Source organism: Pontibacter populi (genome assembly GCF_019336435.1).
Taxonomy (GTDB): domain Bacteria; phylum Bacteroidota; class Bacteroidia; order Cytophagales; family Hymenobacteraceae; genus Pontibacter; species Pontibacter humidus.
Map to the genome: position 1 here is coordinate 1 of NZ_JAHWXQ010000001.1, position 115,343 is coordinate 115,343.

General features: G+C 46.1%; 86 protein-coding genes, 1 pseudogene and 1 riboswitch (1 of these 88 running past the window's edge). Of the genes and pseudogenes, 44 read left to right on the plus strand and 43 right to left on the minus strand.

The annotated features are described in order from the left end of the window. The 10 genes and pseudogenes from KYK27_RS00005 to KYK27_RS00050 form a co-directional block, all read right to left on the minus strand. On the minus strand, nt 1-4,994 hold a 4,994-nt coding region (locus KYK27_RS00005; RefSeq protein WP_199108033.1), incomplete at its 3' end, for an Ig-like domain-containing protein. A gap of 61 nt (nt 4,995-5,055) precedes the next feature. Next, a complete protein-coding gene (gene lnt, locus KYK27_RS00010; protein ID WP_233150186.1) occupies nt 5,056-6,630 on the minus strand; it encodes an apolipoprotein N-acyltransferase in 1,575 nt (524 codons plus the stop codon). 717 nt (nt 6,631-7,347) lie between these two features. Next, nucleotides 7,348-8,328 (minus strand): helix-turn-helix domain-containing protein, encoded by a 981-nt coding sequence (locus tag KYK27_RS00015; protein WP_199108035.1) that lies wholly within the window; start codon nt 8,326-8,328, stop codon nt 7,348-7,350. A gap of 543 nt (nt 8,329-8,871) precedes the next feature. Continuing rightward, nucleotides 8,872-11,598, minus strand: a complete 2,727-nt coding sequence (locus tag KYK27_RS00020; RefSeq protein WP_199108036.1) for an MGH1-like glycoside hydrolase domain-containing protein — start codon at nt 11,596-11,598, stop codon at nt 8,872-8,874. A 180-nt stretch (nt 11,599-11,778) separates the two neighbouring features. After that, nucleotides 11,779-12,957, minus strand: coding sequence for an aldose epimerase family protein (locus tag KYK27_RS00025; RefSeq protein ID WP_199108037.1), 1,179 nt, complete (start codon nt 12,955-12,957; stop codon nt 11,779-11,781). Between the two features lie 37 nt (nt 12,958-12,994). Beyond that, on the minus strand, nt 12,995-14,569 hold the full coding sequence (locus KYK27_RS00030; RefSeq protein WP_199108038.1) for an alpha-amylase family glycosyl hydrolase: 1,575 nt from the start codon (nt 14,567-14,569) through the stop codon (nt 12,995-12,997). 186 nt (nt 14,570-14,755) lie between these two features. Beyond that, a complete protein-coding gene (locus tag KYK27_RS00035) occupies nt 14,756-15,796 on the minus strand; it encodes a SusE domain-containing protein (RefSeq protein ID WP_199108039.1) in 1,041 nt (346 codons plus the stop codon). Between the two features lie 69 nt (nt 15,797-15,865). Next, on the minus strand, nt 15,866-17,464 hold the full coding sequence (locus KYK27_RS00040; RefSeq protein WP_199108040.1) for a RagB/SusD family nutrient uptake outer membrane protein: 1,599 nt from the start codon (nt 17,462-17,464) through the stop codon (nt 15,866-15,868). Nucleotides 17,465-17,484: 20 nt separating this feature from the next. Continuing rightward, nucleotides 17,485-20,349 (minus strand): annotated as a pseudogene (locus tag KYK27_RS00045) (SusC/RagA family TonB-linked outer membrane protein); the annotation flags it as partial. A 681-nt stretch (nt 20,350-21,030) separates the two neighbouring features. Next, entirely contained in the window at nt 21,031-23,847 is a 2,817-nt protein-coding gene (locus KYK27_RS00050) for an alpha-amylase family glycosyl hydrolase (RefSeq protein ID WP_199108042.1), read from the minus strand. Between the two features lie 415 nt (nt 23,848-24,262). Between KYK27_RS00050 and KYK27_RS00055 the strand changes: the two genes are divergently transcribed. The 4 genes from KYK27_RS00055 to KYK27_RS00070 all read left to right on the plus strand — a co-directional run bounded on the left by KYK27_RS00055 (nt 24,263) and on the right by KYK27_RS00070 (nt 29,597). Further along, nucleotides 24,263-25,690 carry a sugar MFS transporter gene (locus KYK27_RS00055; RefSeq protein ID WP_199108043.1) on the plus strand — a complete coding sequence of 476 codons (1,428 nt, stop codon included), beginning with the start codon at nt 24,263-24,265 and terminating at the stop codon, nt 25,688-25,690. A 1,136-nt stretch (nt 25,691-26,826) separates the two neighbouring features. After that, nucleotides 26,827-27,738 (plus strand): alpha/beta fold hydrolase, encoded by a 912-nt coding sequence (locus KYK27_RS00060; RefSeq protein WP_199108044.1) that lies wholly within the window; start codon nt 26,827-26,829, stop codon nt 27,736-27,738. Between the two features lie 324 nt (nt 27,739-28,062). Further along, on the plus strand, nt 28,063-29,133 hold the full coding sequence (locus KYK27_RS00065; RefSeq protein ID WP_199108045.1) for a hypothetical protein: 1,071 nt from the start codon (nt 28,063-28,065) through the stop codon (nt 29,131-29,133). Further along, nucleotides 29,130-29,597, plus strand: coding sequence for a hypothetical protein (locus KYK27_RS00070; RefSeq protein WP_199108046.1), 468 nt, complete (start codon nt 29,130-29,132; stop codon nt 29,595-29,597). Before KYK27_RS00065 ends, KYK27_RS00070 begins: the two co-directional genes overlap by 4 nt. Nucleotides 29,598-29,683: 86 nt before the next feature. Here KYK27_RS00070 and KYK27_RS00075 read toward each other — a convergent pair whose 3' ends face one another. Beyond that, a complete protein-coding gene (locus tag KYK27_RS00075) occupies nt 29,684-31,030 on the minus strand; it encodes a Na+/H+ antiporter NhaC family protein (protein WP_199108047.1) in 1,347 nt (448 codons plus the stop codon). 257 nt (nt 31,031-31,287) lie between these two features. Further along, nucleotides 31,288-31,391, minus strand: a riboswitch (SAM riboswitch). Between the two features lie 179 nt (nt 31,392-31,570). Between KYK27_RS00075 and KYK27_RS00080 the strand changes: the two genes are divergently transcribed. From KYK27_RS00080 to KYK27_RS00105, 6 genes are all read left to right on the plus strand, one after another. After that, nucleotides 31,571-32,317 carry a DUF72 domain-containing protein gene (locus KYK27_RS00080; protein WP_199108048.1) on the plus strand — a complete coding sequence of 249 codons (747 nt, stop codon included), beginning with the start codon at nt 31,571-31,573 and terminating at the stop codon, nt 32,315-32,317. Between the two features lie 114 nt (nt 32,318-32,431). Further along, nucleotides 32,432-33,283, plus strand: coding sequence for a cyanophycinase (locus KYK27_RS00085; RefSeq protein ID WP_199108049.1), 852 nt, complete (start codon nt 32,432-32,434; stop codon nt 33,281-33,283). A gap of 62 nt (nt 33,284-33,345) precedes the next feature. Beyond that, the gene (locus KYK27_RS00090) at nt 33,346-33,606 is read left to right on the plus strand and encodes a hypothetical protein (RefSeq protein ID WP_199108050.1); all 261 of its coding nucleotides are present in this window, start codon (nt 33,346-33,348) and stop codon (nt 33,604-33,606) included. Nucleotides 33,607-33,872: 266 nt separating this feature from the next. Continuing rightward, nucleotides 33,873-34,028: a hypothetical protein gene (locus KYK27_RS00095; protein WP_199108051.1), complete on the plus strand. Its 156-nt coding sequence runs from the start codon at nt 33,873-33,875 to the stop codon at nt 34,026-34,028. 284 nt (nt 34,029-34,312) lie between these two features. Further along, a complete protein-coding gene (locus KYK27_RS00100) occupies nt 34,313-35,584 on the plus strand; it encodes a sugar MFS transporter (protein WP_233150187.1) in 1,272 nt (423 codons plus the stop codon). 103 nt (nt 35,585-35,687) lie between these two features. Beyond that, nucleotides 35,688-36,230, plus strand: a complete 543-nt coding sequence (locus tag KYK27_RS00105; protein WP_199108053.1) for an RBBP9/YdeN family alpha/beta hydrolase — start codon at nt 35,688-35,690, stop codon at nt 36,228-36,230. Here KYK27_RS00105 and KYK27_RS00110 read toward each other — a convergent pair whose 3' ends face one another. The 3 genes from KYK27_RS00110 to KYK27_RS00120 form a co-directional block, all read right to left on the minus strand. Next, nucleotides 36,231-37,046 (minus strand): MBL fold metallo-hydrolase, encoded by an 816-nt coding sequence (locus KYK27_RS00110; RefSeq protein WP_199108054.1) that lies wholly within the window; start codon nt 37,044-37,046, stop codon nt 36,231-36,233. Nucleotides 37,047-37,190: 144 nt separating this feature from the next. Next, the gene (locus tag KYK27_RS00115) at nt 37,191-39,329 is read right to left on the minus strand and encodes a sensor histidine kinase (protein ID WP_317195868.1); all 2,139 of its coding nucleotides are present in this window, start codon (nt 39,327-39,329) and stop codon (nt 37,191-37,193) included. A gap of 225 nt (nt 39,330-39,554) precedes the next feature. After that, the gene (locus KYK27_RS00120) at nt 39,555-41,093 is read right to left on the minus strand and encodes a malate:quinone oxidoreductase (RefSeq protein WP_199108055.1); all 1,539 of its coding nucleotides are present in this window, start codon (nt 41,091-41,093) and stop codon (nt 39,555-39,557) included. Between the two features lie 504 nt (nt 41,094-41,597). Here KYK27_RS00120 and KYK27_RS00125 point away from each other — a divergent pair. From KYK27_RS00125 to KYK27_RS00165, 9 genes are all read left to right on the plus strand, one after another. Further along, nucleotides 41,598-42,278: a hypothetical protein gene (locus tag KYK27_RS00125; RefSeq protein ID WP_199108056.1), complete on the plus strand. Its 681-nt coding sequence runs from the start codon at nt 41,598-41,600 to the stop codon at nt 42,276-42,278. A 217-nt stretch (nt 42,279-42,495) separates the two neighbouring features. Next, entirely contained in the window at nt 42,496-43,029 is a 534-nt protein-coding gene (locus tag KYK27_RS00130; protein ID WP_199108057.1) for a YceI family protein, read from the plus strand. A 213-nt stretch (nt 43,030-43,242) separates the two neighbouring features. Continuing rightward, nucleotides 43,243-43,989: an EcsC family protein gene (locus KYK27_RS00135; RefSeq protein WP_199108058.1), complete on the plus strand. Its 747-nt coding sequence runs from the start codon at nt 43,243-43,245 to the stop codon at nt 43,987-43,989. Nucleotides 43,990-44,057: 68 nt separating this feature from the next. After that, on the plus strand, nt 44,058-44,678 hold the full coding sequence (locus tag KYK27_RS00140) for an HAD family hydrolase (protein WP_199108059.1): 621 nt from the start codon (nt 44,058-44,060) through the stop codon (nt 44,676-44,678). A 208-nt stretch (nt 44,679-44,886) separates the two neighbouring features. Continuing rightward, on the plus strand, nt 44,887-45,360 hold the full coding sequence (locus KYK27_RS00145) for a GbsR/MarR family transcriptional regulator (protein WP_199108060.1): 474 nt from the start codon (nt 44,887-44,889) through the stop codon (nt 45,358-45,360). 69 nt (nt 45,361-45,429) lie between these two features. Next, a complete protein-coding gene (locus KYK27_RS00150; RefSeq protein WP_317195869.1) occupies nt 45,430-46,785 on the plus strand; it encodes a TolC family protein in 1,356 nt (451 codons plus the stop codon). A 20-nt stretch (nt 46,786-46,805) separates the two neighbouring features. Beyond that, nucleotides 46,806-47,861, plus strand: coding sequence for an efflux RND transporter periplasmic adaptor subunit (locus KYK27_RS00155; RefSeq protein WP_199108061.1), 1,056 nt, complete (start codon nt 46,806-46,808; stop codon nt 47,859-47,861). Between the two features lie 247 nt (nt 47,862-48,108). Then, complete coding sequence (locus KYK27_RS00160) at nt 48,109-51,288, plus strand: efflux RND transporter permease subunit (protein ID WP_199108062.1); 3,180 nt, start codon at nt 48,109-48,111, stop codon at nt 51,286-51,288. A 106-nt stretch (nt 51,289-51,394) separates the two neighbouring features. Continuing rightward, nucleotides 51,395-51,655 (plus strand): acyl carrier protein, encoded by a 261-nt coding sequence (locus tag KYK27_RS00165; RefSeq protein ID WP_199108063.1) that lies wholly within the window; start codon nt 51,395-51,397, stop codon nt 51,653-51,655. 345 nt (nt 51,656-52,000) lie between these two features. Here the strand turns inward: KYK27_RS00165 and KYK27_RS00170 are convergent, their stop codons facing one another. After that, nucleotides 52,001-53,449 carry an FAD/NAD(P)-binding protein gene (locus tag KYK27_RS00170; RefSeq protein WP_199108064.1) on the minus strand — a complete coding sequence of 483 codons (1,449 nt, stop codon included), beginning with the start codon at nt 53,447-53,449 and terminating at the stop codon, nt 52,001-52,003. Between the two features lie 468 nt (nt 53,450-53,917). Between KYK27_RS00170 and KYK27_RS18470 the strand changes: the two genes are divergently transcribed. The 7 genes from KYK27_RS18470 (at nt 53,918) to KYK27_RS00205 (ending at nt 67,917) form a co-directional block, all read left to right on the plus strand. Continuing rightward, a complete protein-coding gene (locus tag KYK27_RS18470; RefSeq protein ID WP_370583615.1) occupies nt 53,918-58,951 on the plus strand; it encodes a translocation/assembly module TamB domain-containing protein in 5,034 nt (1,677 codons plus the stop codon). Nucleotides 58,952-58,957: 6 nt separating this feature from the next. Continuing rightward, nucleotides 58,958-61,336 carry a BamA/TamA family outer membrane protein gene (locus KYK27_RS00180; RefSeq protein ID WP_199108066.1) on the plus strand — a complete coding sequence of 793 codons (2,379 nt, stop codon included), beginning with the start codon at nt 58,958-58,960 and terminating at the stop codon, nt 61,334-61,336. A 237-nt stretch (nt 61,337-61,573) separates the two neighbouring features. Next, a complete protein-coding gene (locus KYK27_RS00185) occupies nt 61,574-62,398 on the plus strand; it encodes a hypothetical protein (protein WP_199108067.1) in 825 nt (274 codons plus the stop codon). 212 nt (nt 62,399-62,610) lie between these two features. Continuing rightward, complete coding sequence (locus tag KYK27_RS00190) at nt 62,611-63,039, plus strand: SRPBCC family protein (protein ID WP_199108068.1); 429 nt, start codon at nt 62,611-62,613, stop codon at nt 63,037-63,039. Between the two features lie 54 nt (nt 63,040-63,093). Then, entirely contained in the window at nt 63,094-64,737 is a 1,644-nt protein-coding gene (locus KYK27_RS00195) for a M28 family peptidase (protein WP_199108069.1), read from the plus strand. Nucleotides 64,738-65,348: 611 nt separating this feature from the next. Continuing rightward, nucleotides 65,349-67,556, plus strand: a complete 2,208-nt coding sequence (locus KYK27_RS00200) for a PAS domain S-box protein (protein WP_199108070.1) — start codon at nt 65,349-65,351, stop codon at nt 67,554-67,556. Further along, nucleotides 67,531-67,917 (plus strand): response regulator, encoded by a 387-nt coding sequence (locus KYK27_RS00205; RefSeq protein WP_199108071.1) that lies wholly within the window; start codon nt 67,531-67,533, stop codon nt 67,915-67,917. Before KYK27_RS00200 ends, KYK27_RS00205 begins: the two co-directional genes overlap by 26 nt. Here KYK27_RS00205 and KYK27_RS00210 read toward each other — a convergent pair. After that, nucleotides 67,914-68,345, minus strand: coding sequence for a hypothetical protein (locus KYK27_RS00210; RefSeq protein WP_199108072.1), 432 nt, complete (start codon nt 68,343-68,345; stop codon nt 67,914-67,916). The genes KYK27_RS00205 and KYK27_RS00210 overlap by 4 nt on opposite strands. A 429-nt stretch (nt 68,346-68,774) precedes the next feature. Next, the gene (locus KYK27_RS00215; RefSeq protein WP_246594247.1) at nt 68,775-69,056 is read right to left on the minus strand and encodes a hypothetical protein; all 282 of its coding nucleotides are present in this window, start codon (nt 69,054-69,056) and stop codon (nt 68,775-68,777) included. A 219-nt stretch (nt 69,057-69,275) separates the two neighbouring features. On the opposite strand from KYK27_RS00215, the gene KYK27_RS00220 reads away from it, so the two are divergent. Continuing rightward, on the plus strand, nt 69,276-69,599 hold the full coding sequence (locus tag KYK27_RS00220) for a thioredoxin family protein (protein WP_199108074.1): 324 nt from the start codon (nt 69,276-69,278) through the stop codon (nt 69,597-69,599). 25 nt (nt 69,600-69,624) lie between these two features. On the opposite strand, the gene KYK27_RS00225 is transcribed toward KYK27_RS00220, so the two are convergent. From KYK27_RS00225 to KYK27_RS00235, 3 genes are all read right to left on the minus strand, one after another. Next, nucleotides 69,625-70,488 carry a pirin family protein gene (locus KYK27_RS00225; RefSeq protein WP_199108075.1) on the minus strand — a complete coding sequence of 288 codons (864 nt, stop codon included), beginning with the start codon at nt 70,486-70,488 and terminating at the stop codon, nt 69,625-69,627. Nucleotides 70,489-70,619: 131 nt separating this feature from the next. After that, nucleotides 70,620-71,393 carry a hypothetical protein gene (locus KYK27_RS00230; protein WP_199108076.1) on the minus strand — a complete coding sequence of 258 codons (774 nt, stop codon included), beginning with the start codon at nt 71,391-71,393 and terminating at the stop codon, nt 70,620-70,622. Between the two features lie 122 nt (nt 71,394-71,515). Further along, a complete protein-coding gene (locus KYK27_RS00235) occupies nt 71,516-72,202 on the minus strand; it encodes a hypothetical protein (RefSeq protein WP_199108077.1) in 687 nt (228 codons plus the stop codon). A gap of 179 nt (nt 72,203-72,381) precedes the next feature. Between KYK27_RS00235 and KYK27_RS00240 the strand changes: the two genes are divergently transcribed. The 3 genes from KYK27_RS00240 (at nt 72,382) to KYK27_RS00250 (ending at nt 74,611) form a co-directional block, all read left to right on the plus strand. After that, nucleotides 72,382-73,122 (plus strand): DUF72 domain-containing protein, encoded by a 741-nt coding sequence (locus KYK27_RS00240; protein ID WP_199108078.1) that lies wholly within the window; start codon nt 72,382-72,384, stop codon nt 73,120-73,122. A gap of 157 nt (nt 73,123-73,279) precedes the next feature. After that, the gene (locus KYK27_RS00245) at nt 73,280-74,284 is read left to right on the plus strand and encodes an NAD(P)/FAD-dependent oxidoreductase (RefSeq protein ID WP_199108079.1); all 1,005 of its coding nucleotides are present in this window, start codon (nt 73,280-73,282) and stop codon (nt 74,282-74,284) included. 3 nt (nt 74,285-74,287) lie between these two features. Further along, complete coding sequence (locus tag KYK27_RS00250; RefSeq protein ID WP_199108080.1) at nt 74,288-74,611, plus strand: 2Fe-2S iron-sulfur cluster-binding protein; 324 nt, start codon at nt 74,288-74,290, stop codon at nt 74,609-74,611. 70 nt (nt 74,612-74,681) lie between these two features. On the opposite strand, the gene KYK27_RS00255 is transcribed toward KYK27_RS00250, so the two are convergent. From KYK27_RS00255 to KYK27_RS00270, 4 genes are read right to left on the minus strand one after another with little or no spacing between them, the layout of a single operon-like run. Further along, on the minus strand, nt 74,682-75,059 hold the full coding sequence (locus tag KYK27_RS00255) for a hypothetical protein (protein ID WP_199108081.1): 378 nt from the start codon (nt 75,057-75,059) through the stop codon (nt 74,682-74,684). A gap of 9 nt (nt 75,060-75,068) precedes the next feature. Further along, nucleotides 75,069-75,974: a cyanophycinase gene (locus KYK27_RS00260; RefSeq protein WP_199108082.1), complete on the minus strand. Its 906-nt coding sequence runs from the start codon at nt 75,972-75,974 to the stop codon at nt 75,069-75,071. A 22-nt stretch (nt 75,975-75,996) separates the two neighbouring features. Continuing rightward, nucleotides 75,997-76,419: a hypothetical protein gene (locus KYK27_RS00265; RefSeq protein WP_199108083.1), complete on the minus strand. Its 423-nt coding sequence runs from the start codon at nt 76,417-76,419 to the stop codon at nt 75,997-75,999. 10 nt (nt 76,420-76,429) lie between these two features. Then, nucleotides 76,430-77,272 (minus strand): TIGR02587 family membrane protein, encoded by an 843-nt coding sequence (locus tag KYK27_RS00270; protein WP_199108084.1) that lies wholly within the window; start codon nt 77,270-77,272, stop codon nt 76,430-76,432. 509 nt (nt 77,273-77,781) lie between these two features. Between KYK27_RS00270 and KYK27_RS00275 the strand changes: the two genes are divergently transcribed. Then, nucleotides 77,782-78,462 carry an outer membrane beta-barrel protein gene (locus KYK27_RS00275; RefSeq protein WP_199108085.1) on the plus strand — a complete coding sequence of 227 codons (681 nt, stop codon included), beginning with the start codon at nt 77,782-77,784 and terminating at the stop codon, nt 78,460-78,462. 116 nt (nt 78,463-78,578) lie between these two features. Here KYK27_RS00275 and KYK27_RS00280 read toward each other — a convergent pair whose 3' ends face one another. Together KYK27_RS00280 and KYK27_RS00285 are read right to left on the minus strand one after the other, a co-directional pair. After that, the gene (locus tag KYK27_RS00280; protein WP_199108086.1) at nt 78,579-79,319 is read right to left on the minus strand and encodes a (Fe-S)-binding protein; all 741 of its coding nucleotides are present in this window, start codon (nt 79,317-79,319) and stop codon (nt 78,579-78,581) included. 3 nt (nt 79,320-79,322) lie between these two features. Beyond that, a complete protein-coding gene (locus KYK27_RS00285; RefSeq protein ID WP_199108087.1) occupies nt 79,323-80,168 on the minus strand; it encodes a hydroxymethylglutaryl-CoA lyase in 846 nt (281 codons plus the stop codon). 422 nt (nt 80,169-80,590) lie between these two features. Here KYK27_RS00285 and KYK27_RS00290 point away from each other — a divergent pair, with 422 nt between their 5' ends. Together KYK27_RS00290 and KYK27_RS00295 are read left to right on the plus strand one after the other, a co-directional pair. Beyond that, on the plus strand, nt 80,591-82,018 hold the full coding sequence (locus tag KYK27_RS00290; protein ID WP_199108088.1) for an aldehyde dehydrogenase: 1,428 nt from the start codon (nt 80,591-80,593) through the stop codon (nt 82,016-82,018). A gap of 118 nt (nt 82,019-82,136) precedes the next feature. Continuing rightward, entirely contained in the window at nt 82,137-82,532 is a 396-nt protein-coding gene (locus tag KYK27_RS00295; RefSeq protein ID WP_199108089.1) for a hypothetical protein, read from the plus strand. 111 nt (nt 82,533-82,643) lie between these two features. Here the strand turns inward: KYK27_RS00295 and aceA are convergent, their stop codons facing one another. Both aceA and aceB read right to left on the minus strand, forming a co-directional pair. Beyond that, the gene (gene aceA / locus KYK27_RS00300; RefSeq protein ID WP_199108090.1) at nt 82,644-83,924 is read right to left on the minus strand and encodes an isocitrate lyase; all 1,281 of its coding nucleotides are present in this window, start codon (nt 83,922-83,924) and stop codon (nt 82,644-82,646) included. Nucleotides 83,925-84,065: 141 nt separating this feature from the next. After that, nucleotides 84,066-85,664, minus strand: coding sequence for a malate synthase A (gene aceB, locus KYK27_RS00305; protein ID WP_199108091.1), 1,599 nt, complete (start codon nt 85,662-85,664; stop codon nt 84,066-84,068). A 120-nt stretch (nt 85,665-85,784) separates the two neighbouring features. On the opposite strand from aceB, the gene KYK27_RS00310 reads away from it, so the two are divergent. From KYK27_RS00310 to xseB, 3 genes are all read left to right on the plus strand, one after another. Beyond that, nucleotides 85,785-87,311, plus strand: coding sequence for a helix-turn-helix domain-containing protein (locus KYK27_RS00310; RefSeq protein ID WP_233150188.1), 1,527 nt, complete (start codon nt 85,785-85,787; stop codon nt 87,309-87,311). 152 nt (nt 87,312-87,463) lie between these two features. After that, a complete protein-coding gene (gene xseA, locus KYK27_RS00315) occupies nt 87,464-89,029 on the plus strand; it encodes an exodeoxyribonuclease VII large subunit (RefSeq protein ID WP_199108092.1) in 1,566 nt (521 codons plus the stop codon). After that, entirely contained in the window at nt 89,016-89,282 is a 267-nt protein-coding gene (gene xseB, locus KYK27_RS00320; RefSeq protein ID WP_199108093.1) for an exodeoxyribonuclease VII small subunit, read from the plus strand. Before xseA ends, xseB begins: the two co-directional genes overlap by 14 nt. A 662-nt stretch (nt 89,283-89,944) precedes the next feature. Here the strand turns inward: xseB and KYK27_RS00325 are convergent. The 9 genes from KYK27_RS00325 to KYK27_RS00365 all read right to left on the minus strand — a co-directional run bounded on the left by KYK27_RS00325 (nt 89,945) and on the right by KYK27_RS00365 (nt 98,450). Next, nucleotides 89,945-90,403 (minus strand): hypothetical protein, encoded by a 459-nt coding sequence (locus KYK27_RS00325; protein ID WP_199108094.1) that lies wholly within the window; start codon nt 90,401-90,403, stop codon nt 89,945-89,947. An 11-nt stretch (nt 90,404-90,414) separates the two neighbouring features. Continuing rightward, on the minus strand, nt 90,415-90,855 hold the full coding sequence (locus KYK27_RS00330; RefSeq protein WP_199108095.1) for a hypothetical protein: 441 nt from the start codon (nt 90,853-90,855) through the stop codon (nt 90,415-90,417). 36 nt (nt 90,856-90,891) lie between these two features. After that, complete coding sequence (locus KYK27_RS00335; protein WP_199108096.1) at nt 90,892-91,431, minus strand: RNA polymerase sigma factor; 540 nt, start codon at nt 91,429-91,431, stop codon at nt 90,892-90,894. A 556-nt stretch (nt 91,432-91,987) separates the two neighbouring features. Continuing rightward, the gene (locus KYK27_RS00340) at nt 91,988-92,947 is read right to left on the minus strand and encodes a transketolase family protein (protein WP_199108097.1); all 960 of its coding nucleotides are present in this window, start codon (nt 92,945-92,947) and stop codon (nt 91,988-91,990) included. A gap of 57 nt (nt 92,948-93,004) precedes the next feature. Next, nucleotides 93,005-94,399 carry a vWA domain-containing protein gene (locus KYK27_RS00345; protein ID WP_199108098.1) on the minus strand — a complete coding sequence of 465 codons (1,395 nt, stop codon included), beginning with the start codon at nt 94,397-94,399 and terminating at the stop codon, nt 93,005-93,007. A gap of 33 nt (nt 94,400-94,432) precedes the next feature. Next, on the minus strand, nt 94,433-95,290 hold the full coding sequence (locus KYK27_RS00350; RefSeq protein WP_199108099.1) for a transketolase: 858 nt from the start codon (nt 95,288-95,290) through the stop codon (nt 94,433-94,435). Nucleotides 95,291-95,423: 133 nt separating this feature from the next. Further along, nucleotides 95,424-95,873: a thioredoxin-dependent thiol peroxidase gene (bcp, locus tag KYK27_RS00355; RefSeq protein ID WP_199108100.1), complete on the minus strand. Its 450-nt coding sequence runs from the start codon at nt 95,871-95,873 to the stop codon at nt 95,424-95,426. An 86-nt stretch (nt 95,874-95,959) separates the two neighbouring features. Then, entirely contained in the window at nt 95,960-97,852 is a 1,893-nt protein-coding gene (locus tag KYK27_RS00360) for a M23 family metallopeptidase (RefSeq protein WP_233150189.1), read from the minus strand. Next, nucleotides 97,839-98,450, minus strand: a complete 612-nt coding sequence (locus KYK27_RS00365; RefSeq protein WP_199108101.1) for a fumarylacetoacetate hydrolase family protein — start codon at nt 98,448-98,450, stop codon at nt 97,839-97,841. Before KYK27_RS00365 ends, KYK27_RS00360 begins: the two co-directional genes overlap by 14 nt. Before the next feature lie 369 nt (nt 98,451-98,819). Here KYK27_RS00365 and KYK27_RS00370 point away from each other — a divergent pair, with 369 nt between their 5' ends. The 4 genes from KYK27_RS00370 (at nt 98,820) to KYK27_RS00385 (ending at nt 102,567) form a co-directional block, all read left to right on the plus strand. Continuing rightward, nucleotides 98,820-99,614 (plus strand): M48 family metallopeptidase, encoded by a 795-nt coding sequence (locus KYK27_RS00370; RefSeq protein WP_199108102.1) that lies wholly within the window; start codon nt 98,820-98,822, stop codon nt 99,612-99,614. Nucleotides 99,615-99,639: 25 nt separating this feature from the next. Beyond that, entirely contained in the window at nt 99,640-100,293 is a 654-nt protein-coding gene (locus KYK27_RS00375) for a hypothetical protein (RefSeq protein ID WP_199108103.1), read from the plus strand. A 960-nt stretch (nt 100,294-101,253) separates the two neighbouring features. Then, nucleotides 101,254-101,829, plus strand: a complete 576-nt coding sequence (locus KYK27_RS00380; RefSeq protein ID WP_199108104.1) for a GNAT family N-acetyltransferase — start codon at nt 101,254-101,256, stop codon at nt 101,827-101,829. Nucleotides 101,830-101,880: 51 nt separating this feature from the next. After that, complete coding sequence (locus tag KYK27_RS00385; protein WP_199108105.1) at nt 101,881-102,567, plus strand: pseudouridine synthase; 687 nt, start codon at nt 101,881-101,883, stop codon at nt 102,565-102,567. Between the two features lie 247 nt (nt 102,568-102,814). Here KYK27_RS00385 and KYK27_RS00390 read toward each other — a convergent pair whose 3' ends face one another. Further along, nucleotides 102,815-103,780, minus strand: a complete 966-nt coding sequence (locus KYK27_RS00390) for a YpdA family putative bacillithiol disulfide reductase (protein WP_199108106.1) — start codon at nt 103,778-103,780, stop codon at nt 102,815-102,817. A gap of 217 nt (nt 103,781-103,997) precedes the next feature. Next, nucleotides 103,998-104,609 (minus strand): outer membrane beta-barrel protein, encoded by a 612-nt coding sequence (locus tag KYK27_RS00395; protein WP_199108107.1) that lies wholly within the window; start codon nt 104,607-104,609, stop codon nt 103,998-104,000. Nucleotides 104,610-104,739: 130 nt separating this feature from the next. Here KYK27_RS00395 and KYK27_RS00400 point away from each other — a divergent pair, with 130 nt between their 5' ends. Further along, complete coding sequence (locus KYK27_RS00400) at nt 104,740-105,303, plus strand: GNAT family N-acetyltransferase (protein ID WP_199108108.1); 564 nt, start codon at nt 104,740-104,742, stop codon at nt 105,301-105,303. A gap of 1 nt (nt 105,304) precedes the next feature. On the opposite strand, the gene KYK27_RS00405 is transcribed toward KYK27_RS00400, so the two are convergent. After that, nucleotides 105,305-106,354, minus strand: coding sequence for an AI-2E family transporter (locus KYK27_RS00405; protein ID WP_199108109.1), 1,050 nt, complete (start codon nt 106,352-106,354; stop codon nt 105,305-105,307). A 94-nt stretch (nt 106,355-106,448) separates the two neighbouring features. Between KYK27_RS00405 and KYK27_RS00410 the strand changes: the two genes are divergently transcribed. The 3 genes from KYK27_RS00410 (at nt 106,449) to KYK27_RS00420 (ending at nt 113,075) form a co-directional block, all read left to right on the plus strand. Then, nucleotides 106,449-107,753, plus strand: a complete 1,305-nt coding sequence (locus tag KYK27_RS00410) for a M20/M25/M40 family metallo-hydrolase (protein ID WP_199108110.1) — start codon at nt 106,449-106,451, stop codon at nt 107,751-107,753. Between the two features lie 401 nt (nt 107,754-108,154). Continuing rightward, the gene (locus KYK27_RS00415; RefSeq protein WP_199108111.1) at nt 108,155-109,588 is read left to right on the plus strand and encodes a hypothetical protein; all 1,434 of its coding nucleotides are present in this window, start codon (nt 108,155-108,157) and stop codon (nt 109,586-109,588) included. Nucleotides 109,589-109,775: 187 nt separating this feature from the next. After that, nucleotides 109,776-113,075, plus strand: a complete 3,300-nt coding sequence (locus KYK27_RS00420) for an amidohydrolase family protein (protein ID WP_233150190.1) — start codon at nt 109,776-109,778, stop codon at nt 113,073-113,075. 182 nt (nt 113,076-113,257) lie between these two features. On the opposite strand, the gene KYK27_RS00425 is transcribed toward KYK27_RS00420, so the two are convergent. The 3 genes from KYK27_RS00425 to KYK27_RS00435 all read right to left on the minus strand — a co-directional run. Next, nucleotides 113,258-113,632 (minus strand): endonuclease domain-containing protein, encoded by a 375-nt coding sequence (locus KYK27_RS00425; protein ID WP_199108112.1) that lies wholly within the window; start codon nt 113,630-113,632, stop codon nt 113,258-113,260. A 139-nt stretch (nt 113,633-113,771) separates the two neighbouring features. Then, a complete protein-coding gene (locus tag KYK27_RS00430) occupies nt 113,772-114,155 on the minus strand; it encodes a hypothetical protein (protein ID WP_199108113.1) in 384 nt (127 codons plus the stop codon). A gap of 57 nt (nt 114,156-114,212) precedes the next feature. Further along, on the minus strand, nt 114,213-115,343 hold the 3' portion of the coding sequence (locus tag KYK27_RS00435; RefSeq protein WP_199108114.1) for a serine hydrolase domain-containing protein. 45 nt of this gene lie beyond the right edge of the window; only the last 1,131 of its 1,176 coding nucleotides appear in the window; the start codon falls outside the window, past its right edge — the gene reads right to left on this strand; it ends in the stop codon at nt 114,213-114,215.

A 115,343-nucleotide genomic window follows, 5' to 3' on the forward strand; every position in this document is an offset into this window, starting at 1 on the left:
TCGATCTGAGCAGCGGTGATCGTTGCCTTACCCGTAGCATCCAGCTGAACGGTGAGGTTCTGGGTTACTACTATTGGGCTGGTATCGTCCTTAACTTCTACCTCCTGTGTTTGTATCGAGCTGTTACCGTTACCATCATCATAAGTCCAGGTAATGGTATAAGTACCCTGTGCTGTATATGTAGTTGGGTCTGAAGTGGTACCGGTAACCGTGCCTGCAACGTTATCGGTTGCTGTTGGGGCTGTAGCAGCTGCCGTGCACTGGCCTGTTATAGTTGGCAATGTAGCTAAAGTCGGAACCGGCTTTTCATTATCGGTTACCGTCACTACCTGCGTTGCTGAGGCTTTATTGCCCGCTGCATCTGTAACCTCCCAGGTAACAGTTGTATTACCTAACGGGAAGTCAACTGCAGCATCATTTGTTATGATAACATCACTGCAGTTATCAATAATTACCGGTGTACCCAATGCCACACCTGAGGCTGTGTTTTTACCCGCATCTGTACTAACTGTGACAGCAGCAGGCGCAGTGATGGTTGGCTTGATCGGGTCAACTATAGTTACTATAGCAGTTGCCGTTTCGCTGTTGCCTTTCACATCGGTAACAGTAAGCGTTACAGTGTTAACACCAAGTTCAGCGCAAGTAAAGTCAGTCTTACTTAAACTATAGCCATCAGTTGCGATAGAGCAGTTATCAGTAGATCCGTTATTGATCATAGCTGGTGTTATAGTTGCTTTACCAGTTGCATCTAACTCCACAGTGATGTTTTGTGTGATAACCTGTGGTTTTTGCGTATCGGTAACTATAACCTGCTGCGTTGAAGTAGAGATATTACCATTACCATCATCAAAGCTCCATGTAATGGTATGGGCGCCAAGTTCGGAATAGGTTAGCAGATCAGTAGTTGTGCCAACTATAGTTCCGCCACAATTATCTGTTGCTTTTGGTATAGTAGTAACTGTTACTGCACACTCGCCTGTTACTGCCGGCAATACAGCAGCATGAGTTGCTGCATCCTGATAATGTATGGTCATGGTACCACCATTAAAATAGGCAGTCCACCCCGGATAGGTATCAAAGTCCATACGCATATAGTTATTTCCACCATATACATACCCTGGAATCTCGCCTTTATAATTGATGGTAAAATCCTGGTTGTAGCCGAAATACTGGCTACTACCAATGTGTGTACCTGAAACTACCATTCGAGCCCATTGCCCTGTTCCTCCACTATTTTGGTCCCTTCCCGAATATTTTAGTGTGATGCCAGTAACTACAGCCCCAGCTGGTAGTGGGTCAACAAAACTGTGGGTGTACATTGTCCAGTTTCTTGAAAAACCGGCAGGAATGTTAATCGTCTTCGAAGCAATATTAAGAACTACAGGAGCCTGTGTATCTTTAACTATAACTTCTTGTGTCTGGGTTGTTGCGTTACCCGCTCCATCAGTGTAAGTCCACGTAATGGAATAAGAACCCTGCGTTGTGAATGTAGTTGGATTAATAGTGGTAGCCGTAACCGTACCTGCAACATTATCGGTTGCTGTTGGGGCTGTTACAGTTGCCGCGCACTCGCCGGTTATAGTTGGCAGTGTAGCTATAGTTGGTACCGGTTTCTCATTATCTGTTACCGTCACTACCTGCGTTGCCGTAGCTTTATTGCCTGCAGCATCCGTAACCGTCCAGGTTACAGTGGTATTGCCAAGCGGGAAAGTGGCAGGCGCATCATTCGTTACACTGGCTCCCGAACAATTATCAGCTGTAATTGGTGTTCCCAGTGTTACATTCGATGCAGTACTCTTGCCTGTATCCGTATTAACTGTAACAGCTGCCGGAGCAGTGATGGTCGGATTGATCAGGTCAGCTATAGTTACTGTAGCCGTTGCTGTTGCTGTATTGCCACTCAAATCGGTTACGGTCAGTATCACATCGTTAGTACCCACGTTGCGGCAATCAAACGAAGCCTTGGACAAGGTCATAGTTGCAATACCATCGTTATCGCTGGAGCCATTGACTATAGCTGCTACCGTAATAGTTGCCGAACCAGATTTGTTCAGTTGAACGGTAATATTCTGGGCACGTACCACGGGCGCTGTTTTATCAAAAGTAACACTGCTGCCGTTAGTAGTGGAGCTGGCTGTTGTGCCCGAGTTGTTTGCCAGGTCCTGATAGGTAATGCTAAAGGAAACCGTTCCTTCCGGATCTGCCGTAGTTAAAGTATAGGTGGCGGTGTAAGCAGTAGTGCTACCAGCCGTTACCGTAGCTGGTTGTCCAGCTATAACAACTGTTGGAAGTGCTATTGGCTTAGAAGCTTCTAAACTAAGGGTAACAATATCACCTGGTTTCGCTTTTGTAATGTCATTGTTAGACGAGGCAATAGTTACTGTTTGCAGTGTTGGTGCAATAGCATCTACTAAAACACCTGCTGTAGAAGGAGCCATCCCGCTCAGCGATAAGACAGCCGCATTGCCGACAGCATCCGTTATAGTGCCGCCATTTAAGGCAATTACTTCCAGGGCGATGCCGTTCATATCCTGTTCACCCTGCTGTACAGTATAGCGGAAAATCAGGGATGCTGAACCGGAACCACTCACATAAGCTGCTTCTTTGGAAGTAGAGCCAATGGTAAGTCCAAATGTTGGAGTACCGTCTACTGTTCCGATTGTTACGATTTCATCGAAGTTAACTGTGAAGTCCAGGTGCTGACCCGCTCTGTAGGTACTGTTAGCTGGTACGGAGAGAGAAGTGATAGCTGGCTTGGTAGTATCTATAGTGTAGACCTCGCCGGAACTATAGCCTGTACTTAACACATTCCCTGCCGGATCCTTGATGCCGGTACCACTAGCTTTTGCATCCAGACGCAGGTTGCCGCTACCGCTAATACCAGAAACTGTTATCTGGTAATTCTTCTGCGATCCGCTAATACTTGATATGGTGCCTGTTACAGATCCTGTAGTCGTCAGGGAGAAATCGTTAGCATCAACGCCTGTAACAGCCTCGTTGAATGCTACCAGATAGGTAACAGTGCTCGCGTTTGTAGTTGCTGTCATTGGGTTGGACCGGGTAATGCCTGTTATAGTTGGAGCTGTTGCATCTACCGTCCAGGTATAAGTATCTGGTGTTGCATCTATATTTCCAGAGACATCTACGGCTCTTACCTGTAGGCTATGAGAGCCTTCGCTCAACCCCGTTAGGCTAAGTGGTGAAGTAGCTGGAGTAAACTCACTACCATCCACGCTTGCATTGAAGGTGCCCGTCTCGCTACTTGTGAAAGTAAAGGTAGCATTTGCTGCATTAGTTACGGAAGCAGGCCCAGCGGTAATGGTCGTTTGTGGGGCAGTTGTATCGATTGTTACACTTAATCCCGACGAAGCAGGGCTCTCGCTACCTGAGCCATCTATCGCTATTGCCGTGAATGTATAAGTTCCTTCCGCTAAAGTGCTGGCGGTTACGGACCAGGCACCTGAGCTATTAGCCGTAGTACTGCCAACCACTGTACCATTTGCATACAATTTTACGGTAGCGCCAGATAATGCTGTCCCTTCTAAGGTAGGCGTATTATCATTAGTGATATTATCAGTGTTGCCTGAACCTGAGTCGCTTGAACTTAACAGATCCGGCGTAGATGGTGCTGCCATGCCAACTACAGTAACAGTTTGTGTAGCAGTGGCAAAATTTCCTGCAGCATCTGTAACCGTCCAGGTTACTGCGGTGTTTCCAATAGGGAAAGTAGAAGGTGCGTCGTTTGTAGTGGACGCTATGGAACAGTTGTCGGCAGTAATGGGGTTGCCTAATACGACTCCTGACGCTGTGCCTTTTCCAGCATCTGTATTAACTGCAACAGCTACCGGCGCGGTTATAGTTGGCTTGATGTTATCAACTATAGTTACTTCAGCAACTTCAGAAGATGTATTACCGCTGTTATCTGTTGCATAAACTGTTACATTTTGATTACCAAGACTATTACAGGTATAAGTAATGCTCTGAGCAGGAGCTCCATAAGTGGCCTCAACATACAAACGTTTTACCGTCCCGCCACAAGGATCTCCGAACACCTCGTTACTGGCACTAATGGTAACAGTATTTTTACCGAGAGCCAGATTCTCAACTATAGATTTGCTATCAGCAACATGACACCAGCCAATCGAAAAGTTACCACAAGTACCATCTGGCATACCGTAACTCGCGAAATTTATGCTAGTAATTACGGTACCTGTTGGTGCCGCAAGAATTACTTCACCGTTCTCATTTGCAGTGGCACATATTTTTCCGGAATTAGTGAAACTTAACGTATAACTTCCGCTATTATCAGTTGTGCCGTTATCAAAATCCAATGGAACCACAGTAGCGTTACCATTAGCATCCAATGCCACAGTAATATTCTTGATTTTTATTGAAGGAGCTTCTGTATCTGCCAGAAAAGTAAGGAAAGGTTTTACCTCAAAACTTTCTATACCATCAACACGAAAATAATACTTCCCCTCTACTACAGATGTTGTCGGTTTTAACACCCATTCAAACTCCTTCACATACGATTCATTATTAAATACAAGAGAACCCGATGGAGTGGCACTGGTAATTACCTGGCCTGCTCTAAAAACCTCACCATCATTCAACACCAGTTGTTGGGTTGTCGGACTACCTTCTGGCACAAACGCCCCTGAGGCCATGACAAAGTGCTCTCCAGAAGTGCTTGTGGACGTTATTTTCGTAAATGGTCCTTCAGGATTTCTTGAATAACTTAGTCGGTTGTCAATTGAGACATTATCAGATGAAGGACTATTAGAGCCAGCGCTTGTATTGACTTTGATTCTTAAACGAATCGTTTCATTTACATTACTAACCTTAATTTCCTCTTTTTCTGCACCTTTCCAGGTAGCCGAAGTTTCAGATCCATCGTCATTTCTCCAGCGCCAACTACCATGAAACAGCATAGGAGAAGCTACCGCTTCGAGAAGCAAGCAACAGAAGAAAAAAAACAGTAAAAGTCTTTTCATTTTAATTTGGCTAAAAAAGTTGTTGAGTTGTATAGTAAATCATTGTGTTTTGTCCTAGTATTCAATCCTCTGAGCTGTTCAGGCTCGGGGTGAGAAAGCGGGTTTTGTAAAAGCTGGTAAGTAGAAGTAAAGCAATAGCCGAAAAAACAGCGTATATAAAATAGTGGTTAAGTGTCGGAATATGATTGGGGTGAATAGCTACCTGTTGTACACTGCCTTGATCAGACTGAAACCGGGCACCAATGTCACCATTAGCACGTATTACTCCGGAAATACCCCTGTTACTATTGATAACCAGATCCTTTCTTGCTTCTATTGCCCTTAACCTGCCATTGTAAAAATGTTGCTCGGTTATAAAGGATTCAGAAAACCATCCGTCGTTTCCTAAATTGATCAGGAATGAAATCTGATCGGTGTCATATCTGTTTAGTAAGGCAGGCACAGCTGACTCGTTGCAGAGCAATACTCCCGCATTGCCCCAAGGCGTTTTAATGGCCTGTTGCCTTATGCCTTCCTGTACAATCAGCCCGCTACCAGCCAGAAAAGGGAGAATTATATTGCCTGGATTATTAAAAAGTGGCGACTCAACAAGTGAGAGCAGTTCTCCCTTATCATAGCGGTCTACTACACCACCCGTTGGGTTAAAGAGATAAGCAGAATTGTAAACAGCACTATTATTCTCTGCAACAGCAGTACTCATGCCCAGCAAGTAGTGGGCTTTAGTAACAGATGTGGCTTTGGAGATTTCTTTCAGAAAGTCGTCCTCGGCATTATAGGTCCAGGGGATAACTGTTTCAGACCATAAGATAAGATCTGAGTTGCCAGCTGCTGCCTGCCTGTTTAAAGAAAGCAGGTTCTGGACTAAAGCATTTCCATTTTGTTCGTTCCAAACCGTTTCCGGTGACAAAGATGCCAGGATGAGCGATACACTTACTTTAGGTTTAATCTCAGCACTTACCTGTTGTGAAATATTTGCATAAAGAAGGGCTCCAAACGCAAAATGAGCTGTTACTATAAGAGCAGGAACCAGTACCAGCCTCCAGGCTTTTGCATGAACTGCATAGCTAAGAGTATAATTAACTATAACAACCAGAAATGATAAGATATACACACCGCCTACTGCAGCAGGCTGCGCCAGGAATAGGTTTCCAGCCTGAGAAATACCTATACTATAGCTCATCCAGGGCATACCAGAAAAAAGAACGGCACGAAGCCATTCTACAGTAACCCACAAAGTGGCCATCCACAGTGCATTACCTATAAATGCGGATAGCGTAGCAGCTGAAAATCTTACCTTAAAATAAATGAGGAACTGGAATGCGTATGTGCATCCAATGATCAGAGTCGAGAGCAGCCAACAAAAAACTCCTAACCATACGCTACTCTGTGCATACTGCACAATGGCAGGAACCATCCAGTAGTTAAGTACCCCTGCAGATACTACTCCAAACACCAACCCTTTATAAATTGCCTGTCGTGCCTGGGTTATGCTGAAAAGAGAGAGGAATAAAAAACTTAATGCAAACCAAGCTATAGTATAGTTTACAAAAATTAAAGATAGGCTTGTAAGGATTGCCGATACAACGACAGACACATAACTATAAGATGCAGCAAAATTTCGTAACTGTATCAGCATCCTGTTCCAGAGATAACTAGTCCGAAACTTATACTACCAAATAACAGCTTTACCCGCTGCCACGCAATGATGGATTGCAAACACACTCTCGCAGTAAAGAGTGAAACTTGTTTCATTAGAAGTGGGTAAAAGTTTGGCTAAAAATTGACTATAAGGCACTTATAAGTTTTGCTTCTCTTAAGCAGGAAGCGGTCTGTTCTTCATTGTTTTCTGTAATAGAGCAAGGAGCGGGTAATAGGTAATGTGATACAGGAACAAGTATATTATCTTGAGACCCTATGCATCAGAAAACTAACAACTGATTTACTGTACTATGTTAGTCTCTCAAACATCAGGGAATCAGGATGCTTACTTATCAAAGCCTTATAATATGCCTGCAAGTTACTTTTAAGGATATAAAGGTTGTTATACAGGGTTGCACTAATTTGTCCTGCTTTGAAAACGGAGACAAATTAGAAATTTATAAAAGGATAAGTTTTAACTATTAAATGCAATTATGATTACATCAGAACATCCAAAACGTCAACTACACCTATAAAAATCACAAATAGTAGCTGGTAACAGTTTTGTACTAGTTTATAGTTGATTTAACAACGAAGGTGCTTCTTAGTGGGGTAGCCGGGAAGTTCAAGATCACTAAAAAGAGCTCACAGTTTACCGGCATTGTTATAACAGTGCACAGGAACGGATAACTCAGGAGAATAGGCCGATAGGTGCTTAGCCAGAGATTTTCGTAAAAGCCATGTATTCTTTGGGACTGATGCCCTCCATCTTTTTAAAGGCTTTATAAAATCCGCTTCTGGAGGTAAACCCTGCCTGCAGGGCAAGGGCTTCTATTGTAAAGCTCTGCAAAAACTCTTCTTTCTCTAATTGTGCTTTTATATAAGAAATGCGGTACTGATTGACAAAATCTTTGAAGTTGGTTTTGGCATAAGTATTCAGGGCAAGAGAGAGTTTGTAAGCCGGAATGCCCAGGCGCGCAGCTAAACTATGAACCTTAATTGTTTTTTCTTTGAAGCATTCTGTTGTCTGCATAAATTGCTCCACCTGCTGAAATAAACTTTCAGTGTCAGTATCCTGCACAATTAGTTTGTTCTGCTTTTTAATGCGGGAGAGTGTTTCCGGTTTCATATCCAGAAAAGAAGCAATGCATTCCAAAGGGAGGCGGTCGATATAGCCTGGTTTCGATTTTACGAAATAATGATAGCGCTCCGAGGCGTTTCCAACGCGTACCACATGTGTCCGCTCCTGGGCATCGCGGTAATAGTCTTCGTATACCTGCCGGATGATGTAGTTAAGATCAAAAAAACGCTTGTACCAATCTTGTAGTATGTCTGTATGAACTCCCAAAACCAGAGTTGGCTCAATGGCAACTATAGCTTCCCGGGAGGGTTGCGTGCCGTAAAGTCCTGAGAGGGAACTGACAAATTCATTCTCAACAGAGATATAAGTAGTTATCTTTTTATGCTTGTGTAAGGAATAAGCCATCATGGCACCTTCCCTTATAAAATACATATAGTTGCACTTATCCCCCTGGCGTAGCAGGTGCTGTCCTTCCTGTAGCTGAATGGCGATGGCATGTTTATAAAATTCACCTTGCAGTTCCTGACTTACCGGATGCTGCATCGACAACAGGCCCAGGATGTAGGTAATATCTTCCGGATTTACTTGTATGAATTGTAAAGGTTTTTCACGCATCAGATGTTCCGGTTTGTCAGGTTAGAAGTTTAGCAAAAAAGCCAAAATGAATATAGCTTTCATCCACTTGAGTAAATGTAAGTAAAATATCAGGTTATATATCAACCTGTTATATACAATTTATTTAATATTTATTACCGGGTCAGGCTCAAACCTGCTACACCATACCCAACCTACATTTCAGTTAAGTAAAATCCAGGACTTGAAGTGGCGTCATTTCATCCAAATTTTCCTGGTATATAGATGATTTGTTTAGACTTCCAAAACCCTGAACTATAGGCCACTGCGATTTCAAAACTCATACTATAGCGAGTCAAAAGTGAGGAATTTAGCATTTTAAGAAACGAATTAACATGTTTAAAACTATTTCAGATTCATGTTAACAAGCAGGCAATTTCCGGGGATTTAGAATTTACATATCTTCGTACAAAAGCCATTACGCTGGTGAACTTTGACAAACTAACCTATAGACCTGGCAATAAAAAAGCTGGCTGATTCTCAGGATCAGCCAGCTTGCTTAATTTCTATTACCAAAAAGTAACTTTACCTGATCTTCACCACACGCATATAATCCAGCATGGCCTGGTTTACTTCACCGTTCATGTTTTCGTTGTGTGGCTCAAAGGTCAGGCTTATCGTTTGCTTTCCTTTTTTTAGCGCAACCTCCACGGAGTTGGTAAAGCCCCAGTTATTCCATTCGTCGGTACCACGCTGTGGGAGCACGATGGTACCTACAAACTTGCCGTTAGCTTTCAGCGATCTGAGGGCCGCTTTGTTGCTGGTGTTTATCGGGCCGTTGCCGTTGGCATACCAGAAATCGACTGCATAAACCCCATCTTCAGGCACAACTATAGTTACTTTTACTTCTTTGTTCTTCTGCTTGCTGATCTCTACAAAGCCGGTGCCTGAAAAGTCGCGGTAAGGCTGGGTAGCTTTTGGTGCAAATTTCTCGAGCTCGTAAACCAGTTTGTAGGTATCGGCAACTATAGCCAATGGTTCGCTCCCGAACGATGTGACGCCATTTTTGTCTTCAGCCAGCACCATGTACTCGGCATAAGTACCGGGGCTCACATTCAGGGTAGTATTTGTCGTTCTCTCCAGCAGCTTCCCGTTTTTCATTACCTGGTAGGCAACAGCACCGTCTATAGCTGGCCAGCTAAGCTTTCCTGAACTATAGGTTACTTTCGGCGTGTCTGGAGAGGTGTAGCCTTCGGTTTGGTTGGACTTCCCTCCTGCTTCGTTGTTAGCCAGCTCAATTCTTATAGTATGCTTGCCCGTTAAGTTGCCAGGTATTACTGGCTTCTCCATCGGCTTGCCATCCATTGTTATCGATTTGATCTGGTTGCCATAGCCGCTTACTTCCAGATCGAGCACGGCCTTTCGGTAGCTATAGTTGGTAAGCTTATGGGTTCCGGCAAAAGCCTTCGGCACAAATGGTTTCAATTCAATTTCGTTGGCTTTGAAGTCCATTCCGAAGTACACTTTGTACACCATGCTCAGGCTACCGGCCAGGCTCCACAACATGTTGCTGGAGTTAACCTGTGTACCGGCATAATCCCCGGAAGCAGACACAAAGTTTTCCTTGTTGGTCAGGAATAGCGCTGCCGGGCGGTAAATAGCGCTGATGCTTTCGGTCAGGGCTGTTTCGTTGCCGGCATTGGCTGCGGCTAAACTCCAGTACGACTGCACAAACGGCCAGGTAGCATTGTTATGATACGGCGGGATGCCCGGTATCTGTGGGTAAATGTTCGGGATACCAAAATCCGTAACCGGCGTGCTGGCAACTATAGTTTTGCTGCGCGCGTCATCGGCAATATCAAAAATTACAGTTAAGGCTTCTCCCAACGCCTCGGCTCTCGGCGACAGGATTTTATAGTTCCGGCCATACAGGTACTGCGCATAGTAGCCCTTGTCTTCCAGCCACAAATGTTTGTTTATTCCTTCTTTTATACCTGCTGCAACTTCCCTGAACTTCGCAGCAGACTCCTTGTCATTAAGCAGGTCGGCCATCTGGGCGGCTACCATGTTTGCCTGGTAATGTGCTGCATTGGTACCGAGGTTTTCAGATTCAAAAATATCGGCAGGCTGCATCCAGCGCGGGTAGGTCTGCTCACGCCAATCCAGGAACGACGATTCGCCGCGCATCATGCCTGTTTTCGGGTTAAAGGCATTTTTCTGGTCATCGAGTAACGACTTTTTGATGATCGCATACGTCTCCCGCAACCACTTTTCATCGCCGGTAGTTTTGTAAACTTCCCAGGCAGCCACGGCCCATATCACACGGTCTGTCGAAACAGGGTATGCACCCCCGGTCCCGGTATCCTGCACAATGCGGCCATCTTTAACTTTGCGCATCAAACTATACATCGATACTTTCGGCTGCACCTGCGCCATCGACAGAATGATACTATAACTGATATCGCGGGTCCAGACGCCAGCCCACTCTTTTCCTGTTCTCAGTGTACTATCCGGCTCCACGGCATTTATCATCTCTTCCAGGGCCAGGTTGTATAACGCATTTGCCACCGGGTAATCAGACTGGTACTGCGGAAACGCGCTTGTGTTATGCGACATGGTCCATTGCTGGGCTGTCATTTTCTCGTCGCGGTTTTCGTTCATCAGCAACGTGATCTCGTAAATGCCGTCGCCGTCCGGATCAGTCAGTTCCGCTTCTTTTTTGCCACCCAGGTTATCAAAATCCCAGCTCAGCGGGTCGGTTCCGCCGGCAATGTAAACGCCTTTAAAATCTTCTTTATAGATCTTATCGCCGGTGGGCGTTGTGTAAAAACCCTGTTTTTTAAGAGCGTCCAGCACCGGATTCATGTTCAGGCGAACCGTCATTTTGCTGTTCGGAGCCAGGTACACATCTTTCGGCACTTCTGCATCATCTTTCATCTGCTTTCCAAATGTGATAACCGGCGTAACGCAGGCGCCATCCGCAGGAATACATTTGAAGAAGTGATCTGTGCCGGGTACCATTTCGTTGTCGCGGCCGTTAATGGCAAACTTAAACGTTACGCCTGGGCTCATGAACAAATTAACCGGGCTCTTATAGTTTGATGTGATCTCAGTTGGCGAAAGTATGCGCGCCACATGTTCACCCTGCACCACACTGTCCGGGTAAATAGCATAAGCACCTGACTGGTATATAGCTTTGGCGGCTGTAACTTCTGATTTCATAGTTGTATCAGCGGTTGGTTTCTGCGACTGGCAAGCGCCCATTACAAGCAAAGAGAACAGCAAACTTGACCTGAGGGAAATGTATTTCATGAGGTTATATTTTGTGTAAGCTCCGTGAGCTCCTAACTGTAGTTGTAAAACCTAAATTTACTATATTTTTGATGATGCCCCAGCACTAAAGCTACCATAAACTATAGTTTGATGACATGCAAAAAGGAGCTGACCACTTTATCGCAGACAGCTCCCTCATTATTTGCTGTAAACTATAGTTTACTCCTTCCGTGCAGAGAATTTGTAGATGGTAGTTTCGTGGTATTTTTCTCCCGGCTTGATAACCGTGTTCGGGAAACCAGGCTGGTTCGGAGAATCCGGAAAGTGTTGTGCTTCGAGGCAAAGCCCGCCGAAACTGTTGTAGGTTGTTTTGTTCTTTCCGGTTAGCGAGCCATCCAGGTGATAGGCCGTGTATAGTTGGATGCCCGGCTGGGTGGTAAACACTTCCATCACACGTCCTGTAGTTGGCTCATAAACTGTAGCGGCCTGCGTTAATTTCTCTCCACCATTATTGATCACATAGTTAAGATCATAGCCATAGCCCTGCAGGTTGTTAATGCGCGTACCAACCGGTTGTGGCGTGGTAAAATCGTAAGGCGTGCCTTTTACAGATGCCAATTCGCCTGTCGGGATAAGTGCTTTATCCGGAGCAGTAAACTTATCGGCATTTAGCTGCACAACATGGTTCAGAATATCTTTTTGCTGGCCGGCGCTCAGGTTAAAGTAACTATGGTTGGTCAGGTTTACAGGCGTGGCTTTGTCGGAAGTGGCTTCGTAGTCTATCTTCAGGCCGTTGTCTTCGGTTAAACTATAAGTAACGATAGCTGTCAGGTTGCCCGGGTAGCCTTCCTCCATATCTTTACTAACATAGGTAAGCTTTATGGCATTTTGCTCCGGCAATTCCTCCGCCTTCCAGACTACCCTGTCAAAACCAATATTTCCGCCGTGCAGGTGATTCGGGCCATCATTTGTAGCCAGTTTATACTCCTGCCCGTCGATTGTAAACTTACCATTAGCAATACGATTTGCATAGCGGCCAACTATACCCCCGAAGTGCGGATCGTTCGGCACGTAGCCACTTGCATTGTCAAAACCCAGCGCTACATCGCCCATATTACCCTCTCTGTCCGGGGTAATGATGGAAGTAACTATAGCGCCATAGTTGGTAATTTTTACCTGCACGCCATTTTCGTTAGTTAATGTGTAAAGCTGCACTTCCTCGCCATTCGGAGCCGTGCCGAAAGATTCTTTGGTGATCGTCGTTCCTGGTTTTTCTGTATCGACAGTTGCAGTCTGTGCCATATGCTGTTCAGTGTTGTTGCAGCTGTTAAGTCCTGCTGTTGATAGTATCCCGAACAGGGCAAGCAGTAGCTGGTGCCTTAAAGGTTGTTTCTTCATGATTCCGAAACTATAGTTTGTGTATGAATTCTTAAATTTATTGCTGCAGAATAACTGTACTATAAGCCGGTAACTCTACGGTGTTTTTCACCAGTTTGGCATCGTTATGGTGGAAGGCTGTTGTTTTATAGTTCGCCAGTTGCGCCGGTAAACTTATAGTTGCAGTTGAGCCGGAAAGGTTATGCAGCACTAAAACCGATTCGGCCTTGTACGCACGCACAAATGCACTGATCGCTTTATTCTCTAACGTAACCGGCTCTATTGTTCCGGAGGTAAGGGCAGCACTGCTATTTCTCAGTTTGATAAGTGACTTGTACAGGTTCAGGATAGAGGCTTTGTCCTGTAGTTGCACAGCTACCGGAGTAACGGTTTGCTCTGTCGTGTTCTTCGGCGTCATCCAGCTGGTGCGGCATTCATCGTTGGCTTGTACATCCCACAGAAACGGCTCACGAATTTCTTCATCCGGCTTTTTACCTTTCATGCCTATCTCCTCGCCGTAGTAAATGTAAGGTGATCCCGGAAGCGTAAGTAACAGTGCTGCGGCCAGTTTTGCCTTGTTCATGTCGCCGCTCACTTCACTCATGATGCGGTTCTGATCATGGTTACTCAGGATGGTGGCATCTACATAAGCAGGGTTCACTTTTTTGTAAGCTTCTGCAATGTTGGCGTGTTTAATTGCCAGCGAATCGCCGGTGCCCTGGTTCAGCGCTTTCAGTATGGCCCAGCTCATCTCAAAGTTAAACAATGCCGGAAGACCTTTAATGTAAGGCGCAGCCACGTCTGCCGTTGCCCACACCTCGCCTACCAGGTACACATCGGGTTTTACCTTCTGCATTTCGGCTTTAAATTCTTCCCAAAATTTGTGGTTATCTTCCTGTCTGTCGTCGGTAAAAATGTGGCGGGCTGCATCTAACCTGAAACCGTCAACTCCCACATCCTTTAACCAGAAGCGACCAATCTTATACGCCTCCTGGCGAACTATAGGGTTGTCGAAATTCAGGTCGGGCATGCCACCCCAGAAGTACCCAAAGTATTTATAGTCACTGCCCGGTACGCTGTGCCAGTGGTTTACATTGTAAGAATCGGCACCGGTAGTTTTACCTTCGCCCTTAGTTATCGAGTCATCTTTATGGGCCCATACATAGTAATCGCGGTACTTGCTGTTTTCATCTTTGGCAGCTTCTTTAAACCACGGGTGCCCGTTGCCCGAGTGGTTCAGCACCAGGTCGATCACTACATTTATGTTTCGCTTATGCGCTTCTGCTACAAACTCTTTAAAATCTTCCATGGTACCATAGTCCGGATGGATACCATAGTAGTCCGTAACATCGTATTTGTGGTAAGACGGTGACGGGCTCATCGGCATCAGCCATACACCCGTCACGCCTAGATCGGCCAGGTAATCCAGCTTCGAGGTCATTCCTTTTATATCTCCAATCCCATCGTTATCCGAGTCGCAGAAAGACTGTACAAATATCTCGTAAGTTACACCGTTGGGCCAGTTGCTTGCCTGTGCCTCAGGCTGGTTATCTATTTTTGAGGGTGAGCTACAGGCACTGGCCAGTAATAAAGCGGCAGCAGGCAACAGGTGGTATAGTTTCAGGTTCTTCATAAAGCGGAGGGGTATATGGTTATAGTTTGGCTACTTCTGTTTGTTCAAAAGTAAACTGGCAAATGTTATAGCTGTTGAGAAATGCACAACTATAGTTACTGCTTCTAATTTAAAAAAAGAAACCCGGCAATGTATAGTTGCCGGGTTTCTTTTTAATAGTTATTCCTTATTCAGGAAATAGCTTACTTATTTTTTGGTAACAGAGTATGTAACACTTCCATCCTCGTTCTCATTGTCAAATACTATTTCATAAGTACCTGCTGTTGTGACCGGAATGTCTTTACCGCCCTGGTTCAGAATATTATTTGATGTGTCGTCGTCACCGTAGTTAAGAGCCCAATCATCGTTAAATCTGAATTTGATGTTACCGGCTTTCAGCTCAATAGTTGCTTTCCACACACCTGCAGCATTATCGTACTTCAGATTAGTGTCTTTATCCCAGCCACCTGGCGTTGCATCACCAATCAGTCCCCATGATTTTAGCTTATAAGACCAGGTCATGGTATTAGTGTTAGCAGTTATCTCGTAGGTGTCGGCTGTTGGCACTGTCAGGTTTCCACCTTTCTCAGCAAGTGTACCCGCCGTAGCGCCGCTACCATAGTCCATGTCCCAGTTTCTGGCAGGGTTAATTTTAAAGCCAAGATCTGTAGCACCCACAAAGCTGATGATACCTTTATAAATTCCATCGTTATCAACTGAGATCAGCGCCGGAGCTGTTTCAGGGCTCCAACCCTGGTAGCCACCCGGTACATACAGGTACCCTGGCTCAGCCAGATACGGTGTAACAATCAGCTGCGTAACATCAGAATAAGCTGCCTCAACGAATTTAGACACAGTAGCTTTTACACGAACTTCTATCTCGTTTTCTTCGAAGGGTGTTACCTGCAATTTGTTAATAAGATTATTAAGCTCTTCTACAGTAAATTTTTTCTCAAGTATACCGCCACCTGCATTCAGCTCAACCGGTGCTGCAAAATCAGTTCCTTTCAGCGCAAACTGAAGGGTATAATTAACAGCTGCATTATAGCCAAAATCAGAAGCACTCCAGTTTAAAGTAACAGCATCGTTTGCTTTTTCATCTTCTAAAAGCACAAGATTAGTAGCTGATACTGTGAGTGCTGGTTCAGTACCTGTTCTTACAGTTACAGTATCTTCATCTTTCTCGCAGCTCATAAGAGCCAGCGACGCGACGAAGATCATAAAATATTTATTTAGCCAGTTTTTCATAAACCATTTAATTAAAATGTTTTTATATGAATAAAGCTGCAGAAAAAGCCCTGCAGCTTTATCATGTTACTATCTTGTATATCCGGTGTTCTGCTCTAACGTAGGATTAGCTGTAAGATCCGTGTCAGGTATCGGGAACAGTATTCTAAACGACTCAACGCCTCTGCCATCCTCTACGCCACCTTTCCAAGGCCATACATAGCTATCGTTTGTAAATTTGCCGAAACGGATAAGGTCTGTTCTGCGGTGTGCCTCCCACTTCAGTTCACGGGCTCTTTCTTCCAGTATAAATGGTAAGGTTAACTGGCTTTGTGTAATGTTACCTGATGTACCATTAAAGGCGCGTTCACGCAAGCCGTTTACATAACCTAGTGCCTGGCCCATGCTTCCGCCAGAACCGCCACGTAACACCGCTTCAGCATACATCAGGTATACATCTGCTAAACGGAACATCGGGTAGTCTGTATCCGGGTGGTCACCAGTCTGGTCAGAACCTTTTACTCCTGCTGATGTGATGTTCTTGAACTTCTCGATAGCATAACCCTCCTTAAAAGTAAATACATCTTTAATTTCCAGGGTCTGTCCATCTGTAAAGAAGTTAGCACGTTCATCTGTATTACCTGTAATGTCAGGGAACAGGTTAACAATGTTTTTAGTAGTGCGCAGACCTGCCCAGCCACCATTGATACCATAATCCGCAGGAACCATATTGCCACCAACCGGTGCATGCACCAGGTAGGTCATACCACCCCAGGTTGTAGTTCTCAACCCATCAAACGTGATCGGGAAAATGATCTCATTGGATGTATGGTTATCTGCCAGGAACAGGTGATCGTACTCCTGCTCCAACGTAAAGCCGGCATCAATTACCTTCTGTGCATACGCAATGGCTTCGGTATATTTTGCCTGGCCAGTGTACACTTCAGCATTCAGGTATAGTTTGGTCAGGAGTGTCCAGGCAGCGGCCTGGTCTGCACGGCCATACTCATTCTGACGGGCTGCTACAAGTTCCTCCTGTACTGCCAGCAGTTCAGATTCTATGTATTTAAACAAATCTGCTCTGTTAGTCTGCTTTGGCAGGAAGAAACCCACTTTATCAGCTTCGGTAACAAAAGGCACATTGCCATACAGGTCAAGTGCATGCCAGTAGCTCAGTGCTCTCAGGAAACGGGCTTCTGCGCGGAATTTCTTTGCAGTCTCCAGGTTTGCCCCTGAAATACCACGCTCGCTTAGTTTGGCATCCGTAGTTTCGCGGATGAACTCGTTTGTAAGTGCTACCTGGTAGAAAATACGATCGTACAGGGCACGAAGAAATTCGTTGCTTGATGTCCAGTCCATTTCGTGCAGGTCGCGCAGGTTACCGTCGTTCCAGGCAATTACAGCCTCGTCGGTGGTAAGCTCCTGTGCCTGCCAGTACTGGCGCAGGTAGTTAGAAGCACCTTCGTCGCCACCCAGAATATCTGGTCTTCCGGTTGGCCCCTGCTGCCCCGTTACTGCATAACCGGCGTATAGTTTGGCAAGGATAGGCTTATAGTTGTTAAAGTCCTGGTATACTTTTGATGATACAACATCATACTTCGGAGTTATATCAAGACTCTGGTCGCAGGCTGCTGCTGTTAGTGTAATTACACCGGCAAGAGCCATATTTTTTATAAATCTAGTATTCATAGATTTCAGAAATTTAAAAATTACAGGTTAACATTTAGGCCCAGAGAGAAAACTCTTGGTCTTGGGTACAGCGAATAATCTATACCTGTGCCCAGTTCAGGATCCAGACCGTTATAGTTTGTGATCGTGAACACGTTCTGCACATTTGCTGTTGCTCTCAGACCCACCTTATCACCGATGATATTACCGAAATTGTATCCCAGGCTGATGTTATCCATGCGCAGGAATGATGCATTCTCGATGTAGTAATCAGAGAAGTACTGATTGGTACCAAAGCCGGTTTCCAATACATTATCGGATACGTTGTTCAGGTAGTTTGCAAAAGAGAATGATTGTCTTGCACCAAGGTTTGAGTACACGTTGTTATAAACGTAGTTGTTAAAGTTACCACGCAGCACCATGCTCAGATCCCAGTTGCCATAGTTTACCTGTGTGTTAAAGCCAAGGGTAAAGTCTGCAGCCGGCTTTTTAAACAGATATCTGTCATCCGGGCTAATGGTGCCATCACCGTTTGTATCAGCATACAGTCCTTCAACAGGATTTCCTTTTTCATCATATACCTGCTTGTATACAAAGAAGGTATAAGGAGCATAACCAACAGCAAATTTCTGGATATTGTTACCTGTACCACCTGTAATACCGCCAACATCATAACCAGCAAAATCAGGGTTATCTACTTTGCTCAGGTTTGTTATTTTCTGATCGATCAGGGTACCGTTAACACCAATGTTCCAGGTTAACTTTGTATTGCTTATGGCTTCAAAGTTCAGGGCAACTTCCAGACCTTTGGTTTCCATGTTACCTACGTTTGTAAATAAACGGTTTGTAAGGTTGGTACCGGCTGCAACTGTAATCTGAGCTAACAGATCTTTTGTGTCTTTAAAGAAATAGTCTACGCTACCTGTTAGACGGTTATTAGCAAAACCAAAGTCTAAACCAGCATTAAATGTTGCTGTCTCCTCCCACTTAATGTTCTCATCATATCCTTCTGCACGGAAAGTTGGGAAGAAAGTGTCCCCGAACTGGTATTGAGCAGAATTATCTGCTCTGCTATAGCGGGCAAGGTAAGGGAAATAGCTAAGCCCGATATCCTGCTGACCAGTAATACCGTAGCCAACACGCAGTTTCAGATCAGATAATACATTCACGTTCTGAAGGAATGCCTCTTCGCCCAGTCTCCAGGCAAATGCCAGCGCAGGGAACACGCCCCAACGGTTATCTTCTGAGAACCTGGTAGAGCCATCGTAACGCACAGTACCTGTTAAAATATAACGGTCCATGAACGTATAGTTCAGCCTGCCGAAGTAAGACTTAAGGCGATACTGTGAATGAGACGGTATGTAATCCGGTTCCTGGCCCAGTGGTGCACCGGTTTCGTTGTTACGGAATGCAAAGTCCGGTGACTCAGAAATAAACTCCTGGAAAGAGTAACCAGCTGTTGCATCCACACGGCTCTTTATAGAAGTGTATTCCTTCTGGTAGTTCAGGTAGAAGTCAGCCAGGTTGTTTTCTTTTTCCTGTGCATACTCTGAAATTGTCTCAACTTTCCACTGGTTAGGTGAATGGTTAGCATCCGTAAGCACATTGCCTTCACTGTCTGAGCGGTCTGTACCTATGTTCAGGTTTGCTCTTAACTCTGGCAGGAAATGGAATTTATAGTCTAGCTGCACATTACCTAACCATCTGTTTGCTTCACCTTTATCGTGGCGCTGATTTAATAAGCTTAGCGGGTTAGTCGGAGCCAGTGTATTGAATACGCCATCTTTCTCCCATTGGAAGAAACCACCGTTTCTGGTGCTACCAGAGTATACAGGTCTGGTTGGGTCATAAATAATAGCTGCACCTATAGCACCTTCGTTGGCGAACACACTGTTTGTCCTTGCACCCTTAAAGTTCACGTTCGCTGTCAGGTGGTCATCCAGGAAGCTTGGGTTTAAACTCACACCGAGTGTGGTTCTCTCGAAGTTAGAGGTCTTTAATATACCATCCTGGTTCAGGTAACCAACAGAAACACGGTAAGGTATAGAATTAACAGCTCCGCTTACGCTGAGGTTATTATCTGCAGTGTAAGCATTTCTGTAGATCTGATCCTGCCAGTCGGTATTATAGCCGCCAAGCAGTGCTTTTTGTTCTGCATTGCCATACTTATTTACCAGCGCTCTGTACTCGTCGCCGTTAAGTACATCAACAGTGTTCGGAACAGTTGAGAGTGAATGTTGTGTGCTGAAGTTAACACTCATTTTCTGGCCGGCCGTACCTTTTTTAGTAGTAATGATAATTACACCGTTAGAAGCACGTGAACCATAGATAGCCGTAGCAGAGGCATCCTTCAGGATGTTGAATGAAGCGATATCATTCGGGTTGATCATCGAAAGTGCATTGGCAGATCCGGAGATAGCACCGTTTTCAACAGGCACGCCATCTATAACTATAAGCGGATCGTTGGTGGCATTAAGAGATGAACCACCACGGATACGGATAGTGCTTCCTGATCCAGGTGCACCACTGTTTGATGTGATCTGAACACCAGCTACTTTACCCTGAATAAGTTGCTCCGGGGTAGTAACCTGGCCTTTCACAAAATCATCAGAGCTAACTGTTTCAACAGAACCGGTTACATCGCTCTTTTTTTGCGTACCATAACCAACCACCACTATCTCATCAAGTGTTTTTGTATCTGGCTGCAGGCTTACGTTAAATGTTGTCTGTCCACCGATTGCTACTTCTTGTGTGGTATAACCAATAAACGAAAGTATCAGTGTACCCTGAGACTCCGGAACAGTTAGCGAGAAGTTACCATTAATATCTGTTGATGTACCTTTTGTAGTTCCTTTCAGCACTACAGTTACACCTGGCAGGCCCTCCCCGTTTTCATTAACCACTTTTCCTTTTAGTGTTACCCCCTGCTGTTTACCAGGTGCCGTGTAACTGCTTTCTGCTTTGTAAGCGGCAACAGCGTCTGTGCCCCCTGCATTAGCAGCATTTGCATTACCTGTCATGTACAGGCAACATAAAGCCACAGTTAAGCCAAAGCTCATCCGTCTTTTAGACTTGTCTCGCATAGTTGTTCAATTGAGTAAAAGTTAAATCGATATTAAATAAATAGTGTTTTACTTAGCTGTCAGGCTGGCAAAAACACGGGTATTACATGTATTGTTTTTGATTGTATCAGTTTTTGGTCCTGTGTTATTACGGGAATAAAAACAAAAGTTGAGGAGCATGCTATTTTTAGTTTAATTCAGATATTTTGATTCCGTAAAGTCCTACTTTACCCGGTATTCCTCTCATGCTAAGTGCGTAAATAATTCTATAAAAAACAAGTAATAATATATAGTTTTTTATCATTGCCAGTTTTGCCGAAATTTCGTATTACGGCTCATTTCAGAGGAAAAAGCATGCACCTACTACCCTGCAAAAGCCTCTGAAAGCCAATCGGTCAATATTCCCAAACTATAGTTGGAGAATTGTATTAAAAGTAAAATCCCCTGGCAGCCGGTAAATTACCAGTCGCTGCCAGGGGATTTGTTGTTATAGCAGGTTAAGTGCCACTTAAACTATAGTTCGTTTTAGTTAAGCTTAACCAGTCGCTTCACCACTTTCCGTTTACCGGCTTCTATTTGTACCAGGTAAACGCCGGCAGCTACATTCCGCAGGTCCATTGACTGCCTGAAGGATTGCTGATGCTTTTTAAACTTAACTGTGCGCAACACGTGTCCTGTAATATCTGTCACCTGCACCGAAACATCACCTCTGTAGTCGTCTGTAAACTCCAGTTGGGCAATGTGTTGGGTCGGGTTCGGATAAACCTCTATTCTTTCAGCTAACGGCAACTCGTCTTCGGCATCAAGCACTACCCCTTTCCATGGCAACAGGTTAGGCTCTGGAGACGGCAGTTTTACAGAAGTATACATCCTGAATTCGCCGGGCTGCAACACCATGATCTCGGTAGGATTGGTTATGTTCACGGTTTCACCTGTAAAATGATCGTACCAGGTTCCAGCCAGCGGGAAACCTGCCTGCGGGGTTTGCTGCTTCACATCGTAGTTACCAATTATAAACACCGTCATCGAATTGTCAACCAGCGTCAGGCGCTTGATCATGTTCTCTGAGGCCAGGTTAAAATCGGTCGTTCTGAAAACCGGGTAGTTCTTTTTAAGGTTGATCAGCTCGGCGTAAACTTTGTACAGCTTCATGCGGCTCTCGCTGGCGCGGTAGTTCCAACGGATCGGTTTAGGGTCGGTGCGGCCAATAGAGTCTATCGACACATCGTAACCCAACTCACCAAACTGCCAGATCATTTTAGGACCTGGTACCGGAATAAAGAAAGCGGCTGCCAGTTTTGCGCGGTCAAGGGCTGTTTCCAGGTTACGCGTATTATAGTTGCCCGACGAACGGCCGTTCTTCTTCACATCAAACATTATCCGCTCTTCGTCGTGGCTTTCCATGTACCCGATCAGGTAAGGCGATTTCCAGCCGCGGGTTTTGTAAGAGATATCATCTAAATAAGCATCGTAGCTTTTGGCGAAGTCGCGGTATTCGTGGTTTATGTTGCCCCAGAACATCATGCCATAGTTGGCCAGCTCTTTCTCTTCGGTGTTGTCTGCAAAGTGCTCCAGAATAACGTACGCCGTTTTGTCGTAGCTCCTGATCTCGTCGTAAATGCGTTTCCAGGTGGCTACACGGCCGGCATCATACGCGCTCCAGGCACCCACATTGGTACCACTATTCTTTTGCGTAAATCCTTTCGAGAGGTCAAAACGGAAACCATCAAACTTAAATTCTTCGAGCCAGTAGCGGTTTACGCGCTCCACAAATGCTTTGGTAGCTTCGCTTTCGTGGTTAAAGTCAAAGAATACGCTGAACGGGTGTGTGGCCTGCTGGTTCAGGAAAGGGTTGTTGGCAGCCGGGCGGTCGCCATCGCGATATAGTTGCATGTACGGAAATTCCCAGTCAGCCTGGTTGAGCACCATATCCAGAATTACAGCTATGCCCATTTCATGCGCTTTGTCTATAAAGGCTTTCAACTGGTTGGCCGTACCGTACGCTTTATCCGGCGCGAAATAGAAATTGGGGTTATAGCCCCACGAAATGTTCCCTGAAAACTCCATGATCGGCATCAGCTCAATAGCATTAACACCAAGTGTTTTAAGGTAAGTCAGCGTATCAGCCAGTGTTTCATAGTTCTGTGTTGCCAGGAAATCGCGCAGCAGCAGTTCGTACACTACCAACGTATCGGCAGCAGGTCTTTTAAAATCCTTTACTTTCCAGTTATAGGTTGGCTGGTTGGTCTGCAGAACAGATACAATACCTTTTGCGCCTGTCGGGTAAGGTTTCAAGCGCGGGTAGTTGGCCGCTGTCAGGTATTTGTCGTTATTCGGGTCGAGGATCTTGTGCGTGTAAGGATCAGCAACGGCTATAGTTCCGTCTACCAGGTATTGGTACGCGATCTCCTTGCCTGTCTCCAGCCCGTCAATTTCAACCCAGTAGCGGTTGCCATCCGGCGTGCGCTTCATCAGGTATTCGGGCAGGGCCTCCCAGTTGCTGAACTCTCCTATGGCGTAAACAAACTTCTTATTCGGGGCAAACAGGGTTAATAACGCTTTATCAGGGCCAGTATACACTACACCGTCTTTTGCGTTGGCTGGCAGTTGCGCCACCGGCGGAACCGGGCGGTTAGTGAAGAAAAAAGTATCGGTAGCAGATTCGGTACCAAGCGTTGCTTCAAAAACCACCGTTCTTCTAAGCCCGGTTTCGGTGCCTGTATTTAAACTATAGATCAGCGAGTCTTTATCTGTTTGGGTGTAAACAATGGTATTGTCAACTTTAAGCCTAAGGTTGGCATCTACGGAAGTATAAGCTTTTACCGGAATGGTTGTATTGGCATCTGTAAAAAAGGCTTTCTCTGATGGCGAGACAAATGCGCCAACTATACCGGTTGCCGGGTAAAGCGACACATAAAAGTTCTCGGTCTGGGCCGTACCAGTTGCGTTTTTAAGCAACAGCCCCAGTTTACGGATTGGCGTGCCGGCCGGTACGCCATAGTATGTGCGTGGCGTAAGCGTGATAGACCAGCGGTTATTGCCCAGGTAGGTCATTTTACCGGGTGTGAATGGCGCTGCCCAGTTTGTTTGCCCTGCAGGCTCATATTTAAAGGCATCCGCATCTGCGTCTGTAGAGCCGGCTCCTGACCAAAGGTAAATGTCGTTCGGGGTATTGATGAGGCTGGCAGCACGGGAATCTTTTGCTTTGCTGATGTCGAAGATCAGCGTAACGGGCTTTTCAGAAGTTGGCAGCACCGGCTTAACGGTAACAACCTGCGCGGCTACGGGCAGGCATACAAAAAAGCTAATAACAAGGATAAGAACGGCGTAAAGTTGTCGCATATAATAAAGAATATAAACCGATTAAAGTTAAAGATAATCTGGTAAAGAAATTAAGATATCAGGATTTTCTGATCATAAACTTGTGCTACCCTTTTATGTTTCCAACTCACCCAACTATAAGTATGTGCCCATGTACGGCATGCTCAATAGTTCGGCACATTTCAGAGCTACTTTATAGTTTGCCATCCGCTACGGCTTTAGCTTGTGTTTAAAATCAAACGTAAGTAGTCAATTCAGACTGAAACTGCGTTAGCCTGAAAAGTTTTGATAAGAATTTCAACTAACAGGATAGATTTTATATCTTGAGCAACTGTTACGATAACATCAGCTATCGTATAAAACCTGAATACCGCTTTCAGCGTGTAAAAAGCAAGAAACGAAACTAAACCAACTATAACCTCTACACTTTTACCCCATGGCCGGAGTTGCACCAACCACCCAAAGTACGCCCGCTAACGAACAAGTTATGGCTAAAAACTTCACAGGTCCGCTAATCATCGTGACCATGCTTTTCTTTATGTGGGGCTTTATTACCTGCATGAACGATATCCTGATACCGAAACTACAGCAGGTATTTGTGCTGCAGCACTGGCAGGCCATGCTTATCCAGACGGCTTTCTTCGGGGCTTACTTTTTTATCTCGCTGCTGTACTTCATTTTCTCGGTTATCAAAGGCGACCCTATTATGAAGATCGGGTATAAGAACGGTATAATTGTAGGACTTGTAGTTGCCGCAGTAGGTTGTGTACTGTTCTACCCTGCCGCTGATCTGCAGAGCTATGGCTTTTTCCTGATAGCGCTTTTTGTGCTCGCATCGGGCATAACCATACTACAGATTGCCGCTAACCCTTACGTAACAATACTTGGCCCGGCCAGCGGCGCTGCCAGCCGCCTGAACATGACGCAGGCGCTTAACTCATTCGGAACTACGATTGCTCCGCTGATTGGTGGTTATCTTATTTTTGAAACGGTAAATACAGTAGCTACAGCTGGTGCGGAGTCGGTTAAAATGCCGTACCTGGGCCTTGCTGCAGCACTTATTGCGATAGCCGTAATGATAAAGCTTGCCAAACTACCGCACGTAACAGGCGAAGGCAGAATTGTTTCTGACTCCGGCGCGCTGAAGTACCGCCACCTGGTACTGGGCATTGTGTGTATCTTTATGTATGTGGGTGGCGAAGTAGCGATCGGAAGTACCCTGATCAACTTCTTTAAACTGCCGCACATTGCAGGCCTGACCGAAGCTGAAGGCGGACATTACCTTGCCTTTTTCTGGGGTGGCGCCATGATCGGTCGTTTCTTTGGAGCGGTTGCTTTGGCTGATTTCAAGAACAACAGCACTAAATACATGATTATCGGTGCTATCACAGCCATCGTGTTTACGCTGATGTTCACCATTTATGGTCAGGAGGAAGCTCTGATCGCGCTTGGCATGATCGTGCTGAACTTCCTGGTGTTGCTGATGGGCAGATTCCTGCCAGGTCGTACGCTGGGTTTCTTCGCATCTGCTGTGATTGTGTTGCTGCTGATCACCATTTTCACAACGGGTTCTGTGGCCATGTGGTCAGTTATCGCGATCGGTCTGTTCAACTCCATCATGTTCCCTACCATCTTCACGCTGGCAATTAAAGGTCTTGGCGTACATACCAGCCAGGGTTCTTCGCTGTTGGTTATGGCTATAGTTGGTGGCGCTATTATTCCACCGCTGCAAGGCTATGTAGCCGATGTTACAGGCAACCTGCAGATGTCGTTTATTGTGCCGATGATTTGCTACCTGTATATTGTATACTATGGTTTCAGAGGTTCTAAAGTAGAAAAAACAGATCCAAGCGCTGAAGCGTAGTCCGGAATCATCAATTCAACCTATAAACAGCAAAGGCGCTCTTGTTTAAAGAGCGCCTTTGCTGTTTATCGTTGGGCTTCATTCTAATTCGTTGCTGATAGATCTTATTTGTTCTATAATTCCCTTTTGTCATTTCGAATGCAGAGAGAAATCTATCTCAGCTTATAGTTGAGATCTCTACAATCCGAACCAAGCCTTTTCTTTCATAGCCTTCTTTCATCCTGGGAGCTTTACTAACCTATAGTTGTCATAGTTGGCTTTGGTGCCCTCACGGCCGGGAGGCCCCGTCTTTAGGCATCGCGCGGTGTACATTTCCTTTTCTCGTACCTCGAAATGCCTGCGGCACCAGAAATCTACAAGGCGCTCAACCCAAAGACTGACATCAGTTCGATAGCTATAGTTTGTTATAGTTTGAACCAGTAAGCTTCGAGCTTTACCGTGGTTATCGTTTCGAAGGGACAGGTAAACCTGTCCTATCTTGGTATGTAACTATAGTACTATAGCTTAAACTATAGCAATATCAGAATTGTCCCCTTGAGGGGACTACAGGGATGTTAAAACCACAATTATGAAACTGTAGCTAGCAACTATAGCAAAAGCCGAAATTCCCCTCTTGGGAGGGGCAGGGGTGGGTTAAAACCACGACTATAAACTATACCTGTAACTCTACCAAAGACCGTAAAATCTCCTAGCCTTAGACAAGGAGGGTGGTTGGACCACCGATACTATAGCACAATATCCAAAGCAACTGCCATACTTGTACCTGCCGGGCCAGTCGAGTTACAAACTCAACACCATAGTTAGACACGGGTTGCAAACCCGCGCCAGCGGAGAGTACGCAACTATCTCAAAACTCCATCCTGAAAATCCTTAAATCCCGAAAATCCTGATTCAGACAAAACTCCTTCGCCTCTTTAAAAATGAAACTTGAGCAAAAGCGGCAAAACAGCAACTTTAAAACTTATAATCTAATACACCAAAGACAGAAAGTACATCTCCCATTTGCATGTGCTACGTGTTATTAAAAGCAGCAGCTTGGTTTAAGGAAAATCAGAAAACATATTAAATATCTTTCATGCGTCTTTTGTACATTCGCCGCGTCTATAGTTCAACTATATTTTAGCCAAAAACCTACTATGAAAAATTACCTCTTTGCCTTTTTTATGTTCCTGTTTATAGTTGCTTCGGGCAGCGTGCAGGCACAGAACAGAAATTTCTACTTCACAACTTCCGATTCGGTGCAACTATACGTTCGGGTGGCGGGTCAGGGAAAACCATGCGTGTTTATACATGGCGGACCAGGCTCGTGGCCCAAATACTATTATGCCTTAGGCGGCAATGTAACCGAGCAGGACATGACCATGATTTACGTGGATCAGCGTGGCAGTGGCCGTTCGGGTGGCGATAGCAGCACCAACTACTCGCTAGCCCGTGTTGTCAAAGACCTGGAAGAATTACGGGCATACCTGGGCTATGAAAAATGGATCCTGATGCCGCACTCCTTCGGCGGAACGATAGCTACCGAGTACATTTACAGCCATCCGAACCGTGTACTGGCAACCATTTACGTAAACACCACTCTTAACTTAGACTATGCCAAATCGAATGGTATAACACAGGCTGCGCGCATTTTAAATGCACCCGAATCAGAATTTCTAAAACCAGGGGTAAGTAAAACGCAGGCTTTTGGAGCGGTTTGGGGGAAACTGAACGAGAAAGACCTGGCTTATAAAATGATGTACCGCGACAAAACACAGTTCCAGGAAATGGCCGCCGTGATGGATACAACGCTAAACTGGCACTTTGGCAGCAACGTCTGGAACTACCCGGAATACGAGCAGGACTTCACGCTTAAAACAGCTGCTATAAATGTGCCTGCCCTGGTTTTTACCGGCAAATACGATTACTCCATCGGCCCCGAGCACTATAAGTCTTTCCAGTTCCCGAAGGCAACCTACCGTGTTATGAACACCGGTCACTGCCCGTACCAGGAACAACCTGAAGCATTCAGAAAACACATCCGTAAGTTCCTGGCCAAACTAGATTAGGAAACTATAGATTAACGATAAAAGCCATACAGCTACACGTTGTATGGCTTTTATCGTTAATCTATAGTTCTATTTCTTAAACTACACGCCCCAATACTCCCCTGTAAAACAGCAGTTTACAAACTCCTCAGGTTTAATTTTTATAGACTTATCATGTACAGAAATGCAACTATAACAAGTTAAGGAAAGCATAACTATAACTATACAAGGATTAAATAAAACAGTTGAACCAGACCCGTATATAATCAGTTTATAAGGCTGTGATAATCTGATTTTTATAGTATTTTAAAAACGCTCTTTTTATATAGAGCAGGAGTACCAGTAATGCAGAACAGACAAGTAAAAGCGTACAGCAATCCGGGACAGTTTCTTCTAAATAAGAGCCAAAACCAGGAATCTGCTATTGATAATGATGTTCCGAAAACCAAAAGAATTCCGCCGCTGACTATAAGTTTCGAGCCGGAGGCCAGGTTTTTAGAGGTTGTGTGGCAGCGACCTGTCAGTAGCAGCGAATATCGCCAGTATATCAGGTTTGTTGGAGTATGTATTGCGGTCCTTCGTGTAAAGTTTTTACTAACTGACTTCACTAGGATGGGAGACCCTACCTTGGAAGATCAGCAGAATACGAACAGCTTTCTAGAAGAAGTTAAAAAGAAAGCGTTTCTGACCCGCAGCGCCAGGGTATTGTCCAGAACGGGATCTCAGCAGCGGATGTATGAGGCGGTTGTAAAGAATGGCCCGGTTCTGCCTTATGAGGTGAGGTTCTTTTTTGAAGCGGATCAGGCAAGAGACTGGCTTTTACAGCCCCCGTTTCCGAAGAATATGCTAAACGGCGCCAAATTACTAATACCCCTGCAAGCCAGCTTACGGGATTTAAAGAAATATGCAGCGGGCGAGCTTACAGAGCTCCCTTCACAAGATGCTGAAACCGGCAAAACTGAAACAACTGCTCTACCTAAAGCTGATTCGCAGGTTACGCGCTGCCAGACGGATTTTGTAACTATAATAATAAATAAAAACACCAGATTACTACAGCTACGCTGGCTCCGCAGGGTAAGCAGCCGCGAATACCGGTTTGCGGTTTTAAAAACGGCCCGCGCTGTCGTTAACAATAACATACAAACAGTATTGGTCAATAACCAGCAGCTGGGCATTATTAACCTCGAAGATCAGGCTTGGGCAGTAGCCGTTACGGTATCTGTACTAAAAAAGAACCCGGTAAAGCGCTTAGCTATCATTTCGGCACCGGATGTGATGCAGCAAATCGCCAGCGAAAACATGAACAGTCGGGTGAAGAAACAACTTTACCCGCAAGCTATACAATATTTTCTGACAGAAGATGAAGCCATCGAGTGGCTCAGCCTGGCACAGAATAATCTACAGGCAACTACATGACAGGAACATACACAACAGAACCAATAAGCTTACAGCTTAACACCCTATACCAGGACGAGTACATTATCATTCAGCTGGACAAACAGTTAAAATTCGTTTATGTGGAGTGGCTGCAGCACCCATCGAGCGAGATATTCAGGCAGAATTTTAAAAAAGCTATTGAGGCTTGTATCGATAACAATTGCCAATACTGGTTAAGTGACGCGCGTGCTTTACATTACGTGGAGTTTGCAGATCAGAACTGGATGCTGGAGCTTATTTATCCCCTATTACCCAAATCGAACCTACTCAAATTTGCGCGGGTAAACACCCTGGAAAGTATTGCCCTGATGGATGTAGCCCGCGTCTGTACGATACTGGAGCAGTTCCCGGAATTTAAGTTAAAGACACAGCTGGAAGTTTTCAATTTTAAAGCAGCTGCCCTGGACTGGATGTTTGATGGCAGACTAACTACCGAACTATAGTTGGCGGACATCAAACAAAAAAGAACCACTCAGGCACACGCCTGAGTGGTTCTTTTTATATAAATCTTGTTGGAGTGAGAAGTTGCTTAAGCTGCAACCGCTTTGGGAGCTGGTATAGTTGCAGGCTTATTCTGAAAGAACTTATCTACTAATGGCGTAACTATAGCAAGCACGGTAAAGAACAACAGCAGGTACAGGTACCAGGCATACGTCAGCACCTCCAAGTATGAAATCTTACCTTTTGTAAAACTCAGCATAATAAGTATCTGGGCTCCGTAGGGCAGCAAACCCTGTACAATGCAGGCAAAAATATCCAGTATAGCGGCAGTTTTACGTTTATCGATGTGGTAGCGCTGGCTTATGTCTTTTGCCACTGGCCCCGTTACAACTATAGATACCGTGTTATTGGCAATAGCACTATTTACGCCACTTACCAGCAGCCCAACGCCTAACTGCGACGAACGATACCCGCTGATAAACTTGTTTGCCTTATTCAGCAGGAACTGAATGCCACCTGCCTGTCGTACCATTTCGGCCAGTCCGCCGGTCAGCATCGAGAGCAGGAAGATCTCCGTCATGCTGGTGAAACCCTCGTATATTTTTTTGCTGAACAGAAGCACATCCAGGTCACCGCCAATTATACCAACCGCACCTGAAGCAACTATACCGGCAATCAGCGCTACAAACACGTTTATCCCATACATCGCCAGGAAAAGTACCAGCAGGTAAGGCACAATTTTAATGAACTCTATTTCCTGCGCTACAGGTAAAACTGCCTGGGCAGGATCGGTCTGAAAACCGGCAAACAGCAACATCCCAATTGTAAGCAAAGCGGCAGGTCCGGCAATCAGGAAGTTCACTTTAAACTTATCCTTCATTTCACATTCCTGCGTCTGGGTAGCGGCTATAGTTGTATCAGATATAAAAGAAAGGTTATCGCCGAACATGGAACCGCCCAGTAATGCTCCCAGCATGAGTGGCATCGGGGAATTACTTTGCTCGGCCAGTCCCACTACAATCGGCCCAAGTGCAACTATAGCTCCCACCGAAGTACCCGTAGCCGTAGACAGGAAAGCCGCCAGCAAAAATACTCCTAAGGCCAGGTATTGCACCGGAATGTAAGTTAAGCCTAAGTTAACCGTAGCATCAACGCCGCCAATTGCCTGCGATACGACCGCAAAAGCGCCGGCCAGCAAATAAATAATACACATGGTAACGATCTGGGAATCGCCGCAACCACGGATGAGGGCATCTACTTTTGCATTTATGCTACCTTTTAAAAGCAAAAAAGCTGCAATTATGCCGCATATAACCGCCACCGGCGAGGGCAAGGCATAAAAGTCGTTGAGCACTATACCGGCGCCAAGAAAAATCAGCACGAATACTAAAAAAGGAACCAGTGCAGTTCCGCCTGTCTTTTGAATCTGATCCATATAAAATTAAATCCTGATAGAAATGCGCACTAAAGTCTACAGTAAACACTACCGTGAACTACAGATGCAGTTGAAATAAAAGAAATGAGTTGAAAAGTTTAAGTCGCAGCCGGCAACCTTACAGGTAAAACGACTGGCAGTAAAAGAGGGATTAGCTACAACAGCAACACCCGCACATGGTAGCAACAGGCGTTGCTATACAAGACAAACTGGCGTCAAAAAGTACTGTAGAATGGTGTTGTAAGTGCATGAGTAATAATTTATAGTTCCCAAAACTGGGCAGGAGTTAGCACCATTTCAATTTTACTGACGGTTGCTAGAGGTTCACGGAGCCTGCTCTCTCCCCTCTTCTTTATAAATCTTGATAAAGATGCTGCAAAGGTAAGGCCATCGTCTTAAAAATTGCAACTTTTAAGTAAGAAACATCTTCCGGACTTTGTTACGCAACAGCATTAGTGCCCGATTGTTTTACAGGTTTGCACTAAACAAAGATGAACAGCCTTGCGCCACAGCCGTACGTACCTGCAACAACTATACACTATGGAGCAGATACCGAACTTACATATAGGTACATCCGGCTGGAGCTACCGCTGGATGGAAGTACTTTACCCACCCGAGCTAAAATCGGCGGACAGGCTTGCTTATTATGCTACGCACTTTAACTGTACTGAAATAAACAGCAGCTTTTACCACTTTACCATGGCCAAAACCGTGGAAAAATGGCTGGCCACCACACCTACTTATTTCAAATTCGCCCCCAAGCTAAACCAGGAAATAACCCACAAGCGCAAATTTGTTGATGTGGAAGCACCGCTGGATAAATTTATGGCAAGCTATAATCTGATGGGCGAACGCCTGGGGCCGGTACTGGTACAAATTGCAGGCAGTTTCCGGTTCGACAGGCCAACGGCAGAAGATTTTTACAGGTTGCTGCGCGATAAATACCCTGAGCAGCCATTTGCCCTGGAAGCCCGCCATGTGTCGTGGTTTACTGATGAGTCGGTGGAGTTACTGCGCGATTATGACATTACCACCGTTATTGCCAGCGCCGGGAAGCGCTTCCCGGGCACCGAAGTTACCACGACCGATATTGCCTACCTGCGCCTGCACGGCGATGAAAGAATGTATTCCTCTGCTTACTCCGACGAAAAACTGGAACGCTACGCCTATATGGTAAAAGATTGGCTGGAGGATGAAAAACAGGTCTGGGTATTCTTTAATAATACCATTTTAGGTAACGCCGTGCTCGATGCCCGTAAACTATACGACATGGTCAAAAATCTGTAGTTAACTTCTGAGAAAAGTAACTTCCCGGGTTGCAGTAACATCTAACGTATAACGTAAAAGCCTTTGGAACACCATGCATATATAAACGCGTAAACAGTGAAGTGATAACAACTTATGAAGATCCCGAAAGGTAAAATTGTAGCTATTGGCGGCAACGAAGATAAAGGAACCTTGCCAGTGCGGGTAAAAGCAAATCAGTTCAAGCAACAACACCAGTTCGACCATGGCATTTTGAAACGGATACATGATGAACTGCATGGCCTTGGCACGCGCATAGAAGTGGTAACTACAGCAACATCAACTCCTGAAGTTGCAGGTAAGATTTATACAGATGCGTTTTTAATGCTGGGTTGCGATAACGTCGGCGTTTTACCAATACAATGCCCTCAAGATGCCAACCGGCCCGATTACCTGGAACGCCTAATGCACACAGATGCGGTCATGTTTACGGGAGGAGATCAGCAGCGCATTACCGCTGCGTTTCAGGGTTCGGAAGCACTGAACATTATCAAAACGCGTTACCTGCACGAAGACAAATTCCTGATATCGGGTACCAGCGCCGGCGCCATGGCTTTGTCGGGAATAATGATAAATGGGTATGTCGAAACCACGCCACTACTCAAAGGCATGGTAGAACTCACCTCCGGACTGGATATACTGGATAAGATCATCATTGACACCCACTTTGTAAACCGACGGCGCATACCCCGCCTGGTAGAGGCAATCGCCAGCAACCCTACCCATATCGGCATCGGCCTCGGCGAAGACACCGGAATCCTGATAACAGGAAACGACTTTATAGAAACCATCGGTTCCGGACTTGTAATTGTTATTGACGGTCGAAAACTGGTGGCGAATAACTATGAATCCATAGGAACAGGTGAGGCACTCTGCGTCGAGAATCTGATCATGCATATCCTGCCCAGGGGCAGATCGTACCATATTACTTCCGGTAAATTTGTTTAAGTGAAAATTGCCGTCTTCGGGAACACTTCAGGGTAATCTAGTGTGGGGAGAGTCTTCTGTAGTTGAGTTTTAAATTTATAGTTGCTGGATTAACCTGCCCTAAATTACCTTACCCCAGCCCTCTCCTAAAAACAGGAGAGGGAGTTTTTGTTATAGCTAATGGCTACAGTTTTATAGTTCGTATTGCTGGCGCGGGTTTGCAACCCGTGTCTTATTATGGTGTTGAGTTTGTAACTCAACTGGCCCGGCAGGCATTGTCTGAATCAGGATTTACAGGATTAACGGATTTTCAGGATTGGATTTTTACTGCTATAGTTTTATAGTTATGGTTTTATAGCTGGAGTTTTAACCCACCCCTGCCCCTCCCAAGAGGGGAATTTCTGTTGTTGTTATAGTTGACTTATAGTGTTTTAGTTGCGGTTTGTCATCCACTTGCCCCTTCAAAGGGGGACAAATCTGCAACTTCTCTAATTTGAGCTACAATTCTATAGTTACAGCCTACGAGCAGGACAGGTTTACCTGTCCCTATAAAACTATAGCCACGATCAATCTCGAAGCGAGCAGGTTCAAGCTATAAATAAAAGCAACTATGCGAAACGTATCAGTCTTTGGGTTGAGCGCCTTTGATTTATTGCGGTGCCGCCAGGCAGCCCGAGGCACGAGGGAAGCAAGAAAGCAGCAGCGCGATGCCCGAAGACGGGGCCTCCTGGCCGTGAGGGCACCAAAGCCAACTATAGAACAGTAGGTGAGTAAAGCTCCCAGGATTGATAGTGATTTGGAAGGAAGGCTTGGTTGGAGTGAGTAAGCCTCCCGAACTATAAGCCGAGATAGATTTCTCTCTGCGATCGAAATGACAAAAGAGAGGAACTATAGAACATATAAAGTCCTTCGGCTGGAGCTTGAAACACCCTGAGTAAAGCAACATCTAAAATTTTACCATCTTACCCTCACAGACAAATGAGTTCTTAAAAAAATAGATTATCTTGAACAGAATTATCTATCCTTTTTATGTCTGTAAAAACTGAACCTATGATGTCTCAGGAGTTAGAGAAACGTAATGATTTCCGTGCCATCCTGATCATTGGAGTCCTTTTCTTTATTTTCGGCTCCGTTACCTGGCTCAACTCGGTGCTCATCCCCTATCTCAAGATAGCCTGCGAACTCACCAACTTCGAATCGTATTTCGTGACATTTGCCTTTTATATCTCTTACCTGGTGATGGCCATTCCGTCGGCGTGGGTGTTAAAAGTTACAGGTTTTAAAAAGGGTATGGCTGCCGGTCTGGCTGTAATGGCACTTGGTGCGCTGATTTTTATTCCCGCCGCGCTCAACAGAACGTACTCCCTTTTCCTGATCGGCTTATTTGTGCAGGGGACAGGACTTGCCTTGTTACAGACAGCCTCCAACCCATACATTACCATCCTGGGCCCTGCCGAAAGTGCGGCCAAACGCATCAGTATCATGGGTATCTGCAGCAAAGTAGGCGGTATTCTGGCACCGATTGCGTTAGGTTTTATCGTTTTCTCTGATCCCGAAGCGCTGGATGCCCTGGTAAAACAGCTCGGTAGCATGGACCCGATCCAGAAAGCACTGGAACTGGATGCAGTTGCTCACCGTGTGATAACACCTTATGTCATTGTGGCTTCTGCCCTCGCGGTATTAGCTGTACTGGTGCTGCTTTCGTCGTTGCCTGAAGTGGATACCGACCAGGAAGATGAAGCCGTAGCTACTGCCAACACTTCAAAAACAAGCATTTTACAGTTCCCGCACCTGCTGCTGGGCGTACTGGCCATTTTCCTGTATGTAGGCGTAGAGGTTCTCTCTGTTGATACCATTATCAGTTATGGTGTGGAGCAGGGCTTTTCGCTGGAAGATGCCAAGTTCTTCTTCTCCTTTACGCTAGGAGCTATGCTGGTTGGTTACCTTATCGGCATCGTTACCATCCCTAAAATTTTGAAGCAGGACGTTGCCCTGCAGATTTCAGCGGTGCTGGGTGTGGTTTTCTCTATTGCCGCGATATTAACTGATGGTTACGTTTCGGTGTTATTTATTGCATTGCTAGGACTGGCTAACTCGTTGATGTGGCCTGCCATTTGGCCGCTGGCTATTGCCGGGTTGGGCCGTTTTACCAAAATCGGTTCGTCGCTCCTGATAATGGGTATTGCCGGTGGCGCTATTATTCCGCTGGTGTATGGCCGCCTTACCGATATGGCTAATGCGCAGCAGGCTTACTGGATCATGGTGCCATGTTACTTGTTCATCTGGTTCTTCTCTACCAAAGGCCACAGAATCAGAAAGTAATATCAACTACCCTAACAGAAAATCCCGCCTGAACTATAGTTTGCGCGGGATTTTCTGTTAGATCAAACTATAGTTTAACTTTAAAACTATACCCTATAAAACGATGAACATCAACATTCCCGGTCTCCGCAACTCAGGGCCTGACCACTGGCAAAGCATCTGGGAAGCAAATTACCCTGACCAGTTTTACCGCATCGAACAGGCAAACTGGCAACAACCCGATTGCCAGCAATGGACGACACAACTGGAAAAGGAACTTAAAAACTTTAACCTGGAAGACGTGATTCTGATTGGCCATAGTGTAGGCTGCGCAACTATAGTTAACTGGCACCACCGGTTTAGCAAACGTATAAAAGGCGCTCTGCTGGTAGCTCCCAGCGATGTGGATGATCCAAACTACCCAAAATATATTACAGGTTTTAGTCCGTTGCCGCTCCAAAAATTACCCTTCCCGAGTATAGTTGTAGCCAGCACCAACGACCATGTGGTAGCTTATGAGCGGGCAAAATACTTTGCTGCCTGCTGGGGAAGTGAGTTGGTAACGCTACAAAACGCCGGCCACATAGAAGCTAAATCAGGTTATGGCAACTGGCAGGCCGGGCTTGGACTGGTCAGTAAATTAAGCGGAGAAACTATATTTGCCTAACTATAGAAGCTGCAGTTGCTCGCCTTTGTAATGCTTTATCGGTGTAAAAGAATTGGTAATGGTGTAGATCGGGGTTTCCTGGTAACGGGAAGCTACAACAACCTCGGTACCGGCAGCATTTAACCGGAAAAGGTTCTGCACCAGCATTGGGTTATTGTTGTCTTTAGACAAATGCGACAACAGCAGGTGACTCATGAACGACGGCTTATGTTCCATAAAAAGCGAAAGTGCCTGTTCGTTTGATAAGTGTCCGTGATTACTGCGGATGCGTTGTTTCAGGTGATACGGGTAGCGTCCTTTGTCCAGCAGGCCGTCATCGTAGTTGGCTTCTAAAAAGGCGGCGTGGCACATACCAAAATGCTTGATCACGTGTTCGCAGGGGGCACCTATATCTGTAAAAACGCCGATATTGATATCCTGGTAATTCACTATAAAACTATGCGGATCGGAAGCATCGTGCCATTTCGGAAACGCAGTTATAGTTAACTCACCAATTTTCACAGGCTCATAGGCCATGAAAGGAATGGCGGTAAATCGCTCCTGGCTTAAACGGCCGTGGTACTGAGTATCTGGTGTAATATAAACCGGAATCTCGTACTTGCGGGCTATGACAGATACGCCGCGTATGTGATCGGAGTGCTCGTGGGAAATAAAGATAGCCTTCACTTTGCGCATAGAAAGGCCAAGGCGCTTCATGCGTCGTTCGGTTTCCAGGCACGAAATACCGGCATCTACCAGCACCGCTTCGCGCTCGTTTCCGATGTAATAACAGTTACCGTTACTTCCTGAATTTAATGATGTGATCTGCAATTGCATATGCTGCAAAGAAAGGGTAATTTATAGTTTATACCAACCAGGGGTAAATAGAAAACTACAAAATTGCGACCTTAATTCCATGCGCGGCAACTTTAACCAACCGCACCTATAGTTGTAGCTGATTATCAGGATTAAAACTATAGTTTACAAGCGTTTGAAGTACACTTTAAAAGTAGAGCCTTTGCCTGGCTCGCTGTCGAGCTCTATGCGTCCGCCTGCGTTTTCGAGGATGCGCTTTACAATATAGAGCCCTATTCCGGAACCCTCCACGTGGTCGTGCAGGCGTTTAAACATCCCAAATATTTTACTTTCATCGGCAGGGTTTAAGCCTAAGCCGTTATCAGCCACGCAAAGTACCGTAAAGTCCGGATTGGCCTCTATCGTAATATTTATCAGCGGCTTGCGGTCCGGCGAACTATATTTCAGAGCGTTGCTTAACAGGTTGTAAATTATACTGCGCGCATTCTTGGCCGAAAACTCCACCACGGCGTTCTCATTAACCTGTACATCTATAGTTGCCTCTTTTTCCCTGATCAGCCTTTCAAAATCCAGTTTAACATCTTCTACTATATCTTTCAGACTTAATTTAACTACGTCTTCGGTACTGTCGCGCTGTATTTTGGCAACTTCGGTAAGATCGGCTATGGCCCGCTTAAACCTGTCGACAGAATTCTGGATAAGGTTTAGCACGCGTGGTATCTCGGTTTCGGACTGCATCACTTCTGCTGGCAGGTACTCAACAAGTGCCCGCATTAACCCTTCGATGTTAGAGATCGGGGCTTTCAGGTCGTGCGAGGCAGAGTATACAAAGTTGTCGAGATCGGCATTTATGCCCAGCAGTTCCCGGTTCATTTCTTCTATCCTTCTGCGGTCTTCTACCTGCTCATTTATGTCAATGGCTACGGCAATAATACCTGTAATTTGCCCTGCCGGATTACGCAGCGGGTGGTACACAAAATTCAGGTACACTTCTTCCAGTTTGCCATCCCGGTCAAATGATACAGGGAGCTCGTTCGCTACAAAAGGTACGCCTGTGTTATATACACCATCCAGCAGTTCTATAATGCCTTGGTCTGCCACTTCAGGCAGTGCCTCTAAAACTGTTCTGCCAAGTACCTCTTCTTGTCTGCGCCCCCAGATCTCACAAATATTGGTATTAGCCAGGTCTATAATATGTTCAGGGCCACGAAGTATGGTTATAGCAACAGGTGCCTGCTGAAAAATTTCTTTCAGGTATTCCTGCTGCCGTAAATTTTCTTCACGTGCCTGCACACTTGTAATAAAAGTGGCAAACTGCCCTATCATTAACTGATGAAAGCCAATATAATCTGCGTCGTATTTAAGGCTGGCACTGATACCGGAAATGCACAGCCCGATTATCTCGTCCTGGCCTGGTCTGAAGATAGGAAGCACAACAGCTTTTGCCGGAACTGAAAACCCAGGCACTATGGCCATAGTTTGGTTATCGGTTAAATGGTCTATCAATACAGGTTGCCGGGTATTTAGTAAGGCGTGAAGCGGCGAGTTGTTGGCGTTACTGTTTAATTCTAAAAATTCGGGCGCTGCATCAGCTGTTATATCTCCTGCTTTTCCAACCAGCCGGCATTCCGTCCCCTCTGCATTAAACAGGTATATCAGGTTAAACGGAATATCGCGGAAGTTACGGCTTAGTATTTCGCTAGCAGTCTGGCAGGCTTGTTCCAGGGTTTGTATGTGCGCAGTAGCGTCCGAAATATCTTTCATGGTACGGAGGCGGCGCTGGTTAAGCACAGTTTTGGTTACTTCGGTGCAGGCACAAAAAACACCATTCACCTCCCCCTGGTCGTCAAACGCAGGACTATAAGAAAACGTCCAGTAGGTTTCTTCCGGAAATCCTTTGCGCTCCAGCACCAGGTATAGTTCTTCAGCATAAAACTGGCTGCCGGTCTTTAAGATATCTTCCGCAACTACCCCAACAGTGTCCCATATCTCGGCCCACATAACGTGTGCGCTCGACCCAAGGGCTTTCGGATGTTTGTTACCCAAAGCCGGCAGGTATGCATCGTTATGGAACATATACAGTTCCTTGCCCCACCATAAAAACATCGGGAAGGCAGAGTTCAGCAGGATCCTGACGGTGGTCTTCAGCGTTTCGGGCCAGCCCTCAGGTTTCCCCAGCGGATGATTATCCCAGTCGTATGCCCGCATCAGAGCTCCCATTTCTCCACCACCCTGTAAAAATGCAGGCATAATATTCGTATTCTGAATCGTTTCTGAAGGCATTAAGTCTTTATCTTTGATCACCAGGAAAAGGGTAGAAATGGTAAGGGACTGCTCTAAGAGTTACCATAACGTACAGAAGCGGTTGTAAGTTAAGCTAAAAACACAGGATGTATTATTTTATCCCGGCAGATACTATAGTTTACACCCATTAATGCCGTTTAGCAACTGTACAGCAATATAAACCATTTTGGTAACTCTAAATTACTTTAAAAAAAAAGTAACTCCCGATAACTTTATAACTATAGTTTACACCTTACCCAGTTCCTGTTTATAGTTGGTACCGATACGCGGCAGGCCCAACGTTGCGCTTGTCCAGTCTCTTACTTCGTACAGCAGTTCTGCGTTCTGGGCCAGCGACTGGTTATAAGACGGAATCATCTGCTTTAGCTTTGCCTGCCACTCAGGTGATGCCACCTGCTCCGGGAAACAACGCTTTATAAGCTCCAGCATGATGGATACGGCGGTTGATGCGCCAGGCGAAGCGCCCAGCAATGCAGCCAGCGAACCATCGGAGGCACTTACCATCTCAGTACCAAACTCGAGTACGCCCCCACCTTCAGGTCCTTTTTTAATAACCTGCACCCGTTGTCCGGCTACTTCCAGTTTCCAGTCCTCCTCTTTGGCATCCGGGTAATACTCGCGCAGTGCAGCCAGCCTGTCTTCGGGCTCCTGCCTTACCTGGTTTATAAGGTATTGGGTAAGCGGTATGTTTTTTAAGCCTGCCGATATCATAGGTCGCAAATTATCAGGCCTGATGGATAAAGCCAGGTCCAGGAAAGAGCCTTTTTTAAGGAATTTGGTTGAAAAACCGGCATAAGGCCCGAACAGTAATTCTTTTTTCCCATTAATAAAACGGCTATCCAGGTGAGGCACCGACATGGGCGGCGAACCAACCGAGGCTTTGCCATAAACTTTGGCCTTGTGGCGCTCAATAATATCAGGGTTAACACAACGCAGCCACTGCCCGCTCACCGGGAAACCGCCATAACCATCGCCTTCCGGTATATCAGATTTTAAAAGTAAAGGCAATGATCCACCTCCTGCACCTATAAATAAGAACTTTGTATATACTTTCCGCTTATCGCCTGTTGCCAGGTCTTTTACTTTAATGCGCCAGTACCCATTGCTGGTTTTCTTAATATTCCGTACCTCATGCCCGAAATACTGCTTTACCTCTCCATCTCTGCCTAAGCGCTCCAGCATGCGGCGGGTTAGCGCGCCAAAATTCACATCCGTACCAATCTCCATGCGCGTGGCAGCCACTTTCTCATTCGGGTCGCGGTCTTCCATTACCAGTGGCATCCACTCCTTTAGCTGCTGCGGGTTTTCGGAGTATTGCATGCCTTTAAACAGGTGGCACTCAGTCAGGGCATCGTAGCGCTTTTTCAGGAACTCCACATTTTTATCGCCCCACACAAAGCTGATATGCGGAATACTATTGATGAAGAAATCAGGAAGCTTCACCTGGTTCTTTTCGATTAGGTACGACCAGAACTGCTTGGATATTTCAAACGATTCCGCAATTTTCACAGCTTTGGAAATATCTATAGTTCCGTCAGGGCGCTCAGGCGTATAGTTTAACTCGCAGAAGGCAGAATGCCCGGTTCCGGCATTGTTCCAGGCATCAGAGCTTTCGGCGGCAGCTACATCCAGCCGCTCATACACTTCTATTTTAATACCTGGTTCCAGTTCTTTCAGCAGCGTGCCCAGCGTGGCGCTCATTATGCCGGCACCAATAAGTATCACATCAGGGTTATCTGCAAGGTTTGTCTTATTGCTATTCATAGTTCTCTGGTTTCTTAAACATTCCTGCAGTAGCAGGTCAGCTTTAAAGGATTACGGGAAACGAATGTTTTTAACTATACTTACAGGTAACTGCCAGGTTGCATTAGCTTTGTTCTGATCCAATAGCTGTTGTCCAGAGGAGTTACCACCCTTTAAGGTTAAGGCAGTTGTTAAAAAGTTGCGCTTACAACTATAGGAGGCTATAAAACCCAGCCATAATACAAGTGTAACCTGCCAATTGGCCGGGGGTGCTTATATCAGGAACTATAACCGCGTTTTTATGATTATGTATACCATAAAGCAGCTAATAATGAGTTCTTTATAAACTCCGGGAGGCATTTAGGTTAGTTTACCTTTATTAAAGCTATACTAAAACGTTTGCTTGGGAGTTAAAGAGGGAAATCCGTAAAATAAGTTTAGTCCATATTTAAATTTTTATTGCGCGTTATAGCACTTTCTTTTATGTTTACTCTGGTATAGCATCCAGACATTAATCAAATTACCATGAAATCAACCTTTTTATCTTTCATTTTAGTTGTAATGTTCACAGCTGTACAGGCCCAGAGCCCGGCTCCGCAGAAAGCAAAACCAGCTAAAAATTCATTATCAAGCCAGTTCGATAACCTTAAAGAAAATGCCAACTCGTACAACGAGAAAGGCCAGCAGTACAAGGTAGTGAATGTAAAAACGCTGAATAACTTTTATAACAGCGTAAACGATAGCCTGCATGTAATTGGTAAAAAACTGGCCGATGCCCGCGCAGGCGCCGACAAAGAACTGATTGATGCCCGTGCTAGTGTAGAAGCCCAGGAAAAACAGCTGAAAGCCCTGACCGAAGAAACTGCCCGCAAAGAACTGGAAGTACAGAAAAGCCAGCACCTGATCAATAACATCTCGTTTTTCGGGATTGATATGGGCAAGCAGTTTTACGTGATCCTGAATTCTGTAATTATAGTTGCCCTGTTACTGATACTGGCCATAGTGATGATGCAGTATAAGAGCAGCAAGAGCACCACTACAGAAAAAGTAAAAGCCTTTAACGACATCGACAACGAGTTTAACGAATACAAAAAAGCAGCTCGCGAACGTGAACTGAAGTTAAAACGTGAAATGCAGACGGAGTTTAACCGCGCCGAAGAGCTTAGCCAGCAACTGGCAGCCCTTCAGAAAAAGCAGCACGTTTAGATAATAAACTAACAGAACTATAAAAACCGCTCCGGAACTATACCGGAGCGGTTTTTTGCTTTTAAACTATAGCCTGGCCGGCAGTAACTATCAACGCTTTGTAAAAATTAATTGAAACCTTTTTGCCATAATACATGTATATACATTAAATGTTAGTACATTAGCACAACAATACGTACTTACTATTTATATATTTATTAAAACTAGAAAGATAATTATGGCAACTACAAAATGGGTAATCGACCCGACACACAGTGAAGTTCAGTTTAAGGTAAAACACCTGATGATCACAACAGTAACAGGTTACTTTAAGTCTTTTAACCTTGAAGTTGAGACCGAAGACGAAGATTTTAAAAAAGCATCCCGCATTGAGTTTACCGCAGATGTTGACTCTATCAGCACAAACAACGAGCAGCGCGATACGCACCTTAAGTCGGATGACTTTTTTAATGCGGAACAGCACAAGCAACTGCGCTTTGTAGGTAAAACCTTCGAAGGATCAGGTGATGAATATAAACTGCACGGCGACCTGACTATCAGAGATATTACCAAACCGATAACCCTGAACGTAGAATATGGTGGTATTGTAGTTGACCCGTATGGCCAGACAAAAGCTGGTTTTACAGTAGACGGTAAAGTAAACCGCAAAGAATTTAACCTTACCTGGGATGCAGTAACTGAAGCCGGCCAGGTGGTGGTAAGCAACGAAATAAAGCTCCACTGTGAAGTGCAGCTAGTAAAACAAGCATAATTTCTTTTCCTGTTTTATAAATGGCAAGCCGCTCAGACTCAGGTCCGGGTGGCTTGCTGTTTTTATAGTTTGTCTGACCCTGTATTTTTGGAATTATTGGATTACCAGGGTTCGTAAACATGCAAAACCTCGCCACCTACTTATATTACAGGCAGCTTTCGTTAGGCTGATTAAGTATAAAACTATAGTTTAGTACACCAAACTATAGCACTTATGGCCATACCCCTCTCCGACCACTACTATACGCAACGGGCACTGCACCAACTCCACGACTGGCAACGCCTGATGCAGCGTGAGCCTACCTTCCTAAACAGCCTGGCCCGCAAAGCGCAACACAAAATAAACAGCTATATACCCGACAAGGTACACAATGCTATAACCGCCGCTATAAAACAAATGACCCGTGCCACCCTGTTCGGTGCCGGCCTGATAACAAAAGTGCCCATAGCAGCTCATAATTTACAACTACAGGAAGGGCTGGTAGAGGGCCGCATAAAATTCTACAGAAACGCCGCCGCCGCCGAAGGTGGCGTAACCGGTGCGGGTGGCATTTTGCTAGGTCTCGCTGATTTTCCGTTGCTGTTCGGGCTTAAAATGAAGCTGCTGTTCGAAATTGCGGCCTTGTATGGCTACGATGCTTCTGATTACAAAGAGCGCGTATACCTGTTACACATCTTTCAGCTGGCCTTTAGCAGCCACGAGCACCGCCGCGATGTATACCGCCAGATGGTAGACTGGGAAACGCAGAAACAACACCTCCCCGACGATATAAACGAATTTAACTGGCGCAGCTTTCAGCAGGAGTACCGCGATTACATTGACCTGGCTAAAATGGCGCAACTTATACCCATTATCGGAGCGCCAGTGGGCGCAGTAGTAAACTATAGGCTACTCCGGAAACTAGGCCAGACCGCCATGAACGCTTACCGCATGCGCTGGCAAGAAGCCGGCAAACTATAGTTTGTGACATTGGTAAATAAGGAAGTAACATTTTCCAGCAGTTAGCAATCTTAATTCATCAGTAACTTATGCCTAAAAAAGCAATCATATTAGATTTAGACAATACCATTTACCCTGTTGCATCAATCGGGAATGAGCTGTTTCATCCGTTGTTTAAAATGATCGAGCAAAGTGGCGAGTATACCGGTGATATAGAGGAGATAAAGAAAGCCATTATGCGAACGCCTTTTCAAAAAGTGGCATCAGCCCATAACTTTAGCGATACATTAACGGAGCAGGGAATAGAATTACTGACCGGACTAACCTGTACCATGGAGATGGCGCCGTTTGAAGATTATGATGAGGTAAGAGCGATCCCCTGTAAGAAGTTTTTAGTTACTACAGGCTTTACCAGAATGCAGCAAAGTAAAGTTGAACAGTTGAATATTGCCAGAGATTTTGAGGAGGTTCACATCGTAGATCCCCGGTTATCAAACCAGACCAAGAAAAGCGTATTTAAGGATATCATAGACAGACATAATTTAGAGCCCACCGATGTGCTGGTTGTAGGAGACGACCCCCATTCTGAAATTAAGGCAGCTTTGGAATTAGGAATCGAAGCCGTGTTATATGATAAATTAAATTTTAACCCTGCCACAACTACCCTCTCCAGAATAACTGATTTCAAGCAACTACACGACTTTATTTAGAAGTTGATAAACAAATCCAGCCCTGAAAATCTTATTACAAGATCATTAACCTATAATTAAAGACAGCACCTCTAACAACTATAATATGATGCATTGTCACCTGATTTGCATGCGCAGAAATATTTCAGAATTTTGGTTCTGTAAATTATGAACTAACGAAACTATACTATACCTTTGCACTGTTATCAACCTGTAACTGATAATTATTATGACATTAAGCGATAAACAACTGGAGCTGATTGAGGAGTTTGGTGTATACCAGGAAAACAATGGTTTTCAGCCGGCTGTGGCGCGTGTTATGGGCATATTGTTGGTTTCTGACAAGCCCGAGCTTACGTTCGAGGAGATTTCGGAGACGTTGAACATCAGTAAAAGTGCTACCAGCAACGCCCTGAATATGTTGCTTAACACAGGCCATATCGAGTACACTAAGTTCCACGGCGATAGAAAACGCTACTTCCGAATCAAGTCTTCTAACTGGCGCGACACCTTTAACAAGAAGATGGAAGACTTAGGTGAGCTGAACAACATACTTAAGCGCGTACTGGAAGTCAGAAAACGTGATAACCCGGTTTACGACGAGAAACTACTGTACTTCATCAGCTTTCTGGATTACCTGAAAGGCCAGTTGCCGAACCTGATCGAGCAGTGGGAAAAGCAAAACCTGAATCAAAACGCATAATTTTTTTATCCAGCTGGTTCTTCAATTTCAGAACCAACTATCAATATATAAACAAAAAGAACTATAAACGTGAATATCAAACACTTATTTGCAGGATTAGTACTCTGCTTTGCCACGCCGGCTTTCGCACAAAACCAACCGGGTGTCAAAGAACTGAACCTACAGCAGGCCATTAACTATGCCCTGGAAAATAACGAATCTGTTAAGAAGGCATCTCTGGATGAGATGGGCTCTAAGTACCAGGTAAACGAAGCGCGCAGTGCAGGTTTGCCTCAGGTAGATGTGAAAGGCTCTGCCGTGAGAACACTTGAAAAGTCTATGATCGCACTTCCTGCCGACTTCAACCCGGAAGGTACCGGTCCGCTTATCAAGCCAATGGGTACAGACAACACCGTGCAGGCTGGTTTATCGGTAACGCAGTTGCTGTTCAGTAAATCATATTTTGTTGGTCTGAAAGCAGCTAAAAGTGCCGAAGACCTGTACCGTATCCGCAAGGAAATGGCCAGTGAAGATGTGATCTATAACGTGGGCAGCGCTTATTACCAGGTGTTGCAGACAAAAGAACAGTTCAACAGCATCAACGCCAACCTGAACATGCTTACCCAGTTGGAGAAGATCCTGACGCTTCAGTATAAAAATGACCTGGTGAAGAAAGTGGATGTGAGCCGCATTAAGGTAAACAAGAGTAACCTCGAGAACCAGAAAGAGAACCTGCAGACGGCTTACGCACAGCAGCTGAATGTGCTGAAATTCTTTATGGGCATGCCACTGGAAGAGCAGATCTCGTTGTCGGGTTCTGCAGATGATGTATTACTGGATGAGCAGCCAACTTTAGCCGGCCTGGATGAAGTAGCGACAGAGCGTGCCCAGTTCAAGATTCTGAACAAGCAGAAAGAACTGAAAACGCTGGAGGTTGAAAACATCAGGGCAGGTTATTATCCTTCGCTGGCAGCCTTTGGTAACTATAACTACCAGTCGCAGTACGATGGCCGCATGATCAGCAACCCGGATGCGATGTGGTTCCCGAACTCACAGGTAGGCCTGCAGCTTAACATCCCGATCTTTGATGGCTTGCGCAAGAAGAGCCAGGTACAACAGCGCGAAATAGAGCTGAATAAAATGGACCTGGATATACAGCAATACAACAAGAACACACAGGTAGAAGTGAGCAACGCCGTGAGCCAGTTGGGCAACAGCCAGAACAACATAGATGCCCAGGAGCGCAACGTGAAGCTGGCCCAGGAAGTGTACGACACCACCAACCAACTATACAAGGAAGGCCTGGCACCGCTTAGCGATCTGCTGAATGCTGAAACCGCCCTGCGCGAAGCCCAGACGAACCTGAACAACGAAAGACTTAAATACCAGATTGCCCAGCTGAGCTATCTGAAAGCCAAAGGAAACCTCGAATCACTATCAAACTAAGACATACACCAAATACTAAAATGAAGAAGGTAATTTATATTTTAATTGCACTGGTTGTTTTAGCTGCAGTAGGCTATAAGCTGATGAGCAACAAAGAACAGATGGCTGCCAACGCCGCAGTAGCTGAAATTAAAAGCGATGCAATTCCGGTTGCTGTTACAGAAGTTAAAACAGAGAAATTAGATAAGTCTTTTACCGCACAGGGTAACTTCGCTCCTATCCAGAGCCTGACCCTTTTGTCGGAAACTACCGGCCAGGTACAGCGTGTGCTGAAGCGAAAAGGCGATAAGGTAAAGGCAGGTGAATTACTATTACAGGTAGAGAGCAACACCATGTCTGCTGACCTGGCTACCGCCCAGACAAACGCCGAGAAAGCAAAGCGTGACCTGGAGCGTTTCGAGAACCTGGCTGCCGGAGATGCGATCACGCAGCGTCAACTGGAAGATGCCCGTCTTGCTGCAAAGTCTACGCAGGCACAATTGGTAGCTGCACGTCAGCGCTTAACTAAAACCAGAATTACGGCACCTATCAACGGTGAGATCAATGAAATTTATGTGGAAGTTGGTTCTTACTTAGGTATGTCTACCAAACTATACGACATCGTGAACGTGGACAAACTGAAGCTGAAAGTAAAAGCATCTGAAAGCGAAGTTCTCCTGATCAACAAAGGCGATAAGGTAACTGTGAAAGCTAATGCCGGTGCCGGACAGGAATACGAAGGTGTGGTTACCGCCATTGCCGCTCAAGCCGACCCTACCCTGAAATTTGATGTGGAAGTGGAAGTAAAAAATGCCGCTAACAATAATCTGAGAGCTGGTATGTACGGCACTGCCTACTTTAAAGTAGACGATCAGCGTGATGCCATGCTGTTGCCGCGCCAGGCTATAGTTGGTAGCATCCAGAACCCAAGTGTTTATGTGGTGAAAGACGGCGTTGCCAACATGCGCAAAGTAAAAGTAGGTGTGGTTACGCAGGATAAAGTAGAGATACTGGAAGGTGTGCAGCCAGGCGATCAGGTAGTACAGAGCGGCCAGATCAACCTTCGAGAAGGCATTAAAGTAACGTTGCTGAAGTAAGATCCCGGCTATAGTTATCATCCCCCTACCCCCTTCAAAGGGGGACTTTAAGAAACTACCAAGATACCTGTCATCCTGAAAGGAACCTGGTAAAAGGGAGATGAAGCCTTAGCAATAACACACCCCTACCCCTCTTAAGAGGGGAATTAATCTGAACAGAAAAGTCCCCCTTTGAAGGGGGGTAGGGGGATGACTCGCTTTAGCAGATCAAAAACAAGAATACTTCTTTTAAATAAGAAACTATAAAATGAACATAACCAAAATATCGATCCAGCGATCAACTATAGTGGTGGTGGTATTTACCGTACTCACGCTGCTTGGTGTTGTCAGCTACCAATCGCTTAACTACGAGCTTCTACCGAAGTTCAACCCACCGGTGCTTACCATCATGACGGTGTATCCGGGTGCTTCTCCAAACGAGGTGGAGAACTCTGTTACAAAAGAGATTGAAGACGCACTTGCCTCCCTGGAAAACGTGAAGGAAATGAAAAGCACCTCGATGGAAAGCTTTTCGATGATCGTGATCAACCTGAACCAGGGTACCGATGTGGACCTAAGCTTACAGGAAGCACAGCGTAAGATTAACACCATTCTGGCCAAGTTGCCGGAAGATGCCGATGCCCCTACGCTGAACAAATTTGACCTCGACGACCTGCCAATCATCAAGATGGGTGCTACGGCTAACATGTCGGCTACGGAGTTTTATGACCTGATCGACAAGAAGATCAAACCGGAGCTGTCGCGCATACAGGGTATGGCTGCCATAAAAGTACTGGGTGGCCAGGAACGTGAGATCAAAGTAAATATTGATGCCAACAAATTGGAAGCCTATAACCTGTCTATCCTTCAGGTACAGCAGAAGATCCGTAACTCTAACCTCGACTTCCCGACTGGTAAGATAAAGCAGGAAAGCGGCCAGACACAGATCCGACTGGCAGGTAAGTTTCAGTCGCTGGAGCAGCTAAATAACCTGATACTTCGCCAGGACGACAAAGGTATTGTGCGCCTTGCTGACGTAGCCGAAGTGCAGGATACCCAGAAGGACATTGAAGTAATGAACCGTATCAATGGTAATCCATCGGTAGGTATAACTATACAGAAACAGTCTGATGCCAACGCGGTGGAAGTAAGTCGCCTGACAAAAGAAGCACTTGCCGCGCTGGAGAAAACCTACGCAGCAGAAGGCCTGAAATTCAACGTAGCCAACGACTCTTCTGATTTTACTTTAGAGGCAGCTGACTCGGTGATACACGACCTGATCATAGCCGTTATACTGGTGGCGATTGTGATGTTGCTGTTCCTGCACTCGCTGCGTAATGCGGTTATTGTAATGGTGTCTATCCCGGCATCGTTGGTGGCCACGTTCATTGCCATGTACCTGTTCGGCTATTCGCTTAACCTGATGTCTTTACTGGCACTTTCGCTGGTAGTTGGTATTCTGGTGGATGACGCTATTGTGGTAATTGAGAACATTCACCGCCACATGGAGATGGGCAAAAAGCCGGCGCAGGCCGCTTACGATGGTATCCGTGAGATCATGGCAACAGTTACATCCATTACCCTGGTAATTGTAGTTGTGTTTATCCCGATCGCGCTTTCAACAGGTCTGGTTTCGGATATTCTGCGCCAGTTTGCGGTAGTGGTTGCCGTAGCCACGATGATCTCGTTGTTCGTAGCCTTTACCCTGATCCCATTACTTGCCAGCCGTTTCTCAAGATTAGAGCACATCTCTGACAAGAATATCTTCGGACGCTTTATACTTTCATTTGAGCGCTTCCTGGACCGTGTGATCGATGGCTTTACAGCTACATTGAAGTGGGCATTTAACCACAAGTTCATCACGCTGGGTGTAACCATGCTACTATTAGTTGCTTCGTTTGCGCTGGTACCGATGGGCTTTATAGGATCAGAATTTATTCCTGCCGGCGACCGCGGTGAAGTAAGCTTACAGCTGGAATTGCCTAAGAACGCTACTGTAGAACAGACCAACTTTGCCACACGCCAGGTGGAAGCATACCTGCTTGCCAAGCCTGAAGTAAAGAAAGTGTTTACCACAGTAGGTACTACCACTTCGGCACAGGCTGGTCAGAACACCGCTTATAAGTCAGATGTTTCGGTAACGCTGGTAGATGTAAAAGAACGCGATTTCAGTACAGACCAGTTCAGCCGCCAGGCAAAGGCAGATATTGAAAGCAGTATTCCGGATGTGGAAGTAACGCCGGTTCCGGTTGGTCTGGTTGGTAACTCACAGGCTCCGATCCAGATCATCATCTCAGGCTCTAACCTGGACAGCGTGATGAACTTCTCGCAGAAAGTGCTGGCCATTACAGAAGGTGTGGATGGTACCGCCGACGTGGAAATGTCAGTGGAAGGTGGTAACCCGGAAATTGAAGTGGTTGTGGACCGTGATAAGATGGCAAACGTTGGCCTTTCGCTGGAGAGCGTGGGTGCCAGCATGCAGCTGGCCTTCAGTGGCAACTCTGATGTTACGTTCCGTTCCGGCACCGAAGACTACGACATCAACATCCGCCTGGATGAGTTTGATCGCCGCAGCGTAACCGACATCGGCAACCTGTCTTTTGTGAACAGTAAAGGGCAGATCGTTCGCCTGGCACAGTTCGCTGATATCCGCCAGTCTACTGGTCCGTCGCAGCTGGAGCGTTACAACCGTGTAACTTCGGTAAACGTGAACTCGCAGGTAATTGGTAGACCAACCGGTTCGGTAGGTGCTGACATACAGGCGAAGATGGCAGAAATAAAAATGCCTGCCGGTGTTAGCTTAGAGTATGGTGGTAACCTGAAAAACCAGAGCGAAGGTTTCGGTACGCTGGGTGTTGCCCTGCTTGCCTCTATCATCTTCGTGTACCTGATTATGGTGGCCCTTTACGACTCGTATATTTATCCGCTGGTGGTACTCTTCTCTATTCCGTTGGCGATCATCGGTGCCTTGCTGGCCCTGGCGCTTGCCTCGCAGTCGCTGAGCATCTTCTCTATCCTGGGTATCATTATGATGATTGGTCTGGTAGCGAAGAACGCGATTATGGTGGTGGACTTTACCAACAAGCTGAAAGACGAAGGCGTGGAAGTGAAAGAAGCGTTGATCGAAGCCGTTCGTATCCGTTTCCGTCCGATCCTGATGACGACGCTGGCCATGGTGATTGGTATGTTGCCGATCGCGCTGGCAGGTGGCTCGGTAGCTGCTACCAAAAACGGTCTGGCCTGGGCACTGATCGGTGGTCTGAGCTCCTCTATGTTCCTGACGCTTATAGTTGTTCCAATCATCTACTATGGCTTCGACAGAATTCTTGCAAAATTCGGTTTAGATAAGAAAACTAAAATCGAGTTGGAAGAGAAGACCCTGGAAGAGCTGGAGCACGAAACCAAGATGCTGGAAGACAAGAAAATGGCGCACGAGTTCGCGCATTAATCAGCATGCATTACCTGTTTTCATACTTATAAATTGCTGGGGAGATTGCGGAGGCTTATAGTTTCCGCAATCTCAGACCCAGATTTACTCTTACCTTTTACATGCCATGACAACTGCAACCCCAGATAAAAAGGCAATCCAAAAAGAAGTGGTGAAGATCATCACCTCTGTTACCAATCTTAAACGCAATCAACTCCTGGAGGTCCGCGACCTGACTACACTCGGGCTTGATATAGTGGATGTGGTAGACGTTATTTTGAAAGTAGAGAAAACCTACCACCTGACCATACCCGATGAAGTGCCGGTGTATACGGTTGATGACTTTGTGAATTACGTGTACACGCAAACCATGAAACAGGCTGGATAAGCCAATTGAACTATAAAAAAGGAGCGCCGCAACTATACATTGCGGCGCTTTTTTTGTGCACTGTGTGATAAACAGTAAACTATAGCTGCACTTTAAACTATAGTTTATTACCTCTACTCCTACCGCTCTTCCGGACTCTACCGCTCTTTCGGACTTCCAAGTCCGAAAGCCCTCTGCCGGGGATTTCCGAATCCCCATGTTGCCAGTAACGCGGACTAAGAAGTCCGCAGCAGATTTGGTTCCGGACAAGGATGTCCGAAACAGCCGTTAAACTATAAACTATAGTTTAACGCGGCCAGAGGCAGCTCACACTCTCGGGACACTAGCGAGAGCTTTGATTATCAACTATAGTTGCAAGGCTTCATCGGATGGTGATGGAGAGAGGCACTTCGTTCCGCACAGCTTATTCTCCTGCAGTAACCGGTGTGCCAGGTCTTTGGCTTGTTGCCGTATTTCCCGAAGGGCTGTAGACTCGTACAGTGTTGCTTTCCGGGCTGGGCCTATCGCATAAAAGCCTTCTACCGGAATCTCGCTTTCATTTACCAGTGTCCCCTCTTCTGCAGTTACCAGCCCCAGGTTTAAGCTATCAGGTTTTATAAGGCCATCGGTAAGCAATTGCTGCACCAGGGGCAGCTTTATTTTTGTGTAGTCGCTCTCAGGGCCTGTACAGTTGATCACGCGGCTTACGTTTATAGTTTGAGCTATAGTTTGTTTCCGCCTTTTTATAGTTACGCAGACCATCTCCCCTTCTGTTTCCATATCAACTATAGTTCCGGCAATCAGTTCTAAACGGCCCTGCTTCTGTAACTCCTGAAGCATGGCTGCGGAACTGGCTGGCATGCGGTGGCGGTGGGTTTCCCAGTAAGGGCGCACATGACGCATAAACCGTTTCTTTTCCAATAATGAAAAGGCCTGCCAGATGGCCGGGATATGCACACGCATCGCGTCCAGCACGCTGCGCCAACTATAACCTTGTTCTTCTGCCTTCTTAATCTCATCCCGGATGATCCGGAACAGCTCTGATACGGATAAGGAAGCGCTGAGATCAGGAAGTTTGAGGTGATCGTAGAGGGGCGTGTTTACATCAAAAGCCTGCGGTAATAATCCATGGCGCGATACAACGTAGATATTCCCTTTATGGCCTTCTGCCTGCAGGCTGCCCACCAGGTCTACCATTGTCAGGCTCGAGCCGATTAGTAGTAGTGGAGATTCCGGATCCAGGTTTGCCAGGCCTTTTGCACTCCAGGGCGATGCAACATAATTACTGCTCTGATAAAATGCTTTATTGGGAATTGGCAGATCAGCCGGCGGAAAATTACCCATTGCCAACACTACTTTATCTGAAACTATAGCTTCGTGCTCCTTAAACTTAACTTGAAAAGAATTGCCTTGTTTGTAAACAGCCAGCGCCTCATCATACATCTTTATAAGCTTTACATTTTCTGAAGCAAGCACCTCTGCTTCCTCTAACCTGCTCTTCAGGTAATCGCCGAAAATAAACCGGGGAATGAAGTCGTCTTTGCTGACAGGTATGTTCAAATGCTTTTCGTAGCGGTGCTGCTGTACCGTAAGCCAGTCATAAAAATCGAGGGGCTGCTCCGGGAACAGGCTCATGGCTAAGGCAGGCACATTTAAGGGCTGAAAAGGCAGCTGACTGGAATAAGCTATTCCACGGTTCATTCTGTACCGGTCCTGCTCTACCAGGTAGATGATCTTACTACCCCTGGCGCTCCGCAGCAAATGAATAGCTGTTAACGTGCCACTGAGGCCTCCTCCAATAATTGCAATCGCCATAGGTGCTCTATCTTAGGTGAAATAAACCTTACACAAGTCAGACAAGCGAAACCTATCCTGGAAGCCTGTACAATAAAGAATAGCAGGATGTGCCCATGCACAAACCAAGGTGTGTCAAAACATCTGATTTTACGGGAATATATTTTGCAGAGTTCGTCCTTAAGCCCACGCTTACGACATAAAAGTGCAGGCTGCCTGATAAATATCAGATTTCATAGCCTGCCCCAGGCCCCCATATAATCCTCTTTCCTGAACTTCAGTTTTAGCAACTATAGTTTGAGATCTACCTTCCGGTCAACTATAAATTGTACTTCTTAGCTATACCTCCCGGATATAAACCAATTCATAAACCCATATGAATAATCGATAATCAATGAAATACCTATATAGCGCCCATCCTTGTTTGTATAATTCCGTAAAGGCAATTCAGAACCTAACTCTGACAGACATATCGCATCGGCTAAACATATCGGAAAAGTAACAGCCAAGGTCATCCTGTGGCTGTTAGTATTTATTATTGGAGTTGTTGTCATCCTTGTAATTGCGCTGCAGTTTCCGGGGGTGCAGAACTTTGCTGCAAAAAAGGGCGCGAATTACCTCGAAGGCATGCTCGGCACAAAAGTGGAGATCGGCGGTTTTACAACCGACTGGCGAAATGCCCTTGTATTGAAGGAAGTGTACATCGAAGACCAGCAACAGGATACCCTTTGGTACAGTGAGCGCCTGGGTGTGGACATGAACATTCTCGGTCTGCTGAGTGGCACATACGATATCAGCAAAATTGACCTGGACCACGCACGGCTGAATCTGCACATTAACCCCGATAGTACCTCCAATTTCGATTTCCTGTTAGATGCCTTCGCTACTGATACGACGGCTACTACAACTCCTGCCGACACCTCGGCCCTGGCCATTAACCTGGACGTTATAAACCTGAATGATGTACGGGTAAGCTTTAAAGACGAAGCCGGCGGAAACCTGGTTGAAACACACATAGGCCAGCTAAGCACTACGATGGATGAGCTGAACCTGGAAGAACAGAAATACCTGGTAGATAACGTGGAGCTCAAAAATACCTGGATAAACATCATCCAGACGAAGCTGGCACCTGAGTCGGAGCCGCAACCGATCGCTTTTGATTTCGGGCTGAATAAAGTAGATCTGGAAAAAATACGATTACGCTACGAGAACCGGGTGGCCGAACAGCGCATTGAAGTGGATCTCGGGAAAGCCAACCTGACTTCCGACAACATTGACCTGCCAAACGCCCGCGTAGACCTCAGCAACCTGGACCTGCACAACTCCACTATCGTGTACGCCCAGGAAAAATATAAACCATCTGATTCGCTGGCTGTGAACCCAGCCAAAATTGTGCGCGACCTCGACGAATCAGTTGAAAAAAAGCAGGGCCAGCCGGTAAACTGGGTGGTAACGTTAGGCGAAACCGATATCTCCGGTGTCAACATTAAATTCGACAACTTTAATACACCGGCCCAGCCGCGCGGCATGGATTACGACCACCTCTATTTTACCGATGTGGTGCTGCAGGCCAGCGACCTGAGCTATAGTTTAAACCGCACCCAGGCTGAATTAAAACAACTGCAACTGAAAGAGAAAAGTGGCTTCCGGGTAGAGAACTTCCAGGCAAACATCTTATTCGATTCAGTTGAGACTAAACTGACTAACCTAGACCTGAAAACCGGCAAAAGCCACATACAACGCGACCTGGCCATGCGCTATAGTTCGCTGGATGCACTGGCCGAAAAGCCGGGCAATACCCAACTCGATCTGAACATCGTGGACAGCCGCATTGCAATGCAGGATGTGCTGTACTTTATGCCGGAACTGCGCTCCAACCCATCCTTTAAAAGCATTGCTAATTCTACGGTGCAACTCAGCGGCGACGTGCAGGGGACTATAGATAATATGATCGTACGCAACCTTCGGGCTTCGGGACTGAACGGGACTATAGTTCATGTAAGCGGCAACATCCGCAACGCCACCGACCCCGATAACCTGTTCCTGGATCTGGATGTGAACCAACTGCAAACCACGCGCGCAACGATACTGGCCTTAGCTCCTGCGGGCACCATTCCGCCTAACATCCGCATTCCGGAGCGGGTAAGCATAGAGGGCGTTGTGGAAGGTAGCCTGACCAATTTTGATGCCCGCACCAGGATTAACAGCTCCATTGGTAACCTGGTAGCCGATGTGGATATGGGCAAGAATGATTCTTTTAACGCAACTATAAAAACCGGTGGCTTTGCCCTGGACGAACTCTTTACCGACAGCCTGGGACTCGGAACTATAGCCGGTACCATTACAGCCAAAGGCCAGGGACTTACCCCTGAAACCATGGTTGCCGATGTAAAAGCCGATCTCAGCAAATTTGAATACAACAACTACACGTACAAAGACATTGACCTGGAGGCAGACATCAACAAAAACCTGTATGCTGTAAAAGCGCGCACCAAAGACCAGAACCTCGACCTGGCCCTGAATGGTAATTTTAACCTGCGCAACTCAGAAAAACCAAACTATAACTTTACGCTGGACCTGAACCAGGCAAACCTGCAGGCACTAAACCTTTACGCCGAGCCACTGAGCATAAAGGGCAAGATGAAAGGCAACTTTACAGGAGCCGATGCCAGCACGCTAAGCGGAACCATGGATGCCCGCCAACTGGTAGTGCAGTATGATAAGAAAGAATACCCTGTTGATTCGCTGCTGCTTACTTTAAAACAGCAGACCGGGAATACCGAAGTGCAGGTGCGCTCTGATGTTATGGCAGCCAACATGCAGTTTGGCAATACCTTAGCAACACTGCCGACAGCGCTCATGAAGCACTTTTCCAATTACTTCGACCTGCAACCTGATCCGCCATTCCCGGCTAACCTGAACCTCGAAGATTTTGCTTTCGACATTGACCTAAGGAAGCCGGCTATAGTTACAGCTTTTGTACCTGGCCTGGAACAACTGCAGCCTTCCGGACCGCTGACCGGCTCTTACGATGGCGAAACCCAGACCTTTAAAATGGATGGCAGTTTCAGTAAAATAAAGTACACCGACTATACCCTGAACGGCCTTACGCTACAGGTGCGCGGCGACCGCGAAAAAATGAACTATAGCGCCGACCTGACGCAGCTCCTGTCGCCGTCCTTACGGGCAAAAGATGTTGCTCTGACTGGCGCTGCCCGCGATAACGACCTGTTAATGCGGCTTTCGGTGGCGGAGGACAGCACGGAGGCAAAATTTATAGTTGGTGGCGTGCTTAACAGTTTGGGCCGTGGGTACAGGTTCTCTTTTAACCCGGAACAGCTCGTTATTAACGGCGATACCTGGACCGTACCTGAAGACAATTACCTGCAGTTCGATACCAACTTTATTTACGCCAACAACATTAACCTGCAGCACAACAACATGGCGCTGGGGCTGAACAGCCAGGGTCCGGTCGGTCCGACAGCACCACTGATCGCCACCTTCAAAAATTTCGAGATAGAATACCTGACACGTTCTTTCCAGCAAAGCGACAGTTTGATGAGCGGAACTATAAACGGAGAGGCCACGCTGCGAAATATTATGTCTGATGCGCCGGGCTTTACCTCTGATATAACCGTTACGGACTTTACTTATGAAGGCGTTCCAGTCGGTGACCTGGCCCTGGTAGCCGGCACAGCAGCAAACAATCGCTATACTATAGATGCCCGCCTGACCGACGAAGGAAACCAAATGCTGATAGACGGCTTTATAGAGTCGCAGCCTAATGCAACGCTACTCAACCTGACAGCGAACATATCCAGCATCAACTTAAAATCGTTGCAGGGCTTTACTGCCGGAGCGGTTAAAAACATGGATGGCAGCGCCAGCGGGAACCTGCGCATTACCGGCACATTAGCCGACCCGAACATACTCGGAGATATTAACTTTAACCAGGCCCAGTTTACCATAACCCAGCTCGGATCGCTTTACAAATTACAGAACGAGCGCATGGTGTTTAACGAGAACGGCATCAGCTTACCTGATTTTACTTTAACAGATTCGCTGGGAAATACGCTTGAGGTGAATGGAAATATCTTTACACAGAACTATACCGAGTACCGCTTCGACCTGACAGCCAGCACAGATAAATTCCTGGCACTTAACTCTACCGCCCAGGACAATGACCTTTACTATGGCACTGTATTTATTGATGCAGATGCAACTATAGGAGGCGACTTTTCTGTGCCTGTGGTAGAGTCAACTGTAAAAATTCTTAAGGGCTCCGATTTCACGCTTGTAATTCCGGCCGCCGAGGTGGGCGCTGCAGAGCGGGATGGAATCGTAGAATTTGTGAACCTGAACGACTCGCTCACAGCCATAATTGGCCAGAAACAGGCTGACACCACGCAAATAACCGGCTTTGTAGGCCCTGATGTAAGCACCCGCCTTACCGTTACCGACGATACGCCTGTAACTATAATCCTGGACCCTATCACCGGCGATAACCTTGTCGTGAAAGGCAACGCCGATCCACTATTCATTGGCATGACGCCATCCGGGCAGATCAACATGTCAGGCAGATACGAGATAACCGAAGGCAAGTATAGCATGGATTTTTACGACCTGGTATCGCGGGAGCTGGACATTGAGAAAGGTAGCTACATTGCCTGGACCGGCGACGCTTTACAAGCCAACATGCAGGTTACAGCCATTTATAACGTAGAGACTGCGCCAATGGAATTGGTTGCCTCGCAGATTGGAGGTACACAGGACCCGGTGCTCCGTAACCAGTTCACGTTCCAGGTTTTTGTGAATGTGGAGGGTGAGATGCTGAAACCGGAAATTAGTTTTGACATACAGGCTGCAGAAAACCAGCGGGGCCAGCTGCCGCGCGAAGTGGCAACCAGCCTGGGCAACCTGCGCACCGACGAAGCAGAAATGAACAAACAGGTTTTCTCCCTGCTCGTACTTAACCGCTTTATGGCACCCGATCCGTTTACAAGCTCCGGTGGTGGCTTTGCTTCTACGGCCCGCAACAGTTTAAGCCAGGTAATGACAGATCAGCTTAACAACCTTACCCAGCGCTACGCAGGTGGCCTTGGCCTGGAATTAGGCGTAGATTCCTACGAAGACTATTCCTCCGGCTCCGCACAGGGCCGCACCGACCTGAATGTGGCTTTGCGTCAGCAGTTCCTCAACGACCGTTTAACCGTGCGCGTTGGTACCGACATCGGGCTGGAGGGCGGTCAGCGGGAACAAAGTAACATGAGCGCGTTCGGAGGTGATATTTCCGTAGAATATTCGCTTACAGAAGATGGCAGGCTGCGAATTCAGGCTTTCCAGCGGAACCAGTACGGAGATTTTCTGGAAGGTGATGTGCGTGCTACCGGGGCCGGCCTTATTTACCAGCGGGAATACGATAACTTCTCAGACCTGTTCCGGGACCTGCAGAGTCGCCATATAAGAGAACGGGAACGCCAGCTGGAGGCAGCTAAAAAATTAGAAGAAGACATTACAAAATAACCCTATATGTTCGCAGCTTTACCTGTAAACTTTACTTTCAGAAAATACGGCAAGGTGCTGGCTGCCTTTGTGTTGCTTATAGTTTCGGGGTGTGCCGGCACCAAGCGCGTACCCGCCGACGACGCGCTATTTACCGGTTTTAATGTGCAGGTAGATGGCAAAAACGATAGTAGCAACCGCCAGAAGCTGATGGAAACGGAACTATCGGCAACTGTACGCCCGAAGCCTAACTTTTCTATTCTTGGCATGCGGCCTAAACTGGCTATCTACAACACATTTTATACTGAAAAAGAAAAAGGCCTGAAGCACTGGATACAGACCAAACTGGGCGAGCCGCCGGTGCTGATCTCGGCAGTAGATACCGGTAACGTGAATGAGATCATGAGCAGCCGGTTACACAACCGTGGCTACTTTAATAATGCCGTACAGAGTAAAACCAACATCAAAGTCAAAAAAGCAACTATAGACTGGCGGGCATTTGTAAGCGAACCTTACCGCATCCGTAAAATAGAATACACCTTGGCCGACTCGCTACCCGTGCACCAGGATATCCAGGCTACTGAAGCCGGGTCTTTAGTAATTCCCGGCGAACCGTATGACCTGGAGAAAATGACCGGCGAACGGGTTCGTATAGATGCCAATCTTAAAAACAAAGGCTATTACTACTTCAGCCCCGACATGCTTATTTTTAGTGTGGATACTACGGTAGGCAACCGGCAGGCCGATGTTTTAATGCGATTGAAAAAAGATGTGCCGAGTCCTTCTCTGCGCCCCTATAAAATTGATGACATCTACATTTTTGCCAACTATAACCTGGGCGACAGCCTTTCGGTGAGCGACACAATAGACTATAAAGGCTTCCATTATATCCCGAATGAAAACTATGTACGGGCGCGCCATTTGCTCCGGGGTGTATTTTTAGAGCAGGATAGTTTGTACAGCCGCCAAGACCACCTGCTAACTATAAACAGGCTTGCCGGTTTGCCCGCTTACAAGTATGTGAACATAGACTATAAACCCGACACCACACAGACGGGCAAACTCGACAGCTTTATTTACCTCACTCCTGCTTTCAAAAAAACGCTGCGCATGGAGGGCCGGTATGTCAGCAAGTCCAACAACTTTGCAGGGCCGGGCATTACCATCTCGTTCCGCAACCGGAATGCGTTAAAGGGCTCAGAACTGCTCTCTGTCGATTTCATCGGAAACTTTGAGAGCCAGGTGGGTGGCCGTGGCTCCGGAACACCGCCGGAAGGCCAGCAAGATCTCAATAAAAACCTGAGCTCTTACGAATTGGGCGTACAAACCAGCCTTACCATTCCGCGTATAGTTTCGCCGTTTGAGCTGCGTAACCTGCGTACTGAGTTCGTACCGAAAACGCGCATAGGCCTGGGATTCAATTTCCTGAACCGGGTACAGTATTTCCAGATGAATTCTTTTAACGCTTCGTATTCTTACAACTGGCGGCCCAAAAAAGAATTTACCCACGATGTGACGCCTATCAATTTACAGTATGTGCAGCTGGCTAATACAACTATAGCTTTTGACACACTGCTTGCTCAAAACCAGTTCCTGCGCCGAAGTTTTGAGGACCAGTTCATCATCGGCTCTATTTACCAGTTTACATTTACCAACCAACTGGAAACTAACCGTACGCACCAGTTCTTCGACAACTTTACGCTGGATGGTTCGGGCAACCTGATAAATGGCCTGCAATCGCTGACCGGTGCTGAGGATCCTGAAGAAGATATGCCGCGCACCATTTTCGGCAAACCCTATTCGCAGTATGTGCGCGCCGAGAACGATTTTCGCTACTACTTTAATTTCGGGAATGAGAGCCAGATCGCGACCCGTTTTCTGGCCGGTATTGGTTATGCGCATGGCAACTCTACGGTACTGCCTTATGTAAAACAATTTTCAATTGGCGGCCCAAACAGTATCCGCGCTTTCCGGGCCAGAAGTATAGGCCCCGGCACATACGACGCTCCTGATTCACTGACGTTCTCTTACTTTGACCAGACCGGCGACATGAAACTGGAAGCAAACATTGAGTATCGTTTTCCGCTGGCAGGTTTTTTTAAAGGGGCTGTTTTTGTTGATGCAGGTAACATCTGGCTGCTGAATGAAACATTAAAACCAAATGGAGAGCCTGATAAACCCGGTGGGTTGTTTAAGGGAAACGAATTTATGTCACAACTGGCCGTTGGTACAGGTTTCGGCTTACGTATTGATGTTGATTTTTTTGTGATGCGCTTTGATGTGGGTATACCCGTACGCTCACCTAACATGCCGGACGGAGAACAGAATGTGTTGTCCGATCTCAAGTTCGGTTTTAAGGGCGATAACAGCCTTACCCTAAACATTGCCATCGGCTATCCTTTCTAAACTATAAACTGCACATTTCCGGCTACTTATCTTATATTTGTTTATCCTAATGATTGCCTGAATACATAGGAATTTATAAATGTTATTTATAGTTAGTTAAATAGCTTACACATCACATTGACAGGAGAGCAAAGGTGAAGACAGTAGTTGAAGTGATATAACATTAGTGCAGAGATTCTAAATTTACTTCTAAAACAGTAAACAAAGCTCGAAATATAGACCTTAAATCTTCTTCAAATGAAAATAAAATCACTTTACTTCGTGCTACTCTTTGCTTTCTTGGGCTCGTGCAATAAAGAAGATCAGCCCGAATTGTGTCTAGCTCAAAATACGGTTGAAACTTTGATTGGATATCAAGAAAAAATTGAAGATCAGTTAACCCATGCTTATTACGTCGATAACAATAATCGATTAAACAAAGTCCGCACGACCTCCCTATATATCCCTGATTGGATTAGCGTAGATAATTATAAATATGATAGTGAGGGCAGAATCATCAAAATTGAGACAGAGTCTTCTCATTCCGAAACCAATAAGATGATAACTCATCAAGTTTTTGAATACAATCACCTTGGCCAGTTAGAAGTGGCATACACATACTTAAATGAAAGCTGGGGATTAGAGGAAATCAACAGGTATGAATACATTTATAACTCAGATAAGCAGTTGGAGTCATACAGGAAATTTTTCCGCAATGAGTTGGCCGAGACACAGGATTATACTTATACAAACGGTTTAATGATTGGGGTAAAGGTGAAGGAGATAAACGAAGATCAGGATTTAGATTATGAAGTTGAGCTAAAGTACGATGATAAAAAGTCACCTTACATTGCTTTTGACGCATTACAAGCTATTAAAGTTAATTGGGGTTACCCTCATCAGCACAACATTATCAGCCAAACTGCAAAGTTATCCGACGGCTCCATCTATACCTCCCAAACTTATAAAATTGATTATACTTATTCAGAGCGAGGCTATCCTACTAGAGCAGAACAGGTATACCCACAAGGCAGCAATTTTGTAAAGAGGAAATGGGATTACTCTTACATGTCGTGCAATTAATGTTACAGCGCCAGCACATAAATTTATAGCAAGTACTTTACCCAACACGGCTTATAGCGCATTGGCGCACCATAGCAAGTTCTGATCAGGATTGTTGTTGGCAACTATATTCTAGAGTTATTTTTAAGGCTAATGCTATATTGAACATCCTGAACTTTCAGGTCACTAAAATTTAGGCTTTACAAAAGCATATAGCGAAATTTAAAAAAGCGATGCAGGATTTATTTATAGTTAAGGATCAGGTAAGGATACAGGCATCCGCAGAAAAGATCTGGGAAGTGTTGACAAACCCTGCCTATATGCGCCAGTGGGAAGAGATGCCCGAGAATTTCGGAAATGAGCACATTGAGCAAGGCAGCGTCATTCATTACGAAGGCTTCTCAACGCTAACTGTTTCAACTTTTGAAGTAAACAGGCAACTGAATTTAACTGTCCATCTTCCTAACATCGACCTGGACCCGAGTGCATATAACATTGCCTATCGTTTTATATTAAAGCCTGACCACAACCATACTGTGCTGGATTTTGAAATAGGCGATTTTGCCCCGGTGCCTAAGGCGCAACAATATTACGATATGTCTGTTCAGTTTGCCGAAACATCGCTGCAAAAGATAAAGGCACTTGCAGAGCAGAACTCCTGACATTTACTTATCGATTTTTAAATATCCATTTATCATAAATACCCTGAGCTAATTATGCGCAACTATAAACTTTACGCCCTGGTGAGCTGCCTGCTGGCAGCCGGAACTGCTTTTTCGCAAACTATAAAAGTTGATAAAAAAGTGGCAAACGCCATGCAGAAGGTGGAACCCGCTGTTATAAAAGCACACATTGATTACCTGGCGGATGACAAATTACTGGGCCGTAAGCCGGGCACGCCGGGTTACCAGATGGCCGTGGATTATGTGATCGATCAGTTTAAGAAAACAGGTGTGGCTCCTGCGGGCGAGAACAATACGTACCTGCAGACCGTGCGCCTCCGCCAGGCTAAAACCGGCGCGGATGTAACTATAACCGCCATCAATGGCAAAGGCGAACAACAGGTATTGGCAATGGGTAACGATGCCGTGATCTACCCGAACCCGGTACAGCAAAGTGTAACGATAGAAGCGCCATTGGTTTTTGCTGGCTACGGTATTTCTGCTCCGGATATGGGTTATGACGATTACGCCGGTATAGACGCGAAAGGCAAGATTGTGGTGGTTTTCAGGGGAGCACCTGAGCAATTTCCGAACACAATTGCAAACTATAGCATGGACCTGCAGAACACCCTTAAAAATGCGGCAGCACATGGCGCAGTTGGCGTTATAGTTGCCGCCCCTAACGAACGATCCAGAGTGCCAAACCTGCAGAATGGTGTTTATAGTGTGATGACTCCTGATGGTAAAGTGGGTGCTTCGCGCTCTTATGTATCGGATGATATCAAACTTTTAGCCAACCTGAGCTATAATACCCTGGAGAAGTTCTTTAAAGAAAGTAACCTGGATCTGGGCAAAGCACAGGCAAGTATAAAAGCGGGCAAACCTGCCTCCGCTACGTTGCAGGCAAGCATCAAAGCAAACTATACTTCTGCTTACCAGGATATTGAAAGCTACAATGTAGTTGGTAAAATAACCGGCTCCGATCCTAAACTCAAAAACGAATACGTTGTGCACAGCGCCCACCTGGACCACGTTGGCATTGGCAAACCTGTCAATGGGGATTCTATTTACAACGGTGCCCACGACAATGCGTCCGGTGTTGCCGGTTTACTGGAGATCGCCCGAATCTATAACAACATTAAAGTAAAACCGAAGCGTTCGGTGCTGTTGGTTATGGTTACCGCTGAAGAAATGGGCCTGCTTGGTTCTGCCTATTTTGCTAACCACCCTACTGTACCAACACAAAGCATGGTCGCCAACGTGAATACGGATATGCCGGCTATTATTGCACCTTTACTGTCGGTGGTGGCACTGGGTGCGCAACATTCTTCGCTGGCAAACCAGGTAGCACAGGCCAGTAAATACATGGGCTTAACCGTAGAAGAAGACCCTGAACCGGAACAGAACCGCTTTATTCGCAGCGACCAGTATAGTTTCGTGGTACAGGGTGTGCCGGCATTGCACATTAAGTATGGTAATAAAACGGCAGATGGGAAAAATAACCTGGATGAAACTGTAAAGAAATGGCGTGAGGTATACTACCACAAACCACAGGATGGCCCAGATGGTATTTTCGATTATGAGGCCGGTAAAAAGTACACCCAGCTTAATTTCCTGATCGGTTACTTAATTGCCAATCAACCAGAAAGACCAACCTGGAACAAAGATGATTTTTTCGGCACAAGAGCAGCGCAGTAAACTATAGTTTCCAGTTATTAAAACAGCCGGTTCAAAGATGAGCCGGCTGTTTTGGTTTTGGTTTAAGCCTTTTCCGGTTCTGAAAACGTGAAGGGGTTTGGAGCTTTGCTATAGTTGGTGTCTATTGTTCTATAGCTAGAGTGGTTTAACCACCCCCGGCCCCTCCTTGTCTAAGGCAGGGAGTTATTGCTGCCTTTGCTATAGTTGAGGTTATCATTTTATAGTAAGCGTTTTTAACCCACCCCTACCCCTCCCAAGAGGGGAATTTCTGATATTGCTATAGTCGGTGGCTATAGTTTTATAGTTTCTGTTTTAACACCCCTGTAGGAACGTCTGCAACATATTTCCAAACCAAACCATCCCCTTTATAAAGTTATACTTACATGTAACACCAGCAACTATAAAAGACTGATCAAAACAAGTATAAAATATTCATATACAACTATATTATCAAATCTAAACAAAAACCAAACTTCCTTAAATTATACAAATTAATACACCAAACAAAAATGTAATAACATGCTAGGTTATAAGCTGATTACCCTCTATACTTGTAGCTATTTTACCTGAAAACACAACAGGTAAGAGCCAACTTTTAGCCGGGTTTTTAAATGAATAGCACGCTTACTTCTGAGTTCTATAGTACTATTTTACAGCACAGCCATGACATGATCACCATTATAGATCCTTCCGGTATCTATAAGTATGTGAGCAATTCAGTTGAACTTCATTTCGGATTTAAAACCACTGAGCTTGTTGGTAATAATGCGCTGCATCATATTCATGCTGAAGACCTGCCTTATATCTTTGAGCTGCTGGAAAATATAAAAACCCAAAAGCAGATAAAAGCTCAGCCATTCCGGTACCTGCATCAAAACGGCAACTGGCGCTGGCTAAGCATGGTACTCACCAACATGCTGGATAACCCTATTATTCAGGGATATGTAACCAACTCACGGGATATAACCGAGGAAGTGGAGCTGATGCGCATGCGCGAAAAAAGTGAGGCTTACTATAAAGCCCTGTTCTTCAATCACCCGGACCTTGTTTTTACAATGAACGAAATCGGTCTGATAAATGAAAGCAACGACAGCGTATCGCGTATTTCGGGTTACTTTCCCCAGGAAGCTATAGGTAAACACTTTACCCATTATATTGCCCCATCTCATTTGCAGGAAGCTATGCAGGCATTCCGGAAAGTGATAAGCGGCGGCGCGCATACCTTCTCAACAAGGATTATCAATAAAAATGAGGAGCTTCTGGATCTTTGCGTAACGCTTGTACCCGTATGGCTTGGCAACAGAATAACGGCGGTACATTGCATTGCAAAAGACATTACACAGATAAAGTTATCCGAAAGGTTACTGAAAGAACAGGCTGCGCAGCTAAGCAACATCCTTGGCAGTATAACCGAAGGCTTTTTTGCTCTTAACAGGGAATGGTGCTTCACTTACGCTAACCGCACCTTTGCCAATTATTTTAAAGTCCCTGCCGAGAGCATCATCAACCGCAACATCTGGCAGAACTCACCGGAACTTGTGCGCACACTTTTCTATCATAAATGCCAGCAGGTTATGTCGACCGGCGAAGCCATTGAGTTTGAAGAATATATTGAGACGATACAGGCAACTACCAGCTATAAGATCTACCCTTTCGAGGATGGCATTGCGGTTTGCTTTACGGATATAACTGCTAAAAACACAGCCCAGAACGAGCTGAAAAAACTTTCGCTGGTAGCAAGCAAAACGACCAACGGCGTTATTATTACAGATAAAAAAGGTAAAGTAGAATGGGTAAATGCTTCGTTTACCAAGCTTACCGGCTTTACCCAGGAAGAAATGCTGCACCAGGATCCTATCACCAAATTGCAGGGCCAGGAAACTAATAAAGAGGATATTACCAACCTGAAACGGCTGCTTTGCCTGGCTATTCCATTTTCGGAGGAGCTGCTTACCTACAAAAAGGACGGCGGCAAGATCTGGATCGCTGCCGATATTACCCCGATCCTGAACGAGGAGGATAAAGTTGAAAAGTTCATCGTAATCTATACCGATATATCGGACCGTAAATTTGCCGAAGAGCAGCTGTTGCAGATGAATGAGAACCTGGTGATGCAGAACCGCGACCTGCAGCAGTTTACCTATATCGTATCGCATAACCTACGCGCTCCTGTTGCTAACATGATAGGCCTGACCCGCATTCTGCCTAAACTGGATATTAACACACCGAACTATACCACTGCCCTCCAAAGCCTGGATAAATCTGTTTTGCGCCTCGATAACGTGATCTGTGACCTGAGCAAGATATTATCCATCAAAAACCCTGAAAACGGGGACGTTGCCGAAACAATAGATCTGAAAAGTATAAGCGAAGAAGTGCTGAACAGCATGCAGGACACACTTTTCAGCCTGCAGGCAACTATAGAGCTGCAGATACCAAATGGCTTACTGCTAACCGCGAAAAGAGCTTACCTGCATAGTGTGCTGCATAACCTGGTAACAAATGCTATCAAGTACCGCTCTACGGACAGAACGCTTCATTTAAGGCTGAAAGCAGAGCATACACCCCAGGGAATATCGTTACTGGTGCAGGACAACGGGCTGGGCATGGATATGGAGGTAGTACGTCCTCACATTTTTAAACTTTATAAACGTTTTCATGTACATACTGAAGGAACGGGTCTTGGTTTATATCTCGTAAAATCTCAGGTGGAAGCCATAGGCGGCACCATTGATGTAGATAGCACGAAAGGGCACGGCACTACATTCCGGGTATTCTTCAGGGCGCAGCAGCATGATCGAAAGGGCGTATATAATTGATGATGACGAGATAAGTATCTTCCTGACATCAACACTACTGGAAACAGCGGCTTTTGCCCGCAAGGTAGAATGTTACCTGTTTGCTCAGCCGGCCCTCGAAAAATTGCAGCACATTCCGGAAACCAAGCTCCCTGAAGTTATTTTCCTCGACCTTAACATGCCCGGGCTTACCGGCTGGGATTTCCTGGATATACTGACCAAACAGGAAGACCGGTACCTTGGCAAAAGCAACATTTACATCCTTACATCTTCTGTAAATGTGCATGAAAAAGAGCTGGCCCTGAGTTACAGACTTGTCAGCGGTTTCCTGAGAAAACCACTCGACGAATGCGAAATAGACCGGATAAAAGAGGGAGTTTAACCCGCCATTAACTGCCGGTAATTGGTTAAAGAGTGATGATCTCTGACAAAGCAACTTTCCGGAATGGCCTCTACGTGCTGCACCAGCAAGCGCATAAAACCCTGTAAGGGAACTAAGGCTATAGTTGCACGCAATACACGCTCCAGCTTCTTAAACTTACCATACAGCTTTTGGGGATCAGCTTTGTAAAAGAAAAAGTAATGCTCTGCATCTATAGTTTCGTAGCCACAGAATTCGAGTGCACAAGCTGGTATGGTTTCCAGTTTATCAAGTTCTTCTATGTAGTAGGTTATTTTCTTTGTCGACGGAACAGGCACTTCTTCGGCCAGCAGGGGCAGTACCTGGTTTCTGCAAAAATCCTTTGGAGTGTAAAGTGCAGGCAAGGCTGCCGTTAACTCAGCGTAATACGATTTGAGTAGATCTTTCAAGATGTCTTAAGTAGAGGGTTTGGCTAAATAATATCACTTCCGGATATCTTACCCAAAACTATGCCTTATCCTGTAAAGTTCACTATGCCAAGTTTTAGTTAGGTTTTACTAGCTAAACTTCCTATGCTATTCTGACTATAGTTCTATAATTCATAGTAACTATAACCCAATAGCCAGCCAGTACATTTTATAGTTTGTCTGAATGAGATAGTGCAATCAGCCTATAGTTGGGGCAGCAAAATTTGATAAGATCAGTGGGTTCAGGAAGAGAAGGAATATTGCAGCGATATGAATTTACTACAATTAGAAAAATTAAAGCCATTAAAAAAATGGCTTTAAAATAGGTAAACCTTATTGAAATGTCTTTTAATCTGATCTTTATAGAAACAGAACTATGCATGCTCCTAGTGTAGAGCGCAACTATAGTTCTTACTTCAGTTCTTTAAGCAGTTTCCTTGATTTTACACGAACCGACAGCCAGCCATAGTTATTGCGCAGGCGCTCAAAGTTGTTACCTTCCACAATACCTTTCAGGCCGGTTTCTGAGAGCGCAGTTGCCAGTTCCTCGTCTTTAACCAGGAAATTATCCTGCACCAATCCATATCGGATAAATGAACAGTTAAGTCCCTCTCCGTTTTCTTTTAACACCATTGTCTGGCTGTTTTCCAGACCCTTTTTTAATCTCTCTAGCTCTTCCATTGCGATTATCATAACTATCTACTATACAAGCGGGCTTCTGACTAAGTTCAATCTTTTTATAAAATTAATGCTAACTTTTGTATCCCTGGAATTGTTAATGCTGTAATTGGTAAACACACTTCTATAATGGTTAAATGATATGAAATACAGGGGTAATAAAGAAGGTCTGTGTGCGCCGGTTTAACTATGGCTGCTGATTTACGTTACTGAATTATGCACCAAACAGGCAAAATGACCACTATTAACTATGCAACCGATGCCGATCTGAGGCAACTTGTTTTTCAGCAGGAGCGCGTGATCGTAAAATTTATAGACCAGAACTGTCAGATATGCAAAGCCCTTGCACCGTCGTTTGAAGCGCTTGCCAAACATGATAAATACACGGATGTGCTTTTCCTGAAAATGGATGCGAAGGAGAACCCGGTTTCGCGGAAAGAAGTGCAGTTTAGTAGTACTCCATTTATAGCTACCTACAGAAAAGGCATGCTTAAAGACTGCGGCCTGGTAAACAGCGAAGAAGAGATCACAAGCATGCTGGACAAGTTACTGGTGTAGCCTCCCGCCTATAGTTGCACACAGCTTAATCTTCTATCAGGATGCCCATTTTGCCCTGCTGGTAATCGCGCATCGCCTGCATAACTTCTATCTGGGTGTTCATCACAAAAGGTCCGTACATCGACACTTCCTCATCTATCGGTTCGCCGGCGAGCAGTAATATGCGGGTATCCTCTTTAGCAGTTATCGTACAGCCTTCACCATCTGGGTTCAGTTCTGCCGCATAGTGCCCTTCCACCAAACCGTACCCCTGCAAGGTTACTTTTCCATCCAGCAGGTACAACACGGCATTGTAATTTTCAGGAATAGGGATGGCGCATGTTGCGCCTGCTTTTATAGTGATGCGCAGAATCTGCAATGGTGTTAGCGTCCGGATCGGGCCCTTTACATCCTCAAATCTCCCGGTAACAACCTGCACTTCGTAGCCGTCCCCGGATACAGCAGGCGTTTCGGCAGCGTGCAGTAGCTGGTAGCTGGGCTGGCTCATTTTATATTTACGCGGCAGGTTTACCCAGATCTGGATTATTTCCTGCACTCCTCCCCTTTCCTGAATGTCGTGTGGCGGGCGTTCGCTGTGCGTTATTCCCATACCGGCATCCATCCATTGGGTACCGCCTTCATAAACTATACTGTTATTGCGCCTGGAATCGCGGTGGTGCACGCCCCCTTTGTAAATAAACGTAACCGGCGAAAAGCCCCGATGCGGATGAGGACCAATACCAGCCTTGCGCGGATCAATATCAGGCGAGATGGTAGTAACATGATGATGCAGCATCAGGAACGGATCGATCTGGTCTACCTGCTCAGTTGGGAAAGGCTGGCGCACCGGTGCTCCGTTCATATCTACTTCTTCGGCATACAGCAGGCGTGCTACAGTTCTGTTTTTCATGGCAACTATAGTTTATTCTTATACATGGTACGAGATCGGCAGCAAAGTTATCCGGACCAAATATACAACTATAGTTTACTGCGCCTTTAAACAAAAAGGTCAGCCTTTCAGCCGACCTTTTGTACATTGTATCAGGAGTTCCACCTGTTGTTGGGATCGTAATCATCGTAGCCGCCACGGTCTATGTTGCGGTCGTTTCTATAGTTGTCTCTGTCTTTATGCCTGATATCACTGAAACTAGTGTATAAGCTGCGCTGGTTATCCGGGCTATAGCGGCCAACATTTGTATTTCTTTCAAAATCAGCTATCCTCATTCTGGAGCCAAAGCCTTCGTCGCCATAGTTTTCCCTGTAGCTTTCTCTGGTATAGTCCGAATTATCCCTGTCATAGCGTTGCGATCTTGTATTTCGGCCACCGCCATAACCCGACATCGATACATAATCGTCCACGTTGCCCTCTCCGCCACTCATAGAGCCATAGTTAGAGGAGCCGCCAAAGTCGCCATGCGCACTATAGTTTGACCCACCGAAAGCGGAGCCACTATAGCCGCTTGTTCTGCCGGACCCATAGCCCTGGTCGTGCAGTCTTTCGCGGTCGCGGCGCATGCGTGCTGCTATATCTTCACCAGTATCCGTAAAGCGGCCTTCATTTCCGAAACCCGCTATGCCATAGCCTTGCCTGATCGTGCTTAAGTCGTCGTTATCGTCTCCCTGTGTGTTGCGGTAGTAATTGTCTTTCATTTCATGATTGCGGCGTCGGTATTCTTCGTCGCGGTCACGGTCTCTGCGGAAACGGTTTTCATAATCACGGCCAAAATCGCCGTCGCGTGAAGAACGGTCCCAGTCTCTGCGGTTCTCGGAGCCAAGGCCACTGTGGTAATATTTATCTCTATCGTATCTTTCCATAGCTTTATAGTTTATAGTTTTACACGTTACTTCGGAGCCAACCTACAGTTGTAATCCAGTTGGCACTCTGAAAGAGCAGCGCCTGTATTGGTTGTGCAGACGCTGAATTTTACGTTTATAGTTTAGCTGTTGTATATATAATCGTTATTGTACCTGTCTCTGGAATCGTTGTTACCTCTGTTGCCGTAAACGCTTCGCTCACGATCCAGGTCGCGCTCATCATACCTTGTAGACCCATAGCCCTGCGGCATTCCCTCAAAAGACCGGTCATATCCCTGGTTACGGTCATAGGTATTCATACCATAGTTTCGCGATTCGTATTCGTTATATCTATCGTAGCCACGGCCACCTGTGTTGTAATGGCCTCTGCTGTTATAGTCTGGTTCGCGGCTGCCGGCAAAGCTGCCATAGTTGCGACTGTTGTAATCTATATAATCTTCGCTGCCGCCATACCTGCTCTGGTTGCTGTAACGGTCGTAGTCCTGGCTGCCATAGTTGGAGTGGCCATATCCTGAGCCTCCGCCATAGGTGCTGCCACCTTCGCCGTAGCGTGTACCGCCACTCATATCGCCATAAGCATGTGCGCCATAGGTACCGGACTGGCTATAGCTGTTTCTTTCGCGATCCCTGTCGGCGTCATGGTAATAGTCGTTGCCACGCATGCTTCGCGCCGCACCCATTTCACGTCCGCCATCTCTGCCCACCGACCTGTTCTGGTTATCGTAATCGCTGGTATAGCCGCCATCGGAACTTGTACCATAAAATCCGCCATAAGACCTGTCGCGGTCATACTCATTTCGTGTTCTCATAGTTTATTGGTTTAAGCGTAAAACATTCCTTTATAAACGAAGCCTCCGGGTTGCGGTTCTGCTTTATGCTTTTAATTACCAGCCTTTTACTATAGCCCGAAGGCCATTTATCCGACTAAACTATAGGAACTCAAGCCAAATAATAGCAGTATACTTCCGGAGTTACTCAACCCAAAAAGATGGAGCAGAAGATATTTATCGGCACCTCAGGATGGCATTACAAACACTGGATGGGCACGTTTTATCCGCCGGAGGTAAAGAGCAAAGATTTTACAGCGTATTATACACAAGTCTTCAGAACAGTAGAGATCAACAACTCATTTTACAAGCTGCCCACTGCCGAAACTTTTGCGGCCTGGCGCGCTGCCGTACCCGACGATTTTATTTTTGCCGTAAAAGCCAGCCGCTATATTACCCACATGAAAAAGCTGAAAGAACCCCAGGAAGGGTTGAGCAGGTTTTTCGAAAACGTAAATAAGCTGGAAGAGAAACTGGGCCCCATCCTTTTTCAGCTACCACCTAAGTGGCACGTAAATGCAGACCGGCTCCATGATTTTTTGAAACTACTCCCACCCTACTACAGGTACACATTCGAGTTCAGGCACCCAAGCTGGTATACACCCGAAATCTATAGTTTGCTGCAACAATACAATGCTGCCTTCTGCATTTACGAACTGGAATATCATCTGTCACCATTAGAGGTAACTGCTGATTTTGTGTATGTGCGGCTGCATGGCCCCGGAGCAAAGTACCAGGGCAGTTACCCGGAAGAAACACTGCAGGATTGGGCTGCCAGATGTAGTGCCTGGCAGCAACAGGGACTGGATGTCTATGTGTATTTCGATAATGACCAGCTCGGTTATGCGGCTTTCAATGCCCAGCGTCTACAGGCTATAGTTCAGGAACAAAATCTGCCTTAAAACCTGTTATAATCTGATTGCTTAACCTGATGCAAAAGTGCCTAAACAATAGGCGTACGACAGGGTTAATTAATCGAGAAAAGGTTATGTAAGTTGGTTTGATGACCTTACTTTTACACCGCCAGCAGATGCTGATACGAGAATATAATTTTTACACATGTTAACGACAGATATATGTATAGTTGGCGCAGGCCCGGTGGGCTTGTTTGCCGTTTTTGAAGCAGGATTGCTTAAAATGCGCTGCCACGTTATCGATGCGCTGCCTATAGTTGGCGGACAGTTATCAGAAATATACCCTAAAAAACCGATCTACGATATACCTGGTTTCCCGGAAGTTTTAGCCGGCGACCTGGTAAAGAATTTAGAGAAACAGATCGAGCCTTTCCACCCTACTTTTACACTTGGCGAACGCGTAGAGCACCTGCACAAACAGGACGACGGCAGCTTTATAGTGGAGACATCAGAAGGCACGAAAGTAGCTTGTAAAGTGGTAGTGATAGCAGGCGGCCTGGGTTCTTTTGAACCACGGAAACCAGCCATCGAAAACCTGGAAACCTTTGAAGGCAAAGGCGTGAACTATATGGTGCGCGACCCGGAAACTTTCAGAAGCAAAAAGGTAGTAATTGCCGGTGGTGGCGACTCTGCCCTGGACTGGGCTATTTTCCTGGCGGGCGTTGCCGAAGACCTGACGCTGGTGCACCGAGGCACTTCTTTCAGGGGAGCGCCTGAATCGGCACAGAAAGTATTGAGCATGGCTGAAGAAGGTCAGATTAAGCTACTGCTGAAATCGAACGTAACCGATGTGCACGGCAACGGTAAACTGAACGCCGTAACAGTACTTGTAGATAATGCCACACCATATAACATCGAAGTAGATTACTTTATCCCGCTTTTCGGACTGGTACCTAAGCTCGGCCCTATTGATGCCTGGGGACTGGAGCTGGACAAGAGCGCGATCGTAGTAAATACAGTGGATTATTCTACCAACATTCCGGGGGTGTATGCCATCGGTGATATTAACACTTACCCGGGTAAATTGAAGCTGATCCTTTGCGGTTTCCATGAGGCGGCTTTAATGGCCCAGAGTGCTTACAACATTGTATACCCGGATAAGAAATTCGTACTGAAATACACTACCGTAAACGGCATACAGGAACTATAACACATGGAAGAACTGATTAAGATTATAGTTGAAACCCAGGATGGCGAACGCGTAGAACTGGAAGCGCCTACAGACATGGGTCTTTCGGTAATGGAGGTGATGAAAGCCAATGAACTGAACGTACCTGCTATTTGCGGCGGAATGGCCATTTGCGCCACCTGCCACGTAGAGGTGCTGGAAAGCGGCGAACTACCCGAGATGAACGATGATGAGGCTTACATGCTGGAAACACTGCCACATGCTACAGCCACCAGCCGTTTATCGTGCCAGCTGCGTATATCTCCTGAAATGGATGGGTTGGTAGTACGATTAAAGCCTGAAGCGTAAGCAGCTTAATATATAACTATAGAAAGGTGTTCTGGTAAACGGAACACCTTTTTTATTGCTGTTCCGGATATCAGGAATGCGATTGAACTATAGCCAGCCCTTTACGGCCAGCCCAAAGCCAAAGCAAGATAAGAATTACCTCTCCTATGGCATCCAGCAGATACACATCCCAGATCACATCATTCAGGGCATAATACATATCTATTCCTGTAAGGCCGGCGGCGCCTGCAATGCCAAGCCATTTTAGTTCGGGAGTTACCTGCTTCCGAATACCTGCCACAAGCAATACCCCACCAACTATAGTTATCAAAACACTAACAGTATAAAGCAGCCAGATATCCGCTTTAGGACCTGTAACTATAAGGAAGCTCTTTAAATGCAAATAGGGCCATACTCCGGTTACAAACCAGTATAGCCCCTGCAATTTGGCAACTGTATATGCCTTCATACTTAAGGTTTATCTTATTATCTGCTCGAATACCGGCAACGTATAGTTCTCTCCTTCCGCCATCAGGTGTACGTTAAGACCGAAGATCGAAAATGGCTGCCCTGTTTCTATTTCATATATACTGTTTCGGGTTACTTTCATGCCATCTACTACTGTAATTAACCCCGTGCCGATTACCTCTATATTCCGGCCTTCTGTCACCATTATAGCCGTGTCTTCTTCCAACCCGATACCGATACACCCGGGGTTTGTGGCAATGCACTGCGCCATCCGGACGATGCGGCCACGTTGTATAAAGTGGGTATCGATGGCTACATTCTTTAAAAATTCGAGTCCGGTGGTAATACGTACATCCCCTTTAAGCATGCCATGGGCTGTTTCACCTTCATAGATCATAGGTGTAGACAGGGCGGCTGCTCCGGCACTGGTACCGGCAATAATAAAGTTGTGGTGCGTATAGCGGTCTTTTATAGTTTCCAGGAAAGAGGTGCCTCCAAGTATAGCTGTAAGTTTAAGCTGATCTCCGCCGGTTATCATCAGGCCGTCTGCTTTGTTTATGATGTCGCAGTTCTCCTGAAGCATGGCATCTGCTCTTTCTTTAATATCAATAACTTTTACATTTTTTACCCCTAATTCAGTAAACACTTTCACATAATCCTGCGCACTCTTATCGGGCTCACCCGATGCTGTCGGCAACACAGCCACCATCGGGTTTTCACCCTTCAGCTCCTCTACAAAACGCTTCAGTATCTCAGTTTTTATAAAGTCCATGCTTAGGCGCTGCACTTCTGTTTCTTCGTCTCCGTTTTTGTTTTCTTTACCGCCAATAGCCAGCAGTTTCCCCTTGGGTGCAGGTAATTCATTCTGGCGTTGATTTTTATCTACTGGTTCCGGGCTGTCTTTCTTCTTTGCCATAGTCTTACACTGTTTTAAGGTTTTAGGGTTTTTTAAAGCTTTTTACTCTTGCCACTACTGAATCAGATACGGCGGGCTCACCTGAAAAGGTAACCCAGCCTTCGCGCTTAGAATCCCTGGGCGCAAAAGCAATCTGCAGTTCCGATTTATCCATTTCTTTGCCATTACTATACAGTATAAATTCAGCAATAACTTCTTCGGCTGTCGTGCCACCTTTGTTTGTAATGGTCACCTGGTAGCGGTTTGGCGCCTCTTCCGACGGGTCGTGACTTGCCTTTGCAAATACTTTCGGATCTGTTGGATCGTAGGTTTTAACCATGTAGCCTAAGTATCCGAAGATGCCAAGCAGCAACAGCAGGCTAACGGCAAACACAAGCCACTCAAGCCAGTTTTTTTCGTCATCCTTATTCTCTTTATTTTTGTCTCTATTCCTGTTATTATTCATGTTCGCTATTCTATTTTATAAGCAAACGGCCAGCTGATGCGCCCAAAGACGACAATACGCCTAAAACTATAGTTTGAGAAAACGCCGTCCAGAAGCTTACGTTATCGAACCTGCCGAAGAACCAGAGTGTGAAGGCCGAAGCCAGCAGTGCCACCAGGTAACTTACGCATGTATCGAAGGTAAGCCAGAACAGCAGGTCTTCAGAAACCTTAGCGGCCGTTCCTTTAAAATCACTGAAATAAACTACTACTACACTTAGCAGCAGCGAGGCCAGTGCCATCAGTAAAATGTGTACTGGCTCAGCCTCCACAGCCAGCATCACTACCTCTTCGGTAGGCGCTACATTTCCGCCAATCAGCAGGGCACCGCAAAAAGCCAGCACGATCATCCCCAGGCGGCCAGGACTCTTTTCTTCTTCCAGCTTTTCGTTGTCCTCTTCTTCAATATCAGCGCCTAGCTGCGCCGTACCAATCGATACGCCTATGGATACCGCCATGGCTTCTATGATCACTTTGCCCATCATTTCGCTGCTCATTCCCATATCAGTTAGCTGAATACGGTTTAATACGAGTAGCACACAAAACGAAAGCACAAGCCCAATACCCATTTCTTCTACCGAGTCGATCATGACGCTGCGCCACGTTACCCCGGGCCGCATACCTGCATAACGGTTATAGCCCAGTAGCAACAGGTAAGTTGCTATTACCAGCGTCAGCAACTGTATTGGCGTGGCACTAAAGCCGGCCCACCATACCTCCATGGTATACAGCAATGGAAAGCTAAATAGCAAGCCTCCTGTTATGCCCCGCGCATACTCTTTCAGCGACTTACTTACGGGTCTGTTTCCTATCAAACTCTTTTACCTTTTTTGTACTGTACTTATTTTATGGCAGTATACGCTTTCGATTTATATAAGTATATTAATGGGAACATACTTGCCAGCACAATTCTTTACTCCTCTCTAAATCAATTACAAAAGTTAAAACATCCTGCGCAGGCAGGTATTTTGTTGGCACGTAAAAAAGAAGTTTTTGTGCCACCTACCACTTGCACAAGGCTATTTTTCTCTTCGTGCGCAGTAATTAACTAAGCTGTATGCCTAAATTATAATTGTGCTGATTTCGTTTCCGTAGCGCTCGGGTTTGTACGCTTGCAAGATAGGAGGATATGGAAAACACACTGAAATTAAGCATTTGTACAGGTAAAATACCGTTTTATACCTTCCACAAATTGTACTTTAGCCGCCACTATCTGATCGGGAACTATAGCATTATTCCTGACGGATGGAAACAGTTTGATTCTGGTATGAATATTGCAACATCGCAATGTTTAAATATCTTCTAACCTTAACCTAAAACAAACATGAAGAAATTGTTTACAATTGCCATCCTAGGCCTGTTAAGCACAGGCGCATTTGCACAAACCAGTCAGGGCACTAAAGTGGTATCTGGCGATCTATCATTGAGTATCTCAACTTATGATCAAAAGGTATATAACCCTGTTATTGATAGAACCTCATTTTATAGAACTAATGGTACAGCTTTCCGTTTTGCACCTGGCATAGGCTACTTTATTAAAGACAATTTAAGGGTTGGTGCCTATATTGGATATGGTCTCAATAACTATAAATATATTACCCGTGATCAATCAACAAGTAGTAGCAAGGCAAAAGAAAGGGAACATATATATCAGATTGGTGCATCGATAGTAAAGTACTATATGCTGACTGATAAATTCGCGTTTACAACAACTGGCGGTATCGGATTCGAAAACAGGGAAAGCAAAGCAAACAATAATCCTGAATCATCATTTAAGAAGAACAGCGAAACATTAGCTTTACACGCAGGCTTAACGCCTGGTCTTGTTTTCTTCCCAAGTGAGAAAGTTAGTGCAGGAATGGGCTTTGGATTTCTGGGTTATAGATCAGAAAAGAATACAAACTATTATGAAACTTCAACCCATGAAAATTCAACTTCTAGTATTGGGTTAGATCTGAGAAGCTCAACCTGGGTAGTTAACTTCAGCTATCATTTTAATCGCTAACTATAGTTAACAAAACAAAGAGGCCTGTGCAGTTTATAGTTGCACAGGCCTTTTTTATAATTTATAGTTAATTACTGAATTAACAATTTAACAATCTAACAATTCAACCATCAAATCTACCACCCACTTGCCAGCACATCGGCAATATGCATGGTTCTGATCGGCTTGTTTTGTTTTTTGATATAGGCTTCCAAATGCATCAGGCAGCTACTGTCCGTCGAAACTATAAACTCGGCTCCAGTGGCCAAAGCGTTGTCTACTTTCTGCTCTGCCATCGCCGAGGAGATCGCTTCAAACTTAACGGCAAATGTACCACCGAAACCACAGCACGTTTCGGTATCTTCCATCTCTACCAGTTCAAAGCCATCTACGTTTTGCAGCAACGCACGCGGGCCCGCTTTAATGCCGCATTCACGCAGAGCGCTGCATGAGTCGTGGTAAGTAAATTTGCCTGGTAAGGATGCACCCGGTATAGAAGTTATGCCCAGTACATCTGTCAGGAACTCGGTGAACTCGTACACTTTTTTCTGCATAGAGCGGTATTTCACCAGGTTCGACGACTTTACAAAAATATCCTGGTAAGCGTTGCGCACCATGCCCACACACGAGGCAGAAGGGGCTACTATATAACTGGATGAATCGTTTGAGAAATCATCTAAAAACTTGGTAGCTACTTCGCGGGCTTCGCTGAAAAAACCGGCGTTAAAAGCAGGCTGTCCGCAGCAGGTCTGGTTTGGGTTATAGTTCACTTCGCAGCCCACGCTTTCCAGCACTTTCACCATGTTCATGCCTGTTTCCGGAAACATCTGGTCTACGAAGCAGGGAATGAAAATATCTACAATTATCTTTTTTGCCATAGGTTAAGAGAACACAGCAACAGACTGTGCGATAGCCGACTGAAGTGCGGCGTTGTTCAGGTTCAAATTTACACCAATCGTGTTAAAGTAAGCTACTAAATTTTCGGTGGCCATATTTCCTACCAACTCATCTTTTGCCATCGGGCAACCGCCAAACCCACGGATAGCGCCATCAAAACGGCGGCAACCGGCTGTATAGGCAGCTTCAGCTTTCTCCTGCCAGGTGGTTGGTGTAGTATGCAGGTGTGCGCCAAACTCAATATGTTTAAACGCCGGAATAAGCGAGCTGAACAGATAATCGATGTTTTCAGGGTTCGAGACGCCAATGGTATCAGAAAGCGAAATGATCTTTACCTGCAGCTTATCCAGTTCCTGAACGAAATGCAGCACCGTTTCCGTATCCCATGGGTCGTTGTACGGGTTTCCGAACCCCATGGAAATGTAGGTAACCAACGTTTTATCGTGCTTGTGACAGATGTCCTGAATCTGCGCCAGTTGTTCCATCGCTTCGGCTATACTCTTGTTGGTATTGCGCTGCTGAAATGTTTCGGAAACAGATAACGGAAAACCCAGGTAATCGATCTGCTTGTGCTGGGCAGCATCCTCGGCGCCACGTACGTTTGCAATAATAGCCAGCAACTTAGAGCTCGTATTTTCCAGGTCCAGGTTGGCGAGTACTTCGGCGGTATCGCTTAACTGGGGTATAGCCTTCGGCGATACAAAGCTCCCGAAATCTATCGTACCAAACCCAACCTGCAGCAGCTGGTTAATATAGCTGATCTTAACTTCGGTGGGTATAAACTTGTGGAGGCCCTGCATGGCATCGCGCGGACATTCAATTATCTTCATAGTTTGGTTACCTATAGTTTGGGCAGCCGTTTCCGGGTTACTTTTGCAATCAAAGATACAAATTTATAGTATTTGCTTTTGCGTTTACTTTCAAGGCGATACTTCCTTTAATTTCAGAAAAACATGAGTATCTTAACTATAATTTCCAACTATAGATTCTACCACACAACTATCACACAGCTATAAACAACTTAAGCCACCAATCACCGGAAGTAAAATGCAGCTTAGGTAACCGCTAAGGAAACTATAGTTCGCAAACCTGTTATTGCGTACCTTTTACCCTTAATACAGGTGCCTCTGCCAACAGGCCCACCTTAGTTTATAGTTGGCCATTATTCTAACGTATACAAACTATAAATTCGTTTACCAGTCGCCTTCCCGGAGCGCAATCATCCAACTATAAAATTCCAACTGTTTAAGCTATGCCCGTTGCTCAACCAAACATTGCCAACCAGCTACCAAAGGAAGAAGTCCTGGAAAAGATACAGTTACTTCACAGGTTACAGCGAGGCTATTTTGCTGAAGATCATACCCAGGCCGTGTCGTTCCGGAAAGAGCAGCTACGAAAGTTACAGCAGGTACTAAAGCAGCACGAGCAGGAATTATTCGATGCGCTGTACGCTGATTTCCGGAAGCCTGCCCTGGAAGCTTTTGGTACCGAGATCGGGTTTATAGAACTGGAATTAAAACTGGCACTAAAGAATATAGAAGACTGGACCAAACCCCGCAAAGTACTTGAATCACTGATCAATTTTCCGGCAAAGAGTTATGTATATCCGCAGCCGTATGGGGTGGCCCTTATTATATCTCCATGGAATTATCCGCTTAATTTACTTTTCGCACCACTGATCGGGGCTATGGCAGCGGGCAACTGCGCTATCCTTAAACCATCCGAGATTGCAGCTAATACAGCAGCTATAGTTAAGCGTATTATCTCTCAAAACTTTGATGAACGGTACATTGCCGTTGTGGAAGGCGGCGTAGAAACAACGCAACATTTACTGGCGCAGCGCTTCGATTATATTTTTTTTACCGGAAGCACGCAGGTTGGCAAAGTTATTATGAAAGCCGCCGCCGAACACCTTACTCCTGTTACCCTGGAGCTTGGCGGAAAAAGCCCGGCTATAGTTGACATGGATGCTGACCTGGAGATGGCCGCCCGCCGCATTTGCTGGGGCAAGTTTCTGAATGCTGGCCAGACCTGCGTAGCCCCAGATTATGTGTTGGTGCAGGAAGACGTAAAAGAAGAACTGATACAGCAAATGGCCAAAAGCATCCGGGACTTTTATGGAGAACAGCCAGCTAACAGCCCGGACTTTGCGCGCATCATAAACGACCGCCATTTTGAAAGGCTTAGCAAAATGCTAACGCCGGAAAACATCCGGATCGGCGGCAAAACCGATGTTGAAAGCCGTTATATAGCCCCTACAGTTCTGGAGATTTCCACCTGGGATCATCCGGCTATGCAGGAAGAGATTTTTGGACCTATTTTACCGGTTATCTCTTTTAACGACCTGAACGAGGCCATTACAATGGTAAACCGGCACGAAAAACCGCTTGCTCTTTATTTTTTCTCTACCAATAAAACACAGCAGCAACGCATATTAAGGGAGGTTACTTTTGGCGGAGGCTGCATCAACGATACTTTGTCTCACCTGGCTAACCCTAATCTGCCGTTCGGTGGCGTGGGCAGCAGTGGCCTTGGCAGTTACCATGGCATTGCCAGCTTCGATGTTTTTTCACATCAGAAAAGTATACTTGATCGCGGCACCTGGCTCGACTTGCCTTTCCGGTATCCGCCTTATGGCAATAAATTAAAACTACTCCGCAGATTCTTTAATTGGCTGTAACAGGTTCTGAGCTTATTGGCAAGTAAACTATAGTTCCGGGAGTGATATCTGAAATAGGTGCAAATAATTTCGGTGAGTTGCGTATACTTCTTTAAACACAATCACCCTTCAGTTTATTATGGAAAACCTGACACAATATTTAGATAAAACACTTAAGCCACTGGAAGACAAGGTAAGAGAATACCTTAACGTTGAGCGCGACATTCGCCTACTGGATGTGGAACTGCTTTCGTTGCAGAGCATGAAATCGGACTTTAACCCTGAGCAGCACGACCTGGAACAGGAAATTAAAGAAGGTGGCAATAACCCTGAGCTCAATGACAAAGAACAAAAGATGGCTGACCTGTTAAATGAATACAACAAGCTTCGGTCAGAGCTTATTACCATGCTCCCTGAAAAGAATAGGTTTATCGAAATAAATCTGGGTTATGGCCCAAGCATGGTGGGTTATTTTACCATAGATCATGAAACCCGCCAGCCACTACCTGAGCCCGTGTTGCGTGTAGTACATTAGGCATAAACTGCCAACGCCATATTTCAGAGGAGTTTTCCAGCTACAACTATAAAACGAAAAACCGTTGACATCCAGGCGCCAACGGTTTTTGCTGCTTATAAGAGAAGTCTATTAATGAAATTGTTCTGCTTCGGTTGAGCCCGCTAAAGCAACTGTTGACGTTGCGCCGGCAGTTACGGTATTCTGCACAGCATCAAAGTATCCGGTACCTACAAACGACTGGTGTTTTACTGCTTTAAAGCCATCTTTGGTTAGGGCAAACTCACGTTCCTGCAGCTCAGAGTAACCTGCCATACCACGCTCTTTGTAAGCTTTGGCCAGCTCAAACATACTGGTGTTAAGCGCATGAAAACCAGCCAGCGTTATAAACTGGAATTTGTAACCCATTTCCGCCAGCTCTTCTCTGAAAGTAGCCATCTCTTCCACACTTAATTTAGCAGCCCAGTTAAACGACGGAGAGCAGTTATAGGCCAGTAATTTACCCGGAAACTCCCGATGAATGGCTTTTGCAAAACGGCGCGCCTGCCCCAGGTCAGGGTGCGATGTTTCCATCCAGATCAGGTCGGCGTACGGGGCATACGCGAGGCCGCGCGCTATCCCTTGCTCTATACCGCAGCGCACATGGTAAAAACCTTCGCTGGTACGTGGCGCATCCAGTATAAATTCATGATCTCTTGGGTCAATATCACTGGTTATAAGCGTAGCTGCATCTGCATCAGTGCGGGCAACAACCAGGGTTGGCACACCCATTACGTCCGCAGCCAGGCGCGCCGCTACCAGTTTGTTGATAGCCTCCTGCGTGGGTACTAAAACCTTACCGCCCAGGTGACCGCACTTTTTGGCAGACGATAACTGGTCCTCGAAATGCACCCCTGCTGCCCCAGCTTCTATCATCATTTTCATCAACTCAAACGCATTCAGGTTACCACCAAAGCCAGCCTCCGCATCTGCAACTATAGGTACCATGTAATCTGTTTCCCCATCACCATTCACACTTTGTATCTGGTCGGCACGCAGCAGCGAATTGTTGATCTTCTTCACCACATTAGGAACAGAATCGGCCGGGTATAAACTTTGGTCCGGGTACATATGGCCGGCCAGGTTTGCATCGGCAGCTACCTGCCAGCCGCTCAGGTAAATGGCATTTAACCCTGCCTGTACTTCCTGCACTGCCTGATTGCCGGTTAATGCTCCAAGTCCCGCCACATACTTCTCGGAGTGGAGCAACTTCCATAGTTTAGTCGCGCCGTTTCTGGCCAGTGTATGCTCTATCTGTACCGAGCCCTGCAACTTCACTACCTCTTCGGCACTATAGGGTCTGCGGATTCCCGCCCAACGCGGATTCTCGATCCAATCTGTTTCTATCTTCTGGATTCTTTCTTTCTTGTTCATGGCAGTTTGTATAATGAGTAGTGACTAATGATGAATGACTATTTAGTAGTGAATAATGAGAAGTAATGACGAATCAGAAATGATGAATAAATAATAAGCAGTTGCTCTGCCAGCTATTACTCATTCTCCATTATTAATTATTTAATCAATGTATTTGTAAGCAGGAAGTGTCAGAAACTCGACGAAGCATTTGGACAACACCAGTTCTGCAAATAACTGGGCTGCCTTTTCGAAATGGCAGTTCTTGAACATGACCAAGCCTATTTCTTCTCTTATGTTCGCAGTCTCTTCTTTAATGAGTTGCAGCACACGCGCTTCGGTTATCTCATGGCCATCTATCGTTTTGGTATTGTCGTGGTGCAGCCACTGCCATACCTGTGCCCGGGATATTTCTGCGGTAGCGGCATCTTCCATTAGGTTATGAATAGCCGCCGCACCTGTTCCGCACAGCCAGTTACCGATGTACATGATGCCTACATTTATATTCAGCCGTAGGCCTTGTTCAGTGATTTTCCCATCCGGAATTGTAAAGTTGAGCAGGTCTTTTGCTGTCACTTGCACATCTTCGCGGAGCACCTCTTTCTGGTGCGGTTTGTCTCCTAATACATCATCAAAAGCAGCGCGGGCAACCTTAACCAGATCCGGGTGGGCTACCCAGGTACCGTCAAATCCATTGGCTGCTTCAAACGCTTTATCGGCGGCTACTTTGGCAAAGGCTTTTTCGTTTATAGTTGGGTCGTGGCGGTTAGGTATAAAAGCGGCCATACCACCCATGGCATGTGCACCGCGTTTGTGGCAGGTCTTTACCAACAGCTCGGTATAAGCTTTCATAAAAGGTACCTGCATGTTCACATCTGTTCTGTCAGGGAAAACTATAGCAGGGTGCTTTCTGAATTTCTTGATCGCACTGAAAATGTAATCCCAACGACCTGCATTCAGCCCAACGATATGCTCGCGCAGCTCATACAGAATCTCTTCCATCTCGAAAGCAGCGGTTATCGTTTCGATGAGCACGGTGCATTTTATAGTTCCGACAGGTATATCCAGGGCTTCTTGGGCAGCAACATATACATCGTTCCAAAGTCTGGCTTCGAGGTGATTTTCCAGTTTAGGTAGGTAAAAATATGGGCCGGTACCGCGCTCTAACAGTGCTTTCGCGTTGTGGTAAATGTAGAGGCCAAAATCAAACAACGAACCTGAAACGGGCGTGTCTCCTATCAGCACATGCTTTTCTGGAAGATGCCAGCCGCGCGGACGCACCATCAATACGGCTACTTTCTCGTTTAGCCGGTAGGTCTTGCCATTCTGTATTGTAAAATCGATATCCCGGCGAATGGCGTCGCGCAGGTTTAGTTGTCCGTGTATTAGGTTCTCCCAGGTAGGTGAGGTGGCATCTTCAAAATCAGCCATAAAAACATTCGCCCCAGAGTTAAGCGCATTGATCACCATCTTGCGGTCTACAGGACCTGTAATTTCTACCTGACGCAGTTGCAGGTCTTCGGGTATACTTCCTACCATCCAGTCAGCATTTCTTATAGTCTCTGTTTCGAGCAGAAAATCAGGAAGTTCACCGGCATCTATCCTTTGCTGACGCTTTACTCTTACAGCCAGCAATTCTAACCTGCGGGCATTGAACCGGTGGTGCAGCATCTCCACAAACTCCAATGCATCCGGGGTAAGTATGTCGTTAAGTTCTTCCTGCTTTTTGCCTTTTACTTCGATAGCGCTTTCTGTAATCATGGCTGTAAGAATTTGATGATGAACAAATTGAGGTGATTTTTAGAACTATACGGACGATTTTAATTTTTAGCGAAAATTCGCTAAAAATATTTTTACGCTTTTTTAGGAGTTATCTTTTAAATGCACGTATTTCACATCAGCACCCAAGCTATAGCCCCTTACATGAAGCTGCAGGAAGACATTATCCGACTCATCCTCGGTCTGAAAATAAAGCAATTACGCATCGAAAAAGGCATCTCCCTGACCGACCTTGCCGCTGCAACCGAGATATCGGTATCGTACCTGAATGAGATTGAAAAAGGAAAAAAACACCCGAAGCCAAGCAAGATTGCAACTATAGCTGATGCACTGGGGGTAACCTATGATTCGCTGGTATCGCTGCAGTTATCAAAACGGCTGCAGCCAGTGGGGGAATTACTGCATTCCAATATTCTGTCGGAACTACCGCTGGAGCATTTCGGACTGGACCTGAGTCGCCTGATCGATATTTTTGCCACTGCTCCGGCTAAACTGAGCGCCTTTATAAAAACCTTACTGGAGATATCCAGAGCTTTCGACCTTCGGGTAGAACAGTTCTATTTTTCAGCGCTGCGCTCTTACCAGGAACTGCATGAGAATTACTTTGAAGATATTGAATCGGAAGCGGAAACGTTTCTGGTAACGCATGGCCTCGATCCAGAATTTACGCCTACCCTGCCGCAGCTAACGGACTTGCTCCGTAACGGCTATGGCATCGAAACTGAACTGGCGACCTTTGAGGATCAGCCTGCACTAAAGCCACTTCGGACTGTTTTTATTCCTGGGACATCGCCTAAGCTTTTACTTAATGCAGCTTTAACAGAGCAGCAACAGGCTTTTGCCATGGCGCGCGAACTCGGCTTCCAACACCTGAAATTAGAGTTGCGGCCTTATACTTCTACGTGGGTGAAGGTGACTTCTTTTGAGGAAGTGCTGAACAATTTCAGGGCTTCGTACTTTGCAGGGGCTTTACTGCTAAACCGCGACCGGTTGGTGCAGGACCTGCAACATTTTTTTGCGTTGCCAACCTGGCAACCGGAGTTTCTGCTGCAACTGATGGATACATACAAAGCATCTCCCGAGACGTTGCTGCACCGCATCACGTCACTGTTGCCACGGTTCTTTAACATTAAACAGTTGTTCTTCCTGCGGTTTAACCACCAACCTGGTACCCAACATTATTCACTTACCAAAGAACTCCACCTGGCTGGCCTGCATAACCCGCACGCATCGCTGTTAAGTGAACATTACTGTCGCCGCTGGATCTCGCTTACCTTGTTTGAGGTTATGGCCAATCTGCCCAATGGCGGGCCTATAGTTGGTGCGCAGCGTTCCAATTATATCAATTCAGATAATGAGTACCTGGTCATAGCACTGGCGCACCCTTCGGAGCGGGCATCAGAAACAGTAAGTATAGGCTTGCTGCTAAATGAGAACCTGCGTCGTAAAGTTAAATTCCTGCAGGACCCTGCTATACTGCACAGAATGGTAAACGAAACCTGTGAACGCTGCCCTGCCCTGGATTGCCTGGAACGTGCCGCTCCACCGGTTATACTTCAGAAACAACAGTGGCAACAGCAGGTAAACGAGGTATTACAGCAACTTCAGAAACCTGCAACGCAAGTATAAATCCAAACATATTAGCAACTTTACAAGTATAGTTATAGTACTATATAAAGGTGCGGGAGCTGAAAATTTAAAATTTCCGGTATACTTACCTTATAACTATAAAATCAATTTGTAATTTGCTACTTATATTAGGCTAACCATTTATCCGGCTGATGTCCCAGTTATTTTTCCGGCAAACCACCACTTATGAGGAGTTTCAGACTCCCCTATCGCTCTTTGAGCTGCACCAGCAGATCAGGGAGGAGCTGGAAGTGGCTTTTCCGGAAAGTTATTGGGTAGTAGCCGAAATAGCCCAGATTACACCGGACAGGCGCAAAGGCCATTGCTATGTAACCTTGGTTGACAAAGGCGATGACGCCCGCAATGTAGTAGCACAGGCACGAGCTACTATCTGGAGTGCCCGTTTTGCCATGCTCAGCCGCTTTTTTGAGGACAAGACCGGCCAACCACTTAAAGCCGGCTTAAAGATCCTTTTCCAGGCAACGGTGCGTTTCCATGAGCTGTATGGTTTGAGTCTTGATATACAGAATATTGACCCGAACTATACCATCGGTGACCTTGCCCGCCAGCGACAGGAAACCCTGAAGCGACTGGAGGCAGAAGGTTTACTGACAGCCAATAAAGAGCTGGAGCTGGAAGAAGTACCCCAGCGCCTGGCAGTTATTTCATCGGCCACAGCAGCTGGTTACCACGACTTTATTCATCAATTGCAAAACAACGCGTACGGCTATAGTTTCCATACCACGCTTTTCCCGGCCACGGTGCAGGGCAACGAAGCTCCGGCTTCTGTAAATAAAGGGATGGCGCTGATTGCCAGGAACAAAGAACGGTTTGACGCTATAGTGATTATTCGGGGTGGTGGTTCGCAAACCGATTTGAGCTGCTTTGATGATTATAGTATTGCAGCCGCTATTGGGAATGCGCCATTGCCGGTACTTACAGGTATAGGCCACGAGCGCGACGAAAGTATAGCTGACCTGGTAGCGCACACGCGCTTAAAAACACCAACGGCCGTTGCCACTTTCCTCATCGATCGTTTCCGAAGTTTTGAGGAATATACCGAAAGCCTGTATGACAGCATCCGGATGTTTACATCCCAGCAACTGAACCTGACTGACGATAAACTGGAACGTGTGCGACTTCGCATTTCAAACACTACCAAAGATTTCCTGAAAGAAGGCCGGGAGTTACTGGAAAGTTTGTCGCGAGGTTTGCTGGTTAAACCTAAAGCTTTTCTGGATAGTCAGAAGCATGTAGTAAGTGATTTGGAACGTGACATAACTGCTACTACCAAAGACCAAATGCACCAACGGGAGCGCTACCTGAGCGAGCTTGCTGTTTGCGTTGAAGGAAAAGCACAGCGCTACCTGCACATGAAGGAGCACGAACTGAACACCCTCAGCCATTGTGTAGAGACGGAAGTAAAAGAGAACATCAAACTGAAGCAGATCAGTTTTACCAAGCAAAGCGATAAGCTGGCATTTGCCACATCCCGCAAGCTGCAGAACGACGAGCACCGGCTCAAGCTGATTGAGGCAAGTATACAGGCCAATAACCCCGAAAAGCTATTACTGCGTGGTTATACCATAACCTTAGTAAATGGCAAGATCATAAAAAGTATAGCCCAGGTGCGGGACGGCGATGTAGTAGAAACCAGAATGAAGGACGGCACCATCCATAGTATAATTGTAAACAAAGAAGCAAATGACACCCTATAAAGATATAAGCGCTATGACCTACCGTGAAGCAACGCAGGAGCTGGAAGAAATTCTGAGAGCTATTGAAAACGATGCGGTAGATGTGGATGAGCTAACTCAAAAAGTACAGCGTTCGTCGCAGCTTATAAAGTTGTGTAAGGATAAGCTGCGCGCTGCCGAAAAAGCCATTGACCAGGTGTTTAACGAAGAGAATTGCGAGGAACCAACCAAGCCAAAGAAAACGGAAGGTAAGGCAAGTGGTACTTTGTTTTAGGGTTTAGCTATAGTTGTGGCGCTATAGTTTTATCGTTCGCGTTTTAACCCACCCCTACCCCTCCCGAGAGGGGAATTTCTGCTATAGTTGTAGTCGGAGTTGTCATTCTTTAGTTGTTGATTAACACCCCTGTAGTTCTATAGTTACACTCCACGATCAGGACAGGTTTACCTGTTCCCTCGAAACTATAACCACGATCAATCTCGAAGCTTACCGATTCAAACTATAGATGCTGGTAACTATGCGAAAGATCACAGTCTTTGGGTGGAGCGCCTTGTAGATTTGCGGTACCGCCAGGCATTGCGACGTAGGAGCAAAGCAAATATACACCGCGCGATGCCCGAAGACGAGGCCTCCCGGCCGTGAGGGCACCAAAGCTAACTATAGAACTGTAGGCGAATAGAGCTCTCAGGAGTAGGGGATATTTGAAAGAAAGGCTTGGTTCGAAGTGCAGAATAGCTAACTATAGAATAGGAGCTTCTCAAACTATAAGCTAAGATAGATTTCTCCTAACGTCGAAATGACAATAGAGGAAACTGTAAGACATTTAAAATCCCTAAGCTAGCGCTCAAGCTATCAGAAAAGAATCATAAAACCCTCTTAAAAACAAAAGGCATCACTATAACAGCGACGCCTGATGTCATTCAACTTTGCCAAAATCTTTATTTCGAAGCGCGGCTGTCATCCAGGCGCTGAAGTAACAGTTTCGTGAAATCGCGTTCGCCGCGGTATAGTTTTATAAGTTGTTTGTTAGAGATCACCCGGATATATTTTGCAGCATACTCCTGCTCCAGAGCTAGTTCCCGCTCACGGGTAGTGAACATACCATCAATACGGGCTTTTGCTTCCTGCTCAGTCAGTTCCTCCACATCCTGGCGGTAACCGCTGCGGTAGGCTTTTAAAAGTTCGCGGCGTTTGGTTTCGTACTCGTTATACAGTGGCCAGAATTTTTGCGCCTGCTCGGAGGTCAGCTCCATTTTATCGGTCAGGAATGCAACTTTAGCAGCTTCTACACGCTCGCGACGCTCTTTAGAAGAAGAAGATGATCTGTCCTGGGCAAAAGCTGCTGTAGTAGCAAACGTAGTTGCACAGATAAACAGTAACAATAAAATGCGCTTCATGCTATGGGTGATTAATAATCAGTATCTCTTAGGTGGTAATATTCAAGTTCTTCCTCGGCGGCAACAGGGCTCACATTCAGGAAATCAGCGGTAAGCTCCTGGTTCTGAATAGTGTTTAGTTCGGCAAAATCCGCACTCTCTAAAGAAGCATTGGCAGTAAGGTAATCCACTATCTCCGTATCAGTTACAACAGCCATATTAATAGCCTGCTGGTCCGGCTGCGATTCCAGGGTAAAATAATATACGCCAACAAACATAGCCAGAAGTATGAGCGGAGCCATAGCTACCCGCATCCCTTGCCACATCCGGGCAGGCAACCATGCTTGCTGTGGTGCAGCAGCAGTTCGCTCCATAATGCGTGTCGGCAGGCGGTCGAAGTAGTCTTCGGGTACCTGGTACACGTTGTGTTTTGGCAGCTCGCTAAGGGTAATATTTTTAGGCTTGTTGTTCATGGTAATACAGGTTAGATAGCGTTCTCCTCCAAAAGTTTAATCCTGCTTCAGAAATTCTTCAATTTTTTTCACAGCCAGGTGATAAGATGCCTTTAAAGCACCCACAGAAGTCCCCAGTATCTCCGAAATCTCTTCGTATTTCAGGTCGTCGTAATACTTCATGTTAAATACCAGGCGCTGCTTGTCAGGTAATTTCAGTAAGGCTTTCTGTAATTTCAGCTGAATCTCATCGCCACTGATGTTCACAGAGGTATCTATTTTTTCGGCCAGCTCGGCAGCCACATCATTTATGGGTAAAAAGAACTTCCGCTTTTTGCTCGACAGGAAAGTCAGGCACTCGTTGGTGGCAATACGGTAGAGCCAGGTATAAAGCTGCGCATCCTGCCTGAAATTTTCCAGGTTCTTCCATACCTTCAGAAAAACTTCCTGGGTAAGGTCGTCGGCGTCTTCATGGTCTATTACCATCTTGCGGATGTGCCAGTATATTTTCTGCTGGTACTTCCTTACAAGCTGGTTAAAGGCCAGGTTTCGGCTGTCAGGGTTAGCGAACTTCTCTAATATCTCTTTATCTTCCACTGGGTGCGGTGGCGGTAATTTAATTTCAGGTATTGGTTTTACTCAAACTTTAAAATTAACTGGATTTCAGTTATAGTTGATAATACCTGAGAAATTTATAATTGGGGTTATAGTTAGGTCCAAACTATAGTTTAAGCTGTAATTAAAGGTAATACTATAATTAAGTTAATTTCTATAGTTCGCGTAGCAGGTTAAATTTAAGTCAGTTTATAGTTTGACCTATAGTTGGTTTAAGAGCTATAGTTAGGGCAAGGTGAAGTTGGGCGTGCCGGCCGGGCCGCCGGGCTCTCGCGGCTCGCTTTCTGGCTCGTGCCTCACCAAAAGAGCTCAAACAACCGCTCCATCCCTCACGCAGGTACTCTAACTATGGCGCGAGCATTTTCCCCCGTGACGAACTATAGTTTAGATGCCCACACAGTTAAGGTACAAATTCGACATTATATTAAGACACGAGTTGCAAACTCGCGCCAGCGATATAAACTATAAATCAACTATAAAACAAAACAGGCTGCACTTTACAGTACAGCCTGTTAAATATAGTCAGATTATCGCTAACCTATTTGCTTTTTCTGCTGATGGCGCGTTCTGCTGCAGCAACAATGTCATTCTCCGTCAGGCCGTATTTTTCCATCAGTTGGTCTGGCGTACCCGACTCCCCGAAAGTATCATTTACAGCTACGTATTCCTGCGGAACAGGCGTGTTTGCAATAAGCACCTGCGCTACGGCATCGCCAAGACCACCGAAACGGTTGTGCTCTTCGGCAGTAACGGCGCAACCTGTTTTAGCTACCGATTTCAGGATAGCTTCTGCATCAAGCGGCTTTATAGTATGGATGTTGATGATCTCGGCGTTGATACCTTTTTCTGCCAGGATGTGGCCGGCAAGGATAGCTTTCCAAACCAGGTGGCCTGTTGCAAAAATACTTACATCAGTACCTTCGTTCAGCATCAGCGCTTTGCCAATTTCAAACTTTTGGTCAGCTGGCGTAAAGTTAGGAATTACCGGACGACCGAAACGCAGATAAACCGGGCCTTCGTGATCCGCGATAGCTATAGTTGCAGCTTTGGTCTGGTTATAGTCGCATGGGTTGATAACGGTCATGTGTGGGAGCATGCGCATCATACCAAGGTCTTCCAGAATCTGGTGCGTGGCACCGTCTTCGCCCAGCGTTAGGCCGGCGTGCGAAGCGCATATTTTCACGTTTTTGCCAGAGTAAGCCACAGACTGACGGATCTGGTCGTACACGCGGCCGGTAGAGAAGTTGGCAAACGTACCCGTAAACGGAATTTTACCGCCAATGGTCATACCGGCAGCAAGACCGATCATGTTGGCTTCGGCAATACCTACCTGGAAGAAACGCTCCGGAAACTCTTTCTGGAAGGCGTCCATTTTAAGCGAGCCGGTAAGGTCGGCGCAAAGGCCTACAACATTTGGGTTGGTGCGGCCGAGCTCCAGCAGGCCTGCTCCAAAACCGGAACGGGTATCTTTTTTCTCTGTAAACGGAAAGTCTTTCATGGTATGGTTCTTTCTTAAAAGTCTTTTATAGTTGGCAAACTATAGTTTGCCGGTTTCTTATCTGTTAAAAATTCTGACAGTTGTTGTTGCCCCGGACCGTATGGTAAAATCCTGCACATCAGTAAACTTACTCGATTGTGCGGTCTTCATGCGGTATACCAGTTTATAGTTTCCGGGCTGCAACGGTATAGTTACTTTACTGTTATTTTCCGGGATGTTGAGTAACCAGCGCTGTGCCCCGCTTTCGTCTATACTATAAACACTGCCGTACCCCTGCATCTGCGATGAGATGGCTAACTGACCCGGCGTAGGTATAGTTATCGTTTTGGTCTGGCCCTGTTTTACTTCTATGTCTTTCAGGTAGATGCGCGGCGTACTTAACACTTCCAGGTCATATTTACCACTCAGGTATTTATGTTTGTCACCAAATGCCTGCACGTTCAGGGTTCTAACTTCCCCGTTTTGCCGGACTATAGTTTGCAGCTGCCCGTAAGGCGATGGCCCGTCCTGGCGCAGGTATAAAGTGCCCTGCGGCGCTTTTACTCTGATAACATTGTTCCGGCCCGGCTTTATAGTTACGTTTCGCTCAACAACAGCCGGTGTAGTACTGATAACCAGGTCGTACGGCATCAGCGCATCAATTTCCAGCATATCAGGCTTACCTCTGTCGTTCAGGTAGTGTACAAAGTTGTACTCGGGCAGCCCGGTCAGCGCATTCAGGAAAGTCATGTTCACGTTCGTTTCCACGGGACGATCCTGGTCATCGAGTAGCTCTACGCTAACAGTTGTTTCGCTCAGGGTCTGGGTTACGATCTCGGTGAGCACATTCTCAAAGGTTTTTACATCGGCAGCATTAAAATACTGGCCAATACAGTTGAGCTGTTTCTCGTACTCGGCATCAATCCCGATCCCGATCACAAATGGGCGCAAAAAGATCCGCTTTTTCTGCAAGGCCAGCGACACAGCACACGGGTCACCGTTACACGACTCAATTCCATCTGTAATCAGAATCACGACATTACGTGCTCTTGGGTCTTCCGGAAAATCATTGGCCGTCTGCTCCAGCGAGTAGGTAATGGGCGTATTGCCACGCGGTACAATCTCACCAAGCTTTTTCTTGACATTGGCAGCATTCTTTGCTCCAAAAGGCACTTCTAGCTTGGTATCCTTGCAGTCGTTGCGTTCGCGGCCATGCTGGTGTCCGTATGCCCTGAGGGCAACTTCCACATTTTCAAACCGCTCCAGCGAATCTACCAGGTGGGCCAGCAGGTCTTTGGCGACGTTCATGCGGTCGCTTTTTTCCCATTTGGCCATCATGCTACCCGAGGCATCCAGCAAAAACAGGATACGCGTTTTAGGCTTGGGCTTTTTATCCTGGGCCATAGCAGTGCCAGCCATTGCCAGTAGCAGCAACAACAAAACAATACCTGCTTTTTTTACCCAAGCTGCCATGCCCGAACGATACACTTTACCTGAAACTATAGCTTAGTAATCCGAAGCGTGTTTTACCATCAGCTGCTGTAGTGCAATCTCCAGCTGCTCATCGTTTGGTGCTACGCCGTGCCATTTGTGCGACCCCATCATAAAGTCAACACCATAGCCCATTTCGGTGTGCATCAGCAACATTACTGGCTTGCCTTTGCCTGTTTCAGCTTTAGCCTGTTCCAGGCTTGGTATCAGGGTTTCGAAATTGTTACCGCTTGTCTCCAGCACTGTCCAGCCAAAAGCTTCGAATTTAGCGCGCAGACTACCCAGGCTCATTACTTCTTCTGTAGAGCCATCAATCTGCTGACCATTTAAATCTATAGTTGCGATGATGTTATCAACCTTGTGGTGAGCAGCATACATGGCAGCTTCCCACACCTGGCCTTCTTCTACTTCACCGTCGCCCATCAGCACATACACCAGTCTGTTATCCTTGTTCAGTTTTTTAACCTGCGCTGCACCGGTTGCTACCGATAAGCCCTGGCCCAGCGAGCCAGATGCGATACGAATGCCTTCCAGACCTTCTTCAGTAGCCGGGTGGCCCTGTAAACGTGAGTTCAGCTTACGGAACGTAGCCAGCTCTTTTACATCAAAGAAACCTGCGCGGGCAAGTGTACTATACCAAACCGGCGAAATGTGGCCGTTTGAAAGGAAGAACAAATCTTCGCCTTCGCCATTCATTTTAAAGTCGGTGCTATAGTTCATTACTTTGAAGTAAAGCGATACGAAATAATCAGTACAGCCAAGCGAACCGCCCGGGTGGCCCGAGTTTACCGCATGCACCATACGTACGATGTCGCGACGTACCTGTGCTGCAATGTCTTTCAGCTCTTCGATGCTTTTGTTGTGTGGATTCACGCTATTATTGGTTGATTGTTAAATTGATTTATTGTTGATCACGGGGTAAACTATAAACTATAGTTATGGGCCGGATTATAGTTTCAAATATACAAAAAGCGCAGCCACTTTTAGAGTAGCTGCGCCCGTTTGCTTATTTCAGTATCTGAGCCGTATGGTCGGCGGTCTTTACTTTCGTGATGATATCCTGTATCACACCGTTCTCGTCGATGACGAACGTATAGCGCATGGTGCCCATATACTTCCGGCCATACATCGATTTTTCCTGCCACACGCCGTATTGTTCTACGATCTGTTTCTCGGTGTCGGCGATCAGGGTAAAGGGCAGTTCGTATTTACCTATAAACTTCTGGTGCGATTTCTCGCTGTCGATGCTCACGCCAATTACTTCGTAGCCTTCTTTTTTCAGGTCGCTATAGTTGTCGCGGAGGTTGCAGGCCTGGGCTGTGCAGCCGCTGGTGTCATCTTTCGGGTAAAAGTACAGAATCACTTTTTTCCCGCGGAAGTCGCTCAGCTTAACTGTGTTTCCGTTCTGGTCTTTGCCTTCAAACTCCGGAGCCTTGTCGCCGATGTTGAGATTCATAGTTTCTTTGAATATTTGACTGGTTGACAAAAGACAAAGGACTAATCTGAATCTTTTGTCCTTTATCAAACTGTCTTTTGTCTGAATTAGATCTTCGTTGTAAAAGTGGCTTCGTTACCGGCAATATCCTTCACCTTCAAAATCACTTCGCCAGACAAAGGTACACTTTTATCGAGTTTTTCAGAGTAAATCAGCGCTTGTTTGTGCTCATATTTCATCAGGAGCCACTTACCATCTACCCAGGCATTAAACGACTGAATCCCGGAGAGGTCATCACCTATCTTGAACCTGATCTGGGCCGGACTTTTGCCGAGCAGTTTTATAGTTGGCGCTTTGGTATCCTGCATTACTTTAAACTTGCCCATGTTCTTAGTAAAGAACGTTACCGTGTTGCCTTCCCATTTACCACCTGCAAAGCCACGTCCACGACCTAATCCTAAAAAGTAGACGGCTGCTTTGTTCTTGTCGATGCCCGTGGTATCCACTCTCATGGTTACTTTAATGGACTGGTGCAATGGCGTGTAATAATCGCCTACTGTATATACATCCCCTTCTTTGGCAGTATTTAGATAAAGCGTATCGTATAGTGACTCTTTTCCGAAATCGATGCTCAGGTAGTTGTTTTTATAGTTTACGTCCTGGGCTGGCGGTATCATTTTCTGGTAAGTAAACGTCTTTCCCACATCACAGAAACCGATAGAATCCGGAATGCCTCCCCGCAGATCGTAAAGGGCGACTGAAGCAGAATTATTCATGTAGCTTGGTACCAGGTCGAAGCGTTTGCCACTTACAAAAAGCTCTACGTTGCGCGGCGTTTTGCTGGTGTCGGTCGCGCTCACTTTTAGTACGTTCCCGATGATCTCATAATCCATTTCCGGCTTTTTAACCACTTTGGCTAAAGTCTGGGTAAAGGTTGGTTTCCGGCCCTTAACTATAAAACTGAGCGTTGAGGTATTATTATAAGAGTCTTTCGCCACCAGTTTTACCTGGTAAGTAGAGTCAGCATGCACCGTAAATCGGCCTTGCCTGCCATTGGCTTTGTAAAGTGGCAGGTCGTTGCCATAATCAACAAAAGCTTTCTGGAACGTGCGCCCGTAACGCTTGTACATGTAATAATTAATATGCTGCGAGACCTGGCGCGAGATCTCGAAAGGCACCTGCTCGATGTAATGGTTATAGATCGGTTTGTTGTTTACAAAAAGCGTTACTTCCTGGGTACCGTTCTTGTTGGTAGCGCCGTCCAGGCGGTCGTTGGTCTGTAACTCCAGCCCGATAAGGCCGTGGGCGAAAACTGTATCTGCTAAACTATAGTTAGTGCCTACCTTTTTAGGACTGAATTCGGCGCGGTTAAACTCATTTTTTACGCGGGCGTGTATGTTCAGCGGCAGCACGGCTAAACTATAGATATCCGGCGGGGTAGTGTCTATTATTTCTTTAAAATCATAACGAAGCGGATTGTAAAGCCTGTCCTGTGCATCACGAATTTCAAAATGCAAGTGTGGGCCACCCGAACCACCCGTATTACCCGACAAACCAATTACCTGACCGCGCTTCACCGGAAATTCGTCTTTCTCGAAGAACAGCTCCAGCTCAAAGGTTTGCTTTTCGTATTGTTTCTTTAGGATGTACTCGCCCAGCGGTTCGCCAAACTGCAGCAGGTGCGCATAGGTTGTGGTAAGCCCGTTAGGGTGCGTAATGTAAATAATGTTGCCATACCCGTACGTAGACTGCTTTACCCTGGAAATATAACCGTCGGCAGCAGCATACACATTCAGGCCTTCGCGCTGGTCAGTTTTAATATCAACACCACCATGGAAGTGATTGGAGCGTATCTCCCCCATCGTCCCCGACAGGTAATTGCGTTCGCCAGGTTTTATCGGGAACAGAAAATAGCCGGGTGTTGGGTTGTACTGGGCTGCCAGGTTAAGGGTGGAAAGTACGGCAACTATAAAAAGCGGTAATATCTTATTTAATTTCAAAATCAAGCAGTTTTCTATCTTCAACATAGCCTTCTAATCTGTCGCCAATCTTCACCGGGCCAACGCCCTCAGGTGTACCTGTAAAAATAATGTCGCCTGTTTTTAAGGTAATGAAGCGTGAAATGTAAGCAATGATGTCGTCGAAATCGTTCATCATCATTTTAGAATTGCCTTGTTGTTTTGTTTCGCCATTTACCTCCAGTTTAAAACCGATATTTTTCAGGTCCGGGAACTGGGCTAACGGAATAAACTCTGATACCGGGGCTGAACCATTAAAGCCTTTGGCCAGCGTCCAGGGCAGGCCTTTCGCTTTGGCTTTGCTTTGCAGGTCGCGGGCCGTAAAGTCTATGCCAAGGCCAATGGCATCATAATACTTGTGGGCAAACTTTTTCTCGATGTTCTTTCCCTCGCGGCTGATGCGCAGAATAAGCTCCACTTCATGATGAATATCGTTACTATACTCCGGGTAATAAAACGGCTCGTTGTTGCGCAGGATGGCGGTGTCGGGCTTAAAAAAAATGACAGGTTCGTCGGGTACTTCGTTCTTTAATTCGGCAATGTGTTCGGCGTAGTTTCGGCCTATAGCTAAAATTTTCATGGGGTGCGGAATAGGTGTAAAGGGTTCTGTATTCCAAAAATAAGGTTTCTAACGAATTGTACAGAAAAAAGTGATGAATTTATTGTGAACGCATTATCGGTTTCATCTTAAACTTATAAACTATAGCCCGAAAGCTTAATTCAGACATAAGATGCGCATTATAGCATTGCACAACTATAGCCTGTATCCGGAACGTATAAATGGGCAGGTAATTGTCTTTTGGCAGGAGTACCTGATACTGAACAAGTAACAGGTATTATCGTACTATATAGCAATTTCTTTATTTTTATAACATTGGTTACAAAGGCTATTTCTATTTTTGGTTCAAAATTTGAACTTCTGTTAAATAGCTATTAAAACTCTAAGATTATGCACAAGAAAATAATTACCTTTTCAGCAGCTGTGGTAATGATGGTTGCCTGTACTACGGTACCTATAACCGGCCGCCGACAGCTGAACCTGGTATCGGATGCACAGATGCAGTCGCTTAGCTACGATGCCTACGACCAATTCTTGAAAGAGAACAAACTATCGCGCGATGCGCAGGCAACTGCAATGGTGAAACGCGCCGGCCAACGCATACAACGTGCGGTGGAACAGTATATGGCTCAGAACAATTTAACACAGGAGCTGGAAGGTTTTCAGTGGGAATTTAACCTGATACAGGATGACCAGGTGAATGCCTGGGCAATGGCTGGTGGAAAAACTGTAGTTTATACCGGAATTTTACCAATTGCACAAAACGAAACCGGCCTTGCTGTCGTAATGGGGCATGAGATTGCCCATGCTATTGCGAAACACGGCAACGAGCGCATGAGCCAGCAGTTGGCACAGCAGTTTGGCGGCGTAACCTTGCAGGCACTGGCCGGAACACAGCCAGGTACCGCTCAAAACCTGATCATGACTGTTTATGGCGCTGGTTCTACTCTTGGTTTATTAAAGTATGGCCGTACCCAGGAAACAGAAGCTGACAGATTAGGTCTGATCTTTATGGCAATGGCCGGATATGACCCGGCAGCAGCTGTACCGTTCTGGGAACGTATGGAAGCAAAAGCAGGTGGCCAGGCACCGCCAGAGTTTTTATCGACTCACCCAAGCGCCGGAACACGTTTGAGCAACCTGGAGAAATTTATACCTGAGGCAAAAAAATATTATAGAAAATAGAAGCCTTTAAACGTACCTAACCCTTATGTCCAAAACCACCCTTATGCGCCAGTGGCAAGCTCTGCCGTTTAGCGCCCGCATGATCGCTGTATTCGCGATCGTACTTCTAATGGCCGGAGCCTGTACCCGCCGCGAAGCTTTTCCGGAGGAAAGTGATGAGCCTGCTGAGATGGCAGCTGAAGGAACTGACTCGGCAGCATACGACGGACAACTGCTGGCACAGGTGGTTTTTGATAGTATTGATTACATTGTTCCGCCCCTGGACCTGATGCAACCTTTTATAAAAGAGTTCGGCGACGGCACTGTGGTAGACAAAGTAATGATACGAAAGGTACAGGAAACGAAGCAGGACAAGGCCGGGTACTACTTGGTAGGCATGGGCATCCGGAACGGTTCTTACCGCGCTATGGCCTTGCAACTGGATGTGAGTTCGGATAATAGTTTATACCTGAGCTCGCAGAGCGATAAGTTTATTTGTGGTGCTACCGCAGGGTGTAGTTTCTGCTATTTTACTTTCTCGGGCAGCCAGATAACAGGGTGTGAATGCGAAAGCCGCGCACCCGGTAATTTATGCGAACAGAAGTCCAGCACTACCAATCAGTTGCTCAAAAATGCTAGGCTACGGAATATGCGGGAAGGTGAATCCAGAAGGTTGGAGACACTTAAAGTATCCCGATAAACTATAAAACAGGGCTGTCAGTAATGGCAGCCCTGTTTGTTTTCTGTTCATTTGTCATTTCGATTTCAGTCGAGAAATCTAGACTGCGTATAGTTGTAAGACCTAGCAGCGTGCGTAGCTCCTGCTAGTGTCTGGTGCTATAGTTGCTTCTTTGTCATTTCGAACGATGTGAGAAATCTATCTCAACTTATAGTTTGCTACTTTACCATCTGAACCAAGCTATCCTTTCAAATATCCTCTTATCCTGGGAGCTCTACTCACTTATTGTTTCAATTTAGCTTTGGTGCCCTCACGGCCGGGAGGCCCCGTCTTCGGGCATCGCGCTGCTGCTTTCTTGCTTCCCTCGTTCCTCGGATTGCCTGGCGGCACCGCAACAAAGCAAAGGCGCTCAACCCAAAGACTGAGATCAGTTCGATAGGAAAAGCTATAGTTTTGAACTGCTATAGTTTCAAAGGAACAGGTAAACCTGTCCTTTTCATGGGCTGTAACTATAGCTAATTCAGATTTCTCCCGCTAATAGAAATGACGGCTGGAAAGGCAGTGGCAGAAAAGTCCCCTTTGAAGGGGGCAGGGGGATGACAAACGGAAACTATAAAACTATAACTTTAACTATAGTAACCTAAAGCTCTCCGCCTTAGTCAAGGAGGGGCTGGGGTGGTTGGGCCAGCCCTATAAAACTATAGCCAGCGCTTCTACTTATGCCTGTCCCTTCCGGGCCAGTTGAGTTACAAACTCAACACTATAGTAAGGCACGGGTTGCAAACCCGCGCCAGCGGAGAAACAGTAACTATACCAAAGCCCAATCCTAAAAATCCTTTAATCCTGTAAATCCTGATTCAGACAAAACCAGGAAGGGATAAACCTATACTACCGCACTCCCCACAATCCAAAACAAACCCTACTACAGTTGCTGTTATTAGTTGTATCTTTGTTTCACCTGCCACACAACAACAGCCAACTATGAAAAGACCGATCATACCTTCACAGACTTTCCTGGAAACAGAACGACTTTACCTGCGTGAGCTTAGTCCGGAAGTTTACAAATTCCTGTTTACCGAATGCAACAGCTCTAAAATAGCCGAGTATTTAGGGCTTAACACCAGCAAAGAAGTTGAGACGGAACGCGAGAAGTACAACCAGGGCTTGGTCACGTATTTTTCTACGTTTCTTAGTTTCCATATACTGGATAAGCAAAATGGCAGAGTGATCGGCAAATGCGGGTATCATACATGGGCACCAACGCACCGCCGGGCCGAAATTGGCTATGAACTTTACGCCGACGAAGACAAGGGTAAAGGCTATATGACGGAGGCACTGGCAGCTATTCTGGCATATGGTTTTGAACAACTAAACCTGCACCGTATCGAAGCCTATATTGCCGCATATAATACTCCGTCTGCAAAGCTTCTGAAACGTTACGGCTTTACAGTAGAGGGCAACGCACGCGGGCATTACGTGGTAGATGGCATAAACGAGGACTCGCTGCTATTATCACTGCTGCAACCCGAGTACGAGCAACTTAAAAGCTCCTGGTGAGTAAAAAAGCAGACAATCTCTAATTCATAGTTTCTAAATACAACCTACTCCTTGAAGTATATCATCCTAAATAAACCTTACGAAGTACTGACCCAGTTTACGGACGAAGCCGGTCGCGCTACATTAAAAGACCACGTGCCGGTACCCGGCATTTACCCGGTCGGTAGGCTGGATTATGACAGCGAAGGATTGGTGTTGCTTACCGATGATAAAGTCTTACAGCACCGTCTCTCCGATCCTAAATTTAAGATAGAGAAAACGTATTGGGTACAGGTAGATGGATTGCCTACTGAAGAAGCGCTGGATGAACTGCGCCGTGGCGTAACTATAAAAGGCGTAAAAACTGCTCCTGCCAAAGCCAGCATTTTAGAAGAAGAGCCGCAGGTTTGGGAGCGCTCCACTCCTATCCGTTTCCGGAAAGAAATCCCTGCTACCTGGGTCGAAATTAAGATATCGCAGGGCATGAACCGACAGGTGCGCCGTATGACAGCCGCTGTTGGTTTCCCAACTTTAAGGCTTATCCGTCCGAGTATTGGCCCGCTAACTATAGGTGAGCTGCAACCCGGCGAGTACCGCGAGCTGACAGCTGACGAAGTAACAAAGTTAAAAAGCCTGAGCGCTGGTGGCAGCAATTTCAAAAGCCCGGCAAAACCAAAAGGCAAAGGTGGCCGCCACTACGATAGCCGCCAGAATTCCAGCCGACCAAGACCTTCCAAATCAAAAGAGGACTTTCAGTAAGTAACGGGTTTTAATTTTTTTAAGACATACACTGCTACTGTCATTCCGAGCATTCTTGAGTACGTGAGTCGAAAAGAGCCAGCATAGCTGCGAGGAACCTTACACAGCAATAGGACATATAAGATCTCTCGGTTACGCTCCAGAAGACAACACTGATTAGTTGATAAAATTGTCTGAATATACCTCTCCTTGCGTCGAGATGACAACTATGGCTTAAGTGATGGTATGCGTGTTTGGAGTTAATTAACTATAGTTTGCCGGTTATGTGCGCTACTATCTTTTCGGCGTGTATCCGGGAGTTTTCGATGAACCAGACGCGGGTATCCATGCCGCCGCATACTACGCCAGCCAGGTAAACACCTGGCAAGTTGGTCTCCATGGTTTCGGGGTTATGCGTGGGGTGTTTCAGAGCATCGTGGCTTAGCTCTATTCCCAGTTTTTTCAGGAAAGTAAAGTTTGGCTGGTAACCAGTCATGGCCATTACAAAGTCGTTGGCTATAGTTACCACGCCGTCCGGTGTTTCAATATCCACTTCGTTTTCCCGGATTTCCAATAACCTGGAACTGAAATATGCTTTTACAGCACCTTCGGCTATGCGGTTTTCGAGGTCAGGTTTAGTCCAGTATTTTATATTGCCAAGTTCCGGTTCCCGCACCACTATAGTTACCTCAGCCCCTTTCCGGTAAGTTTCCAGGGCTACGTCGGCGCTAGAGTTGTTGGCTCCTACTACCAGCACTTTTTGCTTAAAGTAGTAATGCGGATCATAATAATAATGGCGCACTTTGGGCAGCTCCTCCCCTTTTATCTGCAACAGGTTCGGGATATCGTAAAAGCCGGTAGCAACGATAATATGCTTTGCCTTGTAGTTTGCCTTGCTGGTGCTCACCGTATACAATCCATTAGCTTCCGGGTTTACAGCCAGCACTTCTTCAAAAAGGTTAAGGTTTAGTTCCCCGGTTTCGGCCACTTTGCGGTAATATTCCAGTGCTTCGGAGCGGTTTGGTTTTGGGTGGATGCTCGGAAAAGGATAACCGCCAATCTCTAACCTATCGGCAGTAGAGAAAAAGGTCATGTTGAGCGGGTAGTTGAACAATGAATTTACTACGCAGCCTTTCTCCACGATCAGGTAAGTTAATCCCGCTTTTTTTGCTTCCAGTCCGCAGGCCAGCCCGATGGGGCCACCGCCAATTATAAGTATGTCGTGTGTTTCCAACTATAGCATTTTTTCTTCCAACAGCTATACGGCAATTTAGTTTTCCTTCGCCAACAGGCCCGCATTTTACATTACTGAAACTATAGTCTGCCTATCACCCTAACATAAAGCACCTGCGGCGATACTCACCTTAGAGCGAATAGGTTCTCACTCAGAAAGGAACAGCTTTATACCTGAAAATAGAGCGACCAACTATAAGCTTATCTATAGTTCAGCATCAGAAGGCAAACCCGAATGTGAGCGACAGGGCCCGTCCTTTTCCTTCCGCGTCATCATCGTTCAGCACCGTACTGAAACCATAATGATAGGTAAGGTCGAGAGCCAGGAAACGGACATCGAACCCAACGCCGCCATTTAACGCAAACTGGGCATTGCGTACATCTTTCCGGCGAAGGGCCAGGTTGTTATCTTTTACGCCAACATTAAATGCAAACGACGGCCCCACAAAATACCGGATGTGCGATAGTACGCTTCCATCATAGGTGCTCCGGAAACCAACCAGTACCGGCACCCGCATGTAGTGGGCTACAAAAGCATCGCGTTCGTTGGGACGTGGCTGCACGGTACGAATAACATGTGATTTATAACTTACAAAGTCGAGGCCGGGCTGCACGTAAAAACGGTCTCCGATACGCCCGTAAATACCGAATTCATATCCTAAACCCGTGTCATCGTCCACCAGGCCGGGGTCATCAGAAATGCTGTACAGGTTTGCGCCAATCTTGGCTCCTAATTTCAGATTGGGCCGGTCATCATCCTGGGCCAGCGTTTGCGTTAGTGGCGCTATGGTTAGTAGTGTTATTCCTAAAATCAGTAATGTTGTTTTCATGTTGCCGATTGTTATGTTCAAAAAAGATATACTTATTTAACTATACGGACTTGTAATAGTTTTGCAGCATAATTCATTCTTAATTAGCACCGTACAACCGTAATAACAGAAAGCCTGTACCTATAAAACTATGATCATACCCAAAACCGACAACACGATAACTATAGCTCCGGACCTGTACCTGCGTATGGCCACCCCTGACGATGCACAGGCTTTATTTAATATCATTAACTCACAACGACCTTACCTGCGCGAGTGGCTGCCGTTTGTAGATCTGACACGCCAGGTTTCTGATACTGCATTTTACCTGCAAACTATAGTTAACAGTACTTCGGACAGGGTTTTTGTGATCGTTTCAGAAGAAGTTGTCTGCGGGCTGATCGGGTTTAAGGGAATCGAATATTTTAACAGGAAAGTAGAGATTGGGTATTGGCTGAGCGAACACCAGCAGGGCAAAGGCATTATGCGACAGAGTTGCAGCAGGTTACTAAAATATGCTTTTGAGATACTGAACATGAACCGTGTGCAGCTTAAAGTGGCACCCAAAAACTATAAAAGCCGCAACATACCTATTAAACTTGGCTTTACTTTAGAAGGCACCGAGCGAGAAGGCGAACTATTAAACGGCCATTACCACGACCTGGAAGTGTATAGTTTACTCAAAAAAGAGTGGCTGGCACAGGCAGCAAAGTAAGCTATAGTTTGCCATCGTTAATGCCCAATAGTAATGATATCGTACGCATGTTTTCGTGTTTGTCAGCTATCAATTTCAGGATGGCCAGGTACGGGATAAACAGGATCATGCCGGAAGCTCCCCAAAGGATGCCTCCCGCCACTATAGCCAGCAGCGTAAATAACATATTAACCTGCAGCCGATAACTTACTGCCCACGGAAATATAAGGTTAGCCTCTAAATACTGCACTACAGCAAATACCATAACCACCCCGGCCGGGTACCAGAGCGAGTCGTAGGTGATCCAGGCCACCGTCATCGGTAGAATAGCTCCTATAGTTATGCCCACATAAGGTATAAAAGTGAGGATGGAAGCTACCACCCCGAAAAACAGTGCATGTGGCACTCCCAGGATCATCAGCCCGATTGTGTTCAGTGTGCCAACTATAGCATAAACTATAGCCATGCCTTTTATAAAATTGTAGTAGGTAGTTATTGTCTCGTGCAGTATGGTTCTGATCTTTTGGTGTTCGCTGCGGGAGAATAAGGAGTAAAGCGCCCTGGCCAGTTGCTCGCGGTTATACAGGATAAGCGCCATATACAACGGTATCAGCACCAGGAGCACCACCGAAACCACCGACGTATAGAGCACATCTTTCAGCATGTTCAGCAAATTAGCAGCTACGTTGTTACCCACGCTCTCGAGCCAGTTGGTTTGCCGCGCTACTTTAAGTCCAAAATTTTGTTCCAGTAATAAGCTTACATCCCGTATGGCAACTGCCAGTTTCTGTTGCAGGTTGGGCCACTCCTCTACCAGGCGCATCATTTGGTTTACAAGCAGCCAGCCAAGTCCTCCAAAGATCAAAAGCAACACAACCAGGCAGATAGCAATAGCAGCCCAGCGTGGCATACCTTTACCTTCGAGCCAGCGACAGATCGGGTACAGTACAAAACTGATGAGCAACGAAAAGCTGAGCGGTACAAACAACGTACGGCCAACATACAGGATTACACCCAGCAACACCGTGTACTGCAGCAATTTTAGCCAGTTTACCTTTGTGCTTGTATCCATAAATAGTGTATATTGGTGTTCTGCTTTTTAAACCAGCCCTAGCCTGGAGGCAAATTAACAACCTTTAACTATTAAACAATAACCAGCCCTTTCTATGAAAAAAGATCTGTTCCTTGTAACTGCTTTGTTGCTAAGCCTGTCGGGTGTTGCAGGGGCACAAAACCTGAAACCAATAACCCAGGAAAAAGCAACCCGTTTGGTAAAAACACTGAGTGCCGACGACATGCAGGGACGCGCTTCATTTACGCCCGGCGGAGAAAAAGCGGCAGATTTTATAGCAGCGGAGTTCAGCAAGTCGAAACTAAAGCCGCTACCCGGCTCCAGTAGTTTTAAGCAGACGTTTAAAGTATTCAGGGTTACGCCTCATGAGGTTGACGTAAAATTGAACGGCCAGAAAGTTGCTCCAGAAAACGTGTTTGCCAATACCAACTATAAAGAGCTGGAGTGGGAAGCCAACACGGATGAACGCAGGATTATCCCTATTACAGAAAGTGAAAACGCACGCGATGCCATGATGCACATTTTCCGGATGCAGGAAGATGCAATTGTATTGGTGCATCCGAAACATGCCGAAACATTTGCTAACTATAAGCGCTACCTGACACGTGGCGGCATAGTGCAGGAAACCGGCAAAGGAGCAAGCAAAGTGTTCATCCTCACGGACCAGGCCAGTTTACAGAACTATGATATTGAGATAGAGAATAAGATAGAAGAGCTGCAGCTCACCAACGTGGCGGGCATGATCGAAGGAAAGCGCAAAGACGAATTTGTGGTTTTCTCGGGGCACTACGACCACATTGGCACACACAAACCGATAGATGGCGATACTATAGCGAACGGTGCCGACGACGATGCATCCGGAACAACTGCCATGATGCTGCTGGCCGATTTTTACCAGAAGCAACGCAAGCCGGAACGAACCATCCTTTTTGTAGCTTTTGCTGCTGAAGAAATCGGCGGATTTGGCTCGAGGCATTTTTCGCAGCAGTTCAACCCCGATCAGATCGTAGCTATGTTCAATATCGAAATGGTTGGCAAACCGTCTCAGTTTGGCCCGAACAGTGCTTACCTCACTGGTTTTGAGAAATCGAATTTAGGCGAACTGATGCAAAAGCGTTTACAGGGCACAGGCTATAGTATTCACCCGGACCCGTACCCGAAACAGAATCTTTTCTACCGCTCTGATAACGCAACCCTTGCTCGTTTAGGCGTTCCGGCACACACTATTTCATCGGTACAAATGGATAAAGACGATACCTACCACACCGTAAACGATGAGTTCGAAATGCTTGACATGGCGCACCTGACCAGCATGATAAAAGGCATAGCACTTGGCTCGTACGATGTAGTGTTCGGAAAAGCAACACCTACACGAGTTGATAAAGCGCAGGTACAATAAGAACTAAGATTTAAGGGATTAAATGGAAAAAAGAGACGCAGCATATTGCGTCTCTTTTTTGAACAGTGATTTTCAGGATAATATTTCTGCCGCAAGTTTAGCGCCAGCGTAACTTGTGGCTATACATGGCAGCAAGTTTTCAACTTGCTTTGCTTTGAAAAAGCAAGGTTAGCAATGTCCCCAACTATAGAACTATAGCCATTAACTATAGACTAGTAGCTTTTCTTGCAACCAACCTATACCCTTGCTTCGTGTTTTCACCAGTTCGTTTTGTAGCAGAGACGCAAGGTATTGCCTCTCTACATTCAGACAATCCTTGAATCTTAAAATCTTAGTTCTGATCACCTTCAGCACTTGGCCGTACAACCATAGTCAGCCATTTGAAAATAGCTGTTGGTGGTATGGTGAAATTTTTACGCATCCTGGTACTACTCCTCTGCACATTGCCCGTCCTGGGGCAGGAACCAACTATAAACTGGGGGCCTGAAATACCGCAGCAAAACCGCAACCTGAACCAACTGCAGATCATCGGGACTGGTGTCAGCAACTCTTTTTACACCCGCTACACCCAAAACGGCCGCATAACCCTGGAGCGCTACAACGGAAACAGCCAGCGCATCTGGGCAGTAGCCATTGCTCCCCTTGGCCCTGATGGTAACCGTGCTACCTTCGAAGACCTGTTACTGCTTAACCACCAGGTATACCTGCTCTCATCCGTTGAAGAGAAGTACAAGAAGAATGTCTACATCCAGCAGATTGACCTTAACGGGAATTACATGCCGGAAATACATCTGCTGGTTACAACCACTCCGGATGCGAAGCTATATACCAAAACAATGGACAGTAGGCTCATACTTATTTTGCAGCAACAGGCCGAGCCACAGCAAACTATAGTTTCCTCTTACCAGGGCTCTTTTAACCCGCGCTGGCAGGAGGCTATTCCTGTAAAAGGTGAGATCAGGGAGATAGAGGTGACGGATGTCGGCACGGCCTACATACTTACCCAGCTACCCGCCACCAACTCTCCCGAAGCTGCATTTTACCTGTACCGTTTTGAAGGGCGTAACGGCAAAAGTGACATGCAGGCAATTGGTAGCACCGCACAACGCCCGCTGCAGGCAAAACTCGGCATCCTGAAAAACGATGTTATAGTTGCGGGCATCACGGCTCCGGCGCCTTTTGTGGCCAGCCTGAATCCCGAGCTAGTCGGCACGTTCTTCTACCGCATTTCCAGGGGCCATTTCCGGAGATCAGCACTCAACTATACGCTTATTGACAGTACCTTCCTGCATAACTATAAAGCCAATAAACCTGACCTAGACCATAGCCAGCGCCTTCGTTATCTGCAACTGCAACAACTGCTCCCACTTACAGGTAACCGCACCGCCCTCCTGGGCGAAGTTTATACTTCCGAGGCCAGGCAGTTCCATACCGATGATATCCTTATCACGATATTTGCGGAAAACGGGACGCCCCTGTTTACCACTAGCGTAAACAAGCACCAGGCCGGCCCCGCCACACAGGTACGACTTGGCTCTTACATTGCCACCACTGAAGGAGATACTATAAAACTGATCTACCTGGATTTTGAGTACAATTATAACGAGCAGGGCGAGATCGAAACGGCTAGCCCGAGCGCTGTGCTGAAAACGCCTGTACTTGTAACTATAACACCGGACGGAAAGCAGAAAGTAAGACCACTCCGCAACTCGCAAACCGGCCGGCACCAGGACTTTTACCTAGTCCCTGTGGCAGCTTACAAACTTGACCGGCAGGAGTTTATAGTGCTGGGCTCCGGCAAGGACTACTATAAATTTGGAAGATTAAAATTCTAACTATATCATCCTGCTTTGTACAGTTTTAGGCGCTTTGCAGTAAACTTTACCGCACAGGTTGCAAAGGTTCACGCCATGTTCGCCAGGAACTGCATCAGCAAATCATATCAAATCCGGAAAATCTCTTTAATCACTGGTCAGAATTATTAACTTTGGTAAACAACTAATCAACCAATTTCACCTTACCATGAATAAACGTACTTATCTGAGTATGTTCCTGGCAGCGGCGCTGGCCCTACCTTGCAGCACCGTAGTAGCCCAGGAAAAAAAGGATGACAAAAAATGGACTGTGGATGCTGCCCACAGCACTGAAAAAGAAATTTCCGTAACCACTGACGAGGGTACCTGGATGAGCCTGGACGTAAGCCCGGATGGCAAGGAGATCGTGTTCGACATGCTCGGAGACATCTACGTTATGCCGATTTCGGGTGGCAAGGCAAAATTGCTGCGCACGGGTCGCGCTTATGAAGTGCAGCCACGTTTCAGCCCCGATGGTAAATTTATTTCCTTTACTTCGGATGCAGGCGGCGGCGACAACATCTGGATCATGAAACGTGATGGTTCTGATGCCAAACAGATCACCAAAGAAAATTTCAGACTACTCAACAATGCTGTCTGGACACCGGATGGCCAGTACATTGTAGCCCGTAAGCACTTTACCAACACCCGTTCACTGGGTGCCGGCGAAATGTGGATGTACCACCGCACAGGTGGAGCCGGTATACAACTGACCAAACGCAAAAACGACCAGCAGGATGCTGGTGAGCCATTTGTATCACCAGACGGTAAGTATGTATACTACTCCGAAGACATGAGCGGCGGCTCTAACTTCGAGTACAACAAAGACCCGAACGGTCAGATCTATGTTATCCGCAGAGTAGACCGTAACACAGGCGAGATTGAAAATATAGTTACCGGTAACGGTGGTTCTGTACGCCCGACTATCTCCCGCGATGGCAAACACATTGCTTTCGTGCGCCGTGTACGTACCAAATCGGTGTTGTTTGTGCAGGACCTGAAAACCGGCGAGCAATGGCCGCTAACCGATAACCTGAGCAAAGACCAGCAGGAAGCATGGGCTATCTTCGGCGTATATCCGTCTTTCTCCTGGACTCCTGATAACAAGAGCATTGTTTACTGGGCAAACGGTAAGATCAATAAGATAGATGTAGCCAACCAGAAGGTAACCAACATTCCTTTTGAAGCTACGGCCACTCATTACATTGCCGATGCTGTTCGTCACGACTTCAGTAAGAATGGTGGTGTATCGCCGAAAGAGTTTGCAGCAAAAGCGATCCGCCATGCCGTAACCTCTCCGGATGGTAAAGTACTGGTGTTTAACGCTGCCGGCCATATCTACAAAAAAGAACTGCCGAACGGCAAGCCGGAGCGCATTACCAAAGGAACTGATTTCGAATTCTATCCTGCTTTCTCGCCAGACGGAAAGTATATCGTTTACTCTACCTGGAACGACGATAACTATAGTACCCTGATGAAACTGGATATCCGCAAGAAAAATGCGAAACCAACTAAGCTTTCATCTGAGAAAGGTTTTTACACCAACGCTTCGTTCTCGCCAAACGGTAAATTTATAGTTTACAACAAGGAAGGCGGTAATAACCACATGGGCTACGCGTACGGCAACGAGCGTGGCATTTATTACATGGAAGCTGATGGTGACAAGCCAACTTTCGTACAGAAAAATGGATCCTCGCCACAATTCAATGCTACTTCTGATCGCATCTTCTTTACAGGTTATGCCGGTGATAAAGCCGCTTTCAAGAGTGTAAACCTGCAGGGCAAAGAAGAGCAGACTCATTACACCTCCAAGTATACCGACCAGTTCTACCCAAGCCCGGACAACAAATGGATTGCGTTTGTAGAGCTATTTAATGGTTATGTGGCTCCTTTCACTACAAACGGCTCCGGTCTGGACCTGAGTGCTGAAACCAAAGCTGTTCCGGTGGCCCGTTTCACCCGTGATGCCGGTACCAGCATCCATTGGTCTGGCGACAGTAAGAAAGTGAACTGGGTGTTGGGCGATGAATATTTCTCGAACGACATCAAGAACCGCTTTGCCTTTGTAGAAGGTGCCCCTGAAAAACTGCCTGCTATTGATACAACCGGAACAAAGATCGGCCTGGTGCTGAAAACGGATACCCCGGAAGGTAAAGTAGCTTTCACGAACGCGCGCATCATTACCATGAAAGGCGACGAAGTGATTGAAGGCGGAACTATAGTTGTAGAGGGCAACCGTATAGTTGCTGTCGGCAAAAACGTAACTGTTCCGAAAGATGCTAAAGTGATTGATGCTGCCGGCAAAACCATTATGCCTGGTTTTGTTGATGTGCACGCGCACCTTGGTACATTCCGCGAAGGCATGAGCCCGCAGAAGCAATGGTCTTACTATACCAACCTGGCTTACGGCGTAACAACTACCCACGACCCGTCATCTACTACCGAAATGGTGTTTAGCCAGTCGGAAGCCGTGAAGAGTGGTGCGATGATCGGCCCACGTATTTTCTCTACAGGAACTATACTTTACGGTGCCGATGGTAACTTTAAAGCTGTTGTAAACAACCTGGATGATGCCCGTTCGCACCTGCGTCGCCTGAAAGCAGTTGGTGGTTTCTCGGTGAAAAGCTATAACCAGCCCCGCCGTGAGCAGCGCCAGCAGATAATACAGGCTGCCCGCGAACTGGACATGACTGTGGTACCGGAAGGTGGCTCAACCTTCTTCCATAACATGAGCATGATTCTGGATGGCCATACCGGCATTGAGCACAACATTCCGGTTGCGCCGCTTTACAAAGACGTAGTGGAAGTATGGAAAGCTTCACAGACAGGGTACACTCCTACCCTGATCGTAAACTATGCCGGTAACTCCGGTGAGTTTTACTGGTATCAGAAAACCAATGCCTGGGACAAAGAGCGTCTGCTGAAATTCACACCGCGTTCTGTGATCGATGGTCGCTCGCGCCGTGTTACATTGGTGCCTGACGAAGAATATAAAAACGGTCATATCCTGACTTCAGAATCAGCTAAAACACTTACAGATGCTGGCGTGAAAGTGAACCTTGGCGCGCATGGTCAGTTACAAGGCTTAGGTGCGCACTGGGAACTATGGATGCTGCAGCAAGGCGGCATGACCAACCTGGAAGCGCTTCGTGCAGCAACCCTTAATGGTGCGGAGTACCTGGGCATGGGCAAAGACATTGGCTCTCTGGAAACCGGCAAACTGGCTGACCTTATCGTGCTGGACGCAAACCCACTGGAGAATATTCAGAACTCTGAACAGGTAAAATATACAATGGTAAATGGTCGTCTGTACGATGCCTCAACTATGGCTGAGACCGGTAACTATAACAAGCAGCCAGGCAAGTTCTGGTGGGAAAACAGCCGCACCGCCACCGCATTCGACTGGCACGAAGGCACTAACACCCGCCTGGAAGGTATCGCTGGTGAGCATTGCACTTGTAGACATTAAGAGTTAATAAGTACAAATTATATAAAAGCGGCTGCTCCACTGGGCAGCCGCTTTTTGTTTTATAGATGGCGTATGGCGCGAGCGTCTGAGAATATGAAAGTTTTAGGTTAGATTACCGAACAACAGACTGTCCCCTTGAGGGGACTACAGGGGTGTAACCGTGCACATTAAATAAAATCTACTTAAGGCGATTGATTCTCTCTAATCCAGTTCTTCAATGTCCTCAAAACATTACTAATATTCCTTTTTACTTCCATATCATCAAACCTAACAAACTGCACACCATACTGCTCTAATTCACTCTGGCGCTTTACATCATATTTATAGTTTTTATCATGGCTATCTCCATCAATCTCAATAGCTAACTGCAGCTCATGTGAATAGAAATCAACTATAAAATCCAGCATGGGCACTTGGCGGTGGAATTGATAACCGAATAGCTTTCTCTCTTTTATTTCCTGCCACAGTAAAATTTCGGATAATGAACTGTTCCTTCTTAATTCGCGCGCTTTTGCCTTTAGATCTTCTCTGTATGGTATGATTCTGTTTTTGGTCAAAGTCAGCTTATTTTCGAATTGAGAAATACTTTGGATAAAGTTGGGAACGATTACACCCCTGTAGTCCCCTCAAGGGGACAGTCGGCTAATTGTTTACGTTCTGTTCTCGCTTTTATATGTCGTATACTTCTCTTAACAATTAGTTATTTAAAGCTTCTATTCTGTGAATTTCTATCTCCAGTTCTCTCTTATTCTCCTGATTATATTCATAAACCAAAGCATCCTTCAATAGTCTTAACGCTCTGATATCAGTGCTTGGTTTTCTTTTAAGAATTTCTACTCCTTGCTTAACAAGAGGCTTATGGAAATCCGAAGCATAAGTTTCAGTAGCTTTGTTATATCCTAACTCGTAACCGAACTGATGAATTCTTACAAAAAGTTCTAAAGCTTCTTCAGAAAAAGGCTTGTTGTCTTCCAGATAGTCTAAACCTAGCTTTATGAGTCCAAATTTTGTTTCTAATCTAGACAATTCACATGAAACTGAAACATCATCAATCAGTGACAACAGACTTTTAACATTCATTTAATAAGGCTTCAAGTATCATAGGAATCTTCTAAACAATCAACTACCAACAATTGATTACTTCACTGCAGCTAGCACCCGCTTGATCATCTCATTTGGGTTACCATTATGCCAGCGCCAAACTATTACGATGTTATGCTCCGGGTCTACCCAAACGGTATTCTGGCCAGCACCTAAAGCTGCGTAGCTGGTGGTGGGAGCATCGGGCCAGGCTTTGCCTTCGGTATTGAGCCACCACAAATAACCATAGTCCGGGCCAACGATGCCACGGGATGTCGTTGCTTCTTTCACCCATTTTTCAGATACCAGCTGCTTGTCTTTCCAGCGGCCGTTGCGCAGGAACAGGTAACCAAATCGGGCTTCGTCACGAGCACTGATCCAGAGTCCGCCGCCCCAACGCGTACCACCACTTACCGATGGCATCTGCTTGCCATTTATATCAGCTACAGAATTACGGTAAGGCACCCACTTCCAGGTTTCGGAAGCATCGATCGGGTCCATTATCTCATCTTCCAGCACTTCCGGCAAAGGCTTCTCCCACAAGCGCAGCAACGAAAGCGCGAAACGATTAATACGTACATCGTTGTATTCGTAAAAGCTGCCTGGTTCCTGTAGTTCACGCGGTTTGCGCTCTCCCTTACCAAAAGCTTCTTTGCCAACAAAATCATGTTTCTTACCCCATAGTTCACCTTCCCATTCGCTGGTCTGGCGGGCGTGGTACTCCCAGGTTACTTTCCTATTTTGTTCCGAATCATATCCTCCATCCTTCACATACTTTGCTACCGGGTCATTTATAGTTTGGATCATCCCGCGGTCTATAGTTAAACCAAGTATAGTTGAGAGAAAGCTTTTGGCCACACTATAAGTCGGGTCTGCGGCTTTGGTGTCGCCCCACTCTGCTACAATGTAGCCATCTTTCAAGATGATGCCATTGGTGTTAGCTCTGGTACCCGGCAATGGCCCTAACGGTTCCCCAAATATCTCTTTCTGTGTAGAGAAGTCTTTCTGTATCTGGGTTGTTTCCTGTGTTTCTGCCCATGCCACTGCCTGCTGTAGTAGTGCAGCATCCATACCTATTTGTTCGGGTTTCCTGGTTTCCCAGTTATCGCCTTTACCAGGGTAGTATACTTTTTGGCTTGTTGCAGTAGTGGCTATAGTTTGCTGGCTTTGCTTATCAGTGCATGCAAA

Excerpts from the sequence above, each read along its gene's own strand:
- KYK27_RS00215 (WP_246594247.1), bottom strand. The coding sequence starts at position 69,056 with ATGATAATCGCAATGGAAGAGCTAGAGAGATTAAAAAAGGGTCTGGAA.
- KYK27_RS00380 (WP_199108104.1), top strand. The coding sequence starts at position 101,254 with ATGAAAAGACCGATCATACCTTCACAGACTTTCCTGGAAACAGAACGA.
- KYK27_RS00050 (WP_199108042.1), bottom strand. The coding sequence starts at position 23,847 with ATGCGACAACTTTACGCCGTTCTTATCCTTGTTATTAGCTTTTTTGTA.
- KYK27_RS00310 (WP_233150188.1), top strand. The coding sequence starts at position 85,785 with ATGCACGTATTTCACATCAGCACCCAAGCTATAGCCCCTTACATGAAG.
- KYK27_RS00245 (WP_199108079.1), top strand. The coding sequence starts at position 73,280 with ATGTTAACGACAGATATATGTATAGTTGGCGCAGGCCCGGTGGGCTTG.
- KYK27_RS00130 (WP_199108057.1), top strand. The coding sequence starts at position 42,496 with ATGGCAACTACAAAATGGGTAATCGACCCGACACACAGTGAAGTTCAG.
- KYK27_RS00180 (WP_199108066.1), top strand. The coding sequence starts at position 58,958 with ATGTTCGCAGCTTTACCTGTAAACTTTACTTTCAGAAAATACGGCAAG.
- KYK27_RS00205 (WP_199108071.1), top strand. The coding sequence starts at position 67,531 with ATGATCGAAAGGGCGTATATAATTGATGATGACGAGATAAGTATCTTC.
- KYK27_RS00055 (WP_199108043.1), top strand. The coding sequence starts at position 24,263 with ATGGCCGGAGTTGCACCAACCACCCAAAGTACGCCCGCTAACGAACAA.
- KYK27_RS00070 (WP_199108046.1), top strand. The coding sequence starts at position 29,130 with ATGACAGGAACATACACAACAGAACCAATAAGCTTACAGCTTAACACC.
- KYK27_RS00255 (WP_199108081.1), bottom strand. The coding sequence starts at position 75,059 with ATGAAGGCATATACAGTTGCCAAATTGCAGGGGCTATACTGGTTTGTA.
- KYK27_RS00430 (WP_199108113.1), bottom strand. The coding sequence starts at position 114,155 with ATGAATGTTAAAAGTCTGTTGTCACTGATTGATGATGTTTCAGTTTCA.
- KYK27_RS00405 (WP_199108109.1), bottom strand. The coding sequence starts at position 106,354 with ATGGATACAAGCACAAAGGTAAACTGGCTAAAATTGCTGCAGTACACG.
- KYK27_RS00290 (WP_199108088.1), top strand. The coding sequence starts at position 80,591 with ATGCCCGTTGCTCAACCAAACATTGCCAACCAGCTACCAAAGGAAGAA.
- KYK27_RS00220 (WP_199108074.1), top strand. The coding sequence starts at position 69,276 with ATGACCACTATTAACTATGCAACCGATGCCGATCTGAGGCAACTTGTT.
- KYK27_RS00345 (WP_199108098.1), bottom strand. The coding sequence starts at position 94,399 with ATGGCAGCTTGGGTAAAAAAAGCAGGTATTGTTTTGTTGTTGCTGCTA.
- KYK27_RS00025 (WP_199108037.1), bottom strand. The coding sequence starts at position 12,957 with ATGAAGAAACAACCTTTAAGGCACCAGCTACTGCTTGCCCTGTTCGGG.
- KYK27_RS00365 (WP_199108101.1), bottom strand. The coding sequence starts at position 98,450 with ATGAAAATTTTAGCTATAGGCCGAAACTACGCCGAACACATTGCCGAA.
- aceB (WP_199108091.1), bottom strand. The coding sequence starts at position 85,664 with ATGATTACAGAAAGCGCTATCGAAGTAAAAGGCAAAAAGCAGGAAGAA.
- KYK27_RS00395 (WP_199108107.1), bottom strand. The coding sequence starts at position 104,609 with ATGAAAACAACATTACTGATTTTAGGAATAACACTACTAACCATAGCG.
- KYK27_RS00275 (WP_199108085.1), top strand. The coding sequence starts at position 77,782 with ATGAAGAAATTGTTTACAATTGCCATCCTAGGCCTGTTAAGCACAGGC.
- KYK27_RS00280 (WP_199108086.1), bottom strand. The coding sequence starts at position 79,319 with ATGGCAAAAAAGATAATTGTAGATATTTTCATTCCCTGCTTCGTAGAC.
- KYK27_RS00125 (WP_199108056.1), top strand. The coding sequence starts at position 41,598 with ATGAAATCAACCTTTTTATCTTTCATTTTAGTTGTAATGTTCACAGCT.
- KYK27_RS00250 (WP_199108080.1), top strand. The coding sequence starts at position 74,288 with ATGGAAGAACTGATTAAGATTATAGTTGAAACCCAGGATGGCGAACGC.
- bcp (WP_199108100.1), bottom strand. The coding sequence starts at position 95,873 with ATGAATCTCAACATCGGCGACAAGGCTCCGGAGTTTGAAGGCAAAGAC.
- KYK27_RS00120 (WP_199108055.1), bottom strand. The coding sequence starts at position 41,093 with ATGAATAGCAATAAGACAAACCTTGCAGATAACCCTGATGTGATACTT.
- KYK27_RS00410 (WP_199108110.1), top strand. The coding sequence starts at position 106,449 with ATGAAAAAAGATCTGTTCCTTGTAACTGCTTTGTTGCTAAGCCTGTCG.
- KYK27_RS00035 (WP_199108039.1), bottom strand. The coding sequence starts at position 15,796 with ATGAAAAACTGGCTAAATAAATATTTTATGATCTTCGTCGCGTCGCTG.
- lnt (WP_233150186.1), bottom strand. The coding sequence starts at position 6,630 with ATGCTGATACAGTTACGAAATTTTGCTGCATCTTATAGTTATGTGTCT.
- KYK27_RS00265 (WP_199108083.1), bottom strand. The coding sequence starts at position 76,419 with ATGAATAATAACAGGAATAGAGACAAAAATAAAGAGAATAAGGATGAC.
- KYK27_RS00285 (WP_199108087.1), bottom strand. The coding sequence starts at position 80,168 with ATGAAGATAATTGAATGTCCGCGCGATGCCATGCAGGGCCTCCACAAG.
- KYK27_RS00080 (WP_199108048.1), top strand. The coding sequence starts at position 31,571 with ATGGAGCAGATACCGAACTTACATATAGGTACATCCGGCTGGAGCTAC.
- KYK27_RS00185 (WP_199108067.1), top strand. The coding sequence starts at position 61,574 with ATGAAAATAAAATCACTTTACTTCGTGCTACTCTTTGCTTTCTTGGGC.
- KYK27_RS00200 (WP_199108070.1), top strand. The coding sequence starts at position 65,349 with ATGAATAGCACGCTTACTTCTGAGTTCTATAGTACTATTTTACAGCAC.
- KYK27_RS00065 (WP_199108045.1), top strand. The coding sequence starts at position 28,063 with ATGCAGAACAGACAAGTAAAAGCGTACAGCAATCCGGGACAGTTTCTT.
- KYK27_RS00240 (WP_199108078.1), top strand. The coding sequence starts at position 72,382 with ATGGAGCAGAAGATATTTATCGGCACCTCAGGATGGCATTACAAACAC.
- aceA (WP_199108090.1), bottom strand. The coding sequence starts at position 83,924 with ATGAACAAGAAAGAAAGAATCCAGAAGATAGAAACAGATTGGATCGAG.
- KYK27_RS00330 (WP_199108095.1), bottom strand. The coding sequence starts at position 90,855 with ATGAACAACAAGCCTAAAAATATTACCCTTAGCGAGCTGCCAAAACAC.
- KYK27_RS00105 (WP_199108053.1), top strand. The coding sequence starts at position 35,688 with ATGAACATCAACATTCCCGGTCTCCGCAACTCAGGGCCTGACCACTGG.
- KYK27_RS00225 (WP_199108075.1), bottom strand. The coding sequence starts at position 70,488 with ATGAAAAACAGAACTGTAGCACGCCTGCTGTATGCCGAAGAAGTAGAT.
- KYK27_RS00230 (WP_199108076.1), bottom strand. The coding sequence starts at position 71,393 with ATGGAAAGATACGATAGAGATAAATATTACCACAGTGGCCTTGGCTCC.
- KYK27_RS00420 (WP_233150190.1), top strand. The coding sequence starts at position 109,776 with ATGAATAAACGTACTTATCTGAGTATGTTCCTGGCAGCGGCGCTGGCC.
- KYK27_RS00100 (WP_233150187.1), top strand. The coding sequence starts at position 34,313 with ATGATGTCTCAGGAGTTAGAGAAACGTAATGATTTCCGTGCCATCCTG.
- KYK27_RS00400 (WP_199108108.1), top strand. The coding sequence starts at position 104,740 with ATGATCATACCCAAAACCGACAACACGATAACTATAGCTCCGGACCTG.
- KYK27_RS00020 (WP_199108036.1), bottom strand. The coding sequence starts at position 11,598 with ATGAAATACATTTCCCTCAGGTCAAGTTTGCTGTTCTCTTTGCTTGTA.
- xseB (WP_199108093.1), top strand. The coding sequence starts at position 89,016 with ATGACACCCTATAAAGATATAAGCGCTATGACCTACCGTGAAGCAACG.
- KYK27_RS00295 (WP_199108089.1), top strand. The coding sequence starts at position 82,137 with ATGGAAAACCTGACACAATATTTAGATAAAACACTTAAGCCACTGGAA.
- KYK27_RS00145 (WP_199108060.1), top strand. The coding sequence starts at position 44,887 with ATGACATTAAGCGATAAACAACTGGAGCTGATTGAGGAGTTTGGTGTA.
- KYK27_RS00370 (WP_199108102.1), top strand. The coding sequence starts at position 98,820 with ATGCACAAGAAAATAATTACCTTTTCAGCAGCTGTGGTAATGATGGTT.
- KYK27_RS00030 (WP_199108038.1), bottom strand. The coding sequence starts at position 14,569 with ATGAAGAACCTGAAACTATACCACCTGTTGCCTGCTGCCGCTTTATTA.
- KYK27_RS00160 (WP_199108062.1), top strand. The coding sequence starts at position 48,109 with ATGAACATAACCAAAATATCGATCCAGCGATCAACTATAGTGGTGGTG.
- KYK27_RS00135 (WP_199108058.1), top strand. The coding sequence starts at position 43,243 with ATGGCCATACCCCTCTCCGACCACTACTATACGCAACGGGCACTGCAC.
- KYK27_RS00375 (WP_199108103.1), top strand. The coding sequence starts at position 99,640 with ATGTCCAAAACCACCCTTATGCGCCAGTGGCAAGCTCTGCCGTTTAGC.
- KYK27_RS00170 (WP_199108064.1), bottom strand. The coding sequence starts at position 53,449 with ATGGCGATTGCAATTATTGGAGGAGGCCTCAGTGGCACGTTAACAGCT.
- KYK27_RS00155 (WP_199108061.1), top strand. The coding sequence starts at position 46,806 with ATGAAGAAGGTAATTTATATTTTAATTGCACTGGTTGTTTTAGCTGCA.
- KYK27_RS00190 (WP_199108068.1), top strand. The coding sequence starts at position 62,611 with ATGCAGGATTTATTTATAGTTAAGGATCAGGTAAGGATACAGGCATCC.
- KYK27_RS00060 (WP_199108044.1), top strand. The coding sequence starts at position 26,827 with ATGAAAAATTACCTCTTTGCCTTTTTTATGTTCCTGTTTATAGTTGCT.
- xseA (WP_199108092.1), top strand. The coding sequence starts at position 87,464 with ATGTCCCAGTTATTTTTCCGGCAAACCACCACTTATGAGGAGTTTCAG.
- KYK27_RS00095 (WP_199108051.1), top strand. The coding sequence starts at position 33,873 with ATGCGAAACGTATCAGTCTTTGGGTTGAGCGCCTTTGATTTATTGCGG.
- KYK27_RS00235 (WP_199108077.1), bottom strand. The coding sequence starts at position 72,202 with ATGAGAACACGAAATGAGTATGACCGCGACAGGTCTTATGGCGGATTT.
- KYK27_RS00085 (WP_199108049.1), top strand. The coding sequence starts at position 32,432 with ATGAAGATCCCGAAAGGTAAAATTGTAGCTATTGGCGGCAACGAAGAT.
- KYK27_RS00340 (WP_199108097.1), bottom strand. The coding sequence starts at position 92,947 with ATGAAAGACTTTCCGTTTACAGAGAAAAAAGATACCCGTTCCGGTTTT.
- KYK27_RS00015 (WP_199108035.1), bottom strand. The coding sequence starts at position 8,328 with ATGCGTGAAAAACCTTTACAATTCATACAAGTAAATCCGGAAGATATT.
- KYK27_RS00195 (WP_199108069.1), top strand. The coding sequence starts at position 63,094 with ATGCGCAACTATAAACTTTACGCCCTGGTGAGCTGCCTGCTGGCAGCC.
- KYK27_RS00415 (WP_199108111.1), top strand. The coding sequence starts at position 108,155 with ATGGTGAAATTTTTACGCATCCTGGTACTACTCCTCTGCACATTGCCC.
- KYK27_RS00325 (WP_199108094.1), bottom strand. The coding sequence starts at position 90,403 with ATGAAGCGCATTTTATTGTTACTGTTTATCTGTGCAACTACGTTTGCT.
- KYK27_RS00040 (WP_199108040.1), bottom strand. The coding sequence starts at position 17,464 with ATGAATACTAGATTTATAAAAAATATGGCTCTTGCCGGTGTAATTACA.
- KYK27_RS00140 (WP_199108059.1), top strand. The coding sequence starts at position 44,058 with ATGCCTAAAAAAGCAATCATATTAGATTTAGACAATACCATTTACCCT.
- KYK27_RS00260 (WP_199108082.1), bottom strand. The coding sequence starts at position 75,974 with ATGGCAAAGAAGAAAGACAGCCCGGAACCAGTAGATAAAAATCAACGC.
- KYK27_RS00165 (WP_199108063.1), top strand. The coding sequence starts at position 51,395 with ATGACAACTGCAACCCCAGATAAAAAGGCAATCCAAAAAGAAGTGGTG.
- KYK27_RS00075 (WP_199108047.1), bottom strand. The coding sequence starts at position 31,030 with ATGGATCAGATTCAAAAGACAGGCGGAACTGCACTGGTTCCTTTTTTA.
- KYK27_RS00110 (WP_199108054.1), bottom strand. The coding sequence starts at position 37,046 with ATGCAATTGCAGATCACATCATTAAATTCAGGAAGTAACGGTAACTGT.